The sequence below is a fragment of the Dolichospermum sp. UHCC 0406 genome (assembly GCF_009712025.1).
GTDB lineage: Bacteria > Cyanobacteriota > Cyanobacteriia > Cyanobacteriales > Nostocaceae > Dolichospermum > Dolichospermum lemmermannii.
On sequence record NZ_VILA01000001.1, the window covers coordinates 149129 to 237677 of the forward strand.

Annotated in this window: 82 protein-coding genes and 1 pseudogene; 48 read left to right on the top strand and 35 right to left on the bottom strand. The window is 37.1% G+C overall.

The window, feature by feature from the left end; translation table 11 throughout:
* Nucleotides 1-63 precede the first annotated feature (63 nt).
* Nucleotides 64-636, top strand: coding sequence for a DUF3611 family protein (locus tag FJR09_RS00660; RefSeq protein WP_015080141.1), 573 nt, complete (start codon nucleotides 64-66; stop codon nucleotides 634-636).
* A 20-nt stretch (nucleotides 637-656) separates the two neighbouring features.
* On the opposite strand, the gene FJR09_RS00665 is transcribed toward FJR09_RS00660, so the two are convergent.
* The gene (locus FJR09_RS00665) at nucleotides 657-1238 is read right to left on the bottom strand and encodes a Uma2 family endonuclease (RefSeq protein WP_371723455.1); all 582 of its coding nucleotides are present in this window, start codon (nucleotides 1236-1238) and stop codon (nucleotides 657-659) included.
* Between the two features lie 437 nt (nucleotides 1239-1675).
* Here FJR09_RS00665 and serS point away from each other — a divergent pair, with 437 nt between their 5' ends.
* Together serS and FJR09_RS00675 are read left to right on the top strand one after the other, a co-directional pair.
* On the top strand, nucleotides 1676-2956 hold the full coding sequence (gene serS / locus FJR09_RS00670; RefSeq protein ID WP_168653998.1) for a serine--tRNA ligase: 1281 nt from the start codon (nucleotides 1676-1678) through the stop codon (nucleotides 2954-2956).
* 166 nt (nucleotides 2957-3122) lie between these two features.
* Entirely contained in the window at nucleotides 3123-3593 is a 471-nt protein-coding gene (locus FJR09_RS00675) for an RDD family protein (RefSeq protein ID WP_168651019.1), read from the top strand.
* A gap of 253 nt (nucleotides 3594-3846) precedes the next feature.
* On the opposite strand, the gene FJR09_RS00680 is transcribed toward FJR09_RS00675, so the two are convergent.
* Complete coding sequence (locus FJR09_RS00680) at nucleotides 3847-4248, bottom strand: type II toxin-antitoxin system HigA family antitoxin (protein ID WP_015080145.1); 402 nt, start codon at nucleotides 4246-4248, stop codon at nucleotides 3847-3849.
* Between the two features lie 122 nt (nucleotides 4249-4370).
* Complete coding sequence (locus tag FJR09_RS00685) at nucleotides 4371-4658, bottom strand: type II toxin-antitoxin system HigB family toxin (protein ID WP_015080146.1); 288 nt, start codon at nucleotides 4656-4658, stop codon at nucleotides 4371-4373.
* Between the two features lie 649 nt (nucleotides 4659-5307).
* Between FJR09_RS00685 and FJR09_RS00690 the strand changes: the two genes are divergently transcribed.
* From FJR09_RS00690 to rpsN, 8 genes are all read left to right on the top strand, one after another.
* Nucleotides 5308-5535, top strand: a complete 228-nt coding sequence (locus tag FJR09_RS00690) for an antitoxin (RefSeq protein ID WP_168653747.1) — start codon at nucleotides 5308-5310, stop codon at nucleotides 5533-5535.
* Nucleotides 5536-6187: 652 nt separating this feature from the next.
* Nucleotides 6188-6424, top strand: a complete 237-nt coding sequence (locus FJR09_RS00695) for a type II toxin-antitoxin system Phd/YefM family antitoxin (protein WP_015080148.1) — start codon at nucleotides 6188-6190, stop codon at nucleotides 6422-6424.
* A complete protein-coding gene (locus tag FJR09_RS00700) occupies nucleotides 6421-6684 on the top strand; it encodes a Txe/YoeB family addiction module toxin (RefSeq protein WP_015080149.1) in 264 nt (87 codons plus the stop codon). Before FJR09_RS00695 ends, FJR09_RS00700 begins: the two co-directional genes overlap by 4 nt.
* On the top strand, nucleotides 6677-6829 hold the full coding sequence (locus FJR09_RS00705; RefSeq protein ID WP_015080150.1) for a hypothetical protein: 153 nt from the start codon (nucleotides 6677-6679) through the stop codon (nucleotides 6827-6829). Before FJR09_RS00700 ends, FJR09_RS00705 begins: the two co-directional genes overlap by 8 nt.
* Nucleotides 6817-6954 (top strand): hypothetical protein, encoded by a 138-nt coding sequence (locus tag FJR09_RS00710; protein ID WP_174782923.1) that lies wholly within the window; start codon nucleotides 6817-6819, stop codon nucleotides 6952-6954. Before FJR09_RS00705 ends, FJR09_RS00710 begins: the two co-directional genes overlap by 13 nt.
* Before the next feature lie 79 nt (nucleotides 6955-7033).
* Nucleotides 7034-8128, top strand: coding sequence for an RIP metalloprotease RseP (gene rseP / locus FJR09_RS00715; RefSeq protein ID WP_168651015.1), 1095 nt, complete (start codon nucleotides 7034-7036; stop codon nucleotides 8126-8128).
* Nucleotides 8129-8442: 314 nt separating this feature from the next.
* Nucleotides 8443-9117, top strand: a complete 675-nt coding sequence (gene nth / locus FJR09_RS00720) for an endonuclease III (RefSeq protein ID WP_174782917.1) — start codon at nucleotides 8443-8445, stop codon at nucleotides 9115-9117.
* Between the two features lie 115 nt (nucleotides 9118-9232).
* The gene (gene rpsN, locus FJR09_RS00725; RefSeq protein ID WP_015080153.1) at nucleotides 9233-9535 is read left to right on the top strand and encodes a 30S ribosomal protein S14; all 303 of its coding nucleotides are present in this window, start codon (nucleotides 9233-9235) and stop codon (nucleotides 9533-9535) included.
* A gap of 190 nt (nucleotides 9536-9725) precedes the next feature.
* Here the strand turns inward: rpsN and FJR09_RS00730 are convergent, their stop codons facing one another.
* Entirely contained in the window at nucleotides 9726-10055 is a 330-nt protein-coding gene (locus FJR09_RS00730; protein WP_015080154.1) for a hypothetical protein, read from the bottom strand.
* A gap of 58 nt (nucleotides 10056-10113) precedes the next feature.
* Between FJR09_RS00730 and aat the strand changes: the two genes are divergently transcribed.
* On the top strand, nucleotides 10114-10689 hold the full coding sequence (gene aat, locus FJR09_RS00735; RefSeq protein ID WP_015080155.1) for a leucyl/phenylalanyl-tRNA--protein transferase: 576 nt from the start codon (nucleotides 10114-10116) through the stop codon (nucleotides 10687-10689).
* A 242-nt stretch (nucleotides 10690-10931) separates the two neighbouring features.
* On the opposite strand, the gene FJR09_RS00740 is transcribed toward aat, so the two are convergent.
* Complete coding sequence (locus FJR09_RS00740) at nucleotides 10932-11594, bottom strand: hypothetical protein (protein ID WP_015080157.1); 663 nt, start codon at nucleotides 11592-11594, stop codon at nucleotides 10932-10934.
* A 102-nt stretch (nucleotides 11595-11696) separates the two neighbouring features.
* Between FJR09_RS00740 and def the strand changes: the two genes are divergently transcribed.
* From def to modB, 9 genes are all read left to right on the top strand, one after another.
* Nucleotides 11697-12260: a peptide deformylase gene (def, locus tag FJR09_RS00745; RefSeq protein WP_015080158.1), complete on the top strand. Its 564-nt coding sequence runs from the start codon at nucleotides 11697-11699 to the stop codon at nucleotides 12258-12260.
* 12 nt (nucleotides 12261-12272) lie between these two features.
* Entirely contained in the window at nucleotides 12273-12476 is a 204-nt protein-coding gene (locus tag FJR09_RS00750) for a hypothetical protein (RefSeq protein ID WP_015080159.1), read from the top strand.
* Between the two features lie 194 nt (nucleotides 12477-12670).
* Nucleotides 12671-12886: a hypothetical protein gene (locus tag FJR09_RS00755; RefSeq protein ID WP_015080160.1), complete on the top strand. Its 216-nt coding sequence runs from the start codon at nucleotides 12671-12673 to the stop codon at nucleotides 12884-12886.
* Between the two features lie 17 nt (nucleotides 12887-12903).
* Complete coding sequence (locus tag FJR09_RS00760; protein WP_015080161.1) at nucleotides 12904-13326, top strand: PIN domain-containing protein; 423 nt, start codon at nucleotides 12904-12906, stop codon at nucleotides 13324-13326.
* Between the two features lie 34 nt (nucleotides 13327-13360).
* Nucleotides 13361-14167: a PD-(D/E)XK nuclease family protein gene (locus tag FJR09_RS00765; RefSeq protein ID WP_015080162.1), complete on the top strand. Its 807-nt coding sequence runs from the start codon at nucleotides 13361-13363 to the stop codon at nucleotides 14165-14167.
* Nucleotides 14168-14402: 235 nt separating this feature from the next.
* Nucleotides 14403-14822: a BlaI/MecI/CopY family transcriptional regulator gene (locus FJR09_RS00770; protein WP_015080163.1), complete on the top strand. Its 420-nt coding sequence runs from the start codon at nucleotides 14403-14405 to the stop codon at nucleotides 14820-14822.
* Nucleotides 14823-14826: 4 nt separating this feature from the next.
* A complete protein-coding gene (locus tag FJR09_RS00775) occupies nucleotides 14827-15660 on the top strand; it encodes a M56 family metallopeptidase (RefSeq protein ID WP_041457982.1) in 834 nt (277 codons plus the stop codon).
* Nucleotides 15661-15994: 334 nt separating this feature from the next.
* On the top strand, nucleotides 15995-16789 hold the full coding sequence (gene modA / locus FJR09_RS00780; protein ID WP_168653449.1) for a molybdate ABC transporter substrate-binding protein: 795 nt from the start codon (nucleotides 15995-15997) through the stop codon (nucleotides 16787-16789).
* A 171-nt stretch (nucleotides 16790-16960) separates the two neighbouring features.
* Entirely contained in the window at nucleotides 16961-18757 is a 1797-nt protein-coding gene (modB, locus tag FJR09_RS00785; protein ID WP_168651448.1) for a molybdate ABC transporter permease subunit, read from the top strand.
* Nucleotides 18758-19015: 258 nt separating this feature from the next.
* Here the strand turns inward: modB and FJR09_RS00790 are convergent, their stop codons facing one another.
* From FJR09_RS00790 to FJR09_RS00815, 6 genes are all read right to left on the bottom strand, one after another.
* The gene (locus FJR09_RS00790; protein ID WP_168651449.1) at nucleotides 19016-19639 is read right to left on the bottom strand and encodes a 4Fe-4S single cluster domain-containing protein; all 624 of its coding nucleotides are present in this window, start codon (nucleotides 19637-19639) and stop codon (nucleotides 19016-19018) included.
* Nucleotides 19640-19768: 129 nt separating this feature from the next.
* On the bottom strand, nucleotides 19769-20287 hold the full coding sequence (locus FJR09_RS00795) for a hypothetical protein (protein ID WP_168653445.1): 519 nt from the start codon (nucleotides 20285-20287) through the stop codon (nucleotides 19769-19771).
* 804 nt (nucleotides 20288-21091) lie between these two features.
* Complete coding sequence (locus FJR09_RS00800) at nucleotides 21092-21481, bottom strand: type II toxin-antitoxin system VapC family toxin (protein ID WP_015080170.1); 390 nt, start codon at nucleotides 21479-21481, stop codon at nucleotides 21092-21094.
* Complete coding sequence (locus FJR09_RS00805; protein WP_015080171.1) at nucleotides 21478-21720, bottom strand: hypothetical protein; 243 nt, start codon at nucleotides 21718-21720, stop codon at nucleotides 21478-21480. Before FJR09_RS00805 ends, FJR09_RS00800 begins: the two co-directional genes overlap by 4 nt.
* Before the next feature lie 56 nt (nucleotides 21721-21776).
* Nucleotides 21777-22586: a pentapeptide repeat-containing protein gene (locus FJR09_RS00810; protein WP_015080172.1), complete on the bottom strand. Its 810-nt coding sequence runs from the start codon at nucleotides 22584-22586 to the stop codon at nucleotides 21777-21779.
* Between the two features lie 11 nt (nucleotides 22587-22597).
* On the bottom strand, nucleotides 22598-23239 hold the full coding sequence (locus FJR09_RS00815) for a microcompartments protein (RefSeq protein ID WP_015080173.1): 642 nt from the start codon (nucleotides 23237-23239) through the stop codon (nucleotides 22598-22600).
* A gap of 18 nt (nucleotides 23240-23257) precedes the next feature.
* Between FJR09_RS00815 and FJR09_RS24510 the strand changes: the two genes are divergently transcribed.
* A complete protein-coding gene (locus FJR09_RS24510) occupies nucleotides 23258-23422 on the top strand; it encodes a hypothetical protein (RefSeq protein ID WP_158310524.1) in 165 nt (54 codons plus the stop codon).
* Nucleotides 23423-23426: 4 nt separating this feature from the next.
* Here FJR09_RS24510 and FJR09_RS00820 read toward each other — a convergent pair whose 3' ends face one another.
* Nucleotides 23427-24143 carry a DapH/DapD/GlmU-related protein gene (locus FJR09_RS00820; RefSeq protein WP_015080174.1) on the bottom strand — a complete coding sequence of 239 codons (717 nt, stop codon included), beginning with the start codon at nucleotides 24141-24143 and terminating at the stop codon, nucleotides 23427-23429.
* A gap of 581 nt (nucleotides 24144-24724) precedes the next feature.
* Nucleotides 24725-24856 carry a hypothetical protein gene (locus FJR09_RS25680; protein ID WP_015080175.1) on the bottom strand — a complete coding sequence of 44 codons (132 nt, stop codon included), beginning with the start codon at nucleotides 24854-24856 and terminating at the stop codon, nucleotides 24725-24727.
* Between the two features lie 419 nt (nucleotides 24857-25275).
* Here FJR09_RS25680 and FJR09_RS00825 point away from each other — a divergent pair, with 419 nt between their 5' ends.
* The 3 genes from FJR09_RS00825 to FJR09_RS00835 all read left to right on the top strand — a co-directional run bounded on the left by FJR09_RS00825 (nucleotide 25276) and on the right by FJR09_RS00835 (nucleotide 29169).
* Nucleotides 25276-26994, top strand: a complete 1719-nt coding sequence (locus FJR09_RS00825) for a diflavin flavoprotein (RefSeq protein ID WP_168653448.1) — start codon at nucleotides 25276-25278, stop codon at nucleotides 26992-26994.
* Nucleotides 26995-27198: 204 nt separating this feature from the next.
* A complete protein-coding gene (locus FJR09_RS00830) occupies nucleotides 27199-28911 on the top strand; it encodes a diflavin flavoprotein (protein WP_015080177.1) in 1713 nt (570 codons plus the stop codon).
* Between the two features lie 105 nt (nucleotides 28912-29016).
* Nucleotides 29017-29169 carry a hypothetical protein gene (locus tag FJR09_RS00835; RefSeq protein WP_168651451.1) on the top strand — a complete coding sequence of 51 codons (153 nt, stop codon included), beginning with the start codon at nucleotides 29017-29019 and terminating at the stop codon, nucleotides 29167-29169.
* Here FJR09_RS00835 and FJR09_RS00840 read toward each other — a convergent pair.
* Together FJR09_RS00840 and ubiE are read right to left on the bottom strand one after the other, a co-directional pair.
* A complete protein-coding gene (locus FJR09_RS00840) occupies nucleotides 29146-30384 on the bottom strand; it encodes a DUF445 family protein (RefSeq protein WP_168653447.1) in 1239 nt (412 codons plus the stop codon). The genes FJR09_RS00835 and FJR09_RS00840 overlap by 24 nt on opposite strands.
* Nucleotides 30385-30438: 54 nt before the next feature.
* Entirely contained in the window at nucleotides 30439-31128 is a 690-nt protein-coding gene (gene ubiE / locus FJR09_RS00845; protein ID WP_168653444.1) for a bifunctional demethylmenaquinone methyltransferase/2-methoxy-6-polyprenyl-1,4-benzoquinol methylase UbiE, read from the bottom strand.
* Nucleotides 31129-31330: 202 nt separating this feature from the next.
* Here ubiE and FJR09_RS00850 point away from each other — a divergent pair, with 202 nt between their 5' ends.
* On the top strand, nucleotides 31331-32416 hold the full coding sequence (locus FJR09_RS00850; protein WP_168653443.1) for a RuBisCO accumulation factor 1: 1086 nt from the start codon (nucleotides 31331-31333) through the stop codon (nucleotides 32414-32416).
* Nucleotides 32417-33035: 619 nt separating this feature from the next.
* Here the strand turns inward: FJR09_RS00850 and FJR09_RS00855 are convergent.
* Nucleotides 33036-34490, bottom strand: coding sequence for a hypothetical protein (locus tag FJR09_RS00855; protein WP_168653442.1), 1455 nt, complete (start codon nucleotides 34488-34490; stop codon nucleotides 33036-33038).
* 246 nt (nucleotides 34491-34736) lie between these two features.
* On the opposite strand from FJR09_RS00855, the gene FJR09_RS00860 reads away from it, so the two are divergent.
* Nucleotides 34737-34958 (top strand): hypothetical protein, encoded by a 222-nt coding sequence (locus FJR09_RS00860; protein WP_168653441.1) that lies wholly within the window; start codon nucleotides 34737-34739, stop codon nucleotides 34956-34958.
* Nucleotides 34959-35103: 145 nt separating this feature from the next.
* Here the strand turns inward: FJR09_RS00860 and FJR09_RS00865 are convergent, their stop codons facing one another.
* Nucleotides 35104-35826, bottom strand: coding sequence for a Uma2 family endonuclease (locus FJR09_RS00865; RefSeq protein WP_168653440.1), 723 nt, complete (start codon nucleotides 35824-35826; stop codon nucleotides 35104-35106).
* A gap of 148 nt (nucleotides 35827-35974) precedes the next feature.
* Here FJR09_RS00865 and FJR09_RS00870 point away from each other — a divergent pair, with 148 nt between their 5' ends.
* Nucleotides 35975-38254: an ATP-dependent helicase gene (locus FJR09_RS00870; RefSeq protein WP_168653439.1), complete on the top strand. Its 2280-nt coding sequence runs from the start codon at nucleotides 35975-35977 to the stop codon at nucleotides 38252-38254.
* A gap of 36 nt (nucleotides 38255-38290) precedes the next feature.
* Here the strand turns inward: FJR09_RS00870 and mutL are convergent, their stop codons facing one another.
* Nucleotides 38291-39958, bottom strand: coding sequence for a DNA mismatch repair endonuclease MutL (gene mutL / locus FJR09_RS00875; protein WP_168653438.1), 1668 nt, complete (start codon nucleotides 39956-39958; stop codon nucleotides 38291-38293).
* Nucleotides 39959-40136: 178 nt separating this feature from the next.
* On the opposite strand from mutL, the gene FJR09_RS00880 reads away from it, so the two are divergent.
* Nucleotides 40137-40472: a rhodanese-like domain-containing protein gene (locus tag FJR09_RS00880; RefSeq protein WP_015080187.1), complete on the top strand. Its 336-nt coding sequence runs from the start codon at nucleotides 40137-40139 to the stop codon at nucleotides 40470-40472.
* A gap of 317 nt (nucleotides 40473-40789) precedes the next feature.
* On the opposite strand, the gene FJR09_RS00890 is transcribed toward FJR09_RS00880, so the two are convergent.
* Nucleotides 40790-41800 (bottom strand): adenosine deaminase, encoded by a 1011-nt coding sequence (locus FJR09_RS00890; protein WP_015080188.1) that lies wholly within the window; start codon nucleotides 41798-41800, stop codon nucleotides 40790-40792.
* 225 nt (nucleotides 41801-42025) lie between these two features.
* Here FJR09_RS00890 and FJR09_RS00895 point away from each other — a divergent pair, with 225 nt between their 5' ends.
* Nucleotides 42026-42484: a pentapeptide repeat-containing protein gene (locus tag FJR09_RS00895; protein WP_015080189.1), complete on the top strand. Its 459-nt coding sequence runs from the start codon at nucleotides 42026-42028 to the stop codon at nucleotides 42482-42484.
* A gap of 260 nt (nucleotides 42485-42744) precedes the next feature.
* Here FJR09_RS00895 and metK read toward each other — a convergent pair whose 3' ends face one another.
* The gene (gene metK, locus FJR09_RS00900; RefSeq protein ID WP_015080190.1) at nucleotides 42745-43986 is read right to left on the bottom strand and encodes a methionine adenosyltransferase; all 1242 of its coding nucleotides are present in this window, start codon (nucleotides 43984-43986) and stop codon (nucleotides 42745-42747) included.
* 460 nt (nucleotides 43987-44446) lie between these two features.
* On the opposite strand from metK, the gene FJR09_RS00905 reads away from it, so the two are divergent.
* From FJR09_RS00905 to FJR09_RS00925, 5 genes are all read left to right on the top strand, one after another.
* A complete protein-coding gene (locus FJR09_RS00905) occupies nucleotides 44447-46099 on the top strand; it encodes an AAA-like domain-containing protein (protein ID WP_168653437.1) in 1653 nt (550 codons plus the stop codon).
* A gap of 339 nt (nucleotides 46100-46438) precedes the next feature.
* Nucleotides 46439-46858: a XisH family protein gene (locus tag FJR09_RS00910; protein WP_015080192.1), complete on the top strand. Its 420-nt coding sequence runs from the start codon at nucleotides 46439-46441 to the stop codon at nucleotides 46856-46858.
* Nucleotides 46843-47142 (top strand): element excision factor XisI family protein, encoded by a 300-nt coding sequence (locus tag FJR09_RS00915; protein ID WP_015080193.1) that lies wholly within the window; start codon nucleotides 46843-46845, stop codon nucleotides 47140-47142. The genes FJR09_RS00910 and FJR09_RS00915 overlap by 16 nt, the downstream gene beginning before the upstream one ends.
* 304 nt (nucleotides 47143-47446) lie before the next feature.
* Entirely contained in the window at nucleotides 47447-50161 is a 2715-nt protein-coding gene (locus FJR09_RS00920; protein WP_168653436.1) for an AAA-like domain-containing protein, read from the top strand.
* A 319-nt stretch (nucleotides 50162-50480) separates the two neighbouring features.
* Entirely contained in the window at nucleotides 50481-50876 is a 396-nt protein-coding gene (locus FJR09_RS00925; RefSeq protein WP_015080195.1) for a CU044_2847 family protein, read from the top strand.
* 57 nt (nucleotides 50877-50933) lie between these two features.
* On the opposite strand, the gene FJR09_RS00930 is transcribed toward FJR09_RS00925, so the two are convergent.
* A complete protein-coding gene (locus tag FJR09_RS00930; protein WP_015080196.1) occupies nucleotides 50934-51935 on the bottom strand; it encodes a phosphoribulokinase in 1002 nt (333 codons plus the stop codon).
* Nucleotides 51936-52765: 830 nt separating this feature from the next.
* Between FJR09_RS00930 and petH the strand changes: the two genes are divergently transcribed.
* Nucleotides 52766-54157, top strand: a complete 1392-nt coding sequence (petH, locus tag FJR09_RS00935; protein WP_015080197.1) for a ferredoxin--NADP reductase — start codon at nucleotides 52766-52768, stop codon at nucleotides 54155-54157.
* A gap of 131 nt (nucleotides 54158-54288) precedes the next feature.
* The gene (locus tag FJR09_RS00940) at nucleotides 54289-55578 is read left to right on the top strand and encodes a homoserine dehydrogenase (RefSeq protein WP_168653446.1); all 1290 of its coding nucleotides are present in this window, start codon (nucleotides 54289-54291) and stop codon (nucleotides 55576-55578) included.
* A 516-nt stretch (nucleotides 55579-56094) separates the two neighbouring features.
* Here FJR09_RS00940 and FJR09_RS00945 read toward each other — a convergent pair.
* Nucleotides 56095-60432 (bottom strand): DUF4347 domain-containing protein, encoded by a 4338-nt coding sequence (locus FJR09_RS00945; RefSeq protein WP_168653999.1) that lies wholly within the window; start codon nucleotides 60430-60432, stop codon nucleotides 56095-56097.
* 593 nt (nucleotides 60433-61025) lie between these two features.
* Nucleotides 61026-61463 carry a CAAD domain-containing protein gene (locus FJR09_RS00950; protein ID WP_148766741.1) on the bottom strand — a complete coding sequence of 146 codons (438 nt, stop codon included), beginning with the start codon at nucleotides 61461-61463 and terminating at the stop codon, nucleotides 61026-61028.
* A gap of 475 nt (nucleotides 61464-61938) precedes the next feature.
* Here FJR09_RS00950 and pcrA point away from each other — a divergent pair, with 475 nt between their 5' ends.
* The 5 genes from pcrA to FJR09_RS00975 all read left to right on the top strand — a co-directional run bounded on the left by pcrA (nucleotide 61939) and on the right by FJR09_RS00975 (nucleotide 70887).
* Entirely contained in the window at nucleotides 61939-64266 is a 2328-nt protein-coding gene (gene pcrA / locus FJR09_RS00955; RefSeq protein ID WP_168653744.1) for a DNA helicase PcrA, read from the top strand.
* A 500-nt stretch (nucleotides 64267-64766) separates the two neighbouring features.
* The gene (hpsA, locus tag FJR09_RS00960; protein WP_168654000.1) at nucleotides 64767-68213 is read left to right on the top strand and encodes a hormogonium polysaccharide biosynthesis protein HpsA; all 3447 of its coding nucleotides are present in this window, start codon (nucleotides 64767-64769) and stop codon (nucleotides 68211-68213) included.
* Nucleotides 68214-68251: 38 nt separating this feature from the next.
* Nucleotides 68252-68878: a prepilin-type N-terminal cleavage/methylation domain-containing protein gene (locus FJR09_RS00965; protein WP_168653746.1), complete on the top strand. Its 627-nt coding sequence runs from the start codon at nucleotides 68252-68254 to the stop codon at nucleotides 68876-68878.
* A 338-nt stretch (nucleotides 68879-69216) separates the two neighbouring features.
* Nucleotides 69217-70218 (top strand): hormogonium polysaccharide secretion pseudopilin HpsC, encoded by a 1002-nt coding sequence (gene hpsC / locus FJR09_RS00970; protein WP_371416414.1) that lies wholly within the window; start codon nucleotides 69217-69219, stop codon nucleotides 70216-70218.
* A 159-nt stretch (nucleotides 70219-70377) separates the two neighbouring features.
* On the top strand, nucleotides 70378-70887 hold the full coding sequence (locus FJR09_RS00975; protein WP_168653220.1) for a type II secretion system protein: 510 nt from the start codon (nucleotides 70378-70380) through the stop codon (nucleotides 70885-70887).
* 90 nt (nucleotides 70888-70977) lie between these two features.
* On the opposite strand, the gene FJR09_RS00980 is transcribed toward FJR09_RS00975, so the two are convergent.
* Nucleotides 70978-71310, bottom strand: coding sequence for a hypothetical protein (locus tag FJR09_RS00980; protein WP_148760201.1), 333 nt, complete (start codon nucleotides 71308-71310; stop codon nucleotides 70978-70980).
* A 434-nt stretch (nucleotides 71311-71744) separates the two neighbouring features.
* Between FJR09_RS00980 and FJR09_RS00985 the strand changes: the two genes are divergently transcribed.
* Nucleotides 71745-72347, top strand: a complete 603-nt coding sequence (locus tag FJR09_RS00985) for a triacylglycerol lipase (protein WP_168653219.1) — start codon at nucleotides 71745-71747, stop codon at nucleotides 72345-72347.
* 187 nt (nucleotides 72348-72534) lie between these two features.
* Here the strand turns inward: FJR09_RS00985 and FJR09_RS00990 are convergent, their stop codons facing one another.
* Nucleotides 72535-72966 carry a VOC family protein gene (locus FJR09_RS00990; protein WP_015080209.1) on the bottom strand — a complete coding sequence of 144 codons (432 nt, stop codon included), beginning with the start codon at nucleotides 72964-72966 and terminating at the stop codon, nucleotides 72535-72537.
* Between the two features lie 57 nt (nucleotides 72967-73023).
* Between FJR09_RS00990 and FJR09_RS00995 the strand changes: the two genes are divergently transcribed.
* Entirely contained in the window at nucleotides 73024-73782 is a 759-nt protein-coding gene (locus tag FJR09_RS00995; protein ID WP_168653218.1) for a TIGR00297 family protein, read from the top strand.
* Between the two features lie 285 nt (nucleotides 73783-74067).
* Here FJR09_RS00995 and FJR09_RS01000 read toward each other — a convergent pair whose 3' ends face one another.
* The 5 genes from FJR09_RS01000 to FJR09_RS01020 all read right to left on the bottom strand — a co-directional run bounded on the left by FJR09_RS01000 (nucleotide 74068) and on the right by FJR09_RS01020 (nucleotide 78761).
* Nucleotides 74068-75516: a glycoside hydrolase 100 family protein gene (locus FJR09_RS01000; protein ID WP_015080211.1), complete on the bottom strand. Its 1449-nt coding sequence runs from the start codon at nucleotides 75514-75516 to the stop codon at nucleotides 74068-74070.
* A 365-nt stretch (nucleotides 75517-75881) separates the two neighbouring features.
* Nucleotides 75882-77612, bottom strand: a complete 1731-nt coding sequence (locus FJR09_RS01005; protein WP_168653217.1) for a DnaJ domain-containing protein — start codon at nucleotides 77610-77612, stop codon at nucleotides 75882-75884.
* 59 nt (nucleotides 77613-77671) lie between these two features.
* Nucleotides 77672-78127: a ferredoxin gene (locus FJR09_RS01010; RefSeq protein WP_015080212.1), complete on the bottom strand. Its 456-nt coding sequence runs from the start codon at nucleotides 78125-78127 to the stop codon at nucleotides 77672-77674.
* Entirely contained in the window at nucleotides 78127-78513 is a 387-nt protein-coding gene (locus FJR09_RS01015; RefSeq protein WP_148760211.1) for a DUF1257 domain-containing protein, read from the bottom strand. The genes FJR09_RS01010 and FJR09_RS01015 overlap by 1 nt, the downstream gene beginning before the upstream one ends.
* A 38-nt stretch (nucleotides 78514-78551) precedes the next feature.
* On the bottom strand, nucleotides 78552-78761 hold the full coding sequence (locus FJR09_RS01020; protein WP_015080214.1) for a DUF2997 domain-containing protein: 210 nt from the start codon (nucleotides 78759-78761) through the stop codon (nucleotides 78552-78554).
* Nucleotides 78762-79214: 453 nt separating this feature from the next.
* On the opposite strand from FJR09_RS01020, the gene FJR09_RS01025 reads away from it, so the two are divergent.
* The gene (locus FJR09_RS01025; RefSeq protein WP_168653216.1) at nucleotides 79215-80072 is read left to right on the top strand and encodes a peptidoglycan recognition family protein; all 858 of its coding nucleotides are present in this window, start codon (nucleotides 79215-79217) and stop codon (nucleotides 80070-80072) included.
* A 105-nt stretch (nucleotides 80073-80177) separates the two neighbouring features.
* Nucleotides 80178-81055 (top strand): annotated as a pseudogene (locus FJR09_RS01030) (Rpn family recombination-promoting nuclease/putative transposase).
* Nucleotides 81056-81190: 135 nt separating this feature from the next.
* On the opposite strand, the gene FJR09_RS01035 reads toward FJR09_RS01030, so the two are convergent.
* From FJR09_RS01035 to ribBA, 3 genes are all read right to left on the bottom strand, one after another.
* Nucleotides 81191-81826 (bottom strand): RloB family protein, encoded by a 636-nt coding sequence (locus FJR09_RS01035; protein ID WP_168653215.1) that lies wholly within the window; start codon nucleotides 81824-81826, stop codon nucleotides 81191-81193.
* A gap of 4 nt (nucleotides 81827-81830) precedes the next feature.
* Entirely contained in the window at nucleotides 81831-83123 is a 1293-nt protein-coding gene (locus tag FJR09_RS01040; protein ID WP_168653214.1) for an ATP/GTP-binding protein, read from the bottom strand.
* 197 nt (nucleotides 83124-83320) lie between these two features.
* Nucleotides 83321-84994: a bifunctional 3,4-dihydroxy-2-butanone-4-phosphate synthase/GTP cyclohydrolase II gene (ribBA, locus tag FJR09_RS01045; RefSeq protein WP_168653213.1), complete on the bottom strand. Its 1674-nt coding sequence runs from the start codon at nucleotides 84992-84994 to the stop codon at nucleotides 83321-83323.
* Between the two features lie 292 nt (nucleotides 84995-85286).
* On the opposite strand from ribBA, the gene FJR09_RS01050 reads away from it, so the two are divergent.
* On the top strand, nucleotides 85287-86138 hold the full coding sequence (locus FJR09_RS01050) for a site-specific DNA-methyltransferase (protein WP_168653212.1): 852 nt from the start codon (nucleotides 85287-85289) through the stop codon (nucleotides 86136-86138).
* A 21-nt stretch (nucleotides 86139-86159) separates the two neighbouring features.
* Here FJR09_RS01050 and FJR09_RS01055 read toward each other — a convergent pair whose 3' ends face one another.
* Nucleotides 86160-86990: a ScaI family restriction endonuclease gene (locus FJR09_RS01055; protein WP_168635469.1), complete on the bottom strand. Its 831-nt coding sequence runs from the start codon at nucleotides 86988-86990 to the stop codon at nucleotides 86160-86162.
* A complete protein-coding gene (locus tag FJR09_RS01060) occupies nucleotides 86991-87212 on the bottom strand; it encodes a helix-turn-helix domain-containing protein (protein ID WP_015080221.1) in 222 nt (73 codons plus the stop codon).
* 210 nt (nucleotides 87213-87422) lie between these two features.
* Here FJR09_RS01060 and argC point away from each other — a divergent pair, with 210 nt between their 5' ends.
* Nucleotides 87423-88481, top strand: coding sequence for an N-acetyl-gamma-glutamyl-phosphate reductase (gene argC / locus FJR09_RS01065; protein WP_168653211.1), 1059 nt, complete (start codon nucleotides 87423-87425; stop codon nucleotides 88479-88481).
* Nucleotides 88482-88549 lie beyond the last annotated feature (68 nt).

The following is an 88549-nucleotide window of genomic DNA, read 5'->3' on the forward strand; positions in this document are numbered from 1 at the left end:
ACAGGTAACAGCTAACAAACAACAAACGGAAGTTGTTTTTAACTTTTAATTTTTAATTTTTATATGTCACAAAACTCCGAAACACCATCATCTAACATCCGGGCTATCGCCCAACAATTTCGCCTAGCAGGTTGGATTAGTTTCTGGATTCAGTTGGTATTAGGTGTAATCTCTGGAATAATTGTCTTATTATTTGGCATTTTTAGTCAAAAAGCCAACAGCCCCAATAATAATCCAGGCACAGGCTTTGGTGTATTTTTAGCAATTTGTGGCATAATTCTGTTGGGCGTTGGTATTTACTTGGCTTATCGCTACACCAGAATTGGCAAAAAACTAGAATCCCCTAATGCTAGTAATCGTCCCCGTAAGGCGGAAACCGTGCAAGTATTACGTTTGGGACTATGGATAAATTTAGGCGGCATATTAGTCACCCTGTTGGGAGCGCAGGCGATTGTTGGTACATTGGTAGCTAGGTCAATATCTCCTCAAGCCGCAACTACTCAATTATTTGACCCCACTCGGATTATTAGCGGTTTGGATATGCTCATAGTCCAGGCAAATACAAATACTGTATCAGCGCATTTTGCAGGTTTATTAGCATCTTTGTGGTTAATGAATCGGATTAATAAACCATAATTGACAGTGGTTGTAATATCCTAATCTTTGAAAACAGGTAGTTCTAAAATAAATCCTGGTAAAACATTTTCTCCCGATAAACTTGTCGGTAATGATACTATTTCTACAGATTGATTTTGACGGTAAATTTCTACTTGTTGATTTTGAGGATCAATTAACCAACCTAAACGTAAACAACTATTAAGATATTCCTGCATTTTCTCCTGTAATTGACTTAAAGAATCTGTACGAGAACGCAATTCTATGACAAAATCAGGACAAATTTTAGCAAATTTTTCTTTTTCTTGAATGGTTAAAGATTCCCAACGTTCATTAGCTATCCAAGCCACATCAGGAGAACGTTTACCACCATTAGGTAGAGTAAAAACAGTGGAAGAACTAAATACTTTTCCTAGCTTAGTTTGACGATTCCAAATCATCAAATTTCCATTTAATTCTGCTTCTCTATTACCAGTAATTAGATTAGAAGGAGGGAGGATAATTAATTCATCTTTAGCTGTTTGTTCAAATTTATAATATTCGTTAATTTGACATAATTGATAAAATTGTTCATCACTTAAACCAACATTTTTGATATTTAAAATAACTGATTGAGTTGTCATCATTTCTGAAAACTCCTTAACGCTTAGGTAATGGAGAAGAGTATCTGAACTAATTATCAACTATATTTGGTAAATTTACCACTGATCATAATTAAACGCAGATAAACGCAGATAAACGCAGATGAGAAAGGTGGCATTAGTATATAGGGTTTAGCATTGTTCATAGGTGTCAACTTAACGTAAAACCCATAGCCCGCCTGGGAATGAATTCCCAGTCTCATAGCAAAAGTCATCTAAAGATGACTAAATAACCCGAAAATTTTTTAGTAAACTTTAGTTTACTTTGGCTATTAGACCGGAACTTAAGTTCCGGGCGGGTTTGGAAGCTAAACAAATAAGCTATTTGTAGCTTAAGTTGACACCTATGAGCATTGTTAAGCCCTTACGATTAATTATCTCAATCAAGTATAATTGACAAAACTTAACGAAATTCACCAATGCTAGATATTAAACAAATTAGAGAAAATCCCCAATTAATACAAGAAAAGTTGAATACTCGTAGTGGTAAATACGAGATTCAGCCTATCTTAGATTTGAGTCAACAACAACGGGAATTGGAAGTAAAACGCAATGAACTTCAAGCCCGCAGTAATGAAATTGGTAAACTGGTGGGACACAAGGTAAAATCTGGTGTTAATCCTCAAGATGAGTCAATTCTGGCTTTAAAGGATGAAGGAAACAGCCTCAAAATCACATTAAGCTCATTAGAACCCCAGGAAAAAGAATTAAAAGCCCAAATTCATCAATTACTGTTAGCACTTCCTAATCTTCCCAGTGATTCTACCCCCATTGGTACAAGTGAAGATGATAACCAAGAAGTGAAAACATGGGGAGATGAATATAAACCCGAAAATCCGAATATTATACCACATTGGGAAATTGGCGAAAAGTTAGGAATTTTGAACTTTGAAAGAGCGGTAAAAATTGCCCAAACTCGGTTTGTCAGTTTGATAGGTGCGGGTGCAGGTTTAGAAAGAGCATTAATTCAGTTTATGCTTTCTAAACATATTGAAAATGGCTATATAGAAGTTAGTCCACCGTTGTTAGTAAATACTGATTCTTTAACGGGAACTGGACAATTACCCAAGTTTGCAGAGGACAGTTTTAAATGTGCAGAGGATGATTTATGGTTAATTCCCACCGCAGAAGTTCCGGTAACTAATTTGTATCGAGGGGACATTATCAACGGGGAAGAATTACCAATTTATCATACTGCATATACGCCATGTTTTCGGCGGGAAGCGGGAAGTTATGGACGGGATATGCGGGGTTTAATTCGGTTACATCAATTCAATAAAGTGGAGTTGGTGAAGTTAGTAAAACCGGAAGATTCTTTTGATGAATTGGAGACGTTGCTAGTCAGTGCAGAGAGTATTTTACAGGCTTTAAAATTGCCTTATCGAGTGATTAATTTATGTACTGCTGATTTAGGTTTTTCTGCAACAAAAACTTATGATTTAGAGGTATGGTTGCCTTCTGCTGGGAAGTATCGAGAGATTTCTAGTTGTTCTAATTGTGTGGATTTTCAAGCGAGAAGGGCGGATATTCGCTTTAAGGAAGCTGGTAAGAAAGGGACGCAGTTTGTGCATACTTTAAATGGTTCTGGTTTGGCTGTGGGAAGGACTATGGCGGCGATTTTGGAGAATTATCAGCAAGCTGACGGGACGATTAAAGTACCGGAGGTTTTGCAGGTTTATTTGGGTAGGGAGGTTTTGTAGTTTAGGGGTTTTGTAGAGGCGTTTGGGGTGCGTCTCTACATGGGGTTGAGAAAATATAGTAAATTTATAATAAATGTTACAATGAAGGTGATATTGAAGAAATTTTAACTATTATCAGTAATAATCAAGAAAGAATTTTACAGTTTAGTGTTTGAACATCAAATTTATGCAATGCCCTAAATGCGGTCATAATAATCCACCTGAAGGTACTAAAGATGGTTGCTGTGATGAATGTGGCTATCTTTTATTCTCAGTTGATGGCGATTTAGCTTCACTTGATGAAAGACTTTTTGCTTACCTAATTGACTTTTTTATCCAAATTACAATACTTGTTTTATCAACTTCATTATCAATATTTCGCATTGGCTTTCTTTTTGCTATCTTTTACTTCCTGTTTTCAGATGCTTTCAAGAATGGGCAAAGTATTGGAAAGCGGCTTATGAAAATACAGGTGGTAGATGCGACATCAAGAAAGCCTTGTACACTTATAAAAGCTTTTCTTCGTCATCTACCTTCAATACCTTTGGGAGTGTTTGACTACTTATTTGTTTTTTCAAAAAAGAGACAACGATTGGGAGATACACTAGCTAATACAATAGTGGTAAAGTGCGATCGCTCATCTCATAGGGTGCGTTAATGAAATGTAACGCACCGTTTTTTATTAATATTGAACTGTCTGAATCAGGATAACCAGGATGAAAGGATTAACAGGATTGTATTTGAGTTTGATATTATGGGATATTTGAATTAGCGCAATTTCAGAAAATGCAGATTAATTTTAAAAAACATCCTGTACATCCTCAAATCCTGAGCATCCTGATTCAGACAATTTTTAGCTACAATTAAAGCATTAGAAGTGATTCAGAAAGCAAGCTATTATCCCCATTTGCTTACAGAAACAAAGTATATGATACATGAAAAAAATCTCCCAATGCTTTGGCTTGATTTTTGCTAATACTTCTTTTACCATTTATTACTTCTGAAGTAATACCTTTTGACCCAAAAATTTCGACGATATCCTTTTGTTTGAGTTGTCTTACTGACATTAACTCATGTAATATATCTAGGGGAGTTACAGCTTTCATTTGATAGACTTTATTTTCATATTGCTCAATTAGTGTTACCAGCAACTGCAAAACTTCAGCTTGTTCATCTGTCAAATTTTCCCCTAAATCCATAAATTTATCTACTTCATTTAGTAGACGCTTATGCTCTATTTCTGTGTCAATTATACGTGGCACAGTTTCAGAAAGTAGCTTAATGTATTCTTCCTTGTTTAGTGTAGTTGTCATATACAACCCCCTTTGGGGTAGAATGTTTTCACTAGGGACATAGTAAAGCCATATCCTAGATGTTTATGAGCTTCTGAGTAGTGTAATTAGACTATTAAGAAGCGAAATCCTCTAATTATTCGTTATTTTTTCCACTTATCTTCATTATATTCACTATGAGTTAATACATCCTCAATCTTAATGGTCTTGACTTTATAGGTAATTTTAGTAATTAACCGAAACTTATTTCCTCCTATATTAAAGACTGTGTACCCTTGTACAAAATCTGCGTGTGGATAAACTTCCCTTACATCTATAATGTGTTTCCATTCTTCCTTTTGAGCAGTTTGGAGCCAAACATTAAGACTAATTTCAGAATCTGGATGAATCTTACTAAATTCAGTTAGGTTTTCGATGCCAATTACTTTCATAATATATTATTAAGTTCGATTTTTTTAGTTTAAACATATCTACTTTACCTTGTGTCCTTATTCGTGTAACTCTATGTTCTCATAAAGAGAACCAAATGTCAAGCCTCTGTAAAGGAATTTTTGGAAATTCATTTCAAATTAGACGAAGTATTGAAATTAGCAGCACGTAAGCGTTGCGTTGCTGCAAGTATGATCGCTCATTTCGTAGGGTGCGTTAATGAAATGTAATGCACCGTTTTTTATTAATATTTAACTGTCTGATAGCGAAGCGTGGCGTTAGCCATATCAGGATATCCAGGATTAAAGGATTAACAGGATTGTATTTGAGTTTGATATTCTGGAATATTTGAATTAGCGCAATTTATGAGGATGTAGATGAATATTAAAAAAACATCCTGTACATCCTCAAATCCTGGACATCCTGATTCAGACAAAATGCAATTTCTGAAAATGTAGATGAATATTAAAAAAACATCCTGTACATCCTCAAATCCTGGACATCCTGATTCAGACAAAATGCAGTTTCTGAAAATGTAGATGAATATTAAAAAAACATCCTGTACATCCTCAAATCCTGTACATCCTGATTAAGCCAATTTTTAGCTACAATTAAAGCATAAGCAACTAACATGAATTAGAGGAAATAATCATGAATACAGCTAAACTTTGCAGTGACGGTACTCATCAAATGGTGATATTACCAACAGATTTTAAAATGACGGGTACAGAGGTTTATGTTAAAAAAATTGGTAATGCCATTATTCTTATTAGTACAGATAATCCTTGGCAAACTCTAATTGATAGTTTAGATCAATTCTCTGATGATTTTATGATGACTAGAGATCAACTTCCTATTGATAAAAGAGAGGAATTTTAAATGCAATATCTTCTCGATACCAACATCTGTATTTATCTGATTAAACAAAAGCCAGAAAAAGCAGGGGAAACGCATCTTATCAATAAGGACTATTTAATCTCAATAATGACCCAAAAATTTGCATTAACGTCTACTTATTGACAATAATTTAAACCATCACGATGACTCTGAAAAAATCCATCAAACGATAAATACCGATTCTTTCGTTTATACACAAAAATGGTATTTTGTCAATAAAATTTAGATGCGTTTCCCCTGCCAGAAAAAGTTATAGCTCGATTTCAAACCTTGTCAATTTCTGAAAATATAGATTAATTTTAATAAAACATCCTGTTAATCCTCAAATCCTGAGTATCCTGATTCAGACAAAAAGGATTAACAGAATACAGTATAGTAAATTTACCAAAGTAATCGCATTGGAATAATATGACCAAAACAATATACATAGAAACAAGTATTATTGGTTATTTAACAGCAAGACCTAGTAAAAATCTAATTATTCTGGAATATTTGAATTAGCACAATTTCTGAAAATGTAGATGAATATTAATAAAACATTCTGTACATCCTCAAATCCTGGACATCCTGATTCAGACAAAAAATTAAATTTCATGCTATTATTTATTATAATGTAATCTCAAAAAAAAAGATTATGATTTCAATTAATCAAGCAAAACAACAATTACAGGATTTAATTGATTCAGTCAATCAGTCTCATCAACCTATTGTTATTGCCGGAGACAATAGCAACGCAGTATTATTGTCTGAAGCAGACTGGAAATCTATCCAAGAAACTCTTTATCTTCTTTCTATTCCAGGAATACGGGAATCAATTAAAGAAGGATTAGCAACACCGATTGCAGAATGTGATGGGGAATTAGAGTGGTGAATTGGAATTTAGTTTATACTAAACAAGCTCAGAAAGATGCTAAAAAATTGGCTGCAAGTAATTTAAAAGATAAAGCACAAAGCTTACTTGATATTATTCAAATCAATCCGTTTCAAAATCCCCCACCTTATGAGAAATTAGTCGGAGATTTAGAACGTGCATATTCACGACGGATTAATATTCAACATCGGTTAGTCTATGAAGTAATTGAATCTGAAAATACGGCCAAAATTTTACGAATGTGGACTCATTATGAATAGTATGTTTTTTTATCTGATTCTCAAACATCAATTACCAGCCAAAAAACGCCGTACTCCTCCTAATACTATCATTGGTAAAGGTAAAACATTGGGTGATATTGTTAGTCCTATTGTTAACGCAGAAGAGTGGGAATGTCTCAAATAATAGTCCTTGTAAATTTGCCCCTAACTACAGAAATTCCCCATTTTTTAACTCAAAGTCTGGAAATTGGCGAAATTGCCATGATTCGCTGCTTTCGGGATTGGATTAGACAACAGATGAAAAATTGACATCAGCCGATTGAGTCCCTGCGCCCATTCCCAAACTACAATAAGAATATATTTCCGAATATTTTGATTAATTTGCTCTATGTCAGTTTTAGCAGCGATCGCAGTTTTGGCTATTTTGATCTTAGTACATGAGTCTGGACATTTCATAGCCGCCCGTTCTCAAGGTATTTACGCTAACCGTTTCTCCTTGGGTTTTGGTCCGATTCTTTTAAAGTACCAAGGATCAGAAACGGAATACACTATCCGCGCTTTCCCCTTGGGTGGCTTTGTCGGCTTTCCCGATGATGATCCAGATAGCGAAATTCCCCCCAATGACCCCAATTTGCTGCGTAACCGCCCAGTATTAGACCGTGCTATTGTCATTAGTGCCGGTGTAATTGCAAATTTAATCTTTGCGTATTTGATGTTGGCTTTGCAATTGGGTATCGTTGGTATACCCCAAGAATTTCAGTATCAACCCGGTGTCCTTGTCAAACCTGTCAATGAACAGTCTGTTGCTTACCAAGCGGGAATTCGGGAAGGAGATATTATTCTGGCTGTAAATGGCCAAGAAATTCCTCTAGGTAAAGACGCAACTACATTATTGACAAAGGAAATTCAAACCCATCCTAATCAGGAAATTGACTTAAAAATTCAACACGAAACCCAACAAACTAACCTAAAACTAACTCCTAAACAGGGTGCTGATGGTAAAGGTCTAGTGGGAATTGAATTAGGTCCCAATGGTAAAGCAATTTATCGCCGTCCCCAAGATATTGTGGAGATTATCAAAGTTGCAGCTAATCGTTTTCAACAGTTAGTTGTGGGGACATTCCAAGGTTTTGGGCAGTTAATTACTAATTTTGGGCAAACTGTGGGACAAGTTTCTGGACCCGTGAAAATTGTCCAAATTGGCGCACAATTAGCCGCTAGTGATAGCACAAATTTATTTTCTTTTGCGGCAATTATTAGTATTAACTTGGCAATTATTAATATTTTGCCTCTTCCCGCTTTAGATGGTGGACAATTAGCCTTTTTATTAATTGAAGGATTATTTGGTAAGCCTTTACCTAACAAAATTCAAGACGGTGTGATGCAAACTGGTTTGGTGTTACTGTTAGGATTAGGTATTTTCTTAATTGTGAAAGAAACAACTCAATTGGAATTTATCCAACAATTATTTCAGAAATTGTAAATCCAGTAATTGTAGGGGGTTTAGCAGTGTTCATTGGTGTCAACTTAACGCAAAATCTTCATCCCGCAAGGAACTCAAGTTCCTTGCTAATAGCGAAAGTCATCTAAAAGATGACTAAATACTAGGAAAATTTATTAGTCCGTTTTAACGGACTTGAGCTATGAGACAGGGAATTTATTCCCTGACGGGTGTGGAAGCCAAACAAATAAGCCACTTGTACTGAGCTTGTCGAAGTATCTGTAACCTAAGTTGACACCAATGAGCAGTGTTAAACCCCTACACCAAATAATAATCTTAAATTTAAAATCTCTGACGTGACTCGTAAATCATTAACTAAAAAACAACGGGCTTTAGAAATTCTTGCCCGTATTCAGTATCTTTATCCTGATGCAACTTGCTCTTTAGATTATGCAACTCCTGTACAATTATTAGTAGCAACTATTCTTTCCGCTCAATGTACAGATGAAAGAGTGAATAAAGTTACACCAGGATTATTTGGGCGATTTCCTGATGCGGAAAGTTTAGCAAATGCAGATTTAACAGAGTTAGAAGAATTGGTACGTTCGACGGGTTTTTATCGCAATAAAGCCAAGAATATTCAAGGTGCTTGTCGAATGATTGTCAGTGATTTCAATGCTGTTGTTCCCAACAAAATGGAAGAGTTATTAAAACTTCCAGGAGTAGCACGGAAAACTGCAAATGTAGTTTTAGCCCATGCTTATGGTATCAATGCTGGAGTGACAGTAGATACTCACGTCAAGCGGTTAAGTCAGCGTTTGGGGTTGACGAAAAATACCGAACCTGTGGGGATTGAAAAAGATTTAATGAAGTTATTACCCCAACCACATTGGGAGAATTGGTCAATTAGATTAATTTATCATGGTCGGGCTGTGTGTAAAGCCCGTTCTCCTGGTTGTAATCTTTGTGAATTGGCTGATTTGTGTGATATGAATTTGTCTCTCGCAGAGTCGCAGAGTCGCAGAGAGTAATATTGGGGAGTATTGGGTTGGGGTTAATTAACAGAAATTTATATTCTCATGTCCCTATAATTGTGAGTAAGGGTGTAGAATAGAGAATGCTGTCTTTCATTACATTAGGGAATTCATGGCGAAAAAGAGTATGATTGAGCGCGAGAAGAAACGCGCCAAAATGGTAGCTAAGTATGCTGACAAGCGGGAAGCACTACTAGAAGAGTTCAGAACAGCAGCATCTCCGTTGCTAAAGCTAGAAGTTCACCGCAAAATTCAACAATTACCCCGCAACAGTGCGCCTACTCGTAAGCACAACCGTTGCTGGTTAACTGGTCGTCCTAGAGGCTTTTACCGTGATTTCGGACTATCTCGGAACGTCCTCCGGGAATGGGCCCATGAAGGTTTGTTACCCGGTGTTGTTAAGTCTAGCTGGTAGTTAGTTGTCAGTGGTTAGTTGTCAGTGGTCAGTTGTTAGTTGCTAGTTGTCAGTTGTCAGTGGCTATTGGCTGTGAACCAACGACCAATGACCAATCACCAATGACCAATGACCAATGACCAATCACCAATCACCAATCACCAATCACCAATCACCAATCACCAATCACCAATCACCAATAACTAAGATATTATTGACCACAACAATGATCAATTCCCAGACTATCTAAGAGTAGATCGCTAACGGCGTTGGCGATCGCAAACTCCCCAAAAAAGCTTTTAGAAAAATCAAATGATTGCATCTCTGTAACAATAGCAATTACCAGAGAACCTAAATCATTTTCTCCTTCCATGCGTTGTCTCACAAAAATCTGTGATGCCCGCTGGGCTATATTTTGATTTATTGCTTCAGGAATAAACTCTTGATCAAGCCAATGCAACAAGTTTTGTTGTAACCATTCTCCTTCTTCTTGGGGATTTTCCGAAGGTGGTAAGGTAATGGGTGGAATTGCTTGAGTCATTTTTGTTTGTATATTTTATATAGAATTTGTTTGCTGTGGGTAATCCCAGAAGAAGACAATGGAATACGATGTTGCTGCTATTATTCGGGGTTATGCTCAAGGTTATTTTCTCATGTCTGATGAGAGTAATAACCTGGGATGGTATGGAAGTAACGAACGGACTCTAATTCCTTTAGATGAACGCTTTCGCTATCCTAAATCATTACAGCGTGTTCTTAATCAGGAACGATTCACAGTAGCCGTTAACCGGGACTTTTTGGGTGTGGTTGCTGGCTGTGCTAACCGCGATACAACTTGGATTTCTCCAGAATTAGAAAAGATTTATTGGTTACTTTACCAAACTGGTTACGCTTATAGTTTTGAAACTTGGCAAGGTGATGAATTAGCTGGGGGAATTTTAGGGATTGTCATTGGTGGTATTTTTATTGGTGAATCCATGTTTTTCAATATTTCTGAAGGTTCTAAAGTGGCAATGGTGAAATTGGTAGAAAGATTACGAGAAAGAAAATTTCTACTATTTGACGCGCAAATGATGAATCCTCATTTAGCCAGATTTGGTGCTTATCATGTTAGTAGTGAAGAATATGAAATTTTACTAAAACAAGCATTACCAAGTCCTTGTAAATTAATTTGATTGGTAATTGGTAATTGGTAATTGGTCATTGGTGATTGGTAATTGGTAATTGGTGATTGGTGATTGGTGATTGGTGATTGGTGATTGGTAATTGGTAATTGGTCATTGGTAATTGGTAAAGGCAGGGTTTGGGAAGTAGTGAGTTGTAAACCGTGACGGAGAAATTGGATAAAATCGGGTTGATTAATTAGTAAGCGGTTAAGAAATTGTTGAGTGAGAGAAATAAAACTCTTGCCTGTTTCCTAATTAACTTTTTCCAACACAACACAGCTAACAGAAATATCTTTGAACAACCATAATGCGTATTTTAGAGAATCGAACCACCTCAGAGGTTGGTAAATGGGTAACATAAGTCGAATGACCATTGCAAGTGTATATAATACAGGTGTAATGGTAGTTGATTGCACTAAATAACCTCCTGCGAGAATTTCTCCATTGACAATTTTGAAATCGGGAAATAGGCTACTCAATTCCTGGATATCAGGTCGGAACATGGTATCTATAGGATCGCGGTGGTAGGGATATTTATAAGGAACTGTAACGAAAATATAGCCAGATTTAGGGATAATAGAGCTAATTATTTGACATATTTCTTCTCTATTCGTTACGTGTTCCAATAAGTTAGAACACAATACAGATTGAATATTCATTTCTGAAAGTTTCTGTAAAAAATCAAGGTCGCATAAATCCCCCACTAGATCAACACCTGTATCGTTTTTCATGTCCGCATGAATTACTGAGTAGCCCTTTGTTCTAGCAGGTTTGAATAATAGTTCATCAATCCAAGGTTGTTCATGTTCTCTAAATTTTTGGTTTGAACTACCAATATTGAGTATAGGGAATACAGTGTTTGGGTCGAGAGAATAGATAATATTTGCCAACCACCTAGCTTCTTCTTTGAACATAATGATTTAATGCACCGTCATTGGACTATATCAACTAAGAACTAGACTACTAACGATAGAATTAGATTGGTAAGATTATTCACTATAAAGCCATCAAGAACCATGCCCTCTGATATTGCTGTCGAGAAGAAAAAGTTAAAAAATCCACCTTTGCAAATGCACTACTTAGGCGATCGCGTGTTGCGACAACCTGCAAAGCGTGTTACCAAAATAGATGACGAACTCCGCCAAATAGTGCGCGAAATGCTGCAAACTATGTATAGCTCAGATGGCATTGGTTTGGCTGCACCTCAAGTTGGTATCAATAAACAGCTGATCGTCATTGACTGCGAACCAGATAACCCAGATCATCCGCCATTAGTATTAATTAACCCGACGATTAAACAGGTTAGCAGTAAGCTCTCTGTGGCTCAGGAAGGGTGTTTAAGTATTCCCAACGTCTATCTAGATGTAAAACGTCCAGAAGTGGTAACAATCGCCTATAAAGACGAGTATGGCCGCCCCCAAACTTTAAAAGCCGATGATTTACTGGGTCGCTGTATTCTCCACGAACTTGATCACCTTAATGGCGTGGTATTTGTAGATCGTGTAGAAAATTCCTTGACTTTAACCGAGGAGTTATCGAAGAATGGCTTCTCGTATCAAGCAGTGAAACCAGTAGCATAGGGTGGTCTAGTAGTGTATTTAACTCCAAAAAGCGGTTTATTTTTAGGTGGTGCTTGTTTTACAGCGATTGCGGCTGTTGGTTCGGTGTTTGAATTGAGTTATGGAGAACCAAATTTTGGTTTCCAAACCACTGCCATTATCCTAGCTTTGAGCATTCCTCTCACCGTATTCTTTTTTATTGCCGCAGTGAAGGATGCACGAGCTAATATGAAATAAGCATCAGGTATATGAAAAAGGTAAGAGGATGAACGAGGAATGCACACTTCACCCTTTTACCTTTTATTTTTTACTAAGTAATGGAACACTATCAAGAAAAGTTACAGCAAATTGCTTGATTAGGTTAAAAATCGGCAAAAAACTACTCAACTACGCTATAATAAATGCTCTCTATACTTCAATAATAACTAATTATGAAAAAAATAGAAATAGAACTAGATCAAGAAACTTATGACAAAATACAACAATTAACTCAGACTAATCATTGTCAAATCTCAGACTTAATTAAAGCCATGATTGAGCAATTGACTCAACCAGAGATTCTCAACGATTCATTTATTGGCAAATGGTCAGATGATGCAGAATTAGTTGATCAACTGATTGAAGATATGTTAAAACATCGAACCTGAAAAATGCTAAATTAACAGTGAAAAATAAAACTTTAATTGATACAGATATTTTATCGGAAATTCGGAAAGGTAAAAATCCCCAAGTTATAGCTAAAGCTATTGCTTATAAAACTATTTTTAAAAATTATACAATATCTGTAATTACAGTCTCAGAAGTTATCAAAGGATGGAGAAAATTAAACCGCAATGATCGGATTCAGGAATTTTTAATAGATTTACCACAAATGGAAATCTTATCTTTAGAACAAAAAGGTGCTGAATTATCTGGATTAATTTATGCCGATTTAGAAAAAACTGGACAAACTATAGGATTAGCAGATGTATTAATTGCTGCAATTGCTATAGAAAATAATTTAATTTTAGTAACAGGAAATACTAAACACTATCAAAAGATTCAATTATTAGGTTATCCTTTACAATTAGATAATTGGAGATACTGATTTTGGGATAATTTAAATTCTGCCAAATAAAATTATGCTACCAACTTCTACCCAAATACTCCGACTTTCCCAAGGACATCTCAACTTACTCGCAGCTTGTCCGCGCAAATTCCAGCATAGCTATTTAGAACAACTGAATACTCCTTTAGATCCTAAACATGAAGAATATCAAATTTTAGGGAGTCGGTTTCACTTACTTATGCAGCAGCGAGAAATGGGTTTACCTATTAATAACTTACTACAAGCAGATCCTCAATTGCAAAATTGGATGACTGATTTTAGGAAAATTGCTCCAGAAATATTTATAACTAATATTGATAATCAAACTTTTCGAGAAAGTGAACATTATCGAACCTTGCAAATTGGAGATTATCTCCTCACAGTTATTTATGATTTATTAATTGCTGATCAAAATCAAGCCCAAATTCTCGACTGGAAAACCTATCCCCAACCACCAAAATCAGAAACATTAGCTCAAAATTGGCAAACAAGACTGTATATGTATGTCATGGCAGAAACTAGCAACTATTTATTAGAAAATATTTCCATGACTTACTGGTTTGTGCAATCAAAAGGGCAAACTAAAAAAATCAAATTTTTATATAATGAAAAAGAACATCAAAAAACAGCAGAGGAATTACATCAACTATTAAACAATCTTACAAAATGGATAAAAGATTATGAATATAATATATCCTTACCGCAAATTAAGGAATCTCAGAAAATCTGTGAATCTTGCCAATATGCAGTGAGGTGTCAACGTCAAAAAATCAAACAAGTGAATATAGATATTAATCAACAGTTTCCTAGTTTGGAAAATATTGCAGAAGTATCACTTTGAACTTTTAAAAATATGCATAACTTTGATGATACAGCAGATTTCGCTCTAATGAGGTACAAACTTGAATTATGAAACTCTTGTAGCAATCCAGGGAATAAATTCCCTGTCTGATAGCTAAAGTCGGTTAAAACCGACTATTTTTCTTATAACGAATTTTAATCTGTCTGCGCTTAGAGGGTGTTTGAAAAGAGAGATAAAAAATGTCAAAATAGAAATAATATCCAAAATTATCAACATGGCTCCATTACCCGATTATCGTCCCAAACAAATGTCCCTAGGTCCCCTAGAAGCAGAAATCCTCAGTATTATTTGGGAATTGAGTTCAGTAACAGTCAAAGATGTACATGATCGGATTCTGGCTGATCCTAACCGCGAATTGGCTTATACTTCTGTTACCACCGTTTTGCGTCGTCTCACGGAAAAAGGTTGGTTAGCTTGTGATAAGCACAGCAAAGCCTTTTATTGGCGGCCATTGCTCACTAAGCAACAAGCAGATATTATTAAAGCCCATGATCAATTACAGCGATTTTTAGCAGTAGGAAATCCTGATGTAATTGCGGCATTTGCTGATAGTTTAGATCAAGCTGCTAGTGACCAAATCGAAGCGATCGCTAAACGCATCCAAGCCGCACGGGAAGCCAGAGGAGAAAAATAGAATTATGCACCTACTCATGATTATCACTGCTGTAACCATTGCTTGCTGGTTACGATCCTCTGGCAGTATCCAGCCAAGAAATTGGCATTTAAGATGGCAAAAAACCTTGTTTTTATTCCTTTTTCCCCCCTTACTCATATTCATGACAGTCACTTCTATAGTCTGTATGGGTACGCAGGGAAAAATGGGCGGAATGTATACCGACTCTTTTAGCTATCTCCTCGCATTAATTTTTCTAGGATTTTTGAATACCGTAGGTATCAACCTCGCTTTTCAGGGCTGGAAAGCCATTAAATCTGCCCGTGAATGTCCCCAAATTACTCTAGATGGTAAATCAGCCCGACTTCTACAAACAGAAGCTTTATTTGCTGGACAAATGGGTTTTTGGCAACCTGAATTAGTTGTTAGTCAAGGACTACTACAAATTCTCTCTCCAGCCCATCTGGAAAGTGTTTTAGCCCACGAACAAGGGCATTATCAATATAGGGATACGTTTTGGTTCTTTTGGCTGGGCTGGGTGCGTTCTTGTACCGCCTGGTTGCCGAATACAGAGTCTTTATGGCAAGAATTGTTAATTTTACGAGAATTACGGGCTGATAGTTATGCTGCATCTCAAGTAGATCCTTTAGTATTAGCAGAATCCTTGCTGTTAGTCGTGAGGAATAATCTAATTACATCAGATATTTGTTGTGCTGCTTTGGGTGCAGGCGATCGCTTGGAACAAAGAATAGAGGCTTTATTAACACCATCTGAACCAGTATCAGAAACGCAATTACAATCTTGGCATATTTTTTTATTGGCGTTTCTACCCTTGATTACAGTAGTATTTCATACTTAAATGATTTCCTCTCTCCTGATGACGATACAAGGGGTTTAGCACTGCTCATTGGTGTCAATTTAAGACCCACCAGGGAATAAATTCCCTGTCTCATAGCTCAAGTCCGTTAAAACGGACTCATAAATTTTCCTAGTGTTTAGTCAAATTGGTAAGTATCCTCTAGCTCTATTGGAAAAAGTAGCTTAGGACACAATATATGAGATTAATGATCTTCACAAATTGATTTTTTTAGGAAATATTTACCAATATAACTGGTAAATATTATGATAATCTTGGTAAAAGTATACTGAGTGTCAATTCCATGAATAAAAATTTCTCTCAGTCCAGTTTGCCAATCAAAAGAAGAAAGCTACTAGTTTTAATAGCGACAGCATTAGCTACTTTACTACTGGTTATGGGCTTACCAATCCTGACTTCTTCTCCTGTATCAGCACAATCTAATAACAACTTACTCATATCCGCCGCTGCTAGTTTAAAAGAGGCACTGGAAGAAATTAAACCTCTTTACCAACAAAGTAAACCAAACGTCAACATTAATTATAACTTTGGTAGTTCCGGTGCATTACAGCAACAAATCGAACAAGGTGCGCCGGCGGATATTTTTATATCTGCGGCTAAAAAACAAGTAGATGCTTTAGAACAAAAAGGACTTTTAGTTCCAGGGACTCGGAATATAATTGCTAAAAATCGGTTAGTTTTGGTAGTACCTAAAAATGCTGTTGGTATCACCAGTTTCTACAGTCTTAAAGATGCGAAAGTTAAAAAAGTCGCTATTGGTGAACCGAGAAGTGTACCCGCAGGACAATACGCACAACAAGTATTAGAAAAGTTGAAAATTTGGTCAGAAATTAAATCAAAACTGGTTTTTGCTAATAACGTGCGTCAAGTTTTAGCATCTGTAGAAAGTGGCAATGCTGATGCAGGTTTAGTTTATATAACTGATGCCAAAATCTCTGATAAGGTCAAAGTTGTAGTTACGGCAGATGAAAAATACCACTCTCCCATTATTTATCCATTAGCAGTTGTTAAACGTAGCAAAAATGTTGATGCTGCTAAAGAATTCTCTCAATTTTTATCTAGCAATCAAGCTAAAACTGTATTTAAGAAATATGGGTTTATTTTGCCTTAATCATAGGTGAAATTTCAGATTCCCGACTTCTGACAAGCAATGAAAAGTAAAATCGCCCAAACCCTCTTCACTCTTGCCTCTGGTTACTGAGCGAAGTCGAAGTATTGCCTCAAGCCTAGTGCCATAAGGACGATTTTCAATGCTAACCTACTTAGTCAAACCTTAAAAACTATGCCACAGGATTTGTCACCGCTTTGGATATCTCTCAAAACTGCTTTACTAGCAACGTTTATTACTTTCTTTTTGGGTATATCTGCTGCTTATTGGATGTTGGGATATCGCGGTAAAGCCAAATCTTTAATTGAGGGGATATTTGTTGCACCGTTGATTCTACCACCTACTGTGGTGGGATTTTTACTGCTGCTATTTTTTGGTAAAAATGGTCCGGTTGGTAAACTGCTAGAACCGTTTGATACCACAATTGTATTTACTTGGTATGGTGCAGCGATCGCTGCTACAATAGTTTCCTTCCCATTGATGTATAAAACTGCACTGGGAGCTTTTAGCCAAATTGATGCCAATCTGCTGCGAGTAGCGAGAACGTTGGGTGCGAAAGAATTCACAATTTTTTGGCGGATTAGTTTACCCCTAGCATTTCCTGGGATTTTAGCTGCCACTACCTTAGCATTTGCGCGGGCTTTGGGTGAATTTGGGGCAACTTTGATGTTAGCAGGTAATATCCCTGGACAAACTCAAACAATGCCAATGGCAATATATTTTGCTGTGGAAGCGGGGGCAATGAATGAAGCTTGGTTTTGGTCAATTGTAATTATGATTGTTTCTCTTTCAGGAATTATTATAGCTAATTTATGGCAAGAATTTCCAGCTAAACGCAAACTCACAAAAGTACCAATAAAGCAAATAAAATTAGCAAGTAAATCTGATTCTTTATTAATTGATTCCTATACATCTAGTTTAGTTTTAGATATTCAAAAAAGACTAGACAACTTTTATCTACAAGTTGCCTTTAATACTGACAATCAACCATTAGGATTATTGGGAAGTTCCGGGGCAGGAAAAAGTATGATTTTGCGTTGTCTAGCGGGGATAGAAACACCGAATAAAGGACGAATAATTTTAAATGGTAGAGTATTATTTGACTCAGAAAAGAACATTAATATTCCTATTCATCAACGACAGATTGGTTTTTTATTCCAAAACTATGCCTTATTTCCACATCTGACTGTGGCGCAAAATATCACTTTTGGTTTACCGAAATATCTAAATGCTAAAGAAGAGGTAGAAAAGCAATTAATAGCCATGCAATTACAAGGATTTGGCGATCGCTATCCGCACCAACTTTCCGGGGGACAACAACAACGGGTAGCATTAGCTAGGGCTTTAGCCAGCAAACCAGAAGCATTACTTTTAGATGAACCATTTTCTGCCCTGGATACACATTTACGCAGTCAATTAGAACAACAAGTTGCAGAAATTCTGGATGATTATTCTGGAGTAACTTTGTTTGTGACTCATAATATGGAAGAGGCTTATCGCCTATGTCCCAATTTGTTAGTATTAGAACAAGGAAAAGCCGCTCATTATGGTTCTAAATATGAGATATTTCAACATCCTGCTAGTGTAAATGTTGCTCAAATTACTGGTTGTAAAAACTTTTCTCGTGCTAATATTTTATCACCTCAACAGATAGAAGCAATTGATTGGGGTTGTACTCTGGAAGTTAGAGAAAAAATTCCTGCAAAATTATCTCATGTTGGTATTCGCGCTCACCATTTGATTTTCACTAAAGATCCTCAACAAGTAAATACATTTCCCTGTTATTTAGTTCGTACCAGTGAAACACCTCATAGAATGACAGTATTCCTTAAACTTAATTCTGTGGGAAATCATCCCCATGATTATCATTTACAAGGAGAAATTTATAAAGAAAAATGGGTAAATATTCAAGATCAACCTTTTCCTTGGTATGTACATTTAGATCCTTTGAGGTTACTGTTAATGGAGTAAATAATATGTAGGGGTTTAGCAATGCTCATTGGTGTCAACTTAACGTAAAACCCATAACCCAACTGGGAATGATAGCGCAGCGTGGCGTAAGCCATATTCCCAGTCTAATAGCGCAAGTCATCTAAAGATGACTGAATACTAGGAAAATTTATTAGTCCGTTTTAACGGACTTGAGCTATTAGACAGGGAATTTATTCCCTGGCGGGTGTGAAAGCCAATAGATAAGCCACCAATGAAGCTCTTGCTTTACCCCTACTCTTAACTTAATTCCAATAAACCTTGATAACCTGTGACAATACGATTTCCATCTTTGAGAATGTGAACTTCAATTTGATCACTAGCCCAAGTAATTTTATCTGCAAATTCTGGGTTAAAGATATTTACATTTTGATTACTAGAAGAAACGGGAGAATCAGGAGAATTAACTGCTAGAGATTTGACAAAAGGACCATCAATTAAAATATCTAATTCTGCTAACAATTCTTTTGCACCTGGAGGGGCAGAATTAGATTGTAATTGTTGAAGAGTGAAACCAGTAAAAGACATGACATTTAAACCCGCTGCTTTTAACTTTTTCGCTAGAATTGTTAATGCAGGTGCTTGCCAAAATGGTTCACCACCGGAAAAAGTTACACCCGTATTATGGGGATTTTTGAGAATACTTTCAGCTAGGGTATCAATAGCCACTAAATCATTAATCTCAAATGCCCAGGAGTCGGGATTAAAGCAACCAGAACACTCACGGTTACAGCCTTGTACCCAGACCACAGCCCGACAACCAGGGCCATTAACTTCTGATTGGTCAACATAACCCATAATGTTAAGATAACCGGGGGGAATGTCCGCGAGTCCTAGAGATGGGTTCATGGGCTTGGTTTCCATCTTTTGTCAACTCCTTTTCAACTTTTCCTATTACTTGCTAATATAGCGAGACTCTGAAAAAGTGTGGAGAAAGAAATTATAAGCTTTTTTAAAGATTGATTATTTTGTGTAATCAACCTTTAAGTTATCTTAAGATTTTGCCCAGGAGGGAGTGGATGAACGCGCAGCAGAGATAGCATGAAAGAATGCAAATAGTCTGTGGCTGGCTTGACCATAATCCTGACATTTTTGGAGATCGAAAGACCGTAATTCTTTTTCTATGACGTTTTCGACATTAGCAGCTAAATTTAACCTCCCTTCATTGAGATAACATTCAGTTAAAAATAGCAATTTCTCAATATTAATTTCATTGGTTTCCCATTGAATCTCGACAGGAAACTCATAATTTTTTTCTAATGTTCCCCCATGGTAAACATTTTCCATGAGTTTATTGCTGATAATATATTTAACTTTATGGGTGTTAGCCAATTCTAGCAAATCATCAGCAGTTGGCTTCAATCCCAGACGACGACGGAACACAGAATCAATAATTTCATACTTGCTATTGTCTGGAAATACTGTGACAACCACAGCCGCAATTCCTTCAATATTTCCATAACATCCGATGATGTTTTTACTTTCTTCACCGTGAATAAATAAGATATCCATAATATGCACCAACTAAATTAATAACAGGGAATTGAGTTGATAAAATTCTCTTAGATCAGAGTGAGAATGCAAAACTCAATACCGATAATCTACCAGACTTTTTCCAAAAATTGCAGCTTTGTTCAAAAAAAAAGAGCCTTTTTATAAATAGGTTAATTTTAGATTAATTACAAACTAAAATCTATTTCTCTAGATAGATGAAAGGGCAGATTTTATTTTGTTTAATCAAGTGTTGCTCAAGTCAGTCAGATCCCCGACTTCTTTAAGAAGTCGGGGATCTTATTGTTCATAATCTTAACCTGAATAAGAAATATTATTAAGATATCGTTCCGCACCTGCACCTAAAACCCAGCGAATAGTTGTAAAAAACCGAGGACAATTACCTGTACCATTACCAAAATATTCTGCTGCAACTTTCTCTTCTAAATCATTTATATCAATTGTTTCATCATCAAGTTCTTCATTGATTTCGTCAATTATAGCTAATCGTTGATCTTTTAATCTTGTAACATTAAGTCCAAGGTGATCAATAGTAAAATGAATATTTTCAATAGGAATACCAGCTTTTAAACAAGCGATTTCATCAGGTTTAATTTCACCAGTTAAACTACTGAATTGAAATAAACATAATGTTGGTAAATTCAGAGGATTTAATAACTTACCATCAGGGATAAAACCATCTTTTTTGTGACCACAACAACGGGAATACTTGAGTAATTTTGAATTTTGCTCATGATCATCTTTCCTCGTTTGCTCGTTCTCACACTCTGTATAAGAATGAATTATTGAAGACGCTGCTTTTTTTTATTTTAGTGTTTGTACTTGGGGATAATTAAGAATTTTGGCATCAGCGGTTAATAAATTGCAATTATAATACCTAGCAGTAGCAACAATCATTTGATCAAATGGATCACTATGAAAACCATTTAATTTAGTTGAATCGACTATTATGGGCAAATTTAAATTTAATAATTGCACTCCTGGATAAGTTAATGCTAATTCTAACCATTCATTAATAGCTAATGGTAAAATTAAGCGCTTTTTTTCCACTAATTTTGCTATCTCCCAACAAGAAAGAATACTAATTCCTAAATCATCTTGTTGATAATTTTCTAGCCATTGTCTATGTTGTGCTGTCAATCTTGCATCATTTTGTACCCACCAAACCCAAATATGTGTATCAAGTATAATCATTGTAAAAACTCCCAATCTTCTAAAGCTACAGGTTCAGTAGGATCATCATAGCGGTAAGGCTGAGTATTCTGTAAAGGATAAAGATTGGTATTTTGTGTTTCTAGAGATTTAATTTGATGTTGTGCGGTTTGAGGTTGTAAAATAATCACTTCCACAACATCACCAGCATGGAAAGGCAAACCTTTTAATACCAAAGTTCCATCTTCAGTTAAAGCAGTTTCGATTTTATGAGCATTCATATTATCAATTTGGTGTGTTACAGTTGATTTTATTTTAACATATTACCTCGTTACCGTTAATTGCATTTCTTTGGTGTTAATAATTCTAACTTATTCTCTAAAATCGTCCCTTTCAAATTTGCACCCTGAAAATTTGCCCCCCTAATAGTTGCACCTTTTAAATTTGCTCCTGCTAAATTTGCACCTTTCAAATTAGCCCAACTTAAATCAGCTTCCGTTAAATTGGCTTCCGTCAAATTAGCTTTAGATAAAAATGCGTTTCCTAAATGAGCTTTGGTTAAATTAGCCTTATGTAAGTTAGCTTGATAAAGTTGAGCAGTCATTAATTCTGCTTCATATAAATTTGCTTCACTCAAATTAGCAGTAATTAAATTAGCTGCCATTAAAGTTGCAAAACCTAGATTACTACGAATAAGTTGGGACGCTGATAAATCAGCACCTTTTAAATTAGCATTTTGCAAATCTGTACCAATTAAATTTGCATCATTAATCATAGCATTTTCTAGATTTGCACCACTTAAATCAGCACCAATAAAGTTTCCAAAACTTAAATCAGCCTGTATCAAGATTGCACCACTCAAATTAGCAATACTCAAGTTAGCTTTACTTAAATTAGCTTCAATTAATTTAGCTTGGTAAAAAATAGCATTACTGAGATTAGCATGACTAAAATTAGTTCGCACTAATAAAGCGTGAGCTAAATTTACTTTATTCAAATTTACTCCTTGAAGATTTGCCCCCCGCAGGTTTTCTCCTAGTAGATTTGCACAGCTAAGATCAATTTCAATGTGGGGATTTTTGTTTCTCCATTCTATCCAAGTAACTGCACCTGATCGTAATAAATTGAGATGTTGTTGATTTGCCATTTTTTACTCCTTTACTCGTTCCGCTTACCTTGAGGATTTTCTCTTCCTGGTGAATTTTCAATTGCTGCTAAAGCGCCCGCTGCTCCTGCTAAAATATCCTGTTCTGAGCCACCTAAATAAAGTCGGCCAAAACTACCTACAGCTTGAACTTCCAGAATATTAATTTGCGCGGCTTTTTCTGCTTCATTGGCTGCTAATGCAGCATAAGCCGCTGGTTCAACTTCTAATACATAAAGGGTTTGTCCTGCTAATAGCAGTTGTCCCCGACGGGTACGGTTAATTAGTTGGGTTTGATAAGCGTCAATATTACGGATAATCTGACTAGAAACTACACGAGGTTTGAGACATTCCTCTTTTTTCACACCTAGAAACGCCAAAATTGCATCTCCAGCGGCTCGCGTTTCCCCTTGAGAGCCGGAATGCACTTCTAATAGTCCATATAGCCGTTCTACTACTTGCACTCCAGGACGAACAGAAGCAGATTTTAGGGCTACGTCCGTAATCTTGTTTATTTCGATACCAGGGGAAATTTCAATCCATAGGGATGTATCCCCCGGTAATGGTAAGAAACCCTGGGCTACTGTTCCCATGTATGCGGCGTGTTGAGGTTGTAGATTGTCTAGAAATACGAAGCTGCGTAATTCTATACCCAAGGTCTTAATTCTCCAGTTATGATGGTAGATTTAGATCCCCGACTTCTCGAAGAAGTCGGGGATCTGCAATATATGAGTTTACCGTTAAAGTGGACTGATTTGGTAATTGGTGTGCCTACCCGCTTTACCCAAGTGCCTAATGCTAGAATAAAAAACAGCCAATTACCCAGACGAATCTTGTAAAAACCTAGCTTGAAGTTAATAGAGAGGAGTCTGTAAATTTAACAAGTTTTTTACCGTCTCGGCTTTTAATTACTCGTGCTGGTACGCCCACAGCTACGGAAAATGGGGGAATATCTTTAGTGACAACAGCACCAGCACCTATCACACTACCTCTACCGATAGTGACACCATCCAAAACTTTCACTCCATCTCCTAGCCAACAGTCATCCTCAATCACGATTCCTTGACTAGTAATGCCTTGGTATTTGATTAGCTGTGTTGGATCTGTAAAGTTGTGATTATTAGCATATATCCCAGTATGGGCTGCAATTAAACAATGCTTGCCAATTGTAATATTTCCGGGGCCAGCAATACAAGCACTAGGTCCAATAAAAGTATCTTCACCAATGTGAATCCGAGTATTATCTAACGCCCCAATCACCACATTATGCTCAATCACAACTCCATTTTCTAGCTGAATTCTATTATTTTTATGTCCTCTTCCATCTATACGAACTCCTTTGAAAATATAAGTTCCATTCCCAATTTCAATAGCATCAGCACCTAGAAATTCAACGCCATCTTGAAGATAAACTGAGCTACCTATGCGCGAAAAAATAGCGTGATATAGAAAATTGCGTAACTTTACACCACCAAAAATTGTGGGGATATCACCAAGAAAAGTAGTTAAAAGAAGTTCTTGGAATCTTTTCAATCTTGAGAAATGTTGCCCGTGATTCATGACTTTATTGCTGCCAACTAAATTGTGATATTGGAGATTTGTGGAATTATGAACTGCTCAAATAAAGACATCCCGTATTTGAATCTTGCCGTGTACCATATATATTTCTATGTCTGCATTTTGAGTAAACAGATCAATAGAAAATAATATGGCTAATATGAAGTTTTCCAAATATTTGAAAAACCCAACGCAAGTTTTTAAGGCTAAAAGCTATTAAATACAGGTATTATTTAATTGTTAGACATAATTCTAGAATTACAGCAGTTTGCAACTGTCTGCATTCGTTATATATGTACTACTCGGAAATTAAGGCAATACTTTTTATATTTAGAAATAATAATAAATACTGAATTTTCATGCTTTAAGGCAACATCAAATTTCTAACTATTGCTGCATATAAGTTAGTAATTTGACAAACCATTATAAGTCAGATATTCAATTACCAAATATCAAAGTATTTATTTCAATTCAATTACATCTATTTATGCTACGCTGAAATAGGCGTGAAATTTCTTCACTACCATCCAGATGTAATTGTTGAATTATTCATTAAATTTCCCAGTAAGTACAATCACTTCAAATCAAGGGGGAGTGTCTCCAACTTCCGCCATCACATTAAAATTAATCATCGGAGCAAACAAATAAATACTTCCCCGATTACTATAACGGCTTACTTGCAGCCAATTTTTAGAATCTGCCGCTGTTGTAATCATAGTATGCCAATAAAATTTACTTATGCACTCTTCCTATAAAACGCCTTGATAGTGACATAAATAATGTCCTTCTACTATCCTAAAAGAAAGTTGCAAAATAAATATAAAGTAATAATAAAGTTTAAACATAAATTATGAAGATTTAAAAGTAAACTTAGTTTTATGATTAGTATGGTTACAGCCAGGATACTCTATCAATAAGACATGAGTATAAATAATAATTACGAAAAATAGGGTATTGATTATTGCTGTAGTTTGTGATTTATTAGCCCAATTTAATCTAATTAAAAGTAAAAATTGTATCTATGCTTACAACTTTAATTTTCCGAAATATACTTTTCATTACAGCTTTAAAAGAAAATAATAGCGAGAATAGGGGCAGAAGAAATTATTGTTTATTTATTTACTCTTGTGAAATCATGGTAGCGATATCAGAGAACATTCAGAACCGATTAACTATACAAACTGTAGAAATTGCCCCTAATACCACTGCGATTCGTTCTCTTGACTGGGATCGGGATCGTTTTGATATTGAATTTGGTTTACAAAATGGTACAACCTATAATTCATATTTGATTAGAGGTGAACAAACCGTTTTAATTGATACTTCTCACCAGAAGTTTCGTGATCTTTATTTACAGACTCTCAAGGGTTTAGTTAATCCTAAAACTATTGATTATATAATTGTTAGCCATACTGAACCTGATCATAGTGGCTTGGTAGAAGATATTTTACAGTTAGCTCCCAGAGCCACTGTTTTAGCTTCTAAAGTAGCTTTGCAATTTTTAGAAGGTTTGGTACATGAGCCTTTTTCTAAGCGAATTGTCAAAAGTGGCGATCGCATAAAAATTGGCAAAGATCATGAAATGGAATTTGTCAGCGCTCCCAATTTACACTGGCCAGATACTATTTTTAGCTTTGATCGCCAAACCCAAGTTCTCTACACTTGTGATGCGTTTGGGATGCACTACTGTGATGATCGCACTTTCGACGAAAATTTAGAAGCAATTGAAGCTGATTTTCGCTTTTATTACGATTGTTTAATGGGTCCTAATGCTCGTTCTTTGCTAAATGCAATGAAGAGAATGGGTGAACTTGGGGAAATTAAAATTATCGCCAATGGACACGGACCATTACTACATCATAACCTGGATATTCTTAGAGAATATTATTACAATTGGAGTCAAAAACAAGCGAAAACAGAAACTACTGTCGGTTTGTTTTATGTCTCTGGTTATGGACATAGCGATCGCATAGGACACGCAATTGGTGATGGTTTACAAAAAGCTGGTGTTGGTGTCGAAGTATTGGATTTAAACACCGCAGAAAGTCAAGAAATTCAAGAATTAGCCGGTCGAGCTTCTGGTTTAATTGTAGGTATGCCTTCTACCAGTGCAATCAAAGCTCAATCTGCAATTAGTTCATTATTAGCAGTTGCTAAAAACAAACAAGTTGTGGGTTTATTCGAGTCCTATGGTGGCGATGATGAACCCATTGATACTCTCAGACGCAAATTTATTGATTTAGGTATTAAGGAAGCTTTCCCGGCTATTCGCATTAAAGAAACCCCCACTGATGCTACCTATAAACAATTTACAGAAGCCGGAAATGGTTTAGGACAATTGTTAGTCCGGGAACGCAATATTAAACAAATCAAATCTCTCGACGTGAACATGGAAAAAGCGTTGGGAAGAATTAGCAATGGCTTATATATTGTCACTGCCAAAAAAGGCGATATTAGCGGCGCAATGATCGCATCTTGGGTAACACAAGCCAGTTTACAGCCTTTAGGTTTTACCATTGCTGTAGCTAAAGATCGCGCTTTAGATAATTTATTGCAAGTAGGCGATCGCTTTGTTCTTAACGTTCTTGAAGAAGGCAATTATCAAGACCTGAAAAAGCATTTTCTCAAACGTTTAAATCCCGGTGCTGATAGATTTGCAGAAGTAAAAACCCAAACTGCTAAAAACGGTTCACCCATTCTTACCGACGCACTCGCATACATGGAATGTGAAGTTGTTAATAGCATGGAATGTAGTGATCACTGGATTTTATACTGCACAGTTGCAGATGGAAAAGTTTCCAAACCAGATGGAATTACCGCAGTCCGTCATCGCAAAGTCGGAAATTACTATTAATTAGTCAGTTGTTAGTTGTCAGTGAATAATTTTCTTTCTTCTTTCTTCTTTCTTCTTTTTTTTCTTTCTCCTGACTCCTGACTCCTGACTCCTCATATTTACCCATCTTTCATAATTATTATGACACTTCCAGATTCATTTTCTAACGCTGTTGAATCCGCTAAAAATTGGGTTTCTCAAGTTTTTTCGACCCAACAAGCATCCATGAGCGATTCCAGACCAAGAGACGTACAAATCCTACCAATTGCTACTAACACAAAGGTGATGAGAGCGCGGAGTAAATCGCGGTTAAGATTTGAAATTGAGTATGCTCTAGAACGGGGAACTACTTCTAATAGCTATTTAATAGAATCCGATAAAACTGCTATTACAGATCCTCCAGCAGAAGGATTTACAGAAATTTATTTGGAAGCATTACAGAAAACAATCAATGTGCAAAAGTTGGATTATGTGATTTTGGGACATTTTAATCCCAACCGTGTCCCAACTTTAAAAGCAATTTTACAATTTGCACCACAAATTACCTTTGTTTGTTCTCTTCCCGCTGCGAATAATTTACGTGCTGCTTTCACCGACCAAGATATCAAAGTTTTAGTCATGCGGGGGAAAGAAACCCTAGATTTAGGTAAAGGTCATGTTTTGAAATTCTTACCTACTCCTAGTCCTCGTTGGCCAGAAGCACTTTGTACTTATGACCAACAAACCCAAATTCTCTTTACAGATAAGCTATTTGGCGCACATATCTGCGGTGAAGAAGTATTTGATGATCATTGGGAAACTTTCAAAGAAGACCAACGTTATTACTTTAATTGCCTCATGGCTCCTCATGCAACTCATGTTGAGTCAACTTTGGAGAAAATTTCCGATTTCCAAGTCAGAATGTATGCTGTTGGTCATGGACCCTTGGTACGCACCAGTTTAATCGAATTAACAAAATTATACAGTGAGTGGAGTCGCTCTCAAAAAGATAGAGAAATATCTGTAGCACTTCTCTATGCCTCTGCCTATGGTAACACTGCCACCTTAGCACAAGCAATGGCTTTAGGATTAACCAAAGGTGGCGTTGCAGTTAAATCTGTGAACTGCGAATTTGCAACCGCTGACGAAATCCGCACTGCATTGGAACAAGCAGATGGTTTTATCATTGGGACTCCCACCATAGGTGGACACGCACCTACTCCTATTCATACCGCTTTAGGAATTGTCCTCTCTACTGGTGATAATACCAAACCTGCGGGAGTATTTGGTTCTTACGGTTGGAGTGGTGAAGCTTTAGACTTGGTAGAATGCAAACTCCGAGACGCTGGTTATCGTTTTGGTTTTGATACCCTAAAAGTCAAGTTTAAACCTGATGAAGTTACTCTCAAATATTGCGAAGAAGTCGGTACAGACTTTGCTCAAAGTTTGCGAAAAGCCAAGAAAGTTCGTGTTCCTCAACAAGCTGCAACCCCCACAGAACAAGCTGTAGGCCGGATTATTGGTTCTGTCTGTGTCATTGCAGCCAAGCAAGGAGAATTTTCTACAGGGATGATGGGTGCTTGGGTATCTCAAGCTACTTTTAATCCACCGGGAATTACGGTAGCGATCGCTAAAGATCGAGCCGTTGAATCTCTATTATATCCTGGTGGTAAATTTGTGCTGAATATCCTCCCTGAAGGTGTTCATCTGGAATACATGAAGCATTTTCGCAAGAGTTTCCAACCTGGAGAAGATAGATTTGCTAACTTCCCCAAAGCCGAAGCGGATAATGGCTGTACCATCTTAACAGAGGCTTGTGCATATCTAGAATGTTTAGTGCAGCAGCGGCTAGAATGCGGTGATCATTGGGTAATATACGCAACCGTAGACAACGGTAAATTACTCAAGCCTGATGCTATGACTGCTATTAACCACCGGAAAACAGGCTCATACTATTAATTAGTAATTGCGATAAATTATAGAGCCGTCTAGGAACATTACCAAGGCGGTTTTTTGTAGTCTTTGAGATTTTAAAATTTGTAAAAGTAAAATGTCAGTTGTCAGTTGTTAGTAGGGGCGAAGCATTGGGAAGATAAATTATCGGTCATTGCCAAAAATAGTTCTCCAAATGCTTCGCCCGTACAGTTGTCAGTTGTTAGTTGTCAGTTGTTAGTAGGAATTCCCAATTCTCAATTACATAGATTGACTCAAAAATAGAAATCCTACTTGCAACAAACCGACAACAAAACCTAAAACACCACCTAAAGTGACAATTGCTTGTAATTCATTTCTGACAATTCCCTCAATAGCATCTTCTAATTCAGCAGGTGAGGTGGCTTTTACTCGTTCCACAATCACTTGATCTATAGATAAAATAGGAATTGCTTGAGCAACAATAATTTCTAAATCTTGAGTTAAATACTTTTCTAAAATTAATGCTAAATCCCGTGCCACAACTTCTAAAGAAGTGTTGACAACGGCTGAACTACTTAACCGATTTAACAAGACAACAGAAATTCTTTCCCAGTCAGCCGATTCTGTTAATTCTTTGAGCAAGTCACTACCACTATTTTGGAGATATTCACGCACACTATCTCTAATCGTTTTTCGCAGTTGACGGACTGTACCAACAGGAAGATTTTGCAAAGATAAATTTTGTAATAATTCCTTAATGCGATCGCGCATTTTTAAATCTTTAATTAATTCTTGCAATCTTTTATTAGTTGCTTCCTTTTCATCTAAACAAAATGTCCGTAACCGAGTCAAAGTATTCTTCAACCCAAACAGATTTGCCACTACCCAATAAGTACCACTGGTTTTTTCGCGAAAACTCTCATCAATGGTGTGAATTGTCCGATCTGTTAAAAAATCAATAATAACTTGTCGTAATCTATCGGGAGGTAAAACTATCTCTAATAACCAATCAGCTAACCGGACAGATTGTTCTTCACTAAGTTGAAACTCTAATAATACCTTATCAAATATTTGGTTAATTTGCGTCTCTAAAAATGTTTCTTGTCGCGCTAAAACCTTCAAAAGACGTGGTAAAGATTCACCCAATAAATCACGTAAAACTCCCGCCAAAATCTTAGTGCTACGAGGGTTTTTATCACCTTTAACTTGATCAACTACCAGACGTAATAACCAGAAAATTCCGCCTTGTAGTCGTTCAGGTTGCAGGAGTCTTCGCGCCAGATTTTGCATTTCCTCTGGAGTCAGTAGCGATTTCATAATCGCATTAGCAATATTTTGTCCTAACCGTTCCTGATTACTAGGAATTAAACCTGGCGTAAACGGGACTTTTTTCCCCAAAACATAAACTGCTTTATAGGGACGGAATAACATTTTTATGGCTATGTCGTTGGTATAATAGCCAATTAATCCACCCAGGATTGGGGGTGAGATATACAATAAAATTCGAGACAAATCCACAGGCTTTTGGATTAGGTAATGGGTAGTGGGTAATAGATAATGGGTAATTACCAATCATCTAATTACTACTAATACTCCCATCATACCGTTAGCAATGGGATAGTGTGTGACATCCACAAAACCAACTTGATGCGCTAATTCTATTTGCTCTTTCCCAGTAGGAAAGCGGTCTAAACTGGGGCTAATATAAGCATATTCGTCTTTTAAGCCGAGATTAGTGGCCATGGGAACTACAAGATTATCTAAATACCATTGTTGCACTGCGCGGAACTGTTGATTGTGGGGACGATGAAAGTCTAAAATCGCGGCTTTAGCTCCTGGTTTGAGAACACGGTATATTTCTTGGAGGCTACTAGAAATATCTTTAACATTTCTTAATCCATAACCCATAGTGGCTGCATCAAAATAATTATCATCAAAAGGTAAATTTAATACATCTGCTTCTACCCAATTAATAGGAGGTAGGGGATAGTAATTTTTGCAGCGCTCTTGAGCAGTATTCAGTAAGTTGGCAGAAAAATCAACTCCGTAAACTTGACCTGTTACCCCTACATGACGTGCTAACCGAAAACTTAAATCACCACTACCGCAGCACAAATCTAAGCCAGTATCACCAGGTTTAGCTGCGCTCCATTTGACTGTCATTTCTTTCCAAATGCGGTGTTGTCCCCAGCTTAACTGATCGTTAAGTTGGTCATAAACAGGAGCAATACGATTAAATATAGCGCGGACTTCGTTACTCATTTGTTGAGGGAGTAGGGAACATTAAGTTTTTTGGCACTTTCAGGGGTTAGGCGTTGACAGCGAACTTGGTTTATATATCTCACTTATTTTTTCTGACTATTTTCATAATTAAAACACACATAATAGAAGAATATAGTTTCCCAACTTTATATTTCTTCGCACTCATCAGACAGTATTAACTTTAAAGACGCACTTTTTAATTATGACCGAAACACAGCCCAATCTTCAAAATCCTGCAGAGGATACAGCACAGACAGCCACAGAATTATTAGTCAAGCTGAGACAAAAACAGGGGACTTGGGTGGAATGGGGACAAGCGATCGCTTACCTGCAAAAAAACGGTTACAATCCCCAAGACATCTTTGAAGCCACTGGATTTGAACCAATTCAACAAAATCAGGTGATTGTTGGTTCTCAGGTTTACAATTCTATGGAAAAATCTGGCTCATCATCGGCAACATTGGCATATTATAGCACCAAGAGTAGTGATGTCTTATATGAATTGCGTGGATTAACCCAAGAAGACCGAGCCACGACTGCGGATTTGACATATCAATACAAACTTGATGCCGATGTAGTCAGGGATATAGCCAAAGCAGTGAAAGATTATTCTTGGTTTCCTAGTTTACCAGAAGGTTTCAGTAAACATCCAGGAGATGCGATCGCTTATCAATCCTGGAAATACGCTAGACAAAAATCTGATTTATCAGAGCGATCGCGCTTAATTGCCAAAGGTTTACGCTTTGTTCACTCCGAAACAGCTAGAAAACAACTAGAACAACTGTTAATGGATTTTAGCGTTGCTCCCAAACTAGCTCCGCCTATTTTGCCATTTTATCGGCTAGAAATTGATGAAGACTTACCCCGGATTTTACCAGTTGTCGGTGAATTGCCACTAACAGCGCAAACATTAAAAGCCGTACCATTTATTACCGAAATTCAACCATTTCGCATCGTTAAATTTGCCGGAGAACAAGCTTGGGTATCTTTACCAGGTTGGAAAGTGCTACTAAATGCCGAAGATCCTGTAGTCGTCATTGGTAAAAGCGATATTTTCCCCAACCCCCATCAAAACAAAGTTGAACCAATTATGATCGTTATAGATCGCGCTCAAAGAGAATGGGATATTTCCAATTACTTTGTGTTTGAAAACGGCGATAGTATTGACTTTCAATGGTTTGAAACTGCACCAGCAATTCCCTTGTTAGGAAAAATGATTGTTTTGGTTCGTCCTAAGAAAGTATTGGATGAAGAATATACCAAAGATGCTTGGCAAATTGACGAGTAAAGTCATCTCAAGATGACTAAATAATTGCAAAGTTTCTTAGTCCGTTTTAACGGACTTGAGCTATGAGACAGGGAATTTATTCCCTGGCGTGTTGTTAATTGTTACTGATGTTATTGTTTAATGATCTAATTTGTCAGAATCAGGATTTACAGGATGTGATTTTCAGTTTTTTCGTGGGGTGGTTACTATTTGTGAGACGGGGAAATTAGCGATCGCATTTTCAAATCTTTGCAATTTCACCCCAACTTCCTTAAAGTCAAGATATACTAAACACGGTTGGAATATGGACTTTTGCGAGATTATCAAAAACCTAGATTTATAGGGGTAAAGCAAGAGCTTCATAGGTGTCAACTTAACGAAAACCCGACAACCCAACTGGGAATGAATTCCCAGTCTGATAGCAAAAGTTGTCTTTTGATGACTAAATAACCATAAAAATTTTTAAATTCTTTAGTAAACTTTAGTTTACTTTGGCTATTAGACCGGAACTTAAGTTCCGGGCGGGTTTGGAAGCTAAACAAATAAGCTATTTGTAGCCTAAGTTGACACCACTAAGCATTGCTAAACCCCTACCTATAGAGTCGAATAATTAAGCCGTTTTGAGTTTACATGATCTAAATTACCAATTTGGATCACGTAAACTCAGGTCATAACGTGAATTTATAGATATTCCCTGTGTGCGATCAAGATATTCTCCACTATAACCAAGCCGCCATAATAAAACTTCATCTATCCATTGAATAGCTTGTTTAATTAAAGGCCAACGCTGTTCATCTGTCATAGTGCCTACTCTGGGATGAACAGCATCATTTCGGACATCAAGAAAAGATTGTATTTTGTCAGGATTGATATCATTAATTAGTCCTATTCGTTCAAGTAAAAGACTCAATCTAATTCCAGTCATGCTTAAATATTTCTCGTCTTCTTTTTGATATTTAGAGGACTTACAATATTCTTTATATTCTGTTTCAACCTCTTTATTTTTCCTGATAGCAAAGAGTAATTTGCACTTAGCTTGTTTAGTCGCATCAGTTTCTTCCTCTACAAGAATGGTATAACTTAACCGCTCAAGAGCAGCACCAGCAGCACTAGCTCTTATTTCCCATGTCATTGGTCGTGTTGCTTGGAAATACTGATTTAACACAAAGTCAAAGGTATCATTCCAAAATGTGTTTTGGATCATGCGTTCAAAAGTAGAAAAACACTTTAAATAACCCGTCAGGTCACTGTTTGATGTGATCCATGAATAACCTAATTGCTCTAAAGGAGTAGTCTGAGATGCCTGAGCGACGGCACAAGACGTAATAACATGATGGAATATATCTTGAGTATATTGTTCACCCTGAACATAAAGAGATCCTAAATATCCCCCATTTGCATAAGACAGAACCCAATTGAGGTTTTTGAGGCGATCTAAAGTATCTTTGAGTGTAATGGTTTGAAGCTCAGAGAAAGTCTCAGGCTCTGTCGCTTTATATTTTGGTTGATAAAGCTGACCAACTGTGGTTATCCGTGTACCTATATTGCGATTTTCTGGCTTGAGCCATTCAAGGGCTTCATTTCGTATTTCCAAGCTGATATTCCAAGTATCATCTATAGGTAAGTCTATACATTTTCCTCCTGTTTTCAATTCTACTTGTTTACCAGTTGCTGTTTCTGTTGTCTGTGTAGTTAACACATTTTGTCCATTACTCATACGTTGAAAGCGAGTATTAGGTAAATAAAATGTAAATATATTAGCTGTCTTGTCAATATCACCATAAAACGCCTGAGCAGTAGAACCTCTCATCGCTCTTACTGGACCAATAACCGTAAAATAGTCCCCGCTACAAAATGGCTCGTCTATGAAAAAAGAATATCCCTTCAAAGGATTTAATGGGTTTAACTGAAAAGCTGCGGAATGTGGTACATTACACTCAACATTACCAATAATTTCAAAATCCCAATTAATACGCGGTGTGGGATATATTTCAAGCTCTGCCAATAGACGACCTTCACAATCGTTTATTTTGCCGATGTTGTTATACAGTTTGACTTTTTCTTTGAGAATTAAATCTTTATCTTGAGGAACCATTTTCAAGTATTGTAAATAACAATAAAATTATTATACAACCTTTCCCACCCTCGGTAAATCCAAAATCGGTGCGATCGCATTTTTAACCCAAAATCCCAATCATATTAAGCTTCCGGTTCAACCTTCAAAGTACGTAACTGCAAAGTCAAGCAATTTGCTGTAGGGATGGTCTGCTATGTCTCTTTTTCCTCGATTAAGTCCTAAATCTATTTAGAGAAAGTCAATTAAATTAAGAGAACCTAGATTATGGTGACATTAGAAGAGGCAATTTTAACTGTTAATCAACTTCCTTTTGAACAAAGAGAAATGTTATTAGAAATTATTAAAAATCAAATGATTGAATCTCGTCGTGAAGAAATTGCTGAAGATGCAAAAAAAGCGATCTCAGCCTTTCACAAAGGAGAGTTAAAACCTCAGTCTATGGAGAGTATTATTGTTGAATTACAAGCAAGTTTAACAGAAGATTAATGAGAGAATTAGTTTTAACGCCTAATATCAAATTTAGTCATCTTTAGATGACTTTTGCTATTAGACTGGGAATGAATTCCCAGTCGGGCTATTTGTTTCTACTTCCATTAAATCCAAAACCGTCACCATTACATTTAATTTAATATTACGCTTCTGGTTCAATTCCCAAAGCCCGTAACTGTGCAGCCAAGCGATTTGCTCTTTCTTCACCAGTTAATAATAAATTACCTTGCAAATCCCACCACCGCAACCAGGGTAATTCTGCATTCTGATATTCACCTTGCCATAAACCTAACTCCACACCCATAGGTGTAATTGAATAATGTCCTCTTTCATTTGCTGACAATAACTGATATTCTCCACCAATTAATTCATAAACTTCTATACTGGCTTTATTCACTTCATAAATGCCGTAAAAAGCGGGTTTAATCACCTGTTCATAAATCCATAATTTACCCTTCCAAGGAGTTTTATCTCGTTCTTCTGCACCATTACCAGAAACAAATTCTAAAGCAACTAATGGCGAAATATGTTCTAACCAACGCACATAAGAACGTCGGATTTTACCATCTAGTAAAGGTGGGACATTGGGTATATAAAACCAGTCTGGAGCTAGTGCGCCAATTTCTGGCGGCTCAGTAATGCGCCAATAAATAGCACTATTTTGACCTATAATATATTGTCGGTCTGGATGATGTTTTTGTAATACTGGGTTGATAGAATCAGTTAGTAGAATACTTTGGGGATGTTCCTGGAAGTTTTTCACAAATGTACCGTCCGACTCTGGGAGTTGAGTATGATCTGGAAGAGAGGTCTCTAAATAAGGGCGTAAGTCTTGATCTTCCTGGATATCAGTTGTAAAAGTCATTATGTCCTCCTGCTGGTGTGAGGTTTATTCTAGTTTAGCAAAATTAAGGTGTAAAGCGATCGCCCAGCGCTCCGTATGATGTAATGAACCTACTCCTCTAATTGAGGATATTAACTTAAATCAAATTACACAGCTTGTATAAAAACTAATGACTAATGACCAATCACCACTGACTAAATTAACAGAGAATATCGCCACCATTCGCGCCCAGCTTCGCCCAGGACAAACACAAATGGCGGATTGGAGAGGGGGAGCATTGGCTGTGTCTGCTGTGCCTGGGGCGGGCAAATCTACGGGGATGGCGGCAGCCGCAGCGATCGCTATTGCTCGTCAATATGAGTATTATTTAAATACGGGCAATAAGGATTATAAACAGTTAATTGTTGTCACCTTTACCCGTTCTGCAACTGCAAATATTAAATTTAAAATTCGGGAAAATTTAAAAAAATTATCTTTACCACAAACAGGATTTGCAGTTTATACTTTGCATGGTTTAGCCTTAATTATCGCTAGTCGTTATCCGAATTTGTCAGGGTTACAGTTAGAAAATGCGACTTTAATCACACCAAATCAAAGTCATAAATTCATTCGCACAGCCGTAGAACAATGGATTACTAATTATCCTGAAATTTATCTGCGCTTACTTGCAGGACAGCAATTTGATGGAGAAGAAACCGAAAAACTCCGTCGTCAGTCAGTGTTAAGAACGGAAGTATTACCAGATTTAGCTTATACGGTGATTCATGAAGCGAAAAGTTCAGGAATATCACCCGCAGATTTATTCAAGTGGAGTGAACAAACTTCAGATAAATATGGAATTTTGAAAGTCGCAGCCGGATTATATGCACAATATCAAAAAATCATGCAGTTGCAAGATTTCATTGATTACGATGATATGATTTTAGGGGCTTTAAAAGTTTTAAAAAATCCTAGTACCTGCCGGATTGAACAAAATAAAGTTTTTGCTGTTTTTGAAGATGAAGCTCAAGATTCTAGTCCCCTACAAACAGATTTATTAGAAATACTCGCTAGTCAAGAATTTGGAGATAACTTAGATAAATCAGCCTTAAATTTAATTAGAGTTGGTGATCCTAATCAAGCGATTAATTCCACTTTTACACCTGCTGACCCGATTTATTTTCGGGAATTTTGTGAAGATTGTCAAACTCAAGATAGACTGGCAGAAATGGATCAAGCTGGTCGTAGTACACAAATAATTATTGATGCGGCTAACTTTGCTTTAGAATGGGTAAATAATCAGGATTTTGCCAAAACTAATCGTAGACAACCACCATTTAGAATTCAGAAAATTCAACCAGTTAATCAAGAAAATGGCAATCCTGAACCGGTGGGACAAGGTTTGGAACTTTATACTCCTAGAGATATTCATCATACAGTTGAATTACTTTCCCAAAGAGCAATTGAACTATTTACAGAAAATCCCCAAGCTTGTGCAGCGATATTAGTGCGAGAAAATCGTCAAGGAAGATGGTTAGCTGCGGCTTTAGAACCAATATGCAAAGAACATAAAATTAAACTTTATGATGTGGGAGAAAAAGAACGCCGTTCTCATGTTCCTCAAGAGATCTTATCATTATTGCAGTTTTGTGAGCGTCCCCATTCTCCCGATTATCTCAAAGCTACTTTAGATGTTCTCGTCGAACGGCAATTAATTCCGACTCAAGATATTAACACTCTAGCTAGTCTACCCGAAGAATTTTTATATCCAAGTCTTTTAAGCGCACCCCAAATAGAAATAGTCCAAAAAGCAGCTCATCTTTGTCGAAGTTTACTTAGGGCTTATTTAGAACTACCATTTTATCAAATAATTTCCTTTTTTGCCTTAACTTTAAAATATGATCAAGCAGAATTGGCTACTGCTGATAAACTTGCAGAACGGGTAAATTTGCAAATTTTTGGGAATAGTTCTATGGGGGCAATGATATTAGCTTTAAGTGAAATTGTCAGTTCCGAAAGATTTGAATCTGTAGAACCAGAAAATGTGGAAGCACAATATACTAAAGCCGGGCAATTAACAATTATTACCATGCACAAAGCCAAAGGGCTAGACTGGGATTATGTATTTTTGCCTTTTCTTCATGAAAATTTAATTCCTGGCAGATTTTGGATTCCCCCCCAAGGACAATTTTTAGGTGATTTTACTTTATCAGAAGTCGTCCGCGCCCAAATTCGTGCGGGACTTCACAAAAAACCTATACCTGATATTCCTCAAGCTTGGGAAGAATCAAAATACCTGAAAATCGCCGAAGAATATCGCTTACTTTATGTTGCCATGACTAGAGCCAAAAAACTTTTATGGATGTCTGCGGCTCAAAAAGCCCCCTTTACCTGGAGTAAACCGGAGAATTTACAAACATCAGCCCCTTGTCCAGTTTTTGCAGCTTTAAAACGGCAATTTCCGCGCTGAAATTGGGACGGGACTAAAATAATACTCTGATAAGCTTCAAATCCCATGACTTTTCCCAATTACCCAATTCCGGCGAAAAAACCGCGCTAATGCCGATTCTTCCAAAGATAAATAAATTGGTCTACCATGAGGACAGGTACGCGGGTTGCGGGTTTGTTGCCAATTATCTAATAAGGTCTGCATTTCTGGTAAACTCATTTTTGTACCATTGCGAATTGCACTCCGACAAGCAACAGCAACTTGAGCAGTTTGTAAATCTCCTCCCCAACTTAACTCTAAAATGGCATCAGCAGCATCTTCTCGTTGTTTTAACATATTAGGGATGTTTCGCACTGCCCAAAGTTTATCACCAAAAGGTTCAATATCTAAACCAATCCGTTGTAATTGGGAAACCTGCGCTGGTGATAATTGATAAATAATAATTGGAGTTTCCACAGGGACTAATTGCCAATTATCACATAATTGTTCATATAATACTCGTTCATGGGCTATATGTTGTTCTACTAACCACATTCCTCCAGAATGTTCAGCCACAATATAAGTATTACTGACTTGAGCAATAGCTTTTAAATAATTTTGATTTTCATTACTTTGGCAATTTTGAGAACTTTGAGAATTGAAATTATATTCACCTTTAGATTCTGCTACTTTTAATAAATTACTAACTCTGGTTGTGTGAACAGATTCTTTTATATTAGTTTCCGAAATCCGCAATGATTTATTAATGGCTTCAGTAATTTGTTCTTGCCAAAAAGGTAGTTCATTCAGATAAATTTCTGTTTTCGCTGGGTTACGATTCCAGTTAATTTGTTCAGGGGAAATAGTTAAATGCAAAAAACAAACAGGATAGCGATCGCGTGGTAATGTTTTATGAAAAGCTGAAAATATTGTCTGTTCTAATTCCGGCGATTTAATCATTCTCCCATTAATTGCCACTTTCACCCAATCAGGACGATGACGATGACATCTATCGGGTAATCCTATCACTAAATGCAAAGACCAATTTTCCCGATTGGGGATTTCTAAATTTACCTCATGTAAATCATCTTGTCGGACTTGGGTGAGAATCTGGGGAATTAGTTTTCCCACAGTTAATGCGGGACAAATCGTAAACCATTCTTTATCATTTTGCCAAACTTGATAATTAACATGAGGATGACATAAAGCTATTTGTTGAATTATCCCTTGTACAGCTTTTAATTGCTGATTTGTCGGAGGTAAACCTTGACGACGGTTTTCACAATTAGCAAATAAATTATTAACTGTTACGACAGTACCAGGAGCGATCGCCGCAAAGTCTACTTCTGTTACTTCTCCTTCATTATTGTAATTAATTCGCCAGCCTTCACTTCCCCCTAAAGGACGACTTAAAACTTCTAAATTTGCCAGAGTTGTTAAACTATGTAAAGCCTCACCCCGAAACCCCAAACTGTTAATCTTCCATAAGTCTGCACTAGAATGAATCTTACTGGTACTATGTGCAGTTGCGGCTTGTTGCAAATCATCCAAATTCATCCCATGACCATTATCAGCCACCCGAACTCGCCACAGTTGCGGCCATAAAGAAACAACAATGCGCGTTGCCCCAGCATCAAGAGAATTTTCCACCAACTCCCTGACAACAGCTACCAAAGAATCAATTACTTCTCCTGCCGTAATTAAATATACAACTTCTGTTGGTAAAGCTTGAATAGTAGATACCATAGGAGGAATTAACAATTAAAAATTAAAAATTAAGTATTTTTTGCATCTAGAGAACATTAGCTTACAATATTATGATTACAAAAGATTAATTTTTAGAATCTGCTGTCATTCTAAAGAAATCCGCATTAAGAAGAGATATTTGGTAGATTTCTGATGATATTAGCCGCAGAAAAAACTTATGAGTATTGATTTAGTTGCTGATGTTAATGACTTAAAGACAAGTCTTCAATGGGGTCAACCTGCTTTTACAATTATTGATGTGCGCGATCGCTCAACATACAATCATAGCCGCATCACAGGAGCGATTTCTATCCCCCTCAATGACTTAGAATCTCGCGCCCAAATATCCCTCTACAGAGAACGCCAAATCTATGTTTATGGCGAAAATGACAGCCAATCAGCCCAAGCTGTGAGAACCTTACAATTCCTCGGTTTTACCACAGTAGCTGAACTGGGCGGTGGCTTATCAGCCTGGAAATCCATTGGTGGTGCTACAGAAGGCGTAGAAGGTTAAAGGAGTAGGGGGAGTTGGGGAGGTAGGGGAGGTAGGGGGAGTTGGGGAGGTAGCGGAGGTAGGGGAAGTAGCGGAGGTAGCGGAGGTAGCGGAGGTAGGGGAAGTAGCGGAGGTAGGGGAGGTAGGGGAGGTAGCGGAGGTAGGGGAGGTAGGGGAGGTAGGGGAAGTAGCGGAGGTAGCGGAGGTAGCGGATAAAAGAATCTTGCCTCCCCCAACTCCCCAACTCCCCCAACTCCCCAACTCCCCAACTCCCCAACTCCCCAACTCCCCAACTCCCCAACTCCCCAACTCCCCAACTCCCCCAACTCCCCTGTTCCCTACTTCAACAACCCAGTTAACAAAGATGCTGGACGTTGACTGTGAGGCCAAGCAAAAGCATGGCGGAAAGCTGCATCTTGACAAGCTTGTAATTGTTGAAAATTAATAATGTCGTAAGTCAAAAGATTTTCATATTCAAACGGGAGACGCATATTATGTAATCCCGCATTATCCGTACAAATAGCGATATCAACTCCCGCTGCAAAACAGCGGTCAAAAACTAACTTGAGTTGGCGAATATCCTGTAAAGTTCCTGTTTTCAAGTAAGTTGTCGGACAAACTTCTAAACATTGTCCTCTTCTGGCAATTTCTGGCAGCAATTCAGGATATAAAAGCGGAATTTGGATACCGTGACCAATTCGCATTAAATAGGGTAACAATTCGGGATAACAACCATCCTTAGTTTCATAAAGATGCCCCGTGGTGTTAATACCCAGTGAATGGGCGTAATTATATAAACTGATCCATTCTGCCATTCTTTGGGCATAATAGCGATCGCCACCAGCCATATCTACCGCACAGACATATTCTCTATTTTGCGCCGCCAAATCAATAATTGCCTTATTTACCTCAAAAGATAAACGGGAGTGCATACAAAGAATTTGACTAGTAACAATGGGATATTCGGGTACATGACTAGATTTACCCACAACATCTACAATCTCCGCCATCTTATCAATTCTTTCACCTTGACTTAAATGTTCAGGAGTTCGCAAATAGGGAGTATAGCGTAATTCCAAATAAGCCAAATTCTCAAAAATATATGCACCGCGTAATAAGCGGTAAATGAAGTAAGGTAAAGTCTCCACCGTTTGCACACTTTCCACAAGGGTATGCAATTCTAGATATTCATCCAAAGTATTACGAGGACGAGTATAAAAATCTTCAAACTCTGCATATTCACCAAAGCGAGAAATCAACTCAGTATTATGACGCTGGAAATATCGCCATAGGACACGAGGGACAACGGAACCACCTAAATGCCGATGTAATTCTGCATATAAAGCCATAGTGGTATTTCACCAGAAAAATTTCATCAATCTTAACAAAAACCACTATAAAAAACTAGGACTTACGAATTGACAAAGTTTACCACTTGTCTATTCCCAATTGCTGATTTATAAAAAGAAATATCAAGCTTGTAGTTTAAATCAACATTTTTTCGCCAATTAGTGAGATAATGAGTTCGTGAGGACAAGAACAGACATAACTATATTGTGAGAGGGGGAAATTGTATGAAACTTCAACTATTAGCCGCTATGGCCTTGATAACTCCCCTGTTTCTAGCTAATTCAGTTCAAGCTGGAAGCCAAAAAGATTTACAGAAACTTTTGTCAACTAGAGAATGTATCCAGTGTAATCTATCAGGACTCAACCTCAGTGGCACTCATCTAATTGGTGCAGACTTGCGAGGCGCAAATCTTCAGGGTGCTAACCTTACAAATGCTAACTTAGAAGGTGCTGACTTGACCGGAGCAAACTTAGCAGGTGCTAACTTAACATCAGCCTTTGTTACCAACGTCAATTTGAAAAAAGCCAATTTAAACGGCGCAAATCTTACCCGCGCCACAGTCAATGATTCCAACGTCTATCAAGCATCAATGGACAATCTTAACATTACCGATGCTGGCATATATAACACAGGGATTGGTATTGGTGGCGAAGATGGAGCTATGTTCCCTGATTGGGATTAATAACAAACCTGCCTGCCCGGAACTTAAGTTCCGGGCTAAAAGCTAAAGTGCGTTAAAACGCACTCTATTTAATTCAAAATAAAAAAATTATCCTATTTATGCTAAAATAGTCGGTTTAAACCGACTTCAGCTTTTAGACAGGGAATTTATTCCCTGGCTGGTGGGCGTTAAAACTCTAGGCGGGCTATTCTCAAAAAAGAGGCTATAGATAATTAAATTGTCTATAACCTCAAAGTAAATCTTGTTATCAAACTAACTGATTAAGCAAACGCCGCTTTCTTTAATACATCCACTTTATCAGTGTGTTCCCAAGGTAAATCCAAATCAGTTCTTCCTAAATGACCATAAGCCGCAACGTCCTGATAAAAACGTCCGCCTCTTTCACTTGGTAAGTTACGTAAATTGAACACATGGATAATTCCCGCTGGACGGAGTTCAAAGTTTTCTTTGACTAAGTTCAACAGAATTTCATCATCCACTTTACCTGTACCGAAAGTATCAACAAAGATACTGACAGGACGCGCTACACCAATGGCGTAACTTAGCTGCACTTCACATTTTTCTGCTAACCCAGCCGCAACAATATTTTTAGCTGCATAACGAGCCGCATAAGCCGCAGAACGATCTACTTTCGTGGGGTCTTTACCGGAGAATGCACCACCACCATGTCGAGAATAACCACCGTAGGTATCAACAATGATTTTCCGTCCTGTTAAACCGGAATCTCCTTGGGGTCCACCAATGACAAACTTCCCAGTGGGGTTAACCAAAAACTTGGTTTCCTCACTTGGTTTGATAGCAATATCACCAAATATAGGTTCTACTACTTCTGTCCACAGGTCAGCCTTAATCTTAGCCTGTACCCCAGCATCATCGGTAATATCCCCAATGGTAGCTGTATGTTGGGTAGAAATTAAGATGGTGTCAATGCCTACAGGTTTGCCATCTTCATAAACAATGGTAACTTGGGTTTTACCATCAGGACGCAGGTAAGGGAGAATACCAGCTTTGCGAACTCCTGCCAATCTCCGGGCAATGCGGTGTGCTAAACTGATGGGTAAAGGCATCAGTTCTGGGGTTTCGTTACAAGCAAAACCAAACATTATCCCTTGATCACCAGCGCCGATTTTGTCGAATAGTTCTTCACTATCCTCGGTTCTGGCTTCTTTAGCAGTATTTACACCTTGAGCAATATCCGCTGACTGTTCATCCAAGGCAATTAGAACACTAGCGCTATCCGCAGAAAAGCCGTTACCAGCGTCAGTATAGCCAATTTCCGCAATTTTTTTACGGGCAAGATGGACATAATTGACATGAGCTTTAGTGGTAATTTCTCCAGTAATTAGCACCAAACCAGTATTGACTACAACTTCTGCTGCTACACGGCTATTAGGGTCTTCTGCTAATAGCGCGTCAATGATGGTATCCGAGATTTGATCACAAATTTTATCTGGATGACCTTCTGTAACTGACTCGGAAGTAAATAAATAGCGTCGAGACAAAGGAATTTCCTCCTGATAGATTCTTTTCACTAATGAAATACATTAGTTACTAATTTCTGAAATCATAACAATAATTACAGTTTTTGCAATAAGTATCTTTTATCCCAGTGTCTAAAGGCTTGTATGTATAACAAGAGGCACTCAGATCCCCGACTTCTCAAAGAAGTCGGGGATCTTGTTGTTCAAGTTCTAAGAGGATGTTTTAAAAGTTTTTAATGTGTAAACAGACCCCTCTCCAAACCTCTCCCCTACCAGGGGAGAGGCTTTAAAACCCCCATTCCCTACAAGGGAATGGGGGAAGGGGGGTTAGGTTTTTGGAGATTATGGGTTTCATATAATACTTTTCAAACAACCTCTAAATAGCCTGAGATTTGATCACCGTTACGGTTTTGGTAACTATAAAGGATACAATACTTCACATACACAGTATTGGTAACTATATCTTTATAAAACGACGGTGATGAAAAAAATTCTTATTTTAACCGCTAACCCCACCAACACAAAACCGTTGCGTTTAAGTGAGGAAGTGAGGGAAATCAAAAGTGCTTGGGAGCGTTCCCTAAACCGTGAACAATTTGAAATTAGTATAGGAGAAGCAGTCCGTCCTCAAGAATTTCGTCGTACCCTATTAGATCATAAGCCAGATATTGTGCATTTCTCAGGACATGGTGGAGGAGAACAGGGTTTAGCTTTAATGGCAGATAATGGAGAAGCCTTTTTAGTCAAAGTTGCTCCTTTAGCCAAATTGTTTAAAGCATTACAAGAAATCTTTTTTATTGATTGTGTTTTTCTCAATGCTTGTTATTCAGATGTACAAGCAGAAGGTATTTATCCTTATGTTAATTATGTCGTCGGGATGAATCAAAAAATTGGTGATCAAGCCGCTAAACAATTTGCTATTGGTTTCTACGATACTTTATTTGCAGGACAATCAATTAAAAGTGCTTTTGATTTAGGATGTAATGCCATTGAAATGGAAAATATTCCAGAGCATTTAACTCCGGTTTTGAGGACAAAAGATGCAACGACTAAAAAAGCTTTTATTCAGGGTGTACCTGAGTCGAAATCTGAACCTATTCAACCAAGAGATATTAATATTCCTTTTGAAAATTTAGATGGTCAAGTTCCTCTAAATTCCCCTTTCTATGTTGAACGTCCTCCCATTGAAGCTACCTGTTACACTGCTATTGTAAAACCTGGGGCATTAATTAGGATTAAAGCACCTCGACAAATGGGGAAAACTTCATTAATGAGTAGGATTTTACATCAAGGAGAAAAGCAAGGTTATCAAACAGGATTTATTAATTTATGGAGTCGAGAATTATTTAAAAATCTGGATAGTTTTCTAGAGTCTTTTTGTGCCAATGTCAGTTTAGAATTAGGGATTGAAGAAAAGATAGATCAATATTGGAAACCTCAACGTTATAGCAGTCAAACTAATTGTACAAATTATTTCCAATCCTATCTTTTAAAAGAATTGAAACAGCCTGTAATTCTAGGATTAGATGAGGTAGATAGAATCTTTCAATATAGTGAAATTGCTGATGAATTTTTCACTATGTTACGTTCATGGCATGAAAAAGGCAAAAATAATGAAACTTGGCAAAAACTGAGATTAGTTATTTCCCATTCTCAGGAAGTTTATATTTCTTTGGATGTGAATAAATCTCCTTTTAATGTGGGTTTACCAATTGATTTAAATAAGTTTAGTTTAGCACAGGTTCAGGATTTAGTTAAACGACATGGATTACAATGGTCAGATACAGAAATTAAGCAATTAATGGGGATGATTGACGGTCATCCTTATTTGGTGAGAACGGCATTATATCATATTGCTACTAGCGACTTAACTTTAAAGCAATTTTTAGCAATTGCTCCCACTGAAGAAGGATTATATGAAGACCATTTGTATCGTCATCTTTTAATTTTGGAAGAAAATAAACAACTAAAATCAGCTATGTTAAAATTGGTTAATAGTGATGATGCCGTTACCTTAGAACCGATTTATGCTTTTAAATTAAAAAGCATGGGATTGGCAGAATCAAAAGGTAATAAGGTAATTCCACTATGTAATTTATATCGGCTTTATTTTGGCGATCGCTTGCAAGATTAATTGATGTCATTTAAAAAGCAAAATTTAGGTAATAGTAAAGTTTTGTTACATGATGTTTGATAGAATAGTTGTCAAAGTCCTGTCATGGTATATAATGCAAGTATTATCGGTTCTTTGGTTATTTTTATGGAAAGCCTGGTTCAAAATCATTGAAAGCGCTATTGTGTAGGCATTTCATTGAAAATATCGAAATAATTGTTTATAACTCTTGTCCCGTAAGGGTTTTGTTATCATCGATCCTCAATCACCATAAAAGAGACGCAAGAGCCGTATTATCTTACTTATCAAAGTGCTATGAAAGTAGATATGGAATCTAAATAACCAACAGTTAACAAAAAAATGTCTAGGAGAGATAATTTACACTTATCATTACGTCATACCTTAGAAAAGGATGGTTGGCAAATTACCGATGATCCCTTAATTTTAGCACTAAAAAAAACATTACTCAAAGCCGATCTAGGGGCAGAAAAATTTTTCAGTGCTGATAAAGAAGACCAAAAAATTGCCATCGAAATTAAAGATTTTGATGCTCCTTCTGTAATCAGTGAACTAGAAAAAACCATAGGACAACTTCAACTTTATCAATGGGCTTTAGAAGAACAAGAACCAGAACGAAAACTTTTTTTAGGAATTAGTCAAGCTATTTATTCAAAACACTTTCAAAAACCTATTTTTCAATTGGTTATTAAACGTAATAAAATTAATCTAATTGTTTTTGATCCTGAAAATGAGGTAATTTTACAATGGATAAATCACTAAAGTATACTCAGATTTTAACCCAAGTTTTAAGAAAAGAATCTGCTATTCAACCTCGATTACAAAAACTTAAACTTAGTTCAGTTTGTGATCAAGAATCAGGACAATTTTTGATTATTATGACAGGTTGGGAAAAACAAACTTGGACTGATACTATTTTATTCCATGCTAGATTACTAAATGATAAAATTGTTATTGAAGATGATAATTTTGAGCAAGGATTAACAAATGCTTTAATTCAAGCAGGAATACCTCCAGAAGATATTGTTACCGAAATTCTTCAATAATAAGTAGTGAGACAGAATTAATTACACAATGTCATTGCGTAAGCGTTGCGTTAGCCATATGGAACGAAGTGAAATGAAGCAATTCCAAGGATTGTGACTGCTTGCCTTCCCTCGCAATGACTGTCAATATTTTTGTCCAATTACTGAAGATTATAATATAACGATATGCACTTGAATGAGATACATCATAAGCCCCCTCCTCGCTTGCGGGGAGGGGGTTGGGGGTGGGGTTCTTATATCTCACTCAACCGAGAACCGCTATAGCATAGGAGCTACGCTAATTTATTAGTATTCAACAAGTGAAATGGAAAATTTAAACTCAGTTAATTATGAATATCAAGTAGGTGGTTCGCTCCCAGCTTCTGCGCCTACTTATGTTACCAGAAAAGCCGATAATGAACTATATCAGGCTATAAAAAAGCGAGAATTTTGTTATGTTTTAAACTCCCGACAAATGGGTAAATCTTCTTTAAGAGTTCAAACAATGAAACGACTTAAAGAAGTAGATGGATTTGCTTGTGCTGCTATTGATTTAACTGATATTGGTTCAGCCAATATTACTCCTTTACAATGGTATGCAGGAATTATTAATGAATTAATTAATACCTTTGAATTAAATGAAAAATGTGATATAGACAGTTGGTGGGATAAATATGATCAAGAATCTTTGTCTGCGGTAAATTTCTTTGGTAATTTTCTGCGAGATATTCTTTTAAAATATGTTGATTCAAATATCGTTATTTTTATAGATGAAATTGATAGTATCATCAGTTTACAGTTTAATATAGATGATTTTTTCGCTTTAATTCGCTCTTTTTATAATCGTCGAGTTGATAATGTTGAATATAATCGTCTGAGTTTTGTATTATTAGGTGTAGCGACTCCCAGCGATTTAATTCAAGATAAAAATCGTACTCCCTTTAATATTGGTTATGGAGTAGAATTAACAGGTTTTACCTTTGCAGAATCTCAAGCATTAGCAAAGGGATTAAGTGTTAAAACCAATCAACCGGAAAAGTTATTAGAATTAATTTTAAATTGGACTGGAGGACAACCTTTTTTAACTCAAAAAGTCTGTATTTTAGTTTTAAATTCTTCTGATTTATCTGAAGGAAATGAAGAAGAATGGTTAGATAATTTAATTAGAACTAATATTATTGAAAATTGGCAAGTAAAAGATGAAACGGAACATTTACGCACCATCGAAAGACGCATTTTAATTGATGAACAAATGGTAGGTGAATTATTAGATATTTATCAAAAGATTTATCAACAGCGAGAAATAGTTAGTCAGAATACTGGAGAGGAAGGAAAGTTACAGTTATCGGGTTTAGTGGTGAAAAGAAATAATTATTTACAGATTTATAATCCCATTTATCGAGAAGTTTTTAATCAACAATGGATTGATAATCAATTAGCTGATTTACGTCCCTATTCTGAGTCTTTGAATGATTGGGTAAAATCAGATTATTCGCATAAGTACCTGTTAAAAGGTAAGGTGTTAAAAGAAGCTACAGTTTGGGCAAAAGATAAAAGATTAAGCTCTTTAGATAAACGGTATTTAGATGATTCTCAAAAATTAGAATATAAAAAAAATATTAAGAATATATTTGTGGTTTTCGCAAGTGTTGCTACAGGGGTGGTAGTTGGACTTATAGGTGCATTTAGTTGGTATCAGTATAAATATGCTTTTTGTCCTATTGGAGAAAGAATAGAAGGGAGTGATAAATGTGTTAGAAATATTAAAACTAGTGGTGAACAATCGAAAATATTTATTGATGATATAAATTTTCATCTGGATAAGGGAAGCGAATATTTTAAAAAAGGAGATTATCAAAATGCAGAGAAATTTTTTTATTTAGCTACAGAGGCTAATCGTACTGACCCAATTCCCCAAATATATTTGAATAATACTAAAGCTAGGTCAACAGGGAAAGGAAAACCTTTAAAACTGGCAGTTGTAACTGGAATTGATTTTTACGGATCTACGTCCAAAGAAATTTTTATGGGTGTAGCTGATGCTCAAGATGAATTTAATAAAAGTGGAGGAAAAAATGGCAGATTGCTAGAGATAGTTATTGCGAATGATGGTAATGAACCACAAATATCAAAAAAAGTAGCAGAAAAGTTAGTTAATGAATCAGATATTTTAGGAATTATTGGACATCATGCAAGTGAGAGTAGTGAGGTAGCAATACCCATTTACAGACGAAAAGGATTAGCAATAGTATCTCCTACAAGTTCTAGCAGCAAATTGAAGGACAATGTATTTTTTCGAGTTATCCAAACTACAACAGAAGCAGCTAAACTTTATGCAAAGTATATCAAAAATACTTTACATTCAGATAGTATAGCAATTTTTTACGATCAGAAAAGTGTTTATGGTCAAAGTTTGCAAGAAGATTTTATAAAAGCTTTTGATGATTTAGGAGGAAAAGTTGATATTAATAATACTTCTGTTTTTGATCGGGAACAAACAAGTCCAACAGATATTGATGTAGAAATTAATAATATCATCTCAAACCAAATAAAAACAGTTGTTTTAATACCTGGTGTAAAAACAAGTTCAATATTAAGAGCTTTTGCAAGAGCGAGTCAAGAAAAAACCAAAAAACTGAACATAATATTCGCTATGTCTGTTTTTGAAGAGCCAACTTTAGATATAGGAGGTGATGCTGTTGAGGGTGCAAGTTTGGCCACACCTTGTGTAAACAAAACATCTTTATATATGAAAGGTGCAATAAAAAGATGGCAACAAAAAAATATTTATTGGCGTACCATGACTGGATATGATGCAACCCAAGCATTCATTGGAGCTATTAATAAATCATCGAATGAACCGACAAGATCAGAAATTCTCAAGAATTTGAAAACTCTGACACTCCCTGTTGAAAAAACCTCTGGCTATGGATTAAATTGGTCAAAGGAAAAAGACTATTTGTATCAATCTAATATTAATAGTTCATATTGTATGTATAAGATTGAAAATGGTCAATTTAAAGAGGTTTTGGTTAAGTAGTCTACCAGAAACTTATCCAATTTATTCCACATTAGGGACAATCATTGATTTTGTTGGGTTTCACTGCGTTATGGGTTGGTTCATAAGGCAATAATGAATGAATTATAACTTGCTTAGTTTCCTCTTCTCTTCTTTTGCGGAGTATTTATCTCGTTCCTAGTCTCTGACTAGGAATGCAGTTGATGAGGCTCTGCCTCTAATCTCATTGAAGACAGAGCCTTCTAGAATTCATTCCCAGTCAGAAACCGGTAACGAGATAAACCGAGAACCGCTAGATGATAATATAAATACTAACTTAATTAAAAGATAATTTACCTTTATGTCACAACTAACGCCGATTCAACTAGAAGACGGAACAATTATTTATATTGAAGCATCAGAAAATATTGCTGTATCTATTCCCCAACCTCCAAAAAACGAGAACCTAGATTTTATAATTCCCACCCCTGAACAAGCAGACCGCAGTTTTGGCTTAGAAAAACTGAATGAAAAACTGAATATTAAAGAACAGGGAGACAAACTCCAAAAAACTATTCAATCCTATTCAAAACATATTATTCAATCCTTCAAAGATTTAGCTTTAGCCGAAGTTTCTGAAGTTACATTAGAATTTGGGGTTAATGTCGGAGGAATGACAGGAATCCCTTATATTGTCACAGGAGAAACTAGCAGTAATATCAAAATTACTGTTAAATGTAAATTTAATCAGAAATAAAAAAGAGGGAACACATTCAACTGTTCCCTCCACTAATTTTTGACACAAACTGCTGTTTTAGACTTGAACCGCTAGTTTTGCTTCTTTAGCTGTCAATCGTTCATAAGCATCACGCATTTTCAACCCTGTCAATACTTGGAATAAACCAGTACCATTATTAGAACCTGGATATTCACGGTGTTGTAATAACAAGTGAGTCATCTCACCTTGATATTTAGTGGATGTTTTGCTCAAATGAGTTTCGATGTAAATTATTTCATCGAGGTTATCAAATTGACCATCTACTTCCAATACTGAGACGTAACGACCATAGTAAACATCAGAACCGTAGTAAAGTTGCATACCGGGGTAAGAACAGGTCAGTTTGCGTCCGCAAGGAGTCCACTGAATTGTTGAACCTTCGTCAAACAGGTAGCTGGGTTCAAAGCCTTCTTTATCTTCCCGTTGTAACATCCGTACCCGCAAAACTTTACGTTCTGTATCGTTTTTAATTAAGTTTGTGGGTAATACTTGCAGAACCACGTCAGCAAATTCTCTTTGTGGTTCGATGAATTTTTCAAAATCAGGTTTACGAGAATTGATTTGTGCGAGAACATCTTCATAGCGGTGGCCTCTTTCAGCCATATCCCGTTGGATTTTCCAAGCAATTTTGACTTCATCACTGATATCAAAGTAAACGCTGAAGTCTAGAAGCGCTCTTACCCGTTCGTCATACAAGGGATGTAGCCCTTCTACGACGATAATATGATTTGGCTCAATCCATTCTGGTGGATCAATCATACCTGTCTCGTGGTTATAAATCGGCTTATGTATTTTTTGACCTTCTTTGAGAGCTTTAATTTGCTCATACATCAAGTCAAAGTTATTTGCTCTGGGATCAAGTGCAGTTATGCCTGTTTCTTTACGTTGTTTACGATCTAGGCTATGATAGTCATCTAAACAGATAACTGTCATAAATTCTTCGCCAAATAAATCAATCAACCGACGCAAAAACGTAGATTTACCGCACCCAGAGTCTCCGGCTACTCCAATTAGTACCACGCGTTCCGGCTTAGTCATAAATTCCCTCTAAATACTAAATGTGTCAATCAATAATTTTTCTCACAGCAGATTTTGAATCTAGGAGCTTACCCCAAAAGTATCGTCCCACGTTCTGGCTATCCAGCATAACGATGACAGATTTAAACAAATAACTTATCCGCCTATAGCAGTTACTCGTCCTAATTAGCCTAATTTTATAGCTGGTAAGTATTTAATCTTAGTGTTGCCCTAAATTTTAACAGAAGGGGTGTACTCTCACAAGACTTATGCTCAGAAAGAATTTAGTTCTCTAGCAATTATCTGTTTAACATTCTGCCACAGATGATACATTTTTTTTAGATTTGAGAGAAAATAGGAGTTAGGACTTCGACTTCGCTCAGTGACCAGTCAGAAGAAAGAAGGAAAAAAATAGGTTAGCGCACTGTCATGCTAGAATGGGACAAGTGGTTTTATTTCAGTAACCAAACAAGGTTATAATATACTCTTTAGGGATATTTTCTGAATGGAAAGGCTTGTCCTCATACCCAGGATTTTTGTAGTGCCAATATACTATAAAATCCTGTTTTGACAAGTCTCAAACTATGTATTTTCGGAAAAAAAGATTAAAGTGATTCACTATTAACATTCTCGCAAAGACTTATCCTCTAATTTAGAAGGTGAACAGGTGTGTTTTTTGCCATACCTACTGGTCTTGGGCGAGTGGACAGAGCAAGGCATCATGATGAATGATGTTGTTTTCCCAGATGGCTAGTTTTGTGATCCGAAAATCCGGTAAACTAAAGCTCGCAGAAGGATGGGAATGATTTTTTTTGATAAACGGTTAAGTAAATATCGGAGTGGTATAAGGAATGTACAATCAAGGTGCTGTTGAGGGTGCTGCCAATATAGAATCAGGTAGCCGCGTCTTCGTTTACGAAGTGATGGGTTTGCGTCAGACTGAAGAAACTGATCAGACCAACTACCCCATTCGTAAAAGTGGCAGTGTATTCATCAGAGTACCTTACAACCGCATGAATCAAGAAATGCGACGGATCACTCGCCTGGGCGGTAAAATTGTTAGTATCCAACCTGTTACAGCTTTAGAGCAAGTCAACGGCAAAGTTGAATTGGTAGCTGCTGAGATTACAGTTAGCAGAGATTCACAGCCAGTCAACGAAATAGTTGAATTAGCAACTGCTGACATTCCCGTTAGCACAGAAGTTAAAGCTGAGGTAAATGCTAATGAAGAGGAACATGGTAAAGCCACACCTGTAAGTAATGCTAGTGAAGCTAAAGGCTTTGCTAAATCACCAGCTAAGGAGAAAAAAGGCCAGACCATGACTCAAGCAAAAGCTAAAAAAGATGCTCATGCTGATGTTCCTGTGAACATTTATCGTCCTAATGCTCCGTTTATTGGTAAGTGTATTTCTAATGAAACCTTAGTTAAAGAGGGCGGAATTGGGATTGTTCAACATCTCAAGTTTGACCTATCTGCCGGCAACTTGCGGTATTTAGAAGGTCAAAGTATCGGGATTATTCCTCCTGGCGTAGATAAAAATGGTAAGCCTGAAAAACTCAGACTGTACTCCATTGCTTCTACTCGTCACGGCGATAATCTCGATGATAAAACAATATCCCTATGTGTTCGTCAGTTAGAGTACAAGCATCCAGAAACAGGTGAAACAGTTTATGGTGTTTGTTCTACCTATCTGACTAAAATCAAACCAGGTGATGATGTTAAAATCACAGGTCCTGTTGGTAAAGAAATGTTATTACCTGAAGATCCTGAAGCTAATGTAATCATGTTAGCAACAGGTACAGGGATTGCACCAATGCGGACTTACCTGTGGCGGATGTTTAAGGATGCAGAAAGAAAAGCTAACCCAGAATATCAATTTAAAGGATTTTCTTGGTTGCTGTTTGGTGTGCCAACATCTCCCAATATTCTTTATAAAGAAGAATTGGAAGCAATGCAAGAGAAATATCCCAAAAACTTCCGTCTTACCTATGCTATCAGCCGGGAACAAAATAATCCCGCAGGTGGCAGAATGTATATCCAAGACCGAGTTGCGGAACACGCTGATGAATTGTGGCAGTTGATTAAAAACGAAAAAACCCACACTTACATCTGCGGTTTGCGCGGTATGGAAGATGGTATTGATGCAGCTTTAAGTGCTGCTGCGGCCAAAGAAGGTGTAGTTTGGAGTGATTACCAAAAAAACCTCAAGAAAGCCCACCGCTGGCACGTAGAAACATACTAATTTGTTATTGGTCAGTGGTCATTTGTTATTGGTCATTGGTTATTAGACAATTAAAAGCAGATAATTAGTAGGTAGGGCTTATGGCTCTGCCTACAATTGTTTTATGTAAATTTCATGTGGGTGCAAAATCTGTGGCTGTTAAATTAGGAATACTTGGATTAGGTACAGTCGGAACGGGGACAGTTCAATTGTTGCAAGACAAAGTAGGTCGTCATCCGCTGTTACAGGAAATTGAAATATATCGGGTGGGTGTGCGATCGCTCACGAAACCCCGTGCTGTAGAATTATCATCAGAGGTGATAACTACGGATTTAGAAGCCATTGTTAATGATCCAGCCGTAGATATAGTTGTAGAGTTAATGGGGGGATTAGAACCCGCCCGCACACTCATGTTGGCAGCTATTAAAAATGGTAAGCACGTAATTACCGCCAATAAAGCCGTAATTTCTCGATTTGGTGCTGAAATCTTCACCGCTGCTAATGAAGCAGGTGTCTATGTGCTGCTAGAAGCTGCCGTTGGTGGCGGTATTCCTGTAATTCAACCCCTGAAACAATCTTTAAGCGTTAATCGCATTAGCGCTATCATGGGCATTGTCAATGGCACAACCAACTATATCCTCACCAGGATGCAAACAGAAGGTAGTGAATTTGATCATGTCTTAGCAGATGCTCAAAAATTAGGTTATGCTGAAGCTGACCCGACAGCGGATGTGGATGGTTTAGATGCTGGAGATAAAATTGCTATTTTGGCATCTTTAGGATTTGACGGGCGAATCAATCGGGAAGATGTCCATTGTGAAGGAATTCGTCAAGTTACAAAAACAGATATTGCCTATGCTGCTAAATTAGGATTCGTAATTAAATTACTAGGAATAGCTCAACATTTAGATGAAGATAACTCCCAACTTTCCGTGAGAGTTCATCCTACCCTAGTTCCCCACAGCCACCCTTTAGCTAGTATTAACGGTGTTTATAACGCTATTCTGATCGAGGGAGAACCGATAGGACAAGTGATGTTATTCGGTCCTGGGGCTGGGGCTGGGGCTACCGCTAGTGCAGTATCATCAGATATCTTAAATCTTGTTGCTACCCTCAAAACCAATACCACGAAACCAAATTCTCTCCTCGCTTGTAGACATCAACATTACTCGCAAATTACCCCCATTACCGAGTTAGTAACCCGGTTTTATGCCCGTTTCCTCAGCAAAGACCAAGCGGGAGTCATTGGGAGATTGGGAACTTGTTTTGGTAATTATGGCGTGAGTTTAGAGTCAGTTGTCCAAACTGGCTTTCAGGGAGAACTAGCCGAGATTGTCGTTGTTACCCACAATGTCCGGGAAGGGGACTTTAGACAAGCTTTGGCAGAAATTCAAGCAATGGAATCAATAGACAGTATTCCCAGCGTATTACGAGTGCTTTGAAACATAAAAAGATCAAAATATCCCCGACTTCTTTGAGAAGTCGGGGATATTGTCATTCTATTCTTAATTAACAATAAGATAGTTCTTCCTTATCGACTTTATGATAACATTTTTAAAATTGTTTGTCAATACCATAAATCTCTTTTTTCCCGTTGGCGTTTTTGCGTTTTTTAGCGAAACATCATGGGATGATGATGTATACTTAACACGGCTTATTTGTTTGGCTTCCACACCCGTCAGGGAATAAATTCCCTGTCTCATAGCTCAAGTCCGTTAAAACGGACTAATGAATTTTCCTAGTATTTAGTCATCTTTTAGATGACTTTCGCTATTAGCAAGGAACTTGAGTTTCTTGCGGGATGAAGATTTTGCGTTAAGTTGACACCAATGAAGCTCTTGCTTTACCCCTACAAATCTAGGTTTTTCGTAATTTTGTAAAAGTCCATGTCTCAACCGTGTTTAATATAAATCAGGAAGACAGAGAATTTATTCCCTGTCTTCTAGCTAAAGTTCGTTTTAATTGAACAAGAAATTACCACCAAAGAGGTTTAAGTTCGCATTGGCGCTGGTAAATCCTGATGTCCCTGATAAGGTCACTAATAACTGACCAGTACCAAAACCAGTATTACCACCAATACCATCCCCAACTCGCACTAATGTAGAAGTACCTGATGTAATTACATCAAAATTGGCAATACCTGTAAAGTTCAATTTATCACCACCGACACCGCGCACAAATTGATAAACTGTATCTGTAGCATCACCAAGAACGTAATTAACGTTATCTACAACATTATCGTTTAAACCTAAATACAGGCTATCATTACCCAAACCACCAATTAAAGTATCTGCACCTGCATTACCAGTGAGGGTATCATTTCCTAAACCACCAGTGAGAACGTTAGCTGCTGTATTACCTGTAATGCTGTTATTGAGGTCATTACCTGTACCGTTAATCGCTGTTGTTCCTTGTAAAGTCAGGTTTTCTACGTTGGTGGTGAGGGTGTAAGTTACACTGCTGAAAACGGTATCAGTTCCTTGATTCAGATTTTCTGTAATGCTATCTGCTGTATTATCCACATAGTAGGAATCATTACCAGCGCCACCAATTAAAGTATCTGCACCAGCACCACCATTAAGAACGTTATTACCAGTGTTACCTGTAATGATATTATTCAGGTTATTACCTGTACCGTTAATAGCGGTTGTTCCGGTTAAGGTGAGGTTTTCTAAGTTGGCTTTTAATGTCCAAGTGATAGAAGATTCAACGGTATCAATACCACCATTTAAACCTTCAGCAATGTTATCGCCAATATTGTCTACGACAAAGGTATCATTTCCTTTACCACCGATTAAAAGGTCTGTACCTGTTCCCCCGTTCAAGTAGTCATTACCATCTCCACCGGTTAAATCATCGTTTCCTGTACCACCTTTAACCCAATCATTACCAGTAGTACCATCAAAGCTGACTGTACCTGTAAAGCTAGTTAAATCAAAGCGTTCAAATCCGAATACTGTTGTCCCAGGAATATCTAATTGATTGGTGGTGTTACTGGTATCTATGGAGATACTATCATCAACTGTCCCCCCTGTGATGATCAGGGTATCTGTGCCATTACCACCTTTGATGGTGTCGTTTTGTTGTAAATTGGCAAAGGTGCTGGTGATGGTGTCGTTTCCATCTTGAGCATCTATGATATCTTGTTGGGGTGTGGTGATGAAGCTTTCGTCTTCGTTAAGGTCAGTGACTCCAATAGTTAATTGTTTTTCAAAGGATAACCCACCTTGGTCTGTGGTTCTAACTCGAATGTTGTAACTGTTTTGGGTTTCGTAGTCAAATACAGTATTGGTTGTGAGTTGATTATTGGTAATAGCAAATAAACTATTATCAGTTGCACCTGTTCCTGTAACTAAGCTATAGGTGAAGCTGTTACCTGTATCTGGGTCGGTGCTGGTAAAACTGCCGATCGCTGTTCCTACTGCCAAGTTCTCAGTGATCGCGCTATTGGATAGGGTAAGGTCAGTTGGGGCTTGATTAATGGAAGGATTAGTAAACGTACTCACATCAATAATTTTTAGCCCCCCATCTCCGTCAGCAACATAGGCGTAATCTCCTATCACCCTCACATCAGCTACAGAGCCAGAGGTATCATAATTTCCTGCTAAAGTCGGATTAGTCGGATTACTAATGTTAATGATTTGTAGCCCATACATACCATCAGCAACATAAGCATAATTGCCCACTACAGATACACGGGTCGCATCCCCAGGTGTATTGTAAGTTCCTTTAAGGGTCGGAGCCGATGGGTTGCTAATATCAATAATTAAAAGTCCCTGGGTTTCACTAGCGACATAGGCATAGTTTCCGACAACTTCTATTCCTCTCTGACGATAACTACCACTACCCAAAAAATTGCTGATGAGGGTTGGAGTCGTTGGGTTGCTAATATTAACTATTTGTAATCCTGAGTAACCATTAGCAATATAGGCATAGTTACCAATGATTTGTACATCATAACCCTCACCAGCATAATTTCCTTTGATAGTAGGAGCCGTAGGATTGGTAATGTCAATGATTGATAGTCCTGAGTTAATGTTAGTCACATAAGCGTAATTACCGATTACCCGTAAAGCTGTAGTGCCGTAATATTGACCTGGAATAGCAAGCGTTGCTTTGGAGATGGGATTATTGGGATTGCTAATATCAAGAATTTTTAGCCCCTGATCCCAACTAGCAATATAAGCATAACTACCAACTACCTCTACGTCTTTTGCACTAAAACTTACATTGGGAGTAGAGTTGTAGGAGCCATAGTGACTTTTTAGTGCTGGGCTAGAAGGATTACTGATGTCAAAAATTTGTACTCCCGAAGAATTTTTGCCAACATAAGCATAATTATTCGATACCCATACCGTTACAGATTCCCCACTTGAGGTATCGTAAAATCCTTTTTTGACTGGAAAATCAGGATTACTAATATCAAAAATATTCAAGCCAGTCCCAGAGCCTGCATTATAAAGATTATTGCCAGAAACGTCTATGCCATCAGGCCAGCTAGATGCGTAATCACCTTTTTTGATTGGATTAAGAGGATTGCTGATATCGATAACCTGTCCTCTAGTATAAGCATAATTACCACTCACATTTATATTTTTTACCCAAAAAAAGTCATCAGGCTTGTATGTTGCTTTGAGAAGGGGGAGAGCAGGATTACTGATATCAATGATTTGTAGTCCCGATCTCCAATCACCGACATAGGCATAATTACCAGCTACCTGTAAACCCCAAGCAAGGTCAGGAGTATCGTAACTGCCTTTAAGGGTGGGAGCAGTGGGATTGCTGATGTCAATAATTTGTAGTCCTGATTGTTCATCGGCAACGTAAGCATGGTTGCCTATAACTTGTACCGCAGAAGCCGAACCAGAAGTATTGTAAGTTCCTTTGAGAGTAGGATTAGAAGGATTGGTAATATCAATGATTTGTAGTCCTGATTGTCCATCGGCAATGTAAGCATAGTTGCCTATAACTTGTACCGCAGAAGCTGAACCAGATGTATTGTAAGTTCCTGTAAGGGTAGGATTTGTGGGATTGCTGATGTCCAGAATTTGTAATCCAAAACCTGAAGCAGCAACATAAGCATAGTTTCCTACAATCTGTACATCCTTGGCGTAATACCCAGCACTATCCTGAGTTACAGTAAATTCATAAGTTCCAACAAAAACAGGGCTAGATAGGTTGCTAATGTCAATGACTTCTAAGTTGTCCCCCACTACATAAGCATAGTTGCCCACAATTGCGATCGCATTTGCTATCGTTAATCTGTCCCATTTACCCACCAGAGTTGCCGCTTGTTCAACCGTGATAGATTGCCCATCAATAGAAATCACCGCATAATCATTTTCCGCTTGAATACGAGCCAAATCAGACGCAGTTAAATTCACCCCGCGCACCAAAGCCGAAAATAATTCCCCCTCATCACCAGCACTATCCGAAGTATTGATGTGAGCATCCACAAAATGCCCATATTCTTCTAATATCACCGCTAATAAAGACTGCTGACTCGCCGTTGTCACAAACTGGCCTGATAAATAAATTTTATTCGTGCTAATTGCGTAAGCTCCATTGGCACTGCCCAAAACATCGCTACTTACCACCTCAATCGTGGGAAATTGGCTAAAATCACCCATCTGCCATTGAGAAAGAAACGACTCAGCCAAGACGCGATTATATTGACTACCAAAAGCCTCATCGAAACGCTGCCAAAAACTTTCTAACCCAGCAAAGGCAGTTAATTGCCCATAAACCGCCGTTAAAATCGTCGCAAATGGGGATGCAAATATACCCTGATAACGAGCTAAAGTGTCTGCACCAAACACCGGAGATTTCCCCTTCTTTTCAGGAATATTAACCTCTAACTCCCAATTTCCCCCTAAAGCTGCATTTCCCGTTTTTGTGGCTGACGCGCTAATGGTTGCGTTGGTAATCTCATGTAACTTTCTAATAAACTCTTCCCCAGCGTCCCCGGCAGCGACGTTACAGCCATAGAGTAAAATATTCTGACGTTGCCAGTGTTGTAACTGTTGGGTGTAATTGTGAATATTGGTTAAGTTTAATTGACTATTGCCTAAATACAAGCATCCCGGCGCACCGTGGGAAAGGATATGAATGGTGGTGATGTGGGGATGTTGTTGTAAAATTTGGCTAATTTGCTCAATCCCGTCTTGATTTGGGGAAATAATAACTGATTTTACGCCCTCGATAATTCCTGTTTGTAGGGTCTGATAGTCGGAAACGGAGGCATCAATAAAAACAATAGTTGTCGCGGTTTGACGGAGAAAAGAGTTGTTTAACATATTTTTTTCCTTTTCACTTGGTAACTAAGCTTTCATACCCGCCCGGAACTGAAGTTCCGGTCTAATAGCTAAAGTGCGTTGAAACGCACTGTGATAACATCGAAATCAGAAATTATCCTATTTATCGAATAAGTACCGCCAAAATAGTCGGTTTTAAACGACTTGAGCTATTAGACAGGGAATTAATTCCCTGGCTCAAGTCTCTGATGACATCGAAATCAAAAATTATCCTATTTCTCGAATAAATACCGCCAAAATAGTCGGTTTTAACCGACTTGAGCTATTAGACAGGGAATTAATTCCCTGGCTTGAAGGTACTTGACACTGTTGAGCAGTGGTAAACCTTTACAAATTCTTATCCAAACAGGTTAAATATGTATATGATGGTAAGATGTGTTATTTATAAACACAACCGTGATCTTTCAGTTATAAATAATCTTTTCGTAACACATATTTGGACTGACGTATGTGACATATTCTAAATTCACAAAAAAACAACGAACTCTTGGCTTTGTAAAAAAGAAAAAAGAAAAGAAAAAAGATCCCCGACTTCTTTAAGAAGTCGGGGATCTAAATTTGTCTAAATTTGTGAGTTAAGATTTAGAAGTGTGCTTACCGACAACTTGGGATTTGAGGGTGGTAATTTCCCCAGATAACTCTTGTCTGCTGGAGGCTTTGAGTAAATAGCGATAGACAAACCACACAGAATAACCAATACCAATTAATTCAAAGGTAGGTGCTACTAAAGGAACATCATTAAGAGCATCTAATACAGCCAATAGTACCTTAACTGTGACTACTGCTGTCACTACTAAACCAATACTGACAATAGGTTGCTGATATTGACCAAAGAATTTACCTACATAGTCTGGTAATGTCCCCAGAAAACCGGAAATCTGTTGTCCGTATTTCAGCCACTCTTCTTGAGGCTGCATAGGAGGCTGAAGTTTGGTCAAATTCCCGGTTTGGGTGTTAATTTCGGGTATGGTTGTTTCTTTAGACTGGGTTTCTTTAAATTCTGGTTCTTGCATTTTCGTTTCCATGATTTTGAAATTTGAGTTTCTTACCTAATAGTTTGTCAAGATAAAAATGATGGACTGTAGTGTGAGCGTCTCGCTCACGCGGGCAAGATGCCCGCACTACCAAAAACCCGTCAAAATAAATTTAACAGACTACTAGATATTTACAACCAAAAGGCTGTTAATCGGTACTTTCTCTCATTAATCAGGGTGAGAGATTAGGGATTATGGTTTATCTTACATCTACAGTTCTTCACAGTATGACAAAACTTTACACAAAGTCTAGTAACATTAAGTTGCTAGTTAGGAAGCAAGAATAAAACTAAATAGCTTAACATTATATCAAATTTTCTCAAACTTTAGCAATTTAAGTAAATTTTTATTGTTTTTGCCCCATTATGCTGCTTTCGTTTTATTCTTTGTACTGAGTTTTACCCTTACCGATTAACCCGATAACAAATTGTCCTTTTCATCATTTTTATAGTTTATGACCACAAATATTGATTTCCTGAGTCATCTTAACCCTAGTCAACGTCAAGCCGTAGAACACCACTGCGGACCATTGTTGGTGGTTGCTGGCGCTGGTTCAGGGAAAACCCGTGCGCTTACTTACCGCATTGCTAATTTGATTCTCAAACATGGTGTTAATCCCGAAAATATCCTCGCGGTGACGTTTACTAACAAAGCCGCTAGGGAAATGAAGGACAGAATTCAAAGGATATTTGCTGAACAATTAGCCATATCGCAACATGGTAAAAAGTTGGATTTGCTGACAGAATATCAACAAAGCTTACTAAAATCAGAGGTTTACCGCACTAAAATCAAAGATATGTGGTGTGGAACTTTTCACAGTTTATTTTCACGGATTCTGCGATTTGATATCGAAAAATATCAAGATGAAAAAGGCAGAAAATGGGATAAAAACTTTTCTATCTTTGATGAATCCGATGTGCAAAGTGTAATTAAAGAAATAGTTACTAAAGATTTAAATTTAGATAGTAAGAAATTTGAACCCAAGTCTGTACGCTACGCCATTAGTAATGCTAAAAATCAAGGATTTTCTCCCCAACAATTTGAAAGTGAACAGCCCAATTATCGCGGTAGAGTCATAGCTGATGTCTATAATCGCTATCAGGATAAACTTTCCCAAAATAACGCTTTAGATTTTGATGATTTAATTTTAATTCCTACCCGATTATTTCAACAAAATGAAAAAGTTCTAAGTTATTGGTATCGAAAATTTTGTCATATTCTAGTTGATGAATATCAAGATACCAACAGGACTCAATATGATTTAATTCAGCTTTTGGTCACAAATGGAGAAAGCCGTAAAAGTGAATGGAAATGGCAAAATCGGTCTGTGTTTGTGGTTGGTGATGCTGACCAGTCAATTTACAGTTTTAGAATGGCAGATTTTACCATTTTGCTAGAATTTCAGGAAAATTTTGGCGATGGTTTGGCAGATGATGATACTCGTTCTATGGTGAAATTAGAAGAGAATTATCGTTCTTGTGAAAATATTCTCCAAGCTGCGAATGAATTAATTGAAAATAACACTCAACGCATTGATAAAATTCTCAAAGCCACAAGAGAACCAGGGGAAGCAATTTATTGTCATAAAGCTGATGAAGAAATGGCAGAAGCGGCTTTTGTGATTAACCAAATTAGAAATTTAGAAAATCAACACCCGGAATTAAATTGGGGTAACTTTGCAATTTTATATCGAACTAATGCCCAATCTCGACCTTTTGAAGAATTATTAGTAAAATATCAAATTCCTTATACAGTTGTGGGAGGAATGAAATTTTATGATCGTAAAGAAATTAAAGATGCTGTGGCATATTTAAGGGCAATTAATAACCCTGCTGATACTGTAAGTTTATTACGGGTGATTAACACACCGCGCAGGGGCATTGGTAAGGCTACTGTGGATGCTTTGGTGAATGCTTCCCAGCAATTAGGAACAACTTTATGGGAAATATTAAGTGATGAAACATCTGTAAATACTTTAGCAGGACGTTCATCGAAAGCTGTAAATAATTTTGCAGCCATGATTTACAATCGTCAAGAACAAATCAAAGTAGTTCCCGGTTCGGAAATCTTACAAGGTATTTTAGAAGATTCTGGTTATATTAAAGAATTGCAAGATCAAGCTACAGATGAAGCTGATAATAGAATCAGTAACGTCAATGAATTGCATAATGCTATGTTGCAATTTCAAGAAGAAAATGCTGGAGAAGATATTTCTTTACAGGCATTTTTGCAAAGTGCGGCTTTGAGTTCTGATTTAGATAATTTAAAAGAAGGACAAACAGCGGTTTCGTTAATGACTTTACACGCTTCTAAAGGGTTGGAGTTTCCGGTTGTCTTTTTGGTGGGTTTAGAACAGGGGCTTTTTCCGGGTTATCGTTCCTTACAAGATCCTTCATTGTTAGAAGAGGAACGACGTTTATGTTATGTTGGTATTACTCGCGCTCAAGAACGTTTATTCTTATCCCATGCCAGAGAAAGGCGTTTATATGGGTCTAGAGAACCGGCAATGCGATCGCAATTTCTCGATGAAATACCAGCAGAATTACTGACTACCCAAAATAAAGTTACCCGGAGTTCTACTAAAACTACCTCTGCAACTTCTAGTAAACAAAGCACTTCTGGAATTTGGCAAGTCGGTGACAGAGTATTGCATAAGTCCTTTGGGCTTGGGGAAATTACCCACATTTTCGGAGAAGGGAATAAGGTTTCTGTAGCGATTAAATTCCTGAGTTTAGGACAAAAAATAGTAGACCCCAGAGTAGCGCAATTACAAAAAGTTTAATTTTGCATTAGTCCAAGCAGGTGGACTTTGCTTGTGTAGATGCGGTTTCTAACCGCCGATTTTGCTTGATCAATACCTTGTTCAAATCGAAAAAAGTCTTGATTTGTAGATTGGGTTGAGGTAAGTATCCCTGACGGGGGGTGAAGCCATAACCCAACATGAGCGTTGGGTTGCTGTTGCTTTATCAAAAATTTATATAATTATTGGTGCAATTGTCTAAGCAAGTAGATATACTATCAGTATTCAGGAGAAATATAATATTTGCAGTTGAAAAATTCAGTATTTTCCAGTTTAGAACTTGCGTATCAACAATGCTATAAAAGAAATACGATGAATAGAAACAGGCAACTATTCCCATAAAACTCCAGTAGTTGCTCCCACCAATATATACTCAAAAGGGTTGGGACATTGACTTTTGTAAAATCACGAAAAACCTAGATTTGTAGGGGTTTAGCATTGCTAAACCCCTACCCGCTCAATTATTTATCAGGGAAGCAGTCATGTCTCAAAAACGTCACCCATTGAAAATAATCACAAAAAACTCCACAAGATTTATCCGGCGGTTTTTAGCAAATATAAAAAAACAACTCATTTGGTTATTGCGAACTGTTTTTAGTAGTCAAAAACAACAGCAGGCTGCAAACGCAGGTTTCGTATTGCCAACAGTGGTAATGGTATCGGTAGTAGTAGTTTTATTAACCACTGCTATCATGTTCCGCTCCTTTGACCGGGCGAAAAATGCTAGTAATGTCCGTGTCAATGAGTCTGTTATCACTGCTGCTACTCCAGCAATTGATAGAGGTAAAGCAAAAATTAGTAAATTATTGCAGGATAAAACTCTGTCGAAAACTACACCAACAGACAATGATCTGTATAATGCTCTTGTTAATAATATAGATAAATATACATTTGGTGATGAAACTAAACTAACACTATCTTTACAGGGACAACCACCACTACCACCATCACTACAAACAGCTTGGAGGTTTCCTGTTGATACTGACAGCAACGGGAAATTTGATAGCTATACCCTCTACGGTATTTATTTTAAAACCCCACCAGTGGTAAATGGTCAGTATAGCAGAGCCAGAAATGCTTTAGAAGCCAGAAATCCACCAGTAGTCAAGGGGACATTAAATGCTAATTGTGGAAGTACCGATACCAGTTTAGTAGGTAATACTGGTTGGGTGAGACAAGATAATGAAATCAAGAAAGCCTTTTTTGTTTATACCGCTACAGCCAGAATTACTGATCCTCCCAACACTAGTAACTATGAAGTATATAATGGTAAGATTGCTGGTAGTCTGGGCGGGGCTGTAGAGTATCAACAAGACAGAATACAAACACCAACAAATAACAATGCTGTTGTTTATGACGATGATCTAGAATTAAATTCTTCTACAAATTTGAATGGTGGGGTTTTTACAAATAGTAATTTACTGGCTGCTGGAAGTGTTAGTAATCTTAAATTATATCAAGTTAGTAGTGAAGCGTCTTGTTTCTATAAACCTAAAAATGCCAAAATTATTGTTGGTGGTAATTTAGCTCTGGGTAAGTTTACTGATGCAAGTGATACGGGGGGAGCGACTGTTGATTTATACAACGGTAAAATAGATAATGTTACTCCTGGTACTTTAACAAAATCAGTGACAAATAGTCCCAAAGATACAGCCTATAATAACCTAGCTTATGTAAGGCGGATTAATAAATTAATTGAAGCTCAAATTGCTGCTGATTCTACAGGTGCTAATGATCCAACAGAAGTTAAAAACGGACTTGCACTCAAACAAACAGCATTAGGAATAACTTTTAATAATACAGAGACCACTAAATACCGTCGTCAACAATTAGAAATTTACTTTAAAAGACGGACTCGTCGTGTACCTTATACAGAAGTTGCTTATAATCCTTCTGGTGCTACAGAACCATATCCTAACCCATTATTACAAGGATCTGCTGATACCCTGCGTCCCATTGATAACTGGGTTTATCCTACGGACCCAACAGACGGTAAAACAGGTGTTAATTATACTAATCTATCACTCAACATTAGCGGAACATCCTTAGAACCCAAGGTCAGCGACCCAAAAGAATTGAAGAAAAATAGCGGAAAAGAAGGACGATTGGGTGATAGAGTTCTAGTTAGTAACAATTTACCCGAACTGAGGTGGGATACAAGTAAAAATCAGTTTATTGGTTCATATATTGAGGATACCCAAGATATTACTGGCATTAAATGGGATTTACCAAGTGGTACTACGCAAACTCGCACACGACCCTCTTTAGTACGGAATTTAGCAGATATTGGTTCTAATGAAAGAGATGGAGACTGGGAATTAGCAGCAGCCAAAGTACCAACAAGTACCACAGGACCCGTGGGTGGTTTACGAGTTGTTACGGGGGCAGGTGTTTATTTGAGTAAAAATGATACTCCTAGTAGTATTAACAGTAACGTAAAAACAATATGGCCTGATAATGCAGGAACAATAAGTTCTACGGATACAACAACACCTTATCTAAAAATGCGGGCTACAGCAGTTTATCACTACAATACCCAACCGCCCAAACCCATAGCCTGTGTGAGTAGTTATTACGATCCTACTGATAATAATAGCTACAAAAATATGAACAGTCTACCAGATGCTTTTAATATTGAAAAAGGTTCTCAAGGTAAATCTAATAGGGGTATAGTTTATCCTGCACCCACTAAAACAGCTAGTGATTATGCAACAGCTTTGACATATCTATCTCAATTAAATTATAGTAATGGACGTTTCATAGATGAGGGATTACTAGCTAGAGCATTAGCAAAAACACCAGCAAATAGAACTATATCAGAGCAGTCTGGTATTGATGCTCAAATTTGCGCTCTACAAATTCTAGATGGTAGTATTAATCCTAATAATTCCGTGATTCCCCATGGTGCAATTTTTGAAACCTTCTTTTCTGACCAGAGAGAAAATCAAAAAGTTCGCGCTACAGTTTTAGACCTGAATCAACTACGGACAACAACCATTGGTGGTTCAGAATATTTATTACCCAATAGCGGTATTATTTACGCGACTCGTGATGATGCTTTACCAGATATCAGTGCGGGTAATACCGACGCTGGAAAACTTGAAAGTCCTGTAGATTATTCAGACGACACCACACGCCGTCCCAGTGCAATTATACTCATTAAAGGCGAGAAACTGGGGCGAACAAATAGCTACAAGGAAGAGGAAAAGGGGTTAACTTTAGCTACCAACTTACCAGCGTATATTAAAGGTGATTTTAATAAACACACTCAAGAGGAATTTACTAATACACTAGCAGATGATTGGAGTAACTTCTATACTCGCAGTACATTTAATCCCAACTTTGCCTGTCGTTCTGGTGACTCCAGATTTCCTAATTGTACCACAGGTGATGAATGGCGACCTGCGAATATTTTAGCTGATGCTGTTACTTTGCTTTCTGGAGACTTCGACTTCAAGGAATTGGGTTATGCAATAGGTAGCCAACAAATAGCTAAGAACGATACTACTTTTAATCTGATTATTGCTGCTGGTGACAATCCTGCTAAACCTACAGTAGATAATGGTGGTCTAAATGGTGGTCTAAATAACTTGGTTCGCGTTATAGAGAATTGGACTAGTAGTAAAATCAAGCTCAATGGGGCTTTTATGCAGGTAAAAAAGAGTGCCTATGCTACAGGGACAAATCCACCTCAGAAACTTAATAGTCCCCCGACAAGACAGTGGAGTTACGATGTAGGGTTGTTATTTCAGTCACCCGACTTATTTGCCAGTAAACTCGCAGTCACACCACCTGAACCACCGGATGAATATTTACGGGAAGTTAGCAGAGGTGATACATGGTTACAAACTTTGTTATGTGCTAAGGAGACTTCTAATACTAACTTTGCCATAGAAGATCCAAAGCAACGTCCTGATATCTGTCAATAATAAAACCTACATAAAACTTACAAAGAGGTGATAAAATAATGATAAAAACCAAACTACAGCCAAAAATTTTATCTGCTAGTGATTCTGGTTTCACAATTATTGAGGTACTAGCAGGGGTAGTTTTAATTGCTATTCTCTTGGCTGCTATATCACCTGTCCTGGTCATGTCTACGGCTGTCCGGGTGCAGTCGAAAACTACAGAAAAAGCTGTTCAAGCTGCTAAGACATTTATTAATGGTGTCAGCAATAATTCAATTTCAGCGCCCACTAAAGTAATTACAGAAACTCCAAATACTCCTATAAATCTAGAAACAGCAATGCCGGTTCCTCAACAAACAGATACAGATTTGTATTTCTTTAAGAAGGATAGCACCATCACGGCTTGTAATCCAATTTCAACTTGTCAACCAGATCAAAATAGCCCATTTGATGAATTTTACATTCAAGCGGCTCAAATAAAGCCCGCAGGTACGAAAACAAGTGATGGCTATCGTCTAGCGATTAGAATATATAGAGAAGACTTGGATTTTGATCAAACTATTCTAGGGTCTAGGACAGGTGGTATTTTAGTTAATAAACAAGCGCCAATCTTGATAACAACAGTTGAGATTAGCGGTAGTACCACTTTTGGCAGTTTATGTTCCCGCTTGGGTTGCGTTCAATAATCAACCTTGTCAATAAATTGGTTTATCCCTGAGGTTAATTCAATCAAATTCACCATTAATTTTCCCATAAAAAGCGAGTAAAATCCCCACCGTGCAATAATTTAATCTAAGAGGATGTTTGAAAAGTGGTATTCCGTAATTTTCATCACATTGCTACCCCCCTTAGTCCCCCCTTGTAAAGGGGGGAAACAATAAAAATCCAGTTCCCTCCCCTTTACAAGGGGAGGGTTAGGGTGGGGTAAAAAATATTTGATACATCAACCATAACTTTTCAAACACCCTCTAAATCAGAAACATCTGAAAATCTGCCTTTGGTGCATTTAAAAAAGGACAATACAATGATGATCAAGATACTTAAATTTATATTCAAAAATCAATTCAAGTCCTCAAAATCTCTTGATAAATCTGGTGGGTTTACTCTCGTTGAATTGTTAGTAGCTTTAGCGATGTCATCTATAATTATCACACTATTACTAGAGTTTATGATTAGTGTGATAACCACAGATAGCAATGAGCAAATTAAGATAAATTCTGAGCAAGAAATCCAAATAGCACTGGATCATATTTCTCGTGATTTACAAGAAGCTATTTATATTTATGATGCTGCTGGTATTAACGCAATAAAACCTCAACTGCGTTACCCAAATGATGATACTAAAACTCCTATATTAGTTTTTTGGAAACGGAATTTTGTTAGTCAGGTGATTCCCACTACATCAGGAAAAGATGATGCTTTTGTATATTCATTAGTTGCTTATTATTTAATTAAAGATACTAACACAAATTGGTCAAAATCTGCTCGTATCGCTAGATGGCAAGTTAAGGACGGTGTGGAAGTTTCTACAGGAGGTGTAACTTGTTCAGGATATACTAAGAAGTATGTTAATGCTGATAACTGTCCTAATCCAGGTTTTAATCCCTTTAATATAGCTCAATCCAACACTGTAGAAGATGCCATGATCAATTGGCAGAAATCTGGAGATTATAGTAGTGGTAATACGGCTAATGTGTTAATTGACTATGTAGATCAAACCACACCACCACTCGTTCCAACCATACCACCCACACCACCAGCGGCCACCTGTCCAGATAATACCATAACACCTCCAATTACATGGTCAAAAATAACGCCAAGCACAATAACGCCAACGCCAAGTAATGATATGACAGGGTTTTATGCTTGTGTAGATAAAGCCAATACAACAGCAAAGGTATTTATTCGCGGTAATGCCCTAGCTCGTAGAGAAAGTAATCCAAATCTTATAAAATATGAAAATGATAAAAAAAGTTATTTTCCCACGGCTAATGCCATAGTTCAAGGAGCAAAAAGTGGCTATTAATCATTAACTTAAAAAGTTAGTTGTCCGACTCTTGACACTGGTTCATAAAGTAATAATTTCACAATAGCTATAAAAAAATCAAAAATTCAGAAAAAAACGGCATATAAAAAATCATCCCACATCGCAATATATATATGTTTTGCTTGCAAATAATCAGGGATGAATTATTTACAAAATAATCGCTCTAATAGCGGTTTTACGTTGATAGAAACGATTACAGCACTATTAATGATTGGTATACTATCAGCAATAGCTGCACCAAGCTGGTTCGCTTTGATCAAGACTCAGCACTTAAATATTGCCCAAGATCAAGTTTATCGAGCCATGCGTGAAGCCCAAAGCCAAGCCAAAAAAGAAAAGTTGACTTACCACGCTAGTTTCCGAGAAGAAAATAATAATGTTCAATGGGCAGTTCATCCGGCTACAATTGACCCATCTAATGCTAAATGGAATGACTTAGATCCTAGTGTGCAGTTAGATGTGGTGGAATCAACATTACAATTATCTAATGGCGTGAGACGAGTCCGGTTTGATGATATTGGTGGTGTGATACCTCCACTCGGCAAAATCACCCTATCTAGTAAACCTGGTGGCACAGCAAAGCGTTGTGTTATTGTTTCCACTATATTAGGCGCAATGCGAACCGCTAAGGATAACTCTTGCAATTAATTTGTATGATTGTAGCGGGCAAGATGCCCGCACCACAACATCTAGCTATTAGGATGATCAAATTTAGATGCGTAACAGCTAACCGGGTATTTAGCCTGGGGTTTTCACCTGACGGGCCATATCTAAAAAGACATTCATATTTACCCCTGGACGACGACGAGGACTATTCAGAGGAATGAGATATTTGGTGGCAAAATTGGTTTCCGTGGGGGCTGATATTTTCACGGGTTCAGGCTTAATAACTTTTACTGCTGCTGGTGTAACTTTTGGTTCAGCTTTTGGTGCTACTGTTGCTGGTGCTTGAGTAACATTAGCTTCTTCAGCTTCTTCTTTTAGCTCTAAGTAGTAGTTATTACCTTTTTTACCAAAAAGTCCGGTAATAAAACCCACGATACCCGCAATGATATTTTTGATAAAGCCCATAAAAAATGCTCCTGGTTTGAATAGTCTAGAATGTGACCGAAATTATTAAAAATCACGGTGTAATATTACATTTGATTGCGTTATCTGCGGCCAATTATTAGACATACTGCTTGCTAATTAAAAGCCTACATTTACTACTAGCACCGCAGGGCGGAATTAAAAATTAACAATTAAAAATTAAAAAGCAGATTGTATAAGCTCTTTAGGGACTTTTAATGGTTATCTTACTTACGCTGTACTGTACTAGTAATTATTTTTAGGTTTTTTATTTTAACAACGGTATCCGGTAAATAACGCAAATTAATTATTAAATTTTATTATAACTATAAGATTATGAGAACTTATTTAATAAATCTTAATAATTTTTCGGCAGTCACCAATCTGGTATATTTTGTATATTTTCGATTACAATACTGAGATAAATAATCAAGATTATGGCAACAAAACAGCAAAATCCCGTTTTATTAGTGCATGGGATTAACGATACTGGGGCAGTTTTCAATAAAATGGCATCTTATCTCAGAGAACAAGGTTTGTCTGTGCATACGGTGGATTTAGTCCCTAATAATGGTGCTGAGGTTCTGGATAAATTAGCGCAGCAGGTAGCTAATTATATAGCTACTACCTTTGAAGCAGAACAACCATTTGACTTAGTTGGTTTTAGCATGGGTGGTCTTGTTAGCCGTTATTATATTCAGCGGTTGGGGGGAATAGATAGAGTCCAGCGATTTATCACCATTTCTTCACCCCATAAAGGAACTATAGTTGCTTATGGTACTTGGTTAGCTGGTGCTGTGCAAATGCGTCCTAATAGTGATTTTATCAATGATTTAAATTCTGATGTCGAAATGTTAAAGCAGTTAAATTTTACATCTATTTGGACACCTTATGATTTGATGATTTTACCTGCGGAAAGTTCGCAACTTGGTATAGACAAAGAAGTAATTTTACCCGTGATATTACATCCTTTAATGTTAACAGATATTAGGGCTTTAAGAATAGTAGCAAAAGCCTTAATAGCACCACTAAAAGCATGAATTTGGGTTTACCAAAAGTGGACTAATGAAAAATCAAGGTTCTTACAGCACTTCCCGGTGTTATGAGGTACATATCTAGCGGGCAAGATGCCCGCACTACAAGAGTTTCATGATTCAACTTTGTACCTCATAAGAGCGGAAACCGCTGTATTTATACTATGAGTATATGTGGCTTATTTACTGCCCTCTAAGTTTTATCACCAATTGCAGTATATTCAGTACCTTCAAAAATTGCCTTTGGATGACAATAATACTTAAATTCCATTAAGTTATAAAAAGGGTCTTCTAAAAAGAAAGTGCGATGTTCTAGGAGAGAATCAGTAAAGCGGTTTTTTGGTTCTTCTCGAAATTTTAGATCTTTGTTTTTTGCCCTTGCTAGTAATTCTTGCCAATCTTCTTCTTTGGTAAAAATTAGGCCAAAATGTCGCGGATAAATGGCTTTTTGTGGTGTTAAAATATCCTTGGTAACATGAGCTACTAATTGATGTCCATAAAGATTGAGAATCAAAGCATGAGGGCTTTCTCTTCCGGGTATGCAGCCTAAACCGTCCACATAAAAGGCTTTAGTTTGGGGAATATCAGCAACGGGAAAAGCGAGATGAAATAAAATTTTGTTCATAGATCGAGCAGTTATATCTGATAATATTATGGCAAAAATACTCATAATTTAGCAGCCATGTTGTCTTTGATTGATTCTTTAAATCCCTGGTTAATGGGATTAGTCTTAAATACGATTTTACTGGGAATAGTAGCCATTATTCCGAAAAAGTTGCTCACGCCCGCAGGTATACTTAATGCTGGGTTATTGGGAATTATCATTTGGGGAACACTAGGTTGGCAAGGATATCTAGTGGTAGTGTTTTATTTTCTTGTTGGTTCTGGGGTAACACGGATTGGTATGGCCGAAAAAGAAGCCGCAGGAATTGCCGAAAAGCGTGCCGGTGCAAGAGGTCCAGAAAACGTATGGGGTTCAGCATTAATAGCGGCTTTCTGTGCGTTGGGACTGTTGTTTTTCCCTGATTTTAAATATTTACTATGTTTGGGTTATGTCGCCAGTTTTAGCACGAAACTATCTGATACTACCGCGAGTGAAGTTGGTAAAGCTTATGGTAAAAGCACCTTTTTAATTACGACATTGCAACCAGTTCCTAGAGGGACAGAAGGGGCGGTAAGTTTAGAAGGAACTCTAGCTGGTATGGTAGCATCAATAGCGATCGCACTCATTGGTTGGGGAGTAAATTTAATTAATCCTCTGGGGATAATTTGGACTGTCTTAGCTGCATTTATCGCTACCAATTTAGAAAGTGTCATTGGTGCAACTTTGCAATCTAAATATACTTGGCTTACCAATGAAGTTGTCAATATTATTAATACCTTGATTGGTGCAACTGCGGCAATTATCATGGCGTTAATTTACCAAAGTATCTTTGTTTAATTATTGACTCAACGCCAAAATTAATGGTTAAGTTTCTTTGAGGTAAGAGGTTGTTTGAAAACTTTTTCGTGTGGGATCTGACACCCGCAGATCCCCCTAAATCCCCCTTTTCAAGGGGAACTTTGAGGAATTTAGCCCCCCTTACAAAGGGGGGTTGGGGGGATCTCGATTAATTCTGATACTTTTCAAACATCCTCTATAGGATCTAAAATTTCAATGTAAAAAAAGCCCCATATAATTATCAAGAGGCTAAAGAAAAGATATTCATTGTTAACAGATATTTGACTACATAGACAGATAAGGATCTATATTGCCAACTTCAAATTCACAAGCCCTAGAAACCACATCTGGAGGTAATTTATCAAAACTGATTAATGGTAAATAATCAGGATTATCTATGAGTTCCTTTGCTAATAAAAATCCAGCAATTGTCCAAGTTTGATATTTCCTCGCTTGTTTACCAATTAATCTCCCTTTTTTACCATCGTAATATTCTGGCCATTCATCTTCACTCAGTCTAGCTGTAGCAATTTCAATGGCTTTTTCTGCTAACTGTGGTTTTTTGGTTTTCACTGCTGCTGCTGCTAACATCCACATTAAAACAGGCCAACTTCCGGCATTATGATATGACCAAGGAATGTTTTTGGGATCACATCCTGTGACTACTCGATATTCTTCACCTTGTAAGGCAGGATAACAGATTTTAATAGGCATATCTCCTACTAAATCATCCCATCGTTTTTCAATCAGATTCATAATGGCTTGGGACTGTTCTTCAGTAGAAAGATCAGAAATCACAGCCATCAAATTTCCCAGAGTAAAGAACCGAGTATCCATTTGTGATGGTCCAACATTTCCCGCAAAATAACCACCTTTTTTCGGTAGCCATTTATCTAATTCATAATAAGGTAAAGAATCTGCATAGATATTGAAAAGATTGACCGCAGTTTTTCCGTATTCTTCACCTTTAAAGCGATAAATTGCATTCAGACGATTAATATCTATCCAATAATGCTGACGAATATGTCCACACAATAAAGGTAAGCGGTTATCAATTGCTTCGATAATATCCCCATTCCCTGTGCAAATTAGTAATTCTCTCGCAGCCCGTAAAGCCGCAAAAAATAGAACTTGAATTTCTAAAGGATGCCCATAAATCCCCATGCGTCTATCTATCATACAAGCACCGTCAGGAACTAACAGCGTGGGGTACATATCAAAACGATTGGCCAAACAGATATCCATAATTAACCTAATTCCTGTTTGGAATTCAGGTTGATAAGCTAAGGAAGAATCATTTGTAGCGACGACATAAGCCCGTAATAAAATTAGCCACCATAAACAAGAATCTACAGGTGTAACTCTAGCAATAGCGTGTTCACCAAAATCAGCTTCTAAAAATTCTTCCCCATTGGCAGAAACAACTTTGAAACTGGCTGGAATTAGCCCTCTACCGGGTTTATAGGCATCTAAGGCCTTTTCTTTCGGTTGCAACTTTAATGTTTCTTCTAGGAAATTTTTGACAATATCTGTTCTGCCTTTAATCAAAAAAATTAAAGCCGAAGAAACAAAATCTCGGATAAAACATTGGTCGTAATTTAGGGCTTCTACGGATGAATCATAAGCCGCTAGAGTTCCTACTGGCTGACCTTTGTAGTAGAGAATTGAATTCTCTAATGCAAGCCAAGCTTCATTTTCTATATTTTTACTTGTCTCTAATTTGTTTAGTTGCATTACCAGACTAACTCCATTTGGATAGTAGATTTGTTGGGAGTAGATGCACCTTTAATTATTCTTTATGCCCTTTTCATGATAACTTTGAAATAGCAAATATCAATCCAGTCAAAATACTAAAACTCGGTCAATGTCAAAATCTAACTGCATCATATTTAGCAGTTTTTTCAATCTCTGAAAATGCACTTTATTCTCCGTGTAAAATCACTTCAATAGAGTATATCTGCTTAATCAGGAATTGATCATGGACATGACAAAATATATTATTCCCCTACAACTTAACAATTTATAACGTTTTTTCCGAATATGCAATATAAACAATTAAAAAAAATTGAGGTATTAATACTGATGAAGCGATATATATTTTACAAGCTATTCATAAGCTGAAACCTTTGATATGCTTGATTGACTGCTTGCATGGCAGTTTTGGCACTGACAGAAGTGTTAATATCAGGATGATATAATCTGGCTAATCTCAAGTAGGCAAGTTTGACATCTTTGGGGTGAGTTTTCGGTTCTATGCCTAAAATTTCCCACCATTCCCCAGTTAAGGGTAAATCATCACTGCTGTGAACCTGCCGCCAAATCTTGAGAGTGCCACCTTTACCACCACTAATCAATATTTTACCATCTGGACTGAAAGCTAGGGGACTAAACCCAGAAATAGTTTCTAGCAATTCCCCAGTTTCAAGATTCCAAAGTTTGATAATTCCATCTTGACTACTACTAGCAATAATTTTACCATCAGGGTGAATAGCGATCGCAGAAATAGCCGTTGAGTGTTTATTGAACGTGTATTGCAATTCCCCAGTATGGAGATTCCATAATTTGATTGTACTATCTGCACCACCACTAATCAGGGTTTGATTATCGGCAGTAATTACTAATGTATTGACTGCTGCTAAATGCTGATTAATGGTATAAAGTGGTTCACCAGTTTGTAAATTCCAAATTCTGATAGTTTTATCAGCACTGCCACTAACAAGAGTTGTAGAATCAGGACTAATAGCAATAGCTAAAACTGCATCCTTATGTCCATTTAAAGTGTGTTTAATCGTCCCTGTATAACTTCCCCAAACTCTGATAGTTTTATCCGTACTACCACTAACAATAATATTACCATTGGGACTGAAAACAAGTGCATTAACAAAACCATTATGACTATAGGGAGAACTTAAATAAGAGAATGTGCGATTATATTTTTTTGTTTCTAATTCCCAACTGCTGATTTTCCGATCTACACTACCACTAATTACCTGTTTTCCGTCGGGACTAATAGCTACAGATAACACAGCTTCAGCTTGTCCAGAAAAAGTATATAGCAACTTTCCAGTTTGCAAATTCCATAAATTAACTTGTCTGTCATTGCTACCACTAACTAAGGTTTTATTATCAGGATGAATAGCAACACTATTCACGGTGGCTGTGTGTCCTTTGAGGGTTTTCACACATTGCCAAACTTCCGTTATTTGAGGAGTTATATTTAATATTTTGGGTTCAACTTCTGGTTTAAATTGAGGAGATTTACCTTTGATTTTGGATTTTAATTGTTTTAATTCTTCCTCAATTTCTAAAGCTGTAAATTTGGCATTTATATCATCACCAGATAGTTCTAGTAATGCTTCCAAATAATAATAATCATCATCATTATTTAAAACTTTTGTTTCCATGCGTTCAAAAACTTGCATGGGAGTTTCCCTAAATTCAGAATCATCTAATAATTTAGCCACACCATAAGCAGCAAGTCCTAAAACTGCACCAATTCCTGTCATTGATACTGTACCAATACCAAAAGCTAAACCAATTTTAGGTGCAACAAATCCTATGCCACCGATAACATTAGAAACGCCAACACCACCAATAGCACCAATACCCATTGCACCAAAAACGGCGCTATCCCCTGCTGTAATTCCTTTAAAAGCACCATAAGCAGCAGCGCCAACAACCGCACCGGCAACAGTTACAGCAGCAGCACCTATTCCCACACCACCAAAGCCTCCAGCTATTCCCATACCTCCGACTGTGGAGGAGATACCCGCACCTGTTAAAGTTCCGGTGGTGATGAATGCTGCACCTGTTTGAGATGTTGGTTTCATGCTTACGTCAGAATCAGGATTTATAGGATTTAAGGATTGAACACTAAGTTGCTGGTAATTTAAGAACTAGATTTTTTTAACTTTTGTTTTTTCCGGCGTTTTTCTGTAATGGCTACACCATGTTCTACGGGATAACCCGCTACGGGAATTACCTGATATTTTCTGTCTGCTTCTAAATTTTTCAGTTCTGTGTAATCAACCCAGTGAATACAATCAACAGGACAGGTATCTATGGCTTCTTGAACTACCTCTTCTATATCTCCATCTTGACGGAGGACACGCGATCGCCCATAATCTTCTTCAATGAAAAAAGTATTTCGGGCAACATGGGCGCAATGTTTACAGCCAATACAGGTAATTTCATCAACATAAACACCTTTTTGCCGCACTAATCCGCCTAATTCCGGTTCTAAACCAGAACGTTCGGGGACATCTCGCAAAAGACTCCCTAATTCTGGTTCTAAACCGGAACGGTTATATTCCTCTTCTGGTGACGACGGCGGCAAATTAGACATTACGCACTCCAGCGTTGTACTACTAGGCGAATAGAACCATCTTTCTGTTGTTGTTGTTCGGCTACCTGGAAGCCAACTTTAGTAGTTTCTTTAACTACTGTTTGATAAGCATAACGTTGAGTTACTTCACGAACAAACCCATCCACAGATAGATTTTGTTGCCAATATTGTAAATCTGCAACTAATTCGTATTCTTGACCATTCCATCTAAAACCGATATCATAACCATTTTGCTGTTCAATTGTGACTTCGGCTGCATGAGTTTGACCACGATAACCCCGCACCTCACCAGGTCCAGGTTTCCAGTCTATTCCCAAGTCAGAAAGGGCATCTTTCAAGGATTCCAGATTACGGATCTGTGTCTTAATTTGGCTAAAGTGTGACATGGTGGTTTGTAATCAATGAAATTAACTAGTTGGAAAACTTACCATTCGCTGTGGGCGGTTTGTGTATCCACCACACTATTTTGTTGCGGGTTAGTGGCAAAAAACTCTGAGGTTGGTTCATTACTCAACACTCGTCCTAGCTGGGCTTCTATGGCTGCTGTTACCTCAGTACAAGATGCACCGATAATACCGGTGACTTTTTCTTGGACTCGACCATCTGGATAAATGATGAATTCTAATGTTTCCATGCTTTGAAAGCCAACCTAGATAGTATATTTGAACTTTGCTGGTTTACCAGACCTACTCAAAATTTAGGGATAGGAACTTAGATACAAATTTGCCACTTGTCTCATAATGTTCCATATTTAAGCACATATATTTCATAATGTTTACAAAAGTTATTATTTTAGATTAGTATTTACGTTCGTTAGTTATAAGTTTCTCTTAACCTGATCAATTAGTCAAGATGAGGACTGCTAAAGACCAAAAATTATCAAAAATCTGATTAAATAAAGCTTGTAGGTAAAATCCCTAGTCAGGAATGAATATGAAAAAAATCTAAAATTCATTGAAAGATCTTATCATTATCATTGAATTGAACCAAGTCATAGGTTTTATACTGATGATCAGGTATAATTGTTACTGGCTCTGCCATGAATATTCACAAACATTACACTATATTACCAATTTTAAATAAAAACATGAGATTTAGAGACTGGGCGACTAGAGTAATACTAATTTTTTTGATGTTAGCTACCCTAACTTTGGCTGTATTCATTGGGGGTGCGAGACAACAACACAATCAGACAATTGCATCAACATCGGAAGGGACAACTGAGTATCAATATCCACCAGCGCAATTACAGTCAACAATAACTAAACCAGAAAAAAAGCGAAATTTAATCCCGTCTCCCGCAAAGATTAAAAAAATTAATCCTCTGTATATAACTACTAGAGATTTCGCTAATTATACACCTAATTTTGCCCAGGTTACAGTTGATCCTAGCAATTATGGCGATCGCTATACCGCAGATGTTAATGGTGTACCTTGTAATAATCAAGCCATTATTGTCCTTCATGAAACTACCAATTCTACTTCTAGCGCCATTAATTTTTTTCAAACACCTCATGATGATGAAAGTGTTCAAGCCAGTTATCATGCCATAATTACTTTAGAGGGAAAAGTTATTTATCTAGTTCCTCCAGAAAAACGCGCTTTTGGTGCTGGTAACTCAGTTTTCAAAGGTGTTAATGGTGTGGAAACTGTGCAAACTAATCCTAATTTATCCCCATCTGTAAATAATTTTGCTTATCATGTATCTCTAGAAACCCCGACCGATGCTTGGGGGAAAAGTAATATAGAAGCACATTCAGGATATACAGAAGCTCAATATAATTCCTTAGCTTGGTTAATTGCTCAAAGTCAAGTTCCAGATGATAGAATTACAACCCATCGTGCGGTAGATGTGGGGAATGGGAAAGTTGATCCTTTAAGTTTTGATGGTGAAAAGTTTCTCAATAAATTGCATTCTTTTCGGCAATTACAAACTTTCAATTAGTTAGCAAAACAAAATTCTGAGGATTTAATTTAGTTAAAACTTATGCAGAATCTCAAATAATGTGATTAAATTTAGAGGATATTTAACAAATAGATAGAATGCTTCATGCGTCGAGACTCCATTTTCTATAAACTATTTCAACAGTCTCCAACTTTGCTATTTGAACTGTTGACAAATCCACCCATAAATGCAGATGCTTACCGATTTGATTCGGTAGCTGTCAAAGAACCCAAGTTTGAAATAGATGGAGTATTTCTCCCCCCAGAAAATGAAGGTGCTGGGATTGTGTATTTCTGTGAGGTGCAGTTTCAAAAAGATGAACAACTTTATGAAAGAGTATTTGCAGAATCTTCACTATATTTCTATCGCAACCGCGTTAGATTTAGTGACTGGCAAGCAGTTATAATATATCCATCTCGCAATACCGAACAAAGGGACATTTACCCTCATAGAACCTTACTAAAAGGTGAACAAGTACATAGAGTGTATTGAATGAATTGGGGGATATTCGTCAATTACCTCTATGGGTAGCATTGATGGTATTGACTACGGTGGAGGAAGAACAAGCGCCAGCAGCAGCACGGGATTTGTTAATAAGAACCCGTGAAGAAGATCCTCAACCATCAAGTCGCGCCATAATAGAGATGATCACGACTATCATGGTGTACAAGTTTGAAAAACTTAGCCGAATGGAGGTAGAGTCTATGCTAGGAATAACACTCAAGGAAACTAGAGTTTACCAAGAAATTAAGGAAGAAGGACGAGAGGAAGGACGAGAGGAAGGACGAGAAGAAGGACGAGAGGAAGCAACTGTTAATGTGATTATTCGACTGTTGACTAAGCGGTTTGGAAAAATCTCTGAGGAAATGCGTTCCTCAATTTCTAGTTTACCTTTGCCGGTTCTCGAAGATTTGAGCGAAGCATTGTTAGATTTTACCAGCTTTGCTGATATCCAAACTTGGTTAAAAGGGCGGGTAAATTAAAGTATTTGGGCTGAATATTCGCGTAAGTTGCTAGTTAAGAAAAAGGGAATAGGTGAAAATCAAAAACTTACCTATTTCCAAAATTACATTTTTTTCGCCAGTTAAGAAGCGTTAATACTGCTAATAAATAATTGGTCATTCAAAGTTTTTTTGTTTTTGCAATTTATCAATTAGAATATGTACTCTTGTTGATGGTTTGGTACATCCATCTTCGTTGGGATGATTTTGCTCTAATTTCATAGCATGATTAATTGCTTTTTCTTGATTGGATTTGAGTTTTTCATATAGCAATTTATCACTTTTATTATAATTTTCTCCTGGGTTTAAAATACCCTCTTTTCTCATTTCTGATTCTAGCTTTGGACGTAATTCTTTGTAACTACTAAAGGGACTGGTAGTATAACAACAATGGAGTAAAAACCAAAATTCAAAACAGGGTATTGATGTTATAGATTCAACATTATATTTTTTTGCTGTGCTGAGAGCTTTTTTATATTTCTCTGGTTTATTATCATCATCAAATATACAAAATACTTGATCATATTGTTGTTGTTGATATAGATTATAAGCTGTAGTTACAATCTCCAGAGGATCTCGACCATAAGCGGGAACTATTTTAACGTCAGTTGTTGATAATTTAAGTTCACGTTTTAGAGACTCAAAGTAATTATATTCTGTTTGTTCACCCTCAACTACAATTAAAAAGTATCCTCTAGGATTTTTATTCCCGGAACTTCGTTTTAAATTATTGGTAGATTTTCCCCGTGACATATTTTTAAAGACTCAACCCATTAATAAAAGGAATAGCACCATAGCGACCTAGTAAATAACCTTTTTGTAAAGATTCATCTTCACGAGGTCGAAAGTCAAACAATGAATATAGTTTAGTCATGCTGTTATCTTTTTCAGTAAACCACACTTGGTCAGGTCTGAATATTTCACCATCTAATAATGTAGTATCATGAGTTGTAAATATTAATTGAGCATTGTTTTTATTAATTTCTGGATTATTAAACATTTTTATTAATGCTTTAGAAAGAACTGGGTGTAAACTTCTATCTATTTCATCTATTATTAATATTTCTCCATTTTGCAATACATATAACCAATATCCTGCTATTTCAAATAAGCGTTTTGTACCATCAGATTCTTCATCAATTTCAAATTCTACCGTTTTATCAGAGTCATTCATTTTATGTACAGTGATAATATCTAATCTGCCAAAATCAGGAATATCTTTGCTTATTGCGTTGATTCCTAGCTTCTGCATTTCCTGTTGAATTCGATGAATCATATCATCATTTAATGTTTCAGGTATAATTTCAATTTTTAGATCAGCAATACCTATATCTGCTTCATTTAGTAATTTAACCATATAATTATAATAACCTTCATTATTTGTATCATCAACTATGAAGGGTGTATCTATATGAAGAATAATTTTTAGTTCATCTTGGAAAAAATCGAATACCTCTGTTAATTGAGGATGATTATTTTGTGCAGCATGAGATATAAATAAAGAATTAGAACGAACAAATCTTTGAATACGCTTTTTTTCCCCTTTTAATCCTTTACCAAAAGACCATTTATAACCTTCATTTGGTTCAAATGTTGGATTATCTGGTAGATATTCACGAGAAAACCAGTTTTGTTGAACTTCATTCGGATAAGCAATTAACCACTCTTCAAATACTCGTTCTCGATTTAAAGAAACTCCATATTCATAACGAATTTTTTCATGAATAAAAATCACTTCAAAACTACTAGGCTTTTTTGCTGTTTCACTATTTAATCTAAATGGTTCAACAGGTAATTTATCCCCAATTTGCATTCTACTAGCTGAGTTAATGACAAGATTTTTCAGCACTTGCATAGCTTTGAGTAAATTACTTTTACCTGAAGCGTTAGGACCATAAATAGCAGCACTTGTAACTAAGCGTAAATCATCATTATTAGGGACAGGAAAAGTATTACTATCCAGCATGGTTTCATCTTCAGCAGCTACCATACTTAATGTTTGCTTCTCTTGGATTGAACGATAATTTTCTACACTAAATTCTACAAGCATGACTTTATTTTTAGTTGGTTATCCGTCTATAACCCACAAATTATTATAAATAGTAAAAATTATACTTTTTGTACTTGCTAATGTCTAGTTAATAGCAACTTTTATTTGTGGGGTTATTCAAGCATACATAAATAATCAACAAATAGCTCTAGTTATAAAACTAAAGCTATGATTAATCTATGGAAATTCAGCAAACCCTACTTACTAAAACTGTAAATGTGCTGTGTTTGAAAAATACCTTTTAAAGAAGAAGGTAGTACACCATCAGCGAAAGTTTGCCTATCTAACTGTACTTGCAAATTACTCAAAGGATCGCTACCTGTCGCAATCAGAAATTCCATTTTCTGAATATAGGGTAAAGTTGCAATTTCATCTAAAATCTGGCAAATTGCTTGCAGGTAAGGATGACCTTTTTGTTGATACCAATTGGATTCAGCAATATTAGCTTGGTCAAAACCTAAATGTACAGTTAAAGAGGGTTGATCAAATAAAGCGATTCCCAAGGGACGGGCTTCTTCCTGTAACAATAAATGTTGATTTTTGGATAAATACCGTAATTTCTCTAATCGTTCATAACGTTCAGTCACCGATTCCGGTTCATCTTGCCAATGTATGGCAACTGTAACTAGATAAGTTTGTAACAGCATATGTCCCAATTTCTTAGCTTTAGTAGCTAGGTAATAGGAATTAAAATCATTAGACTCAATTAAGAGGGGAACACGATCTACCACGTCTAATCCATAACCTTTGACACCAGCAATTTTACGGGGATTATTAGTGATCAAACGAATTTTTTTAATGCCCAAATCCATGAGAATTTGCGCTCCCATGCCATAATCACGCAAATCAGCAGGAAACCCTAAACGCTCATTTGCTTCCACTGTATCCAAGCCCATATCCTGCAAAGAATAGGCTTTCAACTTGTTAACTAAACCTATGCCCCGTCCCTCTTGACGTAGGTAAACAACGACACCTTGACCAGCATTTTCAATCATTTTTAATGCGGCTTGTAACTGCATCCGACAGTCGCAACGCAAAGATCCTAAAGCATCTCCTGTTAAACATTCCGAGTGCATTCGCACCATTACGGCTTCATCTCGGAAATTTGCCGGATCTCCCTTGACAATGGCAACGTGTTCTGTATTATCTAGGGTGTGACGGTAGCCGTAAATATCAAACTGACCAAACTGGCTGGGGAGTTTGGTAATGATTTCTCGATATATCAGGCGATCATTTTGGAGACGATAACTGATTAAATCAGCAATACTGATAATTTTCAGGTGATGATTTTTGGCATATTCCATTAACTGATGTAACCGCGCCATTGAACCATCAGGGTTTTGAATTTCGCAAATTACCCCGGCTGGATACAGTCCCGCTAGTCTGGATAGGTCTACAGCGGCTTCTGTATGTCCTGCCCGTTTAAGTACGCCTCCTGGTCTAGCCCGCAGGGGGAAAATATGACCAGGACGACGTAATTCTTCCGGTTTGGTGGCTGGGTTGAGGGTGACTTGGATCGTGCGGGCGCGGTCTTCGGCGGAAATGCCAGTGCTAACGCCCAAATGGGGACCAGCATCAATACTAACAGTAAAGGCGGTTTGGTTAGTATCTGTGAGTTTGCTGACCATTAATGGTAAGTCTAGTTCATCGAGGCGATCGCCTGTCATTGCCAAACAAATCAGTCCTCTGGCTTCTACAGCCATGAAGTTGATCATATCCGGGGTGGCAAATTGGGCGGCGCAAATTAAATCACCTTCATTTTCTCGATTTTCGTCATCTACGACAACAATGACACGACCGGCTTTGAGATCGGCCAAAGCGGCATCAATAGGATCAAATTTAAAGGTTTGGGTAATATTAGGCTGTGACACAGAAAATTTCCAGCTATTAACGTAAAGTTTTTTAACAATTTCTTATTTTAGATTGTAGCTTGTTTATCGGAATTAGAGGTTTTGTGAGATAACTAAGTAGGTTAGCATTGAAAATCGTCGTTATGACAAGGCAAGAGGCAAGAGGCAAGAGTGAAGAGGGTTTGGGCGATTTTACTTTTCGTTACATATTTCGGTTTTTTTCCGTTCACCTACTTAAACTGTTACTTGACAATAAAATAGTTCATATATACTATTAATAGTTTAGAGTCCCGTATATACAGATTATTAAGCTATGAATTTCAATGATATAAGTAAATTACTAGGTAAACCCTACTTTCAAACGTCTAATTGTCTCATTTACAATTTAGATTGTTTAGAGGCAATGAAAATTTTACCAGATGAATCAATTAATTTAACTGTCACCAGTCCGCCGTATAATATTGGCAAGGAATATGAAAATTTATTACCATTGGACGATTATATAAATTGGTGTGAAAAATGGATAACAGAAGTTTATCGTCTGACTTTATGTGATGGAGCTTTTTGGCTAAATTTAGGTTATTTATCTATTAAAAATCGTGCTAAAGCAATTCCTATTTCCTATTTACTTTGGGATAAAATTCCTTTTTATTTAATTCAGGAAATTGTTTGGAATTATGGTGCTGGAGTCGCAGGAAGTAAGTTCTTTTCACCTAGAAATGAGAAATTTTTGTGGTATGTAAAAAATTCAGAAGCTTATACTTTTAATTTGGATGATATTCGTGATCCTAATGTTAAATATCCCAATCAAAAAAAGAATGGAAAAATCAAAGTTAATCCTTTAGGTAAAAATCCCACTGATGTTTGGGAATTTCCGAAAGTAACTTCTGGACAAAACCGATCTTCAAAAGAAAGAACACCACACCCAGCACAGTTTCCCTCTGCTGTCATTCAAAGAATAATTCAAGCATCTTCAAATCAAAATCAAATTATCCTAGATCCATTTTTGGGTTCAGGTACTACTGCTATGGTAGCTTTAGATTTAAATCGGCTAGTAATTGGTTTTGAAATTCGTCAAGATTACTGTGATATTGCTGCTAATAGAATTGAAACTTTTTTGAAAGAACAAAGTTGTCAAGTAGAACAAATGTCTTTATTTGTATAAAATAAAAGTAATTTTATATTTTTAAGTTAACCACCACCAAACACCATTTATTATGTTTTTGCCCAGTGCAAATTTTTCAATCCCTGAATTCAATTTAAGTATATTGTGATATTTTTCCTGCACTTTGGCTTTTTTAACAGTTTGATTATTACCTTGATAATCACTTAATTCCTGAATAATTTTTATTCCTTCCTTATTCATCTCATTCGCAATTACATCACCAACTTTACATAATAAATTAACAGGAGAATCTAAAATATATTCTCCTGATATTGTAAAAAGTTTATGCTCATAGACTTTTTGATCTAAACCAGATGCCTGACCTGTTGCTGATTTTTGTGCATTCCAGTCTTCATGATCTATCCAACCGAATCTTAATAATGTTAAACTTTGCTGGTAGAAATTAGCTGTAATATAATAACCAGACTTTTCTTTTTTAGCAAGCTCCTCATTATTTTCATCTTTTGCTTTTTGACCATAGCTGCGATTTCCAAAAATTTTTGTGCCAAGCTGACCAGAAGTTTTTATCTCTATTGAATATCTTGTATCCTTTAGATAAACAATATCTTTTTCATCTTTACATTGTGTTCCTCTCCATTCTTCTGGATAACGCTTTTGCAATTCTTTGGCAAATAGTTTTTCAAAAAAATAACCCACCATAATAGCTGGTGGATCAATTTCTGCCAGGCTCAAATATGTGTCTTCCTCTCCTATTTTTGTTTGCCATAAAAGCTGCCAACTCTTTAAAGCAACCTCTCTAATAACATTTGGCTTGAGAGGATGTTCTTCTATCAGTTCTTTTGTTTTATCTGCCCATTTTTCAACTGGAATACTGGCATAAGGAAATACCATTTAATCTAAACCTTTTAATAATTCACTGGGTGATATTCCCAGAGCCTGAGCAATACGGATAATATTTAACAAAGCAATATTTCTTTCACCACGTTCAACACCACCGATATAGTTGCGATGTAGTCCTGACAGTTCTGCTAACTGTTCTTGAGAAAGATTTTGCGCTTTTCTGATTGTGCGAATATATTCGCCAAATTTTTGAAGTTGAGAATTTTCTGTCACATAGCAAACATAATCTTTAGTGGTACTGATTTTCTACACACTATGAGTGTGATTATTTTTTAAAGATATTTGTGATTATAGGTACGCTAAAAGATCCGCTTTGCTATACAATGCTGCGAAAGTTCAATCAAAAGTCATTAGTAATTAGCTACTAGCTTGACTGCTGATGATTGATAATAGATAACTAAAAGTGGATAAGGATTTAAGATCATGGGAAATTTAAGACGCGTACCAGTTGGAATTGTTGGCGCGTCAGGGTATGGCGGAGTACAGCTAGTGCGACTGCTGATGGATCATCCTCAAGTGGAAATTGTTTATTTAGGTGGTGAAAGTAGTGCAGGTAAATCCTTTGCTGACCTTTACCCACAGTTCGGTAATATAGTAGATTTGCCCATTGAAGCAGTACAACCGGATATTATTGCTAGTCGTTGTGAAGTGGTATTTCTGTCTTTACCCAATGGACTGGCTTGCCAAATTGCTCCCCAACTTATAGAAAAAGGCTGCAAGGTACTGGATCTGAGTGCTGATTATCGCTTTGGTGATTTGAAAACTTATACAGATTGGTATGGTACAGAAAGAAGCGATCGCACCATAGCCGCGACAGCAGTTTATGGTTTACCAGAATTATACCGCGATCGCATTGCCGAATCAAATCTAATTGGCTGTCCCGGTTGCTATCCTACAGCCAGTTTACTGGCATTGTCCCCACTGTTAAAACAAGGTTTAATAGTTCCCGAAACAGCCATCATTGATGCCAAATCCGGCACATCTGGAGGCGGCAGACAAGGTAAAATTAACCTGTTGTTAGCCGAAGCTGATAACTCACTGGGTGCTTATAACGTTGGTAGACACCGCCACACCCCAGAAATTGAGCAGATTTGTAGTGAATTGGCAGGACATGAGGTAAAAATCCAATTTACACCCCACCTCATCCCCATGGTGCGGGGGATTTTAGCCACTGTGTACGCCACTATGCGCGATCCTGGTTTAGTCCGTGATGACCTCATTACCATCTACAGTGCCTTTTATCGTAATTCCCCTTGGGTGAAAATCTGCAATAGTGGCACTTATCCCCAAACAAAATGGGCGTGTGGTAGTAATTCTTGTTACATTGGTATAGAAGTTGACCCCCGCACCGGGCGAGTTATCATCATGTCAGCCATTGACAACCTCATTAAAGGTCAAGCTGGACAAGCAATTCAATGTATGAACCTGATGCTAGGCTGGGATGAAACCTTGGGATTACCTAAAATTGGGTTTTATCCTTAAAAGGGAACAGGGAACAGGGAAAAAGGGAACAGAAGGCAAGAGGCAAAAGTTAATATTCTCCCCCTGCT

Coding starts and splice junctions, on each gene's coding strand:
- FJR09_RS00665 (WP_371723455.1), bottom strand. CDS start 1,238: ATGACAACTCAATCAGTTATTTTAAATATCAAAAATGTTGGTTTAAGT.
- pcrA (WP_168653744.1), top strand. CDS start 61,939: ATGACCACAAATATTGATTTCCTGAGTCATCTTAACCCTAGTCAACGT.
- FJR09_RS00695 (WP_015080148.1), top strand. CDS start 6,188: ATGATTTCAATTAATCAAGCAAAACAACAATTACAGGATTTAATTGAT.
- hpsA (WP_168654000.1), top strand. CDS start 64,767: ATGTCTCAAAAACGTCACCCATTGAAAATAATCACAAAAAACTCCACA.
- FJR09_RS00945 (WP_168653999.1), bottom strand. CDS start 60,432: ATGTTAAACAACTCTTTTCTCCGTCAAACCGCGACAACTATTGTTTTT.
- FJR09_RS01000 (WP_015080211.1), bottom strand. CDS start 75,516: ATGCAACTAAACAAATTAGAGACAAGTAAAAATATAGAAAATGAAGCT.
- petH (WP_015080197.1), top strand. CDS start 52,766: ATGTACAATCAAGGTGCTGTTGAGGGTGCTGCCAATATAGAATCAGGT.
- mutL (WP_168653438.1), bottom strand. CDS start 39,958: ATGGTATCTACTATTCAAGCTTTACCAACAGAAGTTGTATATTTAATT.
- FJR09_RS00995 (WP_168653218.1), top strand. CDS start 73,024: ATGTTGTCTTTGATTGATTCTTTAAATCCCTGGTTAATGGGATTAGTC.
- FJR09_RS00980 (WP_148760201.1), bottom strand. CDS start 71,310: ATGGGCTTTATCAAAAATATCATTGCGGGTATCGTGGGTTTTATTACC.
- argC (WP_168653211.1), top strand. CDS start 87,423: ATGGGAAATTTAAGACGCGTACCAGTTGGAATTGTTGGCGCGTCAGGG.
- FJR09_RS00810 (WP_015080172.1), bottom strand. CDS start 22,586: ATGGCAAATCAACAACATCTCAATTTATTACGATCAGGTGCAGTTACT.
- FJR09_RS00965 (WP_168653746.1), top strand. CDS start 68,252: ATGATAAAAACCAAACTACAGCCAAAAATTTTATCTGCTAGTGATTCT.
- FJR09_RS00855 (WP_168653442.1), bottom strand. CDS start 34,490: ATGGTTCCTCAAGATAAAGATTTAATTCTCAAAGAAAAAGTCAAACTG.
- FJR09_RS01025 (WP_168653216.1), top strand. CDS start 79,215: ATGAGATTTAGAGACTGGGCGACTAGAGTAATACTAATTTTTTTGATG.
- FJR09_RS00975 (WP_168653220.1), top strand. CDS start 70,378: ATGAATTATTTACAAAATAATCGCTCTAATAGCGGTTTTACGTTGATA.
- rseP (WP_168651015.1), top strand. CDS start 7,034: ATGTCAGTTTTAGCAGCGATCGCAGTTTTGGCTATTTTGATCTTAGTA.
- FJR09_RS00870 (WP_168653439.1), top strand. CDS start 35,975: ATGACTAATGACCAATCACCACTGACTAAATTAACAGAGAATATCGCC.
- FJR09_RS01050 (WP_168653212.1), top strand. CDS start 85,287: ATGAATTTCAATGATATAAGTAAATTACTAGGTAAACCCTACTTTCAA.
- FJR09_RS00905 (WP_168653437.1), top strand. CDS start 44,447: ATGAAAAAAATTCTTATTTTAACCGCTAACCCCACCAACACAAAACCG.
- FJR09_RS00790 (WP_168651449.1), bottom strand. CDS start 19,639: ATGGAAACCAAGCCCATGAACCCATCTCTAGGACTCGCGGACATTCCC.
- FJR09_RS00800 (WP_015080170.1), bottom strand. CDS start 21,481: ATGATTATACTTGATACACATATTTGGGTTTGGTGGGTACAAAATGAT.
- aat (WP_015080155.1), top strand. CDS start 10,114: ATGGAATACGATGTTGCTGCTATTATTCGGGGTTATGCTCAAGGTTAT.
- FJR09_RS00765 (WP_015080162.1), top strand. CDS start 13,361: ATGCTACCAACTTCTACCCAAATACTCCGACTTTCCCAAGGACATCTC.
- FJR09_RS00880 (WP_015080187.1), top strand. CDS start 40,137: ATGAGTATTGATTTAGTTGCTGATGTTAATGACTTAAAGACAAGTCTT.
- FJR09_RS00890 (WP_015080188.1), bottom strand. CDS start 41,800: ATGGCTTTATATGCAGAATTACATCGGCATTTAGGTGGTTCCGTTGTC.
- FJR09_RS01005 (WP_168653217.1), bottom strand. CDS start 77,612: ATGAAACCAACATCTCAAACAGGTGCAGCATTCATCACCACCGGAACT.
- FJR09_RS00675 (WP_168651019.1), top strand. CDS start 3,123: ATGCAATGCCCTAAATGCGGTCATAATAATCCACCTGAAGGTACTAAA.
- FJR09_RS00830 (WP_015080177.1), top strand. CDS start 27,199: ATGAGCGATTCCAGACCAAGAGACGTACAAATCCTACCAATTGCTACT.
- serS (WP_168653998.1), top strand. CDS start 1,676: ATGCTAGATATTAAACAAATTAGAGAAAATCCCCAATTAATACAAGAA.
- FJR09_RS01020 (WP_015080214.1), bottom strand. CDS start 78,761: ATGGAAACATTAGAATTCATCATTTATCCAGATGGTCGAGTCCAAGAA.
- FJR09_RS00925 (WP_015080195.1), top strand. CDS start 50,481: ATGTCACAACTAACGCCGATTCAACTAGAAGACGGAACAATTATTTAT.
- FJR09_RS00775 (WP_041457982.1), top strand. CDS start 14,827: ATGCACCTACTCATGATTATCACTGCTGTAACCATTGCTTGCTGGTTA.
- FJR09_RS00755 (WP_015080160.1), top strand. CDS start 12,671: ATGAAAAAAATAGAAATAGAACTAGATCAAGAAACTTATGACAAAATA.
- FJR09_RS00770 (WP_015080163.1), top strand. CDS start 14,403: ATGGCTCCATTACCCGATTATCGTCCCAAACAAATGTCCCTAGGTCCC.
- FJR09_RS24510 (WP_158310524.1), top strand. CDS start 23,258: ATGATGGTAGATTTAGATCCCCGACTTCTCGAAGAAGTCGGGGATCTG.
- FJR09_RS00730 (WP_015080154.1), bottom strand. CDS start 10,055: ATGACTCAAGCAATTCCACCCATTACCTTACCACCTTCGGAAAATCCC.
- def (WP_015080158.1), top strand. CDS start 11,697: ATGCCCTCTGATATTGCTGTCGAGAAGAAAAAGTTAAAAAATCCACCT.
- FJR09_RS00740 (WP_015080157.1), bottom strand. CDS start 11,594: ATGTTCAAAGAAGAAGCTAGGTGGTTGGCAAATATTATCTATTCTCTC.
- FJR09_RS00805 (WP_015080171.1), bottom strand. CDS start 21,720: ATGAATGCTCATAAAATCGAAACTGCTTTAACTGAAGATGGAACTTTG.
- FJR09_RS00690 (WP_168653747.1), top strand. CDS start 5,308: ATGAATACAGCTAAACTTTGCAGTGACGGTACTCATCAAATGGTGATA.
- FJR09_RS00795 (WP_168653445.1), bottom strand. CDS start 20,287: ATGGATATCTTATTTATTCACGGTGAAGAAAGTAAAAACATCATCGGA.
- FJR09_RS00990 (WP_015080209.1), bottom strand. CDS start 72,966: ATGAACAAAATTTTATTTCATCTCGCTTTTCCCGTTGCTGATATTCCC.
- FJR09_RS00680 (WP_015080145.1), bottom strand. CDS start 4,248: ATGACAACTACACTAAACAAGGAAGAATACATTAAGCTACTTTCTGAA.
- FJR09_RS01055 (WP_168635469.1), bottom strand. CDS start 86,990: ATGGTATTTCCTTATGCCAGTATTCCAGTTGAAAAATGGGCAGATAAA.
- FJR09_RS00850 (WP_168653443.1), top strand. CDS start 31,331: ATGACCGAAACACAGCCCAATCTTCAAAATCCTGCAGAGGATACAGCA.
- FJR09_RS01010 (WP_015080212.1), bottom strand. CDS start 78,127: ATGTCTAATTTGCCGCCGTCGTCACCAGAAGAGGAATATAACCGTTCC.
- FJR09_RS00950 (WP_148766741.1), bottom strand. CDS start 61,463: ATGCAAGAACCAGAATTTAAAGAAACCCAGTCTAAAGAAACAACCATA.
- hpsC (WP_371416414.1), top strand. CDS start 69,217: ATGATGATCAAGATACTTAAATTTATATTCAAAAATCAATTCAAGTCC.
- FJR09_RS00825 (WP_168653448.1), top strand. CDS start 25,276: ATGGTAGCGATATCAGAGAACATTCAGAACCGATTAACTATACAAACT.
- FJR09_RS00930 (WP_015080196.1), bottom strand. CDS start 51,935: ATGACTAAGCCGGAACGCGTGGTACTAATTGGAGTAGCCGGAGACTCT.
- FJR09_RS00660 (WP_015080141.1), top strand. CDS start 64: ATGTCACAAAACTCCGAAACACCATCATCTAACATCCGGGCTATCGCC.
- FJR09_RS00915 (WP_015080193.1), top strand. CDS start 46,843: ATGGATAAATCACTAAAGTATACTCAGATTTTAACCCAAGTTTTAAGA.
- FJR09_RS01040 (WP_168653214.1), bottom strand. CDS start 83,123: ATGCTTGTAGAATTTAGTGTAGAAAATTATCGTTCAATCCAAGAGAAG.
- ubiE (WP_168653444.1), bottom strand. CDS start 31,128: ATGAGTAACGAAGTCCGCGCTATATTTAATCGTATTGCTCCTGTTTAT.
- FJR09_RS00705 (WP_015080150.1), top strand. CDS start 6,677: ATGAATAGTATGTTTTTTTATCTGATTCTCAAACATCAATTACCAGCC.
- FJR09_RS00985 (WP_168653219.1), top strand. CDS start 71,745: ATGGCAACAAAACAGCAAAATCCCGTTTTATTAGTGCATGGGATTAAC.
- modB (WP_168651448.1), top strand. CDS start 16,961: ATGCCACAGGATTTGTCACCGCTTTGGATATCTCTCAAAACTGCTTTA.
- FJR09_RS00860 (WP_168653441.1), top strand. CDS start 34,737: ATGGTGACATTAGAAGAGGCAATTTTAACTGTTAATCAACTTCCTTTT.
- FJR09_RS01035 (WP_168653215.1), bottom strand. CDS start 81,826: ATGTCACGGGGAAAATCTACCAATAATTTAAAACGAAGTTCCGGGAAT.
- FJR09_RS00685 (WP_015080146.1), bottom strand. CDS start 4,658: ATGAAAGTAATTGGCATCGAAAACCTAACTGAATTTAGTAAGATTCAT.
- FJR09_RS00910 (WP_015080192.1), top strand. CDS start 46,439: ATGTCTAGGAGAGATAATTTACACTTATCATTACGTCATACCTTAGAA.
- FJR09_RS00920 (WP_168653436.1), top strand. CDS start 47,447: ATGGAAAATTTAAACTCAGTTAATTATGAATATCAAGTAGGTGGTTCG.
- FJR09_RS25680 (WP_015080175.1), bottom strand. CDS start 24,856: ATGATTACAACAGCGGCAGATTCTAAAAATTGGCTGCAAGTAAGCCGT.
- FJR09_RS00820 (WP_015080174.1), bottom strand. CDS start 24,143: ATGAATCACGGGCAACATTTCTCAAGATTGAAAAGATTCCAAGAACTT.
- rpsN (WP_015080153.1), top strand. CDS start 9,233: ATGGCGAAAAAGAGTATGATTGAGCGCGAGAAGAAACGCGCCAAAATG.
- FJR09_RS00895 (WP_015080189.1), top strand. CDS start 42,026: ATGAAACTTCAACTATTAGCCGCTATGGCCTTGATAACTCCCCTGTTT.
- FJR09_RS00865 (WP_168653440.1), bottom strand. CDS start 35,826: ATGACTTTTACAACTGATATCCAGGAAGATCAAGACTTACGCCCTTAT.
- FJR09_RS00710 (WP_174782923.1), top strand. CDS start 6,817: ATGTCTCAAATAATAGTCCTTGTAAATTTGCCCCTAACTACAGAAATT.
- FJR09_RS01015 (WP_148760211.1), bottom strand. CDS start 78,513: ATGTCACACTTTAGCCAAATTAAGACACAGATCCGTAATCTGGAATCC.